This is a genomic window from Ihuprevotella massiliensis (assembly GCA_900095835.1).
In the GTDB taxonomy this organism is placed as follows: domain Bacteria; phylum Bacteroidota; class Bacteroidia; order Bacteroidales; family Bacteroidaceae; genus Alloprevotella; species Alloprevotella massiliensis.
This window is the reverse complement of sequence record LT608321.1, coordinates 678,159-793,501: the sequence shown is the minus strand read 5'-3', so window position 1 is coordinate 793,501 and position 115,343 is coordinate 678,159. Positions and strand designations below refer to the sequence as shown.

Annotated in this window: 85 protein-coding genes, 4 tRNA genes and 2 pseudogenes; 66 read left to right on the top strand and 25 right to left on the bottom strand. The window is 46.0% G+C overall.

The genetic code is table 11. The annotated features are described in order from the left end of the window. Nucleotides 1–364: 364 nt before the first annotated feature. Nucleotides 365–1,612, top strand: coding sequence for a DUF1015 domain-containing protein (locus tag BQ2633_RS03390; RefSeq protein ID WP_075565098.1), 1,248 nt, complete (start codon nt 365–367; stop codon nt 1,610–1,612). 934 nt (nt 1,613–2,546) lie between these two features. Here the strand turns inward: BQ2633_RS03390 and BQ2633_RS03385 are convergent. From BQ2633_RS03385 to BQ2633_RS03375, 3 genes are read right to left on the bottom strand one after another with little or no spacing between them, the layout of a single operon-like run. Beyond that, entirely contained in the window at nt 2,547–3,035 is a 489-nt protein-coding gene (locus BQ2633_RS03385) for a lipocalin-like domain-containing protein (RefSeq protein WP_075565097.1), read from the bottom strand. A 42-nt stretch (nt 3,036–3,077) separates the two neighbouring features. After that, a complete protein-coding gene (locus tag BQ2633_RS03380) occupies nt 3,078–4,586 on the bottom strand; it encodes a capsule assembly Wzi family protein (RefSeq protein ID WP_075565095.1) in 1,509 nt (502 codons plus the stop codon). Nucleotides 4,587–4,621: 35 nt separating this feature from the next. Then, the gene (locus BQ2633_RS03375) at nt 4,622–5,632 is read right to left on the bottom strand and encodes a YegS/Rv2252/BmrU family lipid kinase (protein WP_075565093.1); all 1,011 of its coding nucleotides are present in this window, start codon (nt 5,630–5,632) and stop codon (nt 4,622–4,624) included. Nucleotides 5,633–5,892: 260 nt separating this feature from the next. Between BQ2633_RS03375 and spt the strand changes: the two genes are divergently transcribed. The 7 genes and pseudogenes from spt to BQ2633_RS03340 all read left to right on the top strand — a co-directional run bounded on the left by spt (nt 5,893) and on the right by BQ2633_RS03340 (nt 14,066). Continuing rightward, nucleotides 5,893–7,080: a serine palmitoyltransferase gene (gene spt / locus BQ2633_RS03365; RefSeq protein WP_075565089.1), complete on the top strand. Its 1,188-nt coding sequence runs from the start codon at nt 5,893–5,895 to the stop codon at nt 7,078–7,080. A 515-nt stretch (nt 7,081–7,595) separates the two neighbouring features. Then, nucleotides 7,596–9,617, top strand: coding sequence for a transketolase family protein (locus tag BQ2633_RS03360; RefSeq protein WP_075565087.1), 2,022 nt, complete (start codon nt 7,596–7,598; stop codon nt 9,615–9,617). A 21-nt stretch (nt 9,618–9,638) separates the two neighbouring features. Further along, nucleotides 9,639–9,815, top strand: coding sequence for a hypothetical protein (locus tag BQ2633_RS11435; RefSeq protein WP_176720085.1), 177 nt, complete (start codon nt 9,639–9,641; stop codon nt 9,813–9,815). After that, nucleotides 9,812–10,249: a ribose 5-phosphate isomerase B gene (gene rpiB, locus BQ2633_RS03355; protein WP_075565085.1), complete on the top strand. Its 438-nt coding sequence runs from the start codon at nt 9,812–9,814 to the stop codon at nt 10,247–10,249. Before BQ2633_RS11435 ends, rpiB begins: the two co-directional genes overlap by 4 nt. 137 nt (nt 10,250–10,386) lie before the next feature. Continuing rightward, nucleotides 10,387–10,668: pseudogene (locus BQ2633_RS03350) on the top strand (HU family DNA-binding protein); the annotation flags it as partial. A 435-nt stretch (nt 10,669–11,103) separates the two neighbouring features. Beyond that, complete coding sequence (locus BQ2633_RS03345) at nt 11,104–12,684, top strand: Rne/Rng family ribonuclease (protein ID WP_075567159.1); 1,581 nt, start codon at nt 11,104–11,106, stop codon at nt 12,682–12,684. A 188-nt stretch (nt 12,685–12,872) separates the two neighbouring features. Then, nucleotides 12,873–14,066, top strand: a complete 1,194-nt coding sequence (locus BQ2633_RS03340; RefSeq protein WP_428829838.1) for a n-acyl-d-glucosamine 2-epimerase — start codon at nt 12,873–12,875, stop codon at nt 14,064–14,066. Between the two features lie 190 nt (nt 14,067–14,256). On the opposite strand, the gene recA is transcribed toward BQ2633_RS03340, so the two are convergent. The 7 genes from recA to BQ2633_RS03305 form a co-directional block, all read right to left on the bottom strand. Continuing rightward, a complete protein-coding gene (recA, locus tag BQ2633_RS03335; RefSeq protein WP_075565080.1) occupies nt 14,257–15,333 on the bottom strand; it encodes a recombinase RecA in 1,077 nt (358 codons plus the stop codon). Nucleotides 15,334–15,560: 227 nt separating this feature from the next. Further along, nucleotides 15,561–17,012 (bottom strand): nicotinate phosphoribosyltransferase, encoded by a 1,452-nt coding sequence (locus tag BQ2633_RS03330; protein WP_075565078.1) that lies wholly within the window; start codon nt 17,010–17,012, stop codon nt 15,561–15,563. A gap of 29 nt (nt 17,013–17,041) precedes the next feature. Beyond that, complete coding sequence (locus BQ2633_RS03325) at nt 17,042–17,611, bottom strand: isochorismatase family protein (RefSeq protein WP_075565076.1); 570 nt, start codon at nt 17,609–17,611, stop codon at nt 17,042–17,044. A gap of 250 nt (nt 17,612–17,861) precedes the next feature. Then, the gene (gene pheS / locus BQ2633_RS03320) at nt 17,862–18,881 is read right to left on the bottom strand and encodes a phenylalanine--tRNA ligase subunit alpha (protein WP_075565074.1); all 1,020 of its coding nucleotides are present in this window, start codon (nt 18,879–18,881) and stop codon (nt 17,862–17,864) included. Between the two features lie 162 nt (nt 18,882–19,043). Then, nucleotides 19,044–20,825: a translation elongation factor 4 gene (lepA, locus tag BQ2633_RS03315; protein WP_075565073.1), complete on the bottom strand. Its 1,782-nt coding sequence runs from the start codon at nt 20,823–20,825 to the stop codon at nt 19,044–19,046. 40 nt (nt 20,826–20,865) lie between these two features. Continuing rightward, nucleotides 20,866–21,441, bottom strand: coding sequence for a 7-carboxy-7-deazaguanine synthase QueE (locus BQ2633_RS03310; protein WP_075565071.1), 576 nt, complete (start codon nt 21,439–21,441; stop codon nt 20,866–20,868). A 183-nt stretch (nt 21,442–21,624) separates the two neighbouring features. After that, nucleotides 21,625–21,978: a 6-pyruvoyl trahydropterin synthase family protein gene (locus tag BQ2633_RS03305; RefSeq protein WP_075565069.1), complete on the bottom strand. Its 354-nt coding sequence runs from the start codon at nt 21,976–21,978 to the stop codon at nt 21,625–21,627. A 1,187-nt stretch (nt 21,979–23,165) separates the two neighbouring features. Here BQ2633_RS03305 and BQ2633_RS03300 point away from each other — a divergent pair. From BQ2633_RS03300 to miaA, 14 genes and pseudogenes are all read left to right on the top strand, one after another. After that, nucleotides 23,166–26,180, top strand: a complete 3,015-nt coding sequence (locus tag BQ2633_RS03300; RefSeq protein WP_141700123.1) for a hypothetical protein — start codon at nt 23,166–23,168, stop codon at nt 26,178–26,180. Nucleotides 26,181–26,191: 11 nt separating this feature from the next. Then, nucleotides 26,192–29,593: a SusC/RagA family TonB-linked outer membrane protein gene (locus BQ2633_RS03295; RefSeq protein ID WP_075565066.1), complete on the top strand. Its 3,402-nt coding sequence runs from the start codon at nt 26,192–26,194 to the stop codon at nt 29,591–29,593. Between the two features lie 133 nt (nt 29,594–29,726). Then, nucleotides 29,727–31,703, top strand: coding sequence for a RagB/SusD family nutrient uptake outer membrane protein (locus BQ2633_RS03290; protein WP_075565064.1), 1,977 nt, complete (start codon nt 29,727–29,729; stop codon nt 31,701–31,703). Between the two features lie 3 nt (nt 31,704–31,706). Continuing rightward, complete coding sequence (locus BQ2633_RS03285; protein WP_075565062.1) at nt 31,707–33,824, top strand: fasciclin domain-containing protein; 2,118 nt, start codon at nt 31,707–31,709, stop codon at nt 33,822–33,824. A gap of 95 nt (nt 33,825–33,919) precedes the next feature. Further along, entirely contained in the window at nt 33,920–35,887 is a 1,968-nt protein-coding gene (locus tag BQ2633_RS03280; protein WP_075565059.1) for a hypothetical protein, read from the top strand. 27 nt (nt 35,888–35,914) lie between these two features. Next, nucleotides 35,915–39,304, top strand: coding sequence for a SusC/RagA family TonB-linked outer membrane protein (locus tag BQ2633_RS03275; RefSeq protein WP_083233922.1), 3,390 nt, complete (start codon nt 35,915–35,917; stop codon nt 39,302–39,304). A 117-nt stretch (nt 39,305–39,421) separates the two neighbouring features. Beyond that, a complete protein-coding gene (locus BQ2633_RS03270) occupies nt 39,422–41,611 on the top strand; it encodes a RagB/SusD family nutrient uptake outer membrane protein (RefSeq protein WP_075565057.1) in 2,190 nt (729 codons plus the stop codon). 1,558 nt (nt 41,612–43,169) lie between these two features. Beyond that, nucleotides 43,170–43,757, top strand: coding sequence for a hypothetical protein (locus BQ2633_RS03260; RefSeq protein WP_075565055.1), 588 nt, complete (start codon nt 43,170–43,172; stop codon nt 43,755–43,757). A 235-nt stretch (nt 43,758–43,992) separates the two neighbouring features. After that, nucleotides 43,993–46,926, top strand: coding sequence for a porin family protein (locus tag BQ2633_RS03255; RefSeq protein ID WP_141700122.1), 2,934 nt, complete (start codon nt 43,993–43,995; stop codon nt 46,924–46,926). 475 nt (nt 46,927–47,401) lie between these two features. Then, nucleotides 47,402–48,442: a UDP-3-O-(3-hydroxymyristoyl)glucosamine N-acyltransferase gene (gene lpxD / locus BQ2633_RS03250; protein WP_075565051.1), complete on the top strand. Its 1,041-nt coding sequence runs from the start codon at nt 47,402–47,404 to the stop codon at nt 48,440–48,442. Nucleotides 48,443–48,633: 191 nt separating this feature from the next. Beyond that, nucleotides 48,634–49,542: pseudogene (locus BQ2633_RS03245) on the top strand (UDP-3-O-acyl-N-acetylglucosamine deacetylase); the annotation flags it as partial. Between the two features lie 29 nt (nt 49,543–49,571). Further along, the gene (gene lpxA / locus BQ2633_RS03240) at nt 49,572–50,342 is read left to right on the top strand and encodes an acyl-ACP--UDP-N-acetylglucosamine O-acyltransferase (RefSeq protein ID WP_075565048.1); all 771 of its coding nucleotides are present in this window, start codon (nt 49,572–49,574) and stop codon (nt 50,340–50,342) included. A 20-nt stretch (nt 50,343–50,362) separates the two neighbouring features. Beyond that, entirely contained in the window at nt 50,363–50,899 is a 537-nt protein-coding gene (locus BQ2633_RS03235) for an IS1096 element passenger TnpR family protein (protein ID WP_075565046.1), read from the top strand. After that, nucleotides 50,899–51,819 carry a tRNA (adenosine(37)-N6)-dimethylallyltransferase MiaA gene (miaA, locus tag BQ2633_RS03230; RefSeq protein ID WP_176720084.1) on the top strand — a complete coding sequence of 307 codons (921 nt, stop codon included), beginning with the start codon at nt 50,899–50,901 and terminating at the stop codon, nt 51,817–51,819. The genes BQ2633_RS03235 and miaA overlap by 1 nt, the downstream gene beginning before the upstream one ends. 146 nt (nt 51,820–51,965) lie before the next feature. On the opposite strand, the gene BQ2633_RS03225 is transcribed toward miaA, so the two are convergent. The 3 genes from BQ2633_RS03225 to BQ2633_RS03215 all read right to left on the bottom strand — a co-directional run bounded on the left by BQ2633_RS03225 (nt 51,966) and on the right by BQ2633_RS03215 (nt 55,820). Beyond that, on the bottom strand, nt 51,966–52,307 hold the full coding sequence (locus BQ2633_RS03225; RefSeq protein WP_075565044.1) for an L-rhamnose mutarotase: 342 nt from the start codon (nt 52,305–52,307) through the stop codon (nt 51,966–51,968). A gap of 78 nt (nt 52,308–52,385) precedes the next feature. Beyond that, nucleotides 52,386–53,654, bottom strand: a complete 1,269-nt coding sequence (locus BQ2633_RS03220) for a replication-associated recombination protein A (protein ID WP_075565042.1) — start codon at nt 53,652–53,654, stop codon at nt 52,386–52,388. Nucleotides 53,655–53,948: 294 nt separating this feature from the next. Continuing rightward, on the bottom strand, nt 53,949–55,820 hold the full coding sequence (locus BQ2633_RS03215) for an ABC-F family ATP-binding cassette domain-containing protein (RefSeq protein ID WP_075565040.1): 1,872 nt from the start codon (nt 55,818–55,820) through the stop codon (nt 53,949–53,951). A gap of 315 nt (nt 55,821–56,135) precedes the next feature. On the opposite strand from BQ2633_RS03215, the gene rho reads away from it, so the two are divergent. The 25 genes from rho to aroE all read left to right on the top strand — a co-directional run bounded on the left by rho (nt 56,136) and on the right by aroE (nt 84,976). Continuing rightward, a complete protein-coding gene (gene rho / locus BQ2633_RS03210) occupies nt 56,136–58,358 on the top strand; it encodes a transcription termination factor Rho (protein ID WP_075565039.1) in 2,223 nt (740 codons plus the stop codon). Nucleotides 58,359–58,494: 136 nt separating this feature from the next. Then, a complete protein-coding gene (locus tag BQ2633_RS03205; protein ID WP_075565037.1) occupies nt 58,495–58,974 on the top strand; it encodes a YceD family protein in 480 nt (159 codons plus the stop codon). Nucleotides 58,975–59,167: 193 nt separating this feature from the next. Continuing rightward, complete coding sequence (gene rpmF / locus BQ2633_RS03200; RefSeq protein ID WP_009437225.1) at nt 59,168–59,356, top strand: 50S ribosomal protein L32; 189 nt, start codon at nt 59,168–59,170, stop codon at nt 59,354–59,356. Between the two features lie 217 nt (nt 59,357–59,573). Next, nucleotides 59,574–60,572, top strand: a complete 999-nt coding sequence (locus BQ2633_RS03195; RefSeq protein WP_075565035.1) for a beta-ketoacyl-ACP synthase III — start codon at nt 59,574–59,576, stop codon at nt 60,570–60,572. A 244-nt stretch (nt 60,573–60,816) separates the two neighbouring features. Next, on the top strand, nt 60,817–61,698 hold the full coding sequence (gene era, locus BQ2633_RS03190; protein ID WP_075567154.1) for a GTPase Era: 882 nt from the start codon (nt 60,817–60,819) through the stop codon (nt 61,696–61,698). Between the two features lie 621 nt (nt 61,699–62,319). Beyond that, nucleotides 62,320–63,402 (top strand): aldose epimerase family protein, encoded by a 1,083-nt coding sequence (locus BQ2633_RS03185; RefSeq protein ID WP_075565034.1) that lies wholly within the window; start codon nt 62,320–62,322, stop codon nt 63,400–63,402. Nucleotides 63,403–63,489: 87 nt separating this feature from the next. Continuing rightward, nucleotides 63,490–64,779 (top strand): MFS transporter, encoded by a 1,290-nt coding sequence (locus tag BQ2633_RS03180; RefSeq protein WP_075565033.1) that lies wholly within the window; start codon nt 63,490–63,492, stop codon nt 64,777–64,779. A gap of 97 nt (nt 64,780–64,876) precedes the next feature. Next, nucleotides 64,877–66,037, top strand: coding sequence for a galactokinase (gene galK / locus BQ2633_RS03175; protein ID WP_075565032.1), 1,161 nt, complete (start codon nt 64,877–64,879; stop codon nt 66,035–66,037). A gap of 120 nt (nt 66,038–66,157) precedes the next feature. Further along, complete coding sequence (locus BQ2633_RS03170) at nt 66,158–66,859, top strand: LysE family translocator (protein ID WP_075565031.1); 702 nt, start codon at nt 66,158–66,160, stop codon at nt 66,857–66,859. 6 nt (nt 66,860–66,865) lie between these two features. Further along, nucleotides 66,866–67,435, top strand: coding sequence for a DUF4924 family protein (locus BQ2633_RS03165; RefSeq protein WP_075565029.1), 570 nt, complete (start codon nt 66,866–66,868; stop codon nt 67,433–67,435). A 52-nt stretch (nt 67,436–67,487) separates the two neighbouring features. After that, on the top strand, nt 67,488–68,330 hold the full coding sequence (locus BQ2633_RS03160; protein ID WP_075565027.1) for a DUF5715 family protein: 843 nt from the start codon (nt 67,488–67,490) through the stop codon (nt 68,328–68,330). A gap of 185 nt (nt 68,331–68,515) precedes the next feature. Next, entirely contained in the window at nt 68,516–69,466 is a 951-nt protein-coding gene (locus BQ2633_RS03155; protein ID WP_075565025.1) for a TPM domain-containing protein, read from the top strand. A 101-nt stretch (nt 69,467–69,567) separates the two neighbouring features. Then, nucleotides 69,568–70,158, top strand: coding sequence for a LemA family protein (locus BQ2633_RS03150; protein WP_075565023.1), 591 nt, complete (start codon nt 69,568–69,570; stop codon nt 70,156–70,158). A 149-nt stretch (nt 70,159–70,307) separates the two neighbouring features. Continuing rightward, a complete protein-coding gene (locus BQ2633_RS03145) occupies nt 70,308–71,477 on the top strand; it encodes an AIR synthase-related protein (RefSeq protein WP_141700121.1) in 1,170 nt (389 codons plus the stop codon). A gap of 65 nt (nt 71,478–71,542) precedes the next feature. Next, complete coding sequence (locus tag BQ2633_RS03140) at nt 71,543–71,971, top strand: hypothetical protein (protein WP_075565022.1); 429 nt, start codon at nt 71,543–71,545, stop codon at nt 71,969–71,971. A 256-nt stretch (nt 71,972–72,227) separates the two neighbouring features. After that, complete coding sequence (prfA, locus tag BQ2633_RS03135) at nt 72,228–73,340, top strand: peptide chain release factor 1 (RefSeq protein ID WP_075565020.1); 1,113 nt, start codon at nt 72,228–72,230, stop codon at nt 73,338–73,340. Nucleotides 73,341–73,385: 45 nt separating this feature from the next. Further along, nucleotides 73,386–75,263 carry an outer membrane beta-barrel protein gene (locus BQ2633_RS03130; protein ID WP_075565018.1) on the top strand — a complete coding sequence of 626 codons (1,878 nt, stop codon included), beginning with the start codon at nt 73,386–73,388 and terminating at the stop codon, nt 75,261–75,263. A 35-nt stretch (nt 75,264–75,298) separates the two neighbouring features. Continuing rightward, nucleotides 75,299–76,378, top strand: coding sequence for an OmpA family protein (locus tag BQ2633_RS03125; RefSeq protein ID WP_083233920.1), 1,080 nt, complete (start codon nt 75,299–75,301; stop codon nt 76,376–76,378). Nucleotides 76,379–76,463: 85 nt separating this feature from the next. Continuing rightward, the gene (locus tag BQ2633_RS03120; RefSeq protein ID WP_346048058.1) at nt 76,464–77,381 is read left to right on the top strand and encodes a mechanosensitive ion channel family protein; all 918 of its coding nucleotides are present in this window, start codon (nt 76,464–76,466) and stop codon (nt 77,379–77,381) included. 210 nt (nt 77,382–77,591) lie between these two features. Continuing rightward, a complete protein-coding gene (locus BQ2633_RS03115; protein ID WP_075565012.1) occupies nt 77,592–79,589 on the top strand; it encodes a phosphoethanolamine transferase in 1,998 nt (665 codons plus the stop codon). Nucleotides 79,590–79,645: 56 nt separating this feature from the next. Then, the gene (locus BQ2633_RS03110) at nt 79,646–80,800 is read left to right on the top strand and encodes an acyltransferase family protein (RefSeq protein ID WP_075565011.1); all 1,155 of its coding nucleotides are present in this window, start codon (nt 79,646–79,648) and stop codon (nt 80,798–80,800) included. Nucleotides 80,801–80,866: 66 nt separating this feature from the next. Continuing rightward, nucleotides 80,867–81,445, top strand: a complete 579-nt coding sequence (locus BQ2633_RS03105; protein ID WP_075565010.1) for an L-threonylcarbamoyladenylate synthase — start codon at nt 80,867–80,869, stop codon at nt 81,443–81,445. 156 nt (nt 81,446–81,601) lie between these two features. Beyond that, nucleotides 81,602–83,374 carry a chloride channel protein gene (locus tag BQ2633_RS03100; RefSeq protein ID WP_075567150.1) on the top strand — a complete coding sequence of 591 codons (1,773 nt, stop codon included), beginning with the start codon at nt 81,602–81,604 and terminating at the stop codon, nt 83,372–83,374. 22 nt (nt 83,375–83,396) lie between these two features. Continuing rightward, the gene (gene ubiE / locus BQ2633_RS03095) at nt 83,397–84,134 is read left to right on the top strand and encodes a bifunctional demethylmenaquinone methyltransferase/2-methoxy-6-polyprenyl-1,4-benzoquinol methylase UbiE (RefSeq protein WP_075565009.1); all 738 of its coding nucleotides are present in this window, start codon (nt 83,397–83,399) and stop codon (nt 84,132–84,134) included. A gap of 59 nt (nt 84,135–84,193) precedes the next feature. Continuing rightward, entirely contained in the window at nt 84,194–84,976 is a 783-nt protein-coding gene (gene aroE / locus BQ2633_RS03090) for a shikimate dehydrogenase (RefSeq protein WP_176720130.1), read from the top strand. Between the two features lie 115 nt (nt 84,977–85,091). On the opposite strand, the gene BQ2633_RS03085 is transcribed toward aroE, so the two are convergent. Next, nucleotides 85,092–85,511 (bottom strand): hypothetical protein, encoded by a 420-nt coding sequence (locus tag BQ2633_RS03085; RefSeq protein ID WP_075565006.1) that lies wholly within the window; start codon nt 85,509–85,511, stop codon nt 85,092–85,094. 1,159 nt (nt 85,512–86,670) lie between these two features. On the opposite strand from BQ2633_RS03085, the gene BQ2633_RS03075 reads away from it, so the two are divergent. The 18 genes from BQ2633_RS03075 to BQ2633_RS02955 all read left to right on the top strand — a co-directional run bounded on the left by BQ2633_RS03075 (nt 86,671) and on the right by BQ2633_RS02955 (nt 102,173). Then, nucleotides 86,671–87,252: a hypothetical protein gene (locus tag BQ2633_RS03075; protein ID WP_075565002.1), complete on the top strand. Its 582-nt coding sequence runs from the start codon at nt 86,671–86,673 to the stop codon at nt 87,250–87,252. A gap of 506 nt (nt 87,253–87,758) precedes the next feature. Continuing rightward, nucleotides 87,759–88,130, top strand: coding sequence for a hypothetical protein (locus tag BQ2633_RS03065; protein ID WP_075564996.1), 372 nt, complete (start codon nt 87,759–87,761; stop codon nt 88,128–88,130). A gap of 146 nt (nt 88,131–88,276) precedes the next feature. Beyond that, on the top strand, nt 88,277–88,948 hold the full coding sequence (locus BQ2633_RS03060; protein ID WP_075564994.1) for a hypothetical protein: 672 nt from the start codon (nt 88,277–88,279) through the stop codon (nt 88,946–88,948). 225 nt (nt 88,949–89,173) lie between these two features. Beyond that, nucleotides 89,174–89,755 (top strand): hypothetical protein, encoded by a 582-nt coding sequence (locus BQ2633_RS03050; protein ID WP_075565000.1) that lies wholly within the window; start codon nt 89,174–89,176, stop codon nt 89,753–89,755. Between the two features lie 506 nt (nt 89,756–90,261). Further along, the gene (locus tag BQ2633_RS03040) at nt 90,262–90,633 is read left to right on the top strand and encodes a hypothetical protein (RefSeq protein WP_075564996.1); all 372 of its coding nucleotides are present in this window, start codon (nt 90,262–90,264) and stop codon (nt 90,631–90,633) included. 146 nt (nt 90,634–90,779) lie between these two features. Beyond that, a complete protein-coding gene (locus BQ2633_RS03035) occupies nt 90,780–91,451 on the top strand; it encodes a hypothetical protein (RefSeq protein WP_075564994.1) in 672 nt (223 codons plus the stop codon). A 225-nt stretch (nt 91,452–91,676) separates the two neighbouring features. Then, nucleotides 91,677–92,258 (top strand): hypothetical protein, encoded by a 582-nt coding sequence (locus BQ2633_RS03025; protein WP_075565000.1) that lies wholly within the window; start codon nt 91,677–91,679, stop codon nt 92,256–92,258. A 506-nt stretch (nt 92,259–92,764) separates the two neighbouring features. Next, a complete protein-coding gene (locus BQ2633_RS03015; protein WP_075564996.1) occupies nt 92,765–93,136 on the top strand; it encodes a hypothetical protein in 372 nt (123 codons plus the stop codon). A 146-nt stretch (nt 93,137–93,282) separates the two neighbouring features. Beyond that, complete coding sequence (locus BQ2633_RS03010) at nt 93,283–93,954, top strand: hypothetical protein (RefSeq protein WP_075564994.1); 672 nt, start codon at nt 93,283–93,285, stop codon at nt 93,952–93,954. A 225-nt stretch (nt 93,955–94,179) separates the two neighbouring features. Then, a complete protein-coding gene (locus BQ2633_RS03000) occupies nt 94,180–94,761 on the top strand; it encodes a hypothetical protein (RefSeq protein WP_075564991.1) in 582 nt (193 codons plus the stop codon). 231 nt (nt 94,762–94,992) lie between these two features. Then, entirely contained in the window at nt 94,993–95,469 is a 477-nt protein-coding gene (locus tag BQ2633_RS02995) for a hypothetical protein (protein ID WP_075564989.1), read from the top strand. Between the two features lie 303 nt (nt 95,470–95,772). Further along, a complete protein-coding gene (locus BQ2633_RS02990) occupies nt 95,773–96,255 on the top strand; it encodes a hypothetical protein (protein WP_075564987.1) in 483 nt (160 codons plus the stop codon). Between the two features lie 487 nt (nt 96,256–96,742). Continuing rightward, nucleotides 96,743–97,312 (top strand): hypothetical protein, encoded by a 570-nt coding sequence (locus BQ2633_RS02980; RefSeq protein WP_075564983.1) that lies wholly within the window; start codon nt 96,743–96,745, stop codon nt 97,310–97,312. A gap of 225 nt (nt 97,313–97,537) precedes the next feature. After that, nucleotides 97,538–98,005, top strand: coding sequence for a hypothetical protein (locus BQ2633_RS02975; RefSeq protein ID WP_075564981.1), 468 nt, complete (start codon nt 97,538–97,540; stop codon nt 98,003–98,005). Between the two features lie 265 nt (nt 98,006–98,270). Further along, nucleotides 98,271–98,567 (top strand): hypothetical protein, encoded by a 297-nt coding sequence (locus BQ2633_RS02970; RefSeq protein WP_346048050.1) that lies wholly within the window; start codon nt 98,271–98,273, stop codon nt 98,565–98,567. 167 nt (nt 98,568–98,734) lie between these two features. Next, nucleotides 98,735–99,313 (top strand): hypothetical protein, encoded by a 579-nt coding sequence (locus tag BQ2633_RS02965; RefSeq protein ID WP_141700120.1) that lies wholly within the window; start codon nt 98,735–98,737, stop codon nt 99,311–99,313. Nucleotides 99,314–99,723: 410 nt separating this feature from the next. Beyond that, complete coding sequence (locus tag BQ2633_RS02960; protein ID WP_141700119.1) at nt 99,724–101,121, top strand: TlpA family protein disulfide reductase; 1,398 nt, start codon at nt 99,724–99,726, stop codon at nt 101,119–101,121. Between the two features lie 2 nt (nt 101,122–101,123). Beyond that, nucleotides 101,124–102,173: a peroxiredoxin family protein gene (locus tag BQ2633_RS02955; protein ID WP_075564973.1), complete on the top strand. Its 1,050-nt coding sequence runs from the start codon at nt 101,124–101,126 to the stop codon at nt 102,171–102,173. An 81-nt stretch (nt 102,174–102,254) separates the two neighbouring features. Here the strand turns inward: BQ2633_RS02955 and BQ2633_RS02950 are convergent, their stop codons facing one another. Further along, nucleotides 102,255–103,115, bottom strand: coding sequence for an OmpA/MotB family protein (locus BQ2633_RS02950; protein ID WP_075564971.1), 861 nt, complete (start codon nt 103,113–103,115; stop codon nt 102,255–102,257). A gap of 416 nt (nt 103,116–103,531) precedes the next feature. Here BQ2633_RS02950 and pulA point away from each other — a divergent pair, with 416 nt between their 5' ends. After that, on the top strand, nt 103,532–105,532 hold the full coding sequence (pulA, locus tag BQ2633_RS02945; protein ID WP_428829832.1) for a type I pullulanase: 2,001 nt from the start codon (nt 103,532–103,534) through the stop codon (nt 105,530–105,532). Nucleotides 105,533–105,664: 132 nt separating this feature from the next. Here the strand turns inward: pulA and BQ2633_RS02940 are convergent, their stop codons facing one another. The 10 genes from BQ2633_RS02940 to BQ2633_RS02895 form a co-directional block, all read right to left on the bottom strand. Further along, nucleotides 105,665–106,249: a hypothetical protein gene (locus BQ2633_RS02940; RefSeq protein ID WP_075564967.1), complete on the bottom strand. Its 585-nt coding sequence runs from the start codon at nt 106,247–106,249 to the stop codon at nt 105,665–105,667. Between the two features lie 107 nt (nt 106,250–106,356). Next, complete coding sequence (locus BQ2633_RS02935; protein ID WP_346048046.1) at nt 106,357–107,649, bottom strand: 4-alpha-glucanotransferase; 1,293 nt, start codon at nt 107,647–107,649, stop codon at nt 106,357–106,359. A gap of 421 nt (nt 107,650–108,070) precedes the next feature. After that, nucleotides 108,071–108,143 (bottom strand) — tRNA-Gly (locus BQ2633_RS02930). A 6-nt stretch (nt 108,144–108,149) separates the two neighbouring features. After that, a tRNA-Leu gene (locus tag BQ2633_RS02925) sits at nt 108,150–108,233 on the bottom strand. Between the two features lie 84 nt (nt 108,234–108,317). Further along, nucleotides 108,318–108,398: transfer RNA gene (locus BQ2633_RS02920), tRNA-Leu, on the bottom strand. A 29-nt stretch (nt 108,399–108,427) separates the two neighbouring features. Then, nucleotides 108,428–108,500: transfer RNA gene (locus tag BQ2633_RS02915), tRNA-Gly, on the bottom strand. Nucleotides 108,501–108,747: 247 nt separating this feature from the next. Next, a complete protein-coding gene (locus BQ2633_RS02910) occupies nt 108,748–109,491 on the bottom strand; it encodes a nucleotidyltransferase family protein (protein WP_075564965.1) in 744 nt (247 codons plus the stop codon). 351 nt (nt 109,492–109,842) lie between these two features. Beyond that, a complete protein-coding gene (locus BQ2633_RS02905; RefSeq protein ID WP_075564964.1) occupies nt 109,843–111,351 on the bottom strand; it encodes a DUF4270 domain-containing protein in 1,509 nt (502 codons plus the stop codon). A gap of 110 nt (nt 111,352–111,461) precedes the next feature. Continuing rightward, on the bottom strand, nt 111,462–112,280 hold the full coding sequence (locus BQ2633_RS02900) for a glycogen/starch synthase (RefSeq protein WP_075564962.1): 819 nt from the start codon (nt 112,278–112,280) through the stop codon (nt 111,462–111,464). A gap of 289 nt (nt 112,281–112,569) precedes the next feature. Then, a partial coding sequence (locus tag BQ2633_RS02895; protein WP_176720083.1) for an Ig-like domain-containing protein occupies nt 112,570–115,343 on the bottom strand: 2,774 nt, incomplete at its 5' end.

The window sequence follows — 115,343 nt, the reverse complement described above, 5'->3', positions numbered from 1 at the left end:
TCCCATGAAAGCGCATCGCACTCCCCACGCCTCCCCTCACCCCTAAGTGCGTAGCTTTTCAGCTCCCAACAAGACATCCTTATATACGCCAAGAAGATCAGCTCTTAGCCCGAAGGGGCATGCGCTCTCTTCTTCAGATACCAACCTCATTATCTAGCAAAGGAGAGAGGAGCATATTGCCTCCTTTCTTCCTCTGCTGGTGGTGTTTTATGCTCACTTCGTGAGTGCTCGCGCCCTCTCTATTCCGCAGACAGCCCAAGTGTGACGACTGCTAGGGAATCGCGCACGCAAACCCTGAAAACAACAAGTTGCTCGATAGAGCATTCGACAACATAACCTAACTTTTTCCTTAATTCTTACCATTATGCCCAGAGTTAAACCTTTCCGTGGGCTACGCCCCCCCTCACATCTTGCCGCTCAAGTGAGCAGCCGACCTTATGATGTGCTCAATTCTGCAGAAGCGCGTGAAGAATGTTGTGGCAATGAAAAATCACTCTACCACATCATTCGTCCTGAAATCAACTTTCCAGAGGGAACGGATGAGCACGACTCACGTGTTTATTCCGAAGCTCAGCGACAACTCGCCCATTTCATAGAACAAGGTTGGCTGGTGCAGGATCAAAAGTCTTGCTATTATCTCTATGCCCAAACGATGAACGGGCACACCCAATACGGCATCGTGCTCACCGCTCATGTTGACGACTACAACAATGGTCTCATCAAAAAGCACGAACTCACCCGTCGCGACAAGGAAGATGACCGCATGAAGCATCTCTTCGCCACCAATGCCCACATAGGTTCTGCTTTTCTTGCTTTCAAACACAACCCCATTTTGGTGCGACTCATCGACCGCATTGCTCAAGGTCAGCCCGAATTTGATTTCGTAGCCGATGTCGATGGCTTCCGCCACACCTTGTGGGTCATTGACGACACCGACGACATCGCCACCATCACTCGTGAGTTTGGCGCTATGGACGCCCTTTATATTGCTGACGGACACCATCGCTCTGCCGCTGCTGCGAGAGTTGGCGTAGAAAGAGCCGCTGCCAATCCCAACCATCAGGGAGACGAAGAATACAACTACTATCTTGCGGTTTGCTTCCCAGCCGATCAGCTCACCATCTTAGACTACAATCGCGTGGTTGCCGACCTGAATGGAATGAGCGATGAGGCATTTTTGGCAGCTTTGCAAGAAGATTTTGAAGTGACCGAACAGGGCACCGAGCCTTATGCTCCACAGCAACCTCATCAATTCTCGCTCTATCTCAACCACAAGTGGTATTCTCTCGATGCGCGTCCCGGCACTTTCGATCCCACAGATCCTATTGGTGTGCTTGATGTCGACATTTCTTCTCGACTGATTTTGGATAAACTGTTAGGGATTACCGACCTTCGCAGTTCTAAGCGTGTGGACTTCGTGGGTGGACTTCGCGGTCTCACGGAACTCCAACACCGAGTGGACAGCGGAGAAATGAAAGCCGCCCTTGCCCTCTATCCGGTGACTATGAATCAAGTGATGCGCATTGCAGACACGGGTAACATCATGCCCCCAAAAGCCACTTGGTTCGAACCCAAGCTTCGTAGTGGAGTCGTGATTCATCTTATGGAATAAGCATTCCTACTGAGCCCTTTTCGGCACAGTGCGTGGGCACTTCTATCCGCTTTATTCGCTAGTTCCTGCCATTTGTGCTTCGCAAGGTGGCTCATGGCTTGACCCTTCCCATATTGCTTTCGGTCTGAGTCCTGGTTTATTCCAAATGTGGCGTGCTCTCCTGTTGAGAACACGCCACATTCATTTTATTGTCTTGCCCAGCACAATGGACTTTCCGCTCAAGGAGGTGCCCCTCCTGCGCACGGCTTGTCCCACGCTTCGGCGCAGGAAAAAGCCTGTCGGCTCTGGTGCCTTGACAGCATCGAAAAAAAGTTGAGCCGAGCTAGCAGAATAACTGTCCTCTCGTCTGCGTTCTTCGCCCAAGTGCAGAAGCGCCCAAGGGATACACGCTTCGTTACAAAGTGGGGGACATCATGGCAAAAGAAAACTTTACACTTTGAACCCTAGAATTTAACACGGTTCTGCGTCACTTCTGAGTTTTGTTGGGGAATAGGCGCAAGGGCAAAGCGATGGTAAAAACAAATCCTCGCACGAAATTATGGTTTCGCGCGAGGATTTCTTATTTATCTCCGACGTTTATGGAAAAATCTCCCATGTTTTTTGGAAAACCTCCCACGTTTTAGAGAAAATCTCCCACGTTTTTTGAGACATCTCCGACGTTTTAGTTCCTTGGTTCGGACGAAATTGGGTGAACTTCCTGTGTTATCCCCGATAAAGTGAGAGAAAATCGCAGAAGCAATTAGGCAAAGCGAAAAAAACTGCCTTGATGAGCATCGTGTGTGCTTCAAAAACAGCGTCATTTCGCCTAGTTTTAAGAAAACTCCTTCAAAAAAGCAGTCCTTGCCTTAACATTTCAGCTGCTCGACAACGGAGATTTTAGCTAGGATTTTCAGCCCATCTATGAGGACTGACTGTGATTTGCCCATCGAAGTATCTAGAATTTCCGGAAGACCAGGCGATGATGATCAGTGGTGAGCGTCATTTCTTCGTCCGTGAGGAGCAGGACGCGATAGCGCATGGGAAATTCGGTGATACCATAGGCTGTGAGGTCAGCTTTATGAGTGGAGTCGATGAGGATGTCTTGCTGATAATCGCGATTCATCAAGTAACCTTTCGTGAGAATAAGGCTATCACCTTGGTGGGAAAAACGCGCTACTACGCCACCAGAATACTGCACCTCCGTGATGGGAGAATGGGTGAGAGATTTCAATTGCAGGAGGTCGAGTTGAAAACTCCAGTAGGTGCCTTCGTGACGCACAGACGTTCCGTTAAGCTCCATCAGTTGCCAATGACCGTCTAGTTTGCCGTTGCGAGGAAGTTTGTCGCAACTCACCAGGGAGCATGTAAGAAATAGCATCAGCATCAAACCTATGGAACGGGAAGAGCGTAGCAAGAAAGTGGTGAAATGTCTGAGAGAAATCATAGAAGTTGGGAAAGCGAGGTGAACGATGTCGTTTTTTCCTGTTTAATTACCAAACAGTCTAATGCCTAAAGAGAGCATAAAGCCTAAGCGATTGCCCAGTCTTTCGCCAAAGTCTGCGCCGATGGCAGCAGTGGCGTAGCAGCGACCACGGAGTTTGCCGTGCGTGAAGCTACCGCCTTCCCAGCGCACTTCGGCAAGCAGCGAATGTTGGTGTTGGAGGTCATCGAAAGGCAAAGCATAAGTGCCCCAACTCTTCAGATGCGTATAGAGCAAACGATAGCGCAGGTGGGAGAAGGGCTGTCCGGCAATACCGATGTGCTCAGCGCGGAAGCGATTGGCAGGGAAGGCTAAACTCTTATTTCCATCATATAGTGGAGAGGCAAAGAGCGCGTTTCCCATCGCCATGCCATAGTGTTGCCAACCAGCATACAGACCATGGTTGTAGTAATTGTCCACACCACTCACTTGATCCGGGATTTCTCGGGTATGATCGTGATAGACAGGTCCACTTTGGTAGTCCATTCTCGTGACTTCGCCCACCAATTTCTCCACCCATCGATTGCGTGGGAAATGGATTTCGAGTCCTAAGAGTCCATCTAACCACCCATATTCGTCGAAGGCTTGACTGTCGTCTTCAAAATAGTGGTCGTAGTAGAGGCGCGCTTGCCATTCTCCTTGTCCACGATAGCGCAGAGCAGCGCGCCAAGCGCCAATCGTGTTGCCCGAGGCGTTGGCATATCCTTCGCCATCGGTGGGGTCGCCTCCGCCTTTTCCCACAAAAGCGTAGAGATATTCGGCAGCACCTTCCGACATTTTCAGGGGAGCGGAGTTGTAATGGTAAATGGTTCCCCCAAAGGTATTTGCCATTTCTAGTCCTCCGATGAATTCCCATGGAGAAACGTCCGTGCCGATGCGCAGATAGCCGGCTTTTTCGTGATATTTCACACCAGTGGCAAAGCGTCCGCCCACGGGGACCATGCGACGCTCTTGCCAATCTCCGTCTTGCAACCAGCCATAAGCCAGATGTCCACGCAGGGCAAAGGCACTGTGCGCACCCCCGATGCGCCACCAGCGCGGCACTTGCCAAGAGAGAGTGAGGGGCTGCATGGCATTGCGGCCAAGCGCAAAGGCACCAGTAGACAATTCTGCGTTATTGAGTGGAGTGTCGTGAGCACGTGTGCCAAAGGCAAAGCGCGATGCACCCTTATCCACAGCGAGAAGCACGTCTTGAGCGCGCACATTGTTGTCTAAATCGCTGTTGGTGGTGAGGGTGGCTCCGTAGCGCAGGCTCCAGCCGCTACCCAATGGTCGAGGGCAATCGTAGACACCTATCAGGAGAGTGGGGTGGTGTCCTTCCACACTTAAAGTGCCCCATCGGTTAGCTGTGAACCAATAGGGCTGAAAGTCTCCTCCGCCGGCTGTGGCAATGCCTTCGATTTGCACCATCATGGATGAATCCGGGAGCTCTGGACGCTCAAAATTTTGGGCGGCTGCACTCGCGAAGGCTGTAGAAAACAACAGAGAGAGTGAAAAGAAGCGATTAAATGTCATAAAGCAAGGGACATCAGAGGGAAAAAACTGTGCTTCTAGAACGTGTCAAAGAGAGAGTTGATATGATTGCGCAAGTTGATCATCTGTTTTTGGAAAGGTTCAAGCGTGCGCAGCAACATATTGGATTGCACCGACGAGGTGGGAGGTGTGACCAAGGCTTTTTCGTTGATAATCGCGCGAAGTCCAGCTGGCACCAGTTCGACGGTGATGCGCGCAGTAGTGTCATACGGGTCGCCATCGCAGTGTGCTGGACCCGCTGAAGTGCGTTCGATGCAGAGACGTTTGGTGCGATAGGTCTTCACGTGGGAGTTATTGGGCAGTGTGCGCTGGAAAAGCTGCATCGCCACAATGGGTGCTTCCAAAATGCTGAAAGGTTGGAGCACGATGACGTCCAGCAATCCATCTTTCATCGACGCATCGGGTGCAATGTAAGCATTGTTTCCATATTGCGAGGCATTGGCGCAGGCAATTAAGAACGCGTCAATTTCTTGCATTTCTCCTTCTTCTTCTCCGCCAATGTAGATGCGATAGGTTTCGGGCTTGTAGCGCAGGCCATCGACGAGTGTTTTTTCGAGATAAGTTTTCAGACCTCGAGAACCAGCCTCCGCAAATTTCAGGCTGATGAAGGCGTCGAATCCCACACCGCAGGTGCAGAAGAAGGGCTTGTCATTGATTAGACCATAGTCCAACTCGGTCACCACGTTGGCGTTGATGATATCAAGTGCTTTTTCTATGTCCATGGGGATGAGCAGATGTCGCGCCAGTCCGTTGCCACTGCCTGAGGGTACAATGGCAAGCGCCGTGTTGGTGTGCACCAAAGAGCGTGCCACCTCGTTGACTGTGCCGTCTCCTCCCACAGCTACCACGATGTCCACCCCATCTTCAGCGGCTTGTCGGGCGATTTCCACGGCATGCCCTGCATATTCCGTATAACGAAACTCTACAGAAAACCGTTGAGCATCAATGCGTCTTTCGATAGCCTTGATGATTTTTCCTTTGCGGCTCGTGCCAGAAATGGGGTTGATGATAAAAAGTAAGCGCTGCATTATAGAAAACGGAGTTGATATGGTTGCAAAGATACTCTAAACTTTGTGTTTACCGCCAGAAACCGGCATGAAAAACCGCGAAAAGGCATTTTTTTGCCCAAAAACTGCACACTTCTTAGGATAAATGTGTAACTTTGCAAGCCAAAGAAACAAAAGAAATAGGACGGAAATGCCCGAAAGAGTGGTCAGCGTCGCGCCAGTTATAACGCGCATCGCCATCTTTTCGTCCACCTTTTTAGCATTCCACTATAAAAAAACCAATGGATATTCTTCACGAACGCTTATCTAAGTTCACTCTCCCCGATGAGGTGAGAAAGCAAGGTCTTTACCCCTACTTCCGAGAAATTGAAGGTAAACAAGGCACTGAAGTTGAAATGGACGGACATCACGTCATCATGCTCGGGTCGAACGCTTACACAGGTTTAACAGGTGATGAACGTGTCATCGAAGCTGGCGTAGAAGCTATGCGCCGCTATGGTGCCGGTTGTGCCGGTAGCCGCTTCCTTAATGGAACGCTCGACCTCCACGTTCAGTTGGAAAAGGAACTTGCTGAGTTTGTGGGTAAAGATGAAACGCTTTGCTTCTCCACAGGATTCACGGTCAATAGTGGTGTGATTCCCGCTCTTCTTGGACCCCACGACTATGTGATTTGCGATGATCGCGATCATGCTTCAATCGTTGACGGACGCCGCCTTTCTATGGCCAAACAGTTGCGCTATAAGCACAATGATATGGAAGATCTAGAGCGCAAGCTCCAGAAGTGTGAGCCCAACTCTGTGAAACTCATCATCGTGGATGGCGTTTTCTCTATGGAAGGTGACCTTTGCGATTTGCCCAAAATCATTGAACTCAAAAAGAAGTATGGCGCCACTGTAATGGTGGATGAGGCTCACGGTATCGGTGTCTTCGGTCGCCAAGGTCGTGGTGTCTGCGATCACTTCGGACTCACCGACGAGGTAGACCTCATCATGGGTACTTTCTCTAAGAGTCTTGCTTCTATTGGTGGCTTCATTGCTGCTGATAGCACCATCATCGACTATCTCCGCCACACCGCACGCACCTATATCTTCTCTGCTTCTAACACGCCAGCCGCAACGGCTTCTGCACTCGAAGCATTGCGCATCTTGAAGAGCGAACCCGAGCGTCTGGAAGCACTTTGGGAAGTGACGAACTATGCGCTGAAACGTTTCAAAGAAGAAGGTTTTGAAATTGGCGACACAGAGAGTCCTATCATTCCGCTCTATGTGCGTGACCTCGAAAAGACATTTGCTGCCACTGCTATGGCATTTGAGGCAGGAGTCTTCATCAACCCGGTTGTGCCACCTGCTTGTCACCCTACAGATACGCTTGTGCGCATCGCCCTTATGGCGAATCACACACACGAACAAGTGGACCGCGCTGTAGAAGCGCTTGTGGGTGTGTTCCGCAAGTTGGAAATCATCAAATAAATCTTCGATCTCGAAGCGGAGAAAACCGTCGCTATAGTCCCAAATGTTGTCTAAAGCCGGCAAAGGACTTAGATACAGCCTTCTCGCTTCCTTGAAGTTTCCCCGATATTTCATCGCTCTCGTCCTCTCTTTGGAGATAGGCGAGAGCGATGTTTTTGTTGGTCTTGGCAAGTTGTCCTTAAGCGTGTACGACAATGGTGCAAGCATGAATTACGCTTGAAGCAAGGATGAAACAAGCAGTTGTGTTACAACGATGCACGCAAGGTTAGTAGCGAATTTGCGCAGTCGGAACATGCAAAACACTCTCGTTTTGTAAGTCGCCTTTGCAATTACGGCTTTTTTATTTGTTGCAATGCCCAAAAAATCGTACATTTGCCCCTAGATAAGGGCAATCATCGGTTATATTCTGCGTGTGCTTTATGGATAATGCGTGCGTTGAGTCAAACCTTGGTGTCCCATAAACCAATATATCTCCAACATCTCATCGAGCTTCGCATAGCAGTTTTTCGATTCTCATGGAAAATCCCACCCATCTCCTCAATCTCGCAGCCGACAATATTCGCACCCTAGCCGTTAGCATGGTAGAACGTGCCAAATCTGGACACCCTGGTGGTGCCATGGGCGGTGCAGACTTTATCAATGTCCTCTTCAGCGAATTTCTGACTTTCGACCCTGAACGCCCAACTTGGGAGTGTCGCGACAGATTCTTCTTGGATCCAGGACACATGTCGCCCATGCTTTATGCACAACTTGCGCTCATCGGTCGCTATTCTATTGAAGAACTCATGTCGTTCCGTCAATGGGGCTCTGCCACTCCTGGACACCCTGAGGTGAACTTTGAACGTGGTATTGAGAATACTAGCGGTCCGCTCGGACAAGGTCACACCTTCGCTGTTGGTGCTGCTATCGCAGCTAAGGCACTCTATGCGCGTACGGGCAACAAGGGATTCCAGAAGGAACGTATCTATGCTTTCATCTCCGATGGAGGGGTGCAAGAGGAAATCTCACAAGGTGCAGGCCGTTTAGCTGGTCACCTCGGCTTGGATAACCTCATCATGTTCTTTGATGCCAACGAAATTCAGCTCTCTACTCCTACTGCAGATGTGATTTCTGAAGATACTGCGATGAAATATCGCGCTTGGAACTGGAATGTGCTCGAAATCGATGGTAATGATCCCGAACAAATCCGTCAAGCTCTCCGCGCTGCTAACGAAGAAGATGCACGTCCTACCCTGATCATCGGACACACCGTAATGGGTAAGGGATGCCGCCAAGCTGATGGTAGCAGCTATGAACGCGACTGTCGCACGCACGGTGCACCTCTCGGTGGTGATGCCTATGTGAACACGGTGCGCAACCTTGGCGCTGATCCTGAAAATCCCTTCGTGATTCGTCCTGAAGTGGCAGAACTTTATGCCAAGCGTAAGGAAGAACTCAAAGCTATCGTGGCAGAACGCTACGCAGAAGAAAAGGCTTGGGCTGCTGAAAATCCCGAAAAAGCGAAGCTCTTGGCGGATTGGTGGGCACAACGCTTGCCAGAGATGCCTTGGAAAGAATTGCAACAAAAGAGCAATGGTCCCACTCGTAATGCTTCGGCTGAGTGCTTGGCTATGCTTTCTGAGCACATGGGCAACATGATTGTGTCATCTGCCGACTTGTGCAACTCTGATAAGACCGATGGTTTCTTGCGTCACACCACAGAAATCAAGCGCGACGACTTCTCCGGTGGTTTCCTTCAAGCCGGTGTGAGCGAACTCACCATGGCTTGCGTCTGCATCGGTATTGCACTCCACGGAGGTATGCAAACGGCTATGGGTACATTCTTTGTCTTCTCTGACTACATGAAGCCCGCTATCCGTATGGCTGCTTTGATGGAACTTCCTGTGAAGTTTGTGTGGAGTCACGACGCCTTCCGCGTTGGCGAAGACGGTCCTACCCACGAACCTGTGGAACAAGAAGCCCAAATCCGCTTGATGGAGAAACTCCAAAACCATTCTGGTCGCGATTCTGTGCGTGTATTGCGTCCTGCCGACGTACATGAGACTACAGTTTGCTGGCAAATGGCGATGGAAAACTTGGATACGCCCACTGCACTCATCCTCAGCCGCCAAAATGTCAAGGACTTGCCCGAAGGCACCAACTACGAAGGTGCACGTCGCGGAGCTTACACCGTGATTCGCGAAGAGAACCCAGATGTCATCCTCATTGCTAGCGGTTCGGAAGTATCTACTTTGGTGGCTGCTCGCGAACTTCTCCTTGCAGAAGGCATTCGTGCCAACGTGGTGAGCTGTCCTTCTGAACAATTATTCCGTCACCAAGATGAGGCTTATCGCGAAAGCGTAATCCCTGTAGCTGCAAAGAAATTCTTCCTCACCGCAGGTCTTCCCGTGGTCTTCGAAACACTCTGTGCTGGCAACGGTCATATCTATGGTTTGAATCACTTCGGTCATAGTGCGCCTTTCACCGTGCTTGACGAGAAATTTGGTTTCACCCCCGAAAACATCTTCGGTGAAGTGAAGCAATATCTTGCACGATAACGTCACCAAGCACGAGCGGAAATGACCGGACTTCTCAATAGAGTGGCTGGCATTTCCGCTCGTTGCTTTGTGTTTGTGACCTCTTTCAGCGCAAAGTTGCAAACTTTGGCGCAATTTCTCCTCATGACGCTCTGCCATCGTGCAGAAGCGTTCAAAGAATTATTGACAACAACACGATATCATCCCTTACCTCAATGAATAAAATTGGTTTGGCCTCAGATCATGCAGGCTTTGAACTCAAGACTTTTGTGAAGCAATATCTCGATGAACACAACATCGAATACGTAGACTACGGCACTGACAGCGAGGCATCTTGCGATTATCCTGATTATGCGCACGCGTTGGCAGCAGGTTTGGCAAATGGCGAGTGCACTCGTGGCATCGCAGTGTGTGGCAGTGGCGAAGGTATCTCCATGAGTCTCAACAAGCACCAACATGTCCGCGCAGCTTTGGTATGGATGCCCGAGATTGCTCACATGACGCGTTTGCATAATGATGCAAATGTATTGGTGATGCCAGGTCGCTACATCGACACTCAGACGGCTTCTGCTATCATGGACGAATTCCTTAACACAGCTTTTGAAGGTGGTCGCCACGAAGCCCGTGTTGCCAAGATTGCGGTGCCTAAATAGTGGATATTTCGACGAATATGTAGTGAAAAGTATGGGTGTACGACAAAAAAGTTTGTCGGAACTTGGTATAATCCACTGAAAATTATTAACTTTGCACTCAATTTGAACTATAGCCCTCAACAACAACTCAAAACAAGGAACAGATGACCAAAGCAGACATCGTAAGGGAGATTGCCAAAAAGACTGGCATTGAGAACGCAACTGTGCTTGCTTCCGTAGAAGCATTCATGGAAACGGTGAAGGAGTCGCTCGCGAAAGAAGAAAACGTATATCTGCGTGGATTCGGCAGCTTCATCCTCAAGAAGCGTGCAGCAAAAACAGCTCGCAACATTTCAAAGAATACGACTCTCATCATTCCCGAACACAACATTCCTGCATTTAAGCCTGCCAAGACTTTTGCAGAGATGATTAAGAAATAATGCAACGCTGTGAGTGGACTGCGAGATGCCCTGTGTTTCTCGTATTCCATAGCGATTTAATGACTTTCTTTCGAGGAGGTCTTTATCTCTCTCACAACGCTCTCTCGTATATTCATTAACTAGTTAAAATCAACCATCATGCCTAACGGAAAGAAAAAGAAGAGACATAAGATGTCTACCCACAAGCGCAAGAAGCGTCTGCGCAAGAACCGTCATAAGAGCAAGTAAGCTCTCGTCATGACGGCTGGAAAGTTAAAAGTCAATGTGGCTTCGCCCTGCGAAGGTGCTGGCTTTTAACTTTTCTGTTTTACTGACAACTTTGTAACTGTGGCGTGGTCCCACTCATCTCACACAACATCTTGTTGAGATGCTACTACCGTTCCGTCGGAGCGAGTAGTGCGTGGCGTCTCTGCCACACAACCACAAACCATCATCATGACTAGCGAAGTTATCGTCGATGTCCAGAAAAACGACATTTCGATTGCCCTGCTCGAAGACAAGCGTCTAGTAGAGTTTCAAAAAGAAGGACGATCGGAGCAGTTCGCTGTGGGCAACATCTACTTAGCAAAGGTCCGGAAAATCATGCCTGGACTCAATGCTTGCTTCGTGAACGTCGGATATGAACGCGATGCTTTCCTCCATTATCTCGATCTCGGAGTGAGGTATCGCCAATTTGAACATTATCTAAGTCTGATCAAGGGAGGGAAACGTAAGCCCCTTCCCCTGAATAAAGTACCTCGCCAGCCCAACACCGAAAAAGATGGGCAGATCCAGAACACGGTATCCGTAGGGCAAGAAGTACTTGTTCAGATTGTCAAAGAACCCATCTCGACCAAAGGTCCACGTCTCACGTGTGAAATCTCCTTTGCAGGCCGCTATTTGGTGCTCATCCCCTTCACCGACAAGGTGAGTGTATCCACCAAAATCAAAAGCGACGCTGAGCGCGCGCGTCTCAAACAGCTCATCCATAGCATCAAACCGAAAGGTTTCGGCGTCATCATCCGCACGGTAGCGGAAGGACGTCGCGTTGCAGAGCTTGACCAAGAGTTGCGCATCCTCGAAAGTCGCTGGGAAAGCACCATTGCTAACATACAGCAGGCTGATGCTTTGGAAAAAGCAACACTGGTTTACGAGGAAACGAGCCGCACTGTTGGACTCCTTCGAGATTTGTTCAATCCTTCTTTCTCCAGCATCCACATCAACGACAAGAATGTCTATGAAGAGGTGCGTGACTATGTCACTCTCATTGCACCAGAAGCTAAAGACATTGTGAAGCTCTATAAAGGCAACGTGCCGATTTTTGACAATTTCTCTGTGACCAAACAGATTAAATCGTCACTCGGTCGCACGGTAACGTATAAGCACGGCGCCTATATGATTATCGAGCACACAGAAGCCTTGCACGTGGTGGACATCAACTCTGGCAATCGCAGCAAGAGTGCCGAAGGACAAGAGGTCAATGCCCTGGATGTTAACCTCGGAGCAGCCGACGAACTTGCACGACAACTCCGATTGCGCGACATGGGCGGCATCATTGTCGTTGACTTCATCGACATGGCACAGCCAGAGAATCGCCAGCAGCTCTATGAGCGTATGGTGGAAAATATGAAGAAAGACCGTGCGCGTCACAACATTCTCCCACTTTCTAAGTTTGGTTTGATGCAAATCACCAGACAGCGTGTGCGTCCTGCCATGGATGTCAAAGTGGAAGAGGAGTGTCCCTCATGCGGTGGCACGGGAAAAATCAAATCCTCTTACCTCTTCACTGATGCGTTAGAGAGTAAGATTCGCATCATCACAGAAGACTTAGGCATCAAGAAGTTCCGACTTCACGTTCACCCATTCGTTGCCGCCTACATCAACCAAGGTTTCATCTCTTTGCGCCGTCGTTGGCAATTTCATTATAGCCGCGCCCTCAAGATTATCCCAGATCAAAGCCTTGCCTTCCTAGACTACAAGTTTATCGACCATAATGGTCAAGAGATAGACATGCAGGAAGAAAGAGAAAATCAATAATTGCAACGAATCGAACATTTGACTGTAGACAACATCTCAGTCCCCTTATAGCAAGATACAAAAGAGTTGGTGCACCTCACAGGGCATCAACTCTTTTTTGTGCCTTATTCCTCCGTGCTTTGTTGGTTATTCGCAGCCTTTGTTGTAACTTTGCTCTCAACAACTCCCTCACCATTTACCCCATTATGATTGATTTCTCTAAACTTGCCGAGCAATATAAGCATGAGCTCCTCGAACAAGTCATCCCCTTTTGGATGAATCATTCCATCGACACCCAATTTGGTGGTTTTCTCCACTGTCTCGAACGTGATGGCAGTGTGTTTGACACCGATAAATTTGTGTGGATGCAAGGACGAGAAGTGTGGATGCTCTCCAAACTCTACAATACGGTCCATGAACCTACGGTGTCTGCCGAAACGCGTCAGCAATGGTTGGACGCAGCTATCCAAGGTGCTGAGTTTCTCAAGAGCAAAGCGCACGATGGCAACCTGAATTTCTACTTCTCACTCGACCGTGAGGGTCATCCCCTTGTGGAGCCTTACAATATCTTCTCCTATACCTTTGCTGTCATCGCCTTCGGACAGTTGGCGCTTGCAACGGGCAACGAAGAATATGCCGACATCGCTCGTCGCACCTTTGACATCGTGCTTTCCAAAGTGGACAACCCCAAAGGTCGCTGGAACAAGGCTGCTTCTGGTGCTCGCGCTATGAAGAGTTTCGCTCTCCCCATGATTCTCTGCAACGTAGCCCTTGAGATTGAGCATCTGCTCAGTCCCGACTTCTTGCAAGAGACCATGGAGACCTGCATTCACGAGGTGATGGACGTGTTCTATCGTCCCGAACTTGGACTCATCGTAGAACATCTGAGCATGGACAACGAACTTGTGGATTGCATGGATGGTCGCCTGATGAATCCTGGTCATGCTATTGAGGCTATGTGGTTTATTATGGACTTGGGTAAGCGACTCAATCGTCCGGAACTCATCGAGAAGGCTTGTCAAATCGCCTTGGCAGAAGCCGAATATGGATGGGACAAACAGCATGGTGGTATCTTCTACTTCATGGATCGTTTGGGACGTCCTCTCCAGCAATTGGAGTGGGATCAGAAGCTCTGGTGGGTGCACATCGAAACGCTCATTACGATGCTCAAGGGTTATCAACTCACCGGCAATGAAAAGTGTCTAGCTTGGTTTGAACGCGTGCACGAATATGTGTGGTCGCACTTCACCGATGCAGAGTATGGTGGAGAGTGGTTTGGCTACCTCAATCGTCAAGGGGAAGTTCTGCTCACCCTCAAGGGCGGAAAATGGAAGGGTTGCTTCCATGTGCCCCGTGGTCTTTTGCAGTGCTGGACCATGTTAGAAGAAATCGCACAACGATAGTCACATATTCTCTTCCTCATCATGGAAGACCTTCTCCCTTTCGGACAATAACCAAACATCTGTTCAGGTTCTAATAACCGATTGAGGTGAAAAGAACAACGGAGTGTTTATCTCGTGATAAACACTCCGTTGTTGCATATAAGAGCTACTTTTCTGCTATGGTCAGCGTCATAAAAGCGCAATAGTGAGACTATTCTTCGCCAGCGTCAGTGAGATCGCCATCTGTGTCGGGATTACCTGGAGTAAGTTCAATACCCTTCATGGCAGCCACGAGCTTTTCGGTGATTTCTTCACAGAGTTCGGGGTTGTCGGTGAGCACGCGCTTCAAACCTTCGCGCCCTTGACCGAGACGAGTTTCTCCGTAGCTATACCAAGAGCCACTCTTCTTGATAATGCCATATTCGACACCGAGGTCGGCAATTTCGCCCAAGCGAGAGATACCCTTACCGAAAGCCATTTCAAATTCGCAGCGTTGGAAAGGAGGAGCCACTTTGTTCTTCACCACCTTCACACGAGTGATGGCACCAATGGGCGTTTCGCCATCCTTGATCACGCTTGCACGGCGGATGTCGAGGCGCACACTAGCATAGAACTTTAGTGCGTTACCGCCGGTAGTGGTTTCGGGATTACCAAACATCACACCGATCTTTTCGCGTAGTTGGTTGATGAAGATACAAGTGGTGTTGGTCTTCGAAATTGTTGCCGTGATTTTGCGTAAAGCCTGGCTCATCAAGCGAGCTTGTAGTCCCACCTTGTTGTCGCCCATGTCGCCTTCGATTTCTGCCTTAGGCGTGAGGGCAGCCACAGAGTCGATGACAATGATGTCGATGGCAGAAGAGCGAATCAACTGGTCGGCAATTTCCAGAGCCTGTTCACCATTGTCGGGCTGAGAGATGTAGAGATTGTCGATGTCTACCCCAAGTTCTTTGGCGTAGAAGCGGTCGAAAGCGTGTTCTGCATCGATGAAGGCTGCAATACCTCCGCGCTTTTGCGCTTCGGCAATGGCATGGATGGCAAGCGTGGTCTTACCCGAAGACTCCGGACCGTAGATTTCGATGATGCGGCCGCGAGGATAGCCACCCACTCCCAACACATGGTCGAGACTGATGGAGCCTGTAGGGATCACCTCCACATGTTCCACTTCTTGGTCGCCCATCTTCATGATAGACCCTTTACCGAAGTCTTTTTCAATTTTGGACATTGCAGCCTGCAATGCTTTGAGTTTATCCGAACTATTGTCGGAGAGTAGTATTTCCTTTTTTGCCATTATATTGAGTGAATGGGGGAATGTTTATGGGATAAATGTGATGCGTCGCGTTGACTTACTGCAAAGATACGATTTACTCTGGCAATTTTTGTCATTCGACTCCGAAAAAACTCGAAACTTCGTGCGAGGTATTGCCCTCTATTTTTCTCTCACTTCTCGTTGGGCAGCGGAGGTTATGAGGTTTTCTTTGCGGTCTCCAGTTGTCATCGTCGGAGAGGATTAGGCAATTATTTGTGAGATTGCATCAAATCGAGCTTCATTTGATAGTATGCCACGCTCATGTCGAGGTAGTGTTGGTGAGGATTCTCGAAGCGTTGTTCCTCGGTCCAAATTTCATTTTGGAGCTGTTGCTGCACATATTGGCGAATCTCCACTAGTTTAGGCAGCTGTGCCACCAATTTTCCATCGCGGAATAGCGGTTGCAGGAGTGGGCGGAAGGTGCAGTTGGAGAAAGTGCGCACCTGCCAAGGCTTTTCGGGAGCGATGTAGGTGAAGTCTTCGCCATCCTTGGGCGTTTCCCCAGCGTTGGTGATGAGATCCGCGATGCACGCTCCCTTTTCGGAGTAGACGCGGTAGAGTTGTTTCACTCCAGGGTTCGTGATTTTTCCCACATTCTCTGAGAGTTTAATCTTGGGCACGAAGGTGTCGCCATGTTTGATGGCTGCGAGTTTATAGACAGCGCCAAACTTTGCATCGCTGTAGGCAGTGATGAGACGTTCGCCCACACCATAGCTGTCGACACAGCCACCTTGTGCGATGATAGAGGTGATGGTGCGTTCGTCGAGACTGTTAGACGCCATGATTAAGCAATCTTCCAAACCTGCTTCATCGAGCATCTTGCGCACCTTCTTCGACAGATAAGCCATATCGCCCGAGTCAATGCGCACGCCCTTCAAACGCTGTCCTTTGGGGTGCAGCACTTCACGCGCCACCTTGATGGCAGTGGGCACGCCCGACTTGAGCGTGTCGTAGGTGTCTACGAGGAAGACAGAGGCATCTCCGTAAATCTCTGCATATCGCTTGAAAGCATCGTATTCTCCATCGAAAAACATGACCCAACTGTGCGCCATCGTGCCCACCACAGGGATGTCAAACAACTGACCTGCAAGCACGGTGGCAGTGCTATGTACGCCGCCAATGTATGCCGCTCGCGCACCATAAACCGCTGCATCCACATTGTGTGCGCGACGTGCTCCCATGTCTGCCACACTACGCCCTTTAGCCGCCCGCACAATGCGGTTTGCCTTTGTAGCAATAAGGCTTTGGTGGTTGATTTGCGTGAGCAAGAAAGTCTCGATGAGTTGGGCTTCAATGATGGGCGCTGTCACGGTCATTAGTGGTTCGTTGGGATAAATGACCGTACCTTCTGCGATGGCATCAATGTTACCGGTGAAAGAGAAGTTAGCAAGATATTGGAGGAAAGGCTCAGAGAATAGCTGCAATGAGCGCAAATACTCCACATCTTCCGAAGAAAAATGAAGTTGCTCAATGTATTCTACGATTTGTTCCAATCCAGCAAAGATGGCGAAACCACCTTGATCGGGAATTTGACGGTAAAACACATCAAATACCACTTCTGTGTCTTTTCTGCCTTCCTCGAAATAACCATTTGCCATGGTGATTTCATAGAGGTCGGTGAGGAGGGCAATGCTGCGCTTATTGAAGGTTGTTGGTAACATAGCTTTTTCTTTGGAGGTTTATCGTGAAACTATTGGAAACGCTCAATTTGATGTTGCGTCATAAATTCGTTTAGGGCAGTGCCTCCGTCAATAGAAGCTATGCCTTCCATGAACACTTGTGCATCAGGACGCACTTTAAGTACGTTTCTCAGAGTTTCGAGCACACAATAGTCCCCTGCGATGCCACATACCACCACTTTGCCCGATTGGAGCAAGGCAAGTTCTTCTGTGGAGGGTTGAGCAAAGGCACCGTATTCTTCTTGGTCGCGGTTGGCTCCCTTGGTCACAAAAGTGGGATGCAGCGAGGGGAGGAGATTAGGGTCCATCAAACTTTCTGCCAAAGCTGCTCCGCGGCTATACTGCACGCAGTGCACGGGCCATTGGCCACCTTGTGGTTGGAAGGAGCAGTGATCGAGGGGATGCCAATCGAGGGTGAAGGTGACGCGCGCCACTTTTCCGCTTTTCAGTAGACTAGCGATTTTTTCCACGGCACATTCTCCTTGAGGCACGTAGAGCGCACCTTCAGGATGGCAAAAATCATGTTGGCAATCCACGACAACGAGGTGGATATCAGAAGAGTTGAGGGGTAAAGAAGGCATGAGGTTGTGTTTTTAAAGGTAAATCACTATGGCGTACAGCAAGAAGTTACATCAGCAGCCTATATTTTGTGCAATTTGCTTGTTTGCAGGAGGCTTTAGTTCTTAGCAAAGGTACTACTTTTTGGTGGGAAAACCTTAGGTTTGTGCTCGAAAAAAGCTAGAGCGTGTGCTTTCTTTTACGCACAATGTATAATCCCCACTATATTCTAAGGAGAAAATAGTGGGGAATTACTTTTCGAAAGAGCTCTAATTAGTGAGCTGCCATAAATTGGTCGAGGAAGCGCACGTCATTTTCAGAGAAGAGACGGAGGTCCTTCACTTGATATTTCAAGTTGGTGATGCGCTCTACACCCATACCGAAGGCATAGCCTTTGTAGACGGTGGAGTCAATGCCATTAGCTTCGAGTACAGCAGGGTCTACCATGCCGCAACCGAGGATTTCCACCCAGCCAGTGTGCTTGCAGAATCCGCAACCATCACCGCCGCAGATGTTGCACGAAATGTCCATTTCTGCAGAAGGTTCGGTGAAGGGGAAGTAGGAGGGACGCAAACGAATCTGAGTATCAGGACCGAACATCTCACGTGCGAAGGTGAGCAGCACTTGTTTCAAGTCGGTGAATGAAACACCTTTGTCGATGTACAGGCCTTCGACTTGGTGGAAGAAGCAGTGTGCACGTGCAGAAATCGCCTCATTGCGATACACGCGTCCGGGGCAGATGACACGGATGGGGGGCTTGGTGTGCTCCATCACGCGGCTTTGCACGCTAGAAGTGTGAGTGCGGAGGATCACATCGGGATGCGCTTCGATGAAGAAGGTGTCTTGCATGTCGCGTGCTGGGTGATCTTCGGCAAAGTTCATAGAACCAAACACGTGCCAGTCGTCTTCCACTTCAGGACCATCGGCGAGAGAGAAGCCCATGCGAGCAAAAATGTCGATGATTTCTTGTTTAACGATCGAAAGAGGGTGACGTGTGCCCAATGCAATGGGGTAGGGTGTGCGAGTGAGATCGAGATGTGAGTGATCTTCTTCGGTGGTGGCTAGCTCCGCTTTGAGGTCGTTGAAGCGAGTTTGGAGGGCATCTTTTAATTGGTTGATGTGCACACCTACTTCGCGCTTTTGTTCAGCAGCTACATTGCGGAAATCCGCCATGAGTTGGTTGATGAGACCTTTTTTGCTCAGGTATTTCAAGCGAAGTGCTTCGAGCTGTTCGTCAGTTTGTGCAGAAAGGCTCGGCACTTCAGCGAGCAACTGCTTGATTTTCTCTATCATGATGTCAATTTTTATCGAGAAAGAGGGAGCAAAGCTCCGAATATGTAGTGAAGACTAAGGCTAAAATCCTGAGAAAGAGTGGAGTGCCACAAATAAGAATGTGTACTCCTTAGTGGGACTTGGGTCTAGTCTTTATATAAAGATGCTGAGGATGGAGAGAGATTAGTCGAGTTTCAGCACGGCAAGGAATGCCTTTTGAGGCACCTGCACGTTACCGATTTCCTTCATCTTCTTCTTACCGCGCTTTTGCTTTTCGAGAAGTTTGCGCTTACGGCTGATGTCACCACCATAACATTTGGCAGTCACGTCCTTACGCAACTGTTTTACGGTTTCGCGCGCAATAATTTTCGCTCCAATGGCGGCTTGGATGGCGATGTCAAACTGCTGACGTGGGAGCAACTCTTTGAGCTTTTCACACATGCGACGGCCGAAGTAGACGGAGTTGTCCACGTGGGTGAGCGTAGAAAGGGCATCCACGGGTTCGCCATTGAGGAGAATGTCGAGTTTGACAAGCTTTGAAGGACGGAATCCGATGGGGTGATAGTCAAACGAAGCGTATCCCTTGGAGATGGATTTGAGTTTGTCGTAGAAGTCAATCACGATTTCAGCCAGTGGCATATCGTAGTGGAGTTCCACGCGGTCGCCAGAAACGTATTCCTGCTTGATGAGTTCACCACGCTTGCCCAAGCAGAGGGTCATGATGTTGCCAATGAAATCAGTGCGTGTGATGATAGAAGCACGAATATAAGGCTCCTCGATGTGGTCAATCTCCATCGCATCGGGCATACCAGCAGGGTTATGCACCTCCTTCATTTCCATGTGCTTATCGTAGATGTTGTAGCTTACGTTGGGCACGGTGGTGATGACGTTCATGTTGAACTCACGGTCAAGGCGTTCTTGCACGATTTCCATGTGGAGGAGTCCGAGGAATCCGCAACGGAAACCGAAACCGAGTGCAACAGATGATTCGGGTTGGAAGGACAAAGACGCATCGTTGAGCTGTAGTTTTTCCAAAGATGCACGGAGGAGTTCAAAGTCTTCTGTTTCGATAGGGTAGACACCAGCGAAGACCATGGGTTTTACTTCTTCAAAACCTTCGATAGCCTTGTCACAAGGATTTTCGACGGTGGTGATGGTATCACCCACTTTCACTTCCGTAGCAGTTTTGATACCACTGACGATGTAGCCTACGTCGCCGCAAGAAAGTTCTTTCTTGGGAGAAAGTTCCATCTTGAGCACACCCACTTCATCCGCCTTATATTGCTTGCCAGTATTGACAAAGATGACGTTTTCACCGCTTTTGATAGAACCATTTACGATTTTGAAGTAGGCGATGATACCACGATAGGAGTTGAAGACTGAGTCAAAAATCAGTGCTTGCAAGGGAGCATTAGGGTCACCCACGGGTGCGGGTATGCGTTCTACCACAGCGCGGAGAATATCGTCGATACCCTCGCCCGTTTTACCTGAAGCACGAATGATGTCTTCGCGCTTGCAGCCAATGAGTTCGATGATTTCGTCTTCCACCTCTTCAGGCATTGAGTTGGGCATATCGCACTTGTTGAGCACAGGAATGATTTCCAAGTCATGCTCAATGGCCATGTAGAGGTTAGAAATCGTTTGTGCCTGCACACCTTGTGTGGAGTCTACCACGAGCAAACAGCCTTCGCAGGCTGCAATGGAGCGGCTCACCTCGTAGGCAAAGTCGACGTGTCCTGGAGTGTCAATGAGATTGAGCACATAGTCTTGACCGTCCATCTTGTAGTTCATCTGGATGGCGTGACTTTTGATGGTGATACCGCGCTCTTTTTCGAGGTCCATGTCGTCGAGCATCTGACCTGCGGTCACTTTTATGGTTGACGTGCGTTCGAGCAAACGGTCAGCCAAAGTGCTTTTGCCGTGGTCAATGTGGGCGATAATGCAGAAATTACGGATATGCTTCATGAGCCTTATTGAGATGTGAGGGTGGAAAAGTATAGAGTTGTTACTGAATACCAGCTATTTTGTGGGTTTGTAGCGAAAGTCGCCACGTGGGATGCTCCAGACAAAATGCCACGGTAGCAGCCATGATACGCTGATTTTCTTGAGCATCTCCTACATCGCAGGGTTGCACAAAGTGATGGTCTGCCTCGATGTTGGGATAAGTGGGCGGTGGTGTCCCATCGCACACCACTTTAAGTTCGTTGCATCGGATGAGCACTGGAGTGGCATTGGATTCGAAGCTGTCTTTGGGAGAAAGCGTGACCCAGTCCACGTTGTCGGGAAGGGGATGCGTGCCATTTGTTTCGACTGCTACAAACTTTCCTGCTTGATGCAGCGCCTCCACGAGAGAGTGGGTGAGGAAGAGAGAGGGCTCTCCGCCAGTAATTACTACGTGATGGGCTGGATATTTCGCTACTTCTGACACGATGTCTTCTTCTTTGCGCTGTGTGCCACTCTCATGGGCTGTGTCGCAAAAGGAACATCGAAGGTTGCAACCACTGAGTCGCACGAACACTGCTGGGGTGCCTGTCCAGTAGCCTTCACCTTGGAGTGAGTAAAATATTTCGTTAATCTTCATTGGAGATGGCCGCTTGTCATTAGTACTCTGGTGTTAGGGGCAGAGGAGGAAGTGAAAGTGGCAAGGGGAACTTGCTTGTAGGGGCGTTCTCTTCCACAGTGTCAATGCTGATGGTGCAATTTCATCATGTAAATAATAGGCTAAACCTAAAGTCGGTGGGAGGACTAACGACAAATACTGCGTCTAGAGTGCAGCATTTTCAAAACCGGGTTTGACATATACTGCTATATTGCCTTCACTCTCTTGGAACGAAACTTTATAAGCATTGGGGATTTGATCACAAATCCAGCGCGCCATGTTTTCTGCTGTCGTATTGAAGTCCAATATTTCATTGACATTGCGGTGGTCTAGTTTGTCTTGCACGCGCTGTTTGACGTGAGTGAAATCGACTACCATGCCATATTCGTTCAACTCTTCTGCACAGCAATACACAGTGACAATGCCGTTGTGACCATGAGGTCGCGTGCATTTGCTCTCATAATCCAATTTGAGTTGGTGAGAGTAGGCGATTTCGATGCGTTTGGAGATGTAATACATGGGCAATAGGGGATGCGCATAGGGCAACCATCTGCAAAGATACTGATTTTGTGCGATATGAACAAACGCGAAAGGGACGCTTTGTGTGGATTCTCTTTTGTCTAGTGCCACATTTCCGACTATTGACAAATGTTGTCGGAAAGAAGTTCGTAAATGTCCTGGTATTTCGGATAATCTCCGATCTTTTTCGGGTTATCTTCGTGCCTTTTCAGTTTGTCTTTGCGCTTTTTTTAGATTGTCTCTGAGTTCTCGTTGGTTTCTCGGAGATCTTTTTCGATTTTCTCGTGTGATATTCTAGTTGAGGTGTGTCTGAATGTCTTTTAATTTCGTGGTGTTGTAGTGGGGCTGTTGGGCGAATTATATTTCTGAATATGTTGTATTGTGTTGATATATAGGCGGACGGGGTTTTATTGGTTTTGTTTGTCTATGTAGATATCTGAACTTGCGATAAAAAAGTTTGTTGAGATTTACTGATTCTTTTTTGTCTGTCTTGAAGATTGTGCGGGTTTGGCTCCAGGAATTTGCAGTTTGGTTTGGGGAACTTTTATGGATTTTGCAGCAAAAAAGAGGGGGGCAAAAGAATAGAGTGAGATTCTTGCGAATAGTTGTAGTGTAAGGCGGAAAAATCCGATCTGTCGTTGTATAAAACGGAGTTATCAAGTTGTGTATTTCGAGTTACATGTTTGCGTCTGCGTCAGTTTGAAATGCTGTTTTGAGTAACTTGTTTGTAGTTATGATATTTGCGGAAGCCGCGGGTAGATAATGGTCTTATTCTGTAAACTAGCTTGGCAGTTTTGCTTCTTGTAGTGTTACAAAGTGTTTATATATTTGTGCTTGTTTTGAGGGATTCGTGTGGTTTGCCTATAAAAGGGTGTGCAGTTTTATGAGCGAATTTTGTAAACTACACTCGCCTATCTGTGGGTATAATTAGGATGTATAGAATCAATATGCAAAAAGTATACGATTGTTGTTTGAAAAACGCGAGAGAAATAGCTTATTTTCCTACCACTCTGCTAGAGTATTAAAAAACTTAATGTGTTTGTCGAAAAATAGTCCGTGGAAATTTGGTCAATAGATGCTTTTCTACTAATTTTGCCAAGTCGTGTAGCGATAATCGCCCTTTATCTCTCGCGATATGAACTAGCAACTATAAAACGAATACATAATAAATGATAAAAAGCATGTGTATGAAAAACCGTTTTTGCAGAATGGGTAAGACCGTGATTGGGGCTTTCCTGTTGCTCTCAATTGGCGGCATCACGTACTCTTGTCAAGATGACTATACCCTCGATGAGACTCGTCCGAGTTTCTTGGGTGGTAGTATCTATGATGAACTCAAGAGTCGCAACAAATTTAACTACACGGTGCGACTTATTGAGGACCTTGGCTACAAGGAGGTAATGTCGAAGACGGGTAGTAAAACGTTGTTTGTCGCTCCAGATGCGGCCTATGAGGAATTCTTCAAGAACAATAAGTGGGGCGTGAGCTCCTATGAAAATCTCTCTGATGCCCAAAAGCGTATCCTCTTTAATGGTGCACAGCTCAACAATGCATACGTCATCGAGATGATGGGCAATGCAGACAATGGCGATAAGAACTTGGCTTTGCGTCAAAATTCTGCCGCAGCTGTTGTGGATAGTGTGCGTTGGTGGCGTCCAGAAGAACTTCCTACAAACTATAGCCAAGTGGAAGGCGAAAAACACTATTGGGATCGTTTTAAGGGTGAAAAGGGTAAGAGTATCCTTATGGCTACAGACGATTCTGAACCTATGATGACACACTTCATTGAAAACAATATGAAGGAGCAACGTATCCTGCGTAGTGATGTTGCGTTTATCGTAGGAGATAAGAATGGCTGGAGTGAAAGCGATCCTTCTCGTGCATATGTTTTTGCGAATCGTGTGACTGAGCAAGATGTTGTGTGCTTGAATGGTTATTTCCATGTGTTAGACAAGGTGCTCGTGCCACCCAGTAGTATGGCTGAGGAAATCCGTAGTAATGGCTCAACTAATATCTTTAGCCATATCTTGGATCGCTTCAGTGCACCTTATTATGATGCAACATTGACGGAGAACTACAAGGCTCTCCATAATAATAGCGTAGACTCTATCTTTGAAAAGCGTTATTTCGCCATCAACACCAAGACAGGTCGTTTGACCACTGGTCCTGACCGTGTTGTGAATAACGACTTTCCTCTCTTAACCTACGATCCAGGTTGGAATTCTTACAAGCCTGAAGGTGGTACTGAGAAGGAAAAGGATATGGGTGTGATGTTCGTGCCCAGTGACAAAGCTTTGGAAGACTACTTCTTGCGTGGTGCTGGTCATGTACTCCTCGAGCGTTATGGCTTGAAAGATGTAGAGGTCAATGAGGCTAATTTGACAAAGCACATTGACCAAATTCCTTTGGATATCGTGCAACCCTTGGTGAACAACTTGATGAAGCCATCTTTCAATGAAAGTGTGCCTTCTAAGTATCTCACCATCATGAACGACGCGCGTGACCCCATGTTCCCCCTTCGTGACTATCCAAGCGAAGCAGCTTATAAGTCGGTTATCGACAAGACGCTTTTGGCGAACAATGGTGTAGTTTATGTGATGAACCGTGTGGTTTCACCTGCTGACTATGCTTCTGTGCTCGCACCTGCTCTCTATAGCAGTAACACACAAGTGGTGCGCACTGTGGTACGTGCCGATGACTCCTTCGTACAAGGTAGCGATTATGCTAAAGCACCTTTGCAACAGTACTTCTCTACTTATTTGAAGGCTATGCAAAGCCGCTTCTCTTTCTTCGTGCCTACGGATGATGGATTGAAGAACTTTGGTTACATCGATCCCGCTTCTATGGTAAGAAACCGCCAAGTTTATTATCGTTGGGAGCCTACTAACACTCGTGGTGCTGGTAATGGTGTGAAGACTTTGGGTGTGCGCCAATTGGCTTATCGCCTTAACCTCAACACTGGTCCTCAACCTAAAGACCAAGAAGAACGTAACTTCCACCACGAAGGTCACGTAACCATCGACCAAGGTGTGGGTTACATCAAGAAGAAGCTCTTGATCGAAATGGTGAACCATCACATTGTGGTGCATGACAACAATGACGTTCTAGGTCTCAACGACAATCGTAAGTATTTCCTTTCACGTGAAGGTGCACCTATCATGGTGACTAGCAATGGCAAGCGCGGTAAGGGTACGACGCTCATGGGAGGTTTGGCAGAACAACTCCAAGGTACTGGAGCTGCTTATCAGTCAACGATCACCGCTGAGTACGACCAAACTCGCGAAACCAACGGTTATGGTAATGGTAAAACCTACTTCCTCGACCGTCCTTTGCAAGCAACTACGCATACAGCTTATCACATCTTGAGCCAAAACACCAACTACTCTGAGTTTCTCAAGCTTTGTGAAGGTCTCACCACCAATGTTTTGGATAAGGCTGGTTTGTATGACTCCTTGAAAGCTAAGAAACTTGACGATGCTGCAGGTAAGGAACGTGAGAAGGTAGCTTTGAAGTACTACATCTTTGTAGCAGGTAATAAGGCTGGACAAGTGTTTAATGCAGGTTCGAAAGACGACAAGCTCGTTCGTTTCTTCAACAACTATCGCTACACTATCTATGCTCCTACCAATGATGCTATCACAGCTGAAGTAGCGAAGGGTCTCCCCACTTGGGAATCAATCGAGAAATATCTCACTGATAACCTCCAAGCTGAAGTACAACTCGCTGAAGATAAGAGCAATCAAAGAGAATTTGACGCGGTAAACAAGCACAATACTGAAATTAAGATTAAGGCGCAAGCCATGATTACTACATTGGTTAACTTCTTGAAGTACCACTTCCAAGACGAATCAGTGTTTGTGGATAATGTGACAAACAGCCAAGAATACTCCACTTCGAGCGTGAACAACGAAACGAAGGTGTATATGAAGTTGGATGTTACTCAAACTCCCAACAGTTTGACATTGAAGGATGAAAGCGGACAAAATATTCCCGTTGTTGCGCCTTACAACCAATTGGTTCGTGATGCCAACTTCGATCGTGAAACCGCTCCTCAGTACATCCGCAGCAGTTCGTATGCCGTGGTACACACCGTCGGCAAGGCATTGCTCTTCGATAAGTCACTCTCTGCTGGCTACGCTCGCAAATGGAGCAGCGTGAAGCAGGCAAAGGCTTTCTTGTCTAAATTCAGTATCAAAGAATAATCTCAGCCATTATGAACCACATAAAGTATACTTCAACGATTGTACTTGCCTTGTGTTGCACAACGGCGGCCTTTGCGCAACAGAAGCGCATCTCTGGTCATGTATATAGCAAGACAGATGGTGCTATCGTTATGGCTAACGTCGTGGAGAAGGATAAGAGTAACCGTGTTGTTTCGGCTACTCAGACCGACATGAGCGGTAACTTCACCATGACTATCAAGAATCCCAACAACCGTCTTGAGATTTCTTATATTGGTTATCAAACTTCACGCATTGATAACATTGGTGCACGCACTAGCTTCCGCATCGAAATGCACGATCGCAACACCATCTCAACAGTGGATGTTGTGTCAAAGCGTCGTGTCCGTTCCAATGGTTTGGAGATTCCTCCTAAGGAAGTTTCTACAGCCACGCAAACCCTCAACATGGACAGCAAAGAGGGTCTTTCTTTTACTACTGCCGGTGAAGCACTCCAAGGTGAAATCGCAGGTCTCGACATCGTCGCCAACTCAGGTAACCTTGGTTCTGGTACTTCTATGCGCTTGCGTGGTGTGAGCTCCATCAATGGTTCACAAGAGCCTCTTATCGTGGTGAATGGATATCCTCTCGACGGACAAGATATCTCTTCCCTCGACCTCAATAACCTCGACAACCAGGAGCAGTTTGCTACACTCCTCCAAGTAAACCCCGAAGATATCGCGAGCATCAAGGTGCTCAAGGACGCAGCATCTACAGCTATTTGGGGTGCGCGCGGTTCTAATGGTGTTATCGAAATTACCACTCGTCGCGGTAAGCGCGGTAAGACGAAGGTGAATTTCAGCTATCGTTTCAATGGTGCATGGCAGCCCAAGGGCCTCAATATGTTGGATGGTCCTGGTTACTCCATGATGTTGAAGGAAGCTTACTTTAACCCCAACCAGAGTGACTATGCTTCTAGCATCGTTGAGTTGCTTTATCTCCGTAGCCATCCAGCTTATTATGAAAATTATAATAAGAACACGGATTGGGTGAAGGAAGTCACTCAGTTCGGAACGAAGCAAAACTATGGTGTCAACATCTCAGGTGGTGGTGAGAAGGTGACCTTCCGCGTGTCTGGAGGTTACGACCACGAAACAGGTACCATCATCAAGCAGTCTCTCGATCGTTTCTCTACTCGTTTGACTCTTGACTACTATGTGTCAGACCGCATCAAGTTCTCTTCTGACTTCTCCCTCACTTACACCAAGAACAACCGCAACAATGGTAATATCTTGGATAAGGCATACAAGGCAATGCCTAACATGGCGGTGAATCGTTGGGAATATGACCAAGCGACTGAACGCTACTTTGATACTGGAGAATATTACCTCATGCCACCTAAGGCTGGTGATGGCTATAAAAATCGTCTGTTGCCCAATAATTCTGGTTTGACCTCTTACTATTTGGGTGACATGGTGGACAATGGTAACCCTGTCGCCATCGCTAATTTGGCTTGGAACCGCTTGAGCACCTATACGATTACTCCACAATTCTCTTTGGAATATAAGTTCTTGGGTAAGGACGAAGAGACTACGCAGTTGAATTATACTGCGGAAGTACACATCAATGCGTACACCGAAACCAACTCTTCTTACTATCCTCATGAGTTGACTTCCAATAACTGGACCCAAGGTGTTGACTTGACCAACAACTCTGATTCGAAGAACTTCTCGTTCACTTCACGTCACTCCTTGATGTTCCGTCCTCACCTGCCCGAGAATCACTCTTTGCAAGTACTGGGACGTTACGAAATCAATACAAGTAATTCTACCAAACAAAACTTAGCGTTCTCTGGTATTTCTGGTGGTATTAGTGACCCCACCGTTCCAGGCTATCTCACAGGTACTGGCTCTTCCACTGGTACACATAGAAGTATGAACGGAACAGGTACTTTGCACTATGCTTATGGTTCCAAGTATGTGGTAGACTTCACCGTTCGTGCTGATGGTATGACCAAGTTCGGCTCGGGTAACAAATGGGGATTCTTCCCTGGTATCTCTGGTCGTTGGAACATCTCAGACGAAGCTTTCTTCAAACCTTTGAGAAAGTACGTGAGCATGTTGGCATTCCGTCCCAGCTGGGGTGTGACTGGTAATGCTTGGTTCGGCGAAGGTTTGATTTACAACAAGTATAGCTCTTACGGTACATATATTGGTAAGCAAGGCATTGCTCCTGACAACCTCCGTCTTACTGAAATCCGTTGGGAAAAGACCAAGTCTTGGAACCTTGGTTTCAACTTGAACTTGCTTGACGACTTGTTCCAGTTTGACTTGAGTGTCTATAAGAAGTACACTTCCGACCTCCTCATGTCAAACATCCGCATTCCTTCTTCAACAGGTTACTCTAATATTGCCAACGGTAACGTAGGTAAGATGGAGAACGAAGGTTGGGAACTCTTTGTTTCTACTAAGCCTATCTTGAACATCGGCAAGTTCAATGTGACCCTCCGTGCAAACGTGGCGCAAAACTTGAACGTTGTGACGGAAATGGACAAGAATGTCTTGGCTTCCATGAATGGTCAGTTTGATAAAAAGAACGAAACCTTCGTAAAGCGCGTGCAGATCGGTCACGCATTGGGTGGTATCTACGGTTTCCGCTACAAGGGTGTCTATGCTTACGACTACGACCACAATGGTTACTTCCAAAACGAAGAAAAGAATAAGTATGTAGATGCTGCTGGTAATATCAATACCGCTCGCGTTGCTGGTAAGACTGCGCCTATCGCGCGTGATGCTGCGGGCAATGTTATCTACGACAAGGCTGGTAATCCTCTCCCCATGTACTTCGACTATGGTGGTGTGAACTATCGCTTCGAAGGTGGTGACGTTATTTACGAAGACATCAACCACGATGGTCAAATCAACGAACTTGACATCGTTTACTTGGGTTCTTCCAATCCTAAATTCAACGGTGGTTTTGGTGTAGACTTCCGCTATGGTCGCTGGTCATTGAAGACCAACTTCAACTTCCGCGTCGGTAATAAGGTAATTAACCTCGCCCGTATGCAAGCCGAAGATATGCGTACCAACAAGAATCAGATGGCTTCTGTCAACTGGCGCTGGCGCAAGAATGGTGACGTGACTGAAATCCCACGTGCAAAGAATGCTTCAGCAGGAAACTCTTTCAATGCTTTGGCTTCTGATCGTTATGTTGAAGCGGCAGACTACTTACGTTTCCAATATCTCCAGTTGGGTTATTCTGTAGACGCTAAGCATTTGAAGAAGCTCGGTCTTTCAGCTTTGAACATCCACTTCTCTGCCAACAACCTTTTCCGTTGGACGAAGTACTCAGGTGTTGAACCCGAACACGGAGCTGCCGGCTATAACCCTGCCATCGACAGCCAGCAGACACCAAATGCTCGTTCGTTCACGTTCAGCTTGAACTTTGGTTTCTAACACAAATGGTCTCAGCTTTCTAGGTAGGAGTGAGCAAAGTCAATCGCACTTTGCCACTCTCCTACAGAAAGCATTTCAATAAGCATCTTATTTATCATAGAGTTGATTCACGTCACTCTTTATCTAAGACCTCATGAAAAGAAATTTCATCAACAAACTCCTTGCATCCAGCGCACTTGTGCTGGCGGGCGGATTGGTGTCTTGTAATGACTACTTGACACTCTATCCCACCGACTCTATCACAAAAGAGGAATTCTGGGGGAGTAAAAACGATGTTGAAAATGTGCGCAATGCAGCATATTATCAATTGACACAAAACACCACCAATATTCTTACTTGGGGCGAGTTCCGCTCTGATAATGTCGAGCTGAACAAGACCGATAAGACTGAATATCGCTATTTGCAAGATGGTGTACTTCAGCCCACACAAGGCATGTTCGACTGGTCATCCATGTACAAGGGTATCAACTTATGCAACGAAGTCCTCGACAATGGTGAACGCATGGTTCGCGATAAGGTTGATCCCTCTTTCACAGAAGGTGACTTTGCACCCATCAAGAGTGAAATTATCGCTTTGCGTGCTTTGTATTATTTCTATTTGATTCGTGCCTACCGTGATGTTCCTTTCGTTGAGCATTCAGTAGACACCGATCGTGATGCACGTACCTCAAAAATTCCTGCTACTCCTGCTGCAGATTTGATGGGTATCCTCATCAAACAAGTAGAAGAGAACCTTGGTCGTGCAAGCACCAACTATGGTGACATTCGAAATAACAAGTGCCGCATCCTTCAAAATGGTATGTATGCTTTGTTGGCAGACATGTACCTCTGGCGTGCTGGCTTGGTGAAGAATGCCAAGGTAAAAGGTTTCCCCCTCAAGGGTGAAAACGGAGCTGAGCTCACAGTTGCACAAGAAAATGCACTTTCGCAAGAACTTTTGCAGAAGTCTGTGCAATATGCTCAGTATGTTATCGACAAGGCTACAGAAGATTATCAACAATATCTTTTGACCAACAACATTAAGCCTACGGATTATCGTGCTAATGTGCGCTATCCTTTGTATCGCAACTCCGACTCTAAGTCTTCTATTTCAGATGATGCCTACAACATGGTGTTCGGCATACAATACTCTGCTGAGAGCGTGCTCGAACTCTACTTCGACGGTGTGAATCTGAAGAACACCACAATTCCCAGTGAGTTCTATGGTGACGGAGGTAGCAGTTCCAGTGCTGGTAACATGGTAGCAGCAAGCGGACTCTTCAACATCACGGATAAGGTAGACGTAGAGAAGGGTTATGGTAAGACCGACTTGCGCATGGTGTCCTACGGTTTGTTGGACGAAAACAGTAAGTCTACGACCACTCCTATTATCAAGGGCGCTGTTTCTTCGGTAAGCAGCATCAATCCCCTCAATACTCGCCAAGGACCAGTTAGTTATGCCAAACGAAGCAACAGTTCACAAAATGCGCACTGGCCCGTTTATCGTCTCACCGATGTCATGACTATCCAAGCAGAAGCTTTGGCACGTTTGACTTCTGATGATTTCAAACAAGATATTGTAATGGTGCAAAGTGCTAAAGGCCAAAAGAGTTTGAATAAGCGCACCGCCTTCATGCTTGCCGACGACATCTATCGTCGTAACAATCCTGGCGCTGATACCTTGATCGAAGGTAACGAAAACTTTAGCTTGCGTATCCGTTCACAGAAGTTTGAAGATGACGCTGTAAAGAACGTGGCAGAGGCAGAAAAGGCTAAGAAATTTAATGAGGCTTGGGACGCTCGTCACAGAGATTACGGTAACGATGCTGTGAGATACGTAGCTGCTGAGCGTCAAAGAGAATTTTTGGGCGAAGGTAAGCGTTGGTTCGACATTGTTCGTCAATGCGAATTTACCTACAGCTCTAAAAACAAGACAAAAGGCGGTTTGGACTGGGCAGGTCTGCCCACTGCCGTTCGTGCACGTCTTCAATCCATTTGGTCTCTCTACAATCCCATCTACGTAGAAGAGCTTAAAGTGAATGGTAAGAACTATGGTGGCAGTACTGGAGGTCAGTTGGTGCAAAACCCAGCTTGGGAAAAGTATATGCCTAAAACCAATAATGGTAAATAAGTTATGAACAAGTATAGTTTTAGCATCAAGAAACTCGCTACTTACGTCTGCGTAGCTTCGCTTGGACTCGGTGTACTTGCTTCTTTGGAAAGTTGCCGCGAAACGGTAGATACCGGCAACTTCACCATCAGCAAGGATGAAACCATCACCGACCATTTGCGCAATAACGCCAAGTTCTCTGACATCTACAAGGTGATGCAGCGAGTGACCTTGGGCAGCAAGGAAAACGCTTCTCCCCTCAGTTCTGTGTTGGCTGCGCGTGGTAACTACACCATCTTTGCACCTACCAATGAAGCTGTAGCAAAATATGTCACCAGTCTCTTGGGTGAAGGAAAGACCGTAGATGATCTTTCTTTGGAACAAGCTCAACGTATCGCTTATAGCTGCATCATCGACAATGGTACAGAAAACGCTTACGACAGCCCCAACTTTGGAAACTATGTGAATGGAGCTTTCCCCAAGGGCGATTTGAACAACCGTTCTATCACTTTGAAGCAGCTCACTGACAGCTCGAAGACTCCCATCGACACTTATTATCAACTCAATGGTAGCTCTCGTATTCTCAGCACCGACCAAAAGACTAGCAATGGTTTCTTGCACGAAGTAGATGCTGTGATCGCTCCCTCCAGCAAGGTTGTATCTGACCTCATCGCTGAAGCTGGCAACATGAATGTCATGACTGCTTTGCTTAGAGCTACAGGTTGGGACAAGAAGTTGGTCGAAACCCTCGACCATGAGTATGAAGCTCAAGAGCACGAATCGGAGCCTCGCCGCTTCAACGGAGTAGCAGGGCGTTTCAATGAAGCTCAACACCGCTACTTAGGCTTCACAGGTTTCGTTGAAACTGACGATGTCTTTGCAAAAGAGTGGGGTATTCCTACACCTGTTATGGGTGCTGCTGGAGCCATCTCTAACACAGACGAGATTGTAGCTGCCGTGCGTGCTAAGGTAGAAGCTGCCTATGGCACAGAAGCACAAGGCGACTTGACCAACGAGAAGAACGCCATCAACAAGTTTGTGGCATACCACTTCTTGAAGGGGCGTATGGGCTTCAATCAATTTGTAGCGCACTATAACGAATGGGGCTACAAGTATGGTGATGCTTTTAATCCTCAGCAGAACAAGTATTCTGTCGACGTCTATGATTACTTCACCACAGTGGGTGAAAATCCCGAGTTGATGAAAATCACGCAAACTGCTGCTGACCACAAGATTCATCTCAATCGTGTCGCCACTTACGACCCCAACGATTACACCAAGATGACTAAGGTGGTGGCAGAAGGTATTGAGGTGTCTGCAGAAAACCAAGTAAATGGCAAGACTGTCGACAACAATGCGTTGAACGGCTACTATTTCCCCATCAACAAGATTTTGATGCTCGATAAGTCGGCTCGCGATGTTTTGGGGGGCGAACGTATTCGTTTTGACATCACCACCATTCTTCCTGAATTGTTGTCCTATGGTTGCCGTAGCAATCGCCAATACACTTACTTCCCACGAGGTTATTTCAACAACATCCTCAATGCAAGTGAAGGCACTCGTCTGCTCTATCTCCACTCTTCTGCAGTAGGTGGTGGCGGATGGCGCGACTACCAAGGTGATGAATTGATGGTACTTGGTTTGTACGACTTCGTCTTGAAGTTGCCTCCCGTGCCTGCAGCTGGAACTTACGAGATTCGCATGGGACTTTCTAACAACAGCCTCCGTGGTATGTGCCAGGTTTACTTCGGTAACAGTCCTAACGACTTGCGTCCTGCTGGTTTGCCTGTCGACATGCGTCAAAAAGGTCAGGGCAACGACAACATTGGTTGGGTGGCTGATACCAAGGATGAGAGTCTCAATGCTGAAAACGACAAGAACATGCGCAACCACGGTTGGATGAAAGCTCCTCGCTTTTTCACAAAGACTGATGGTAAGGGGGATAGCGATATCCGCAACACCGAGGAGGGCGTGATTCTTCGTCGCATCATCACTGTGCAATACATGGAGCCCGGTAAGAGCTACTATCTCCGTTTCAAGTCTGCTTTGAACCAAACGGACAGCCAGTTCTTCTCTGACTACTTTGAATTAGTTCCCAACTCTGTCTTCAGCGGCACACTTGAGCCCGAAGATCAGTGGTAAAGCCTTCCTTCTCTCCGTTGCTGGCAAGGCTTTAGGCCTCTGCCAGTAACCTGAGAAAGGCTGTATAATTTCTCACCTTCAGCTTTCCTATCACAATGAAGAATAGAATAAGTCAATGGGTTTCTCGTGGTGCACTTGCCACTATGGCACTGCTTGCTGTGAGCGCGTGCACAGACGACCATTTTGATATCAAAAATACCATGGGTTCTGACAAAACCCTTTGGGAAACGATTGAAAGTAATCCCAATTTGTCAGACTTTGCAGGAATCTTAAAGCGCACCAAGGTGTTGAGCAATGAGAATGATCACAAGGCTACCATTACGGCAGCAGAGTTGTTGAATCAACCTCAGAGCTTCACCATGTGGGCACCTGTCAACGGAAGTTTCAATGCCAAGGCTTGGAACGACACTCTCGATGCTGCAGCTAAATATGCTGCCCTTGGCACTGCAGAAGGTCGCACGAAAGCGCTTGATATCTCCTACTACGTGTGGTCTCAGCTTGTAGGAAATCACATTGCCCGCTTTAACCACGAAGGTTATACCGGCAAACAGGAAATCAAGATGATGAACGAAAAGAATGCCATCTACTCAGGTGACAAATTCGGTAATGTTCCTGTGCAAGGTTCCACCGAAGTTGCTAGCAATGGTAGCCTTCATCTCTTGAATGGTGTTGCGCCTTTCGCCTACAACATCTTTGACTATCTCGGTTACTATCCACAGTTCTCTAGTGTCAACAACTTGATTGCATCTCGCACTGAAGTCGACACCCTTTGGAATTTCTCCACACCTGGTGCATTGAATGAAAAGGGACAGATGGTTTATGTGGACACTGTCGTTAGTCGTCGCAATGAAATCCTCGGTGTAGCTCGTGCAAGCATTCGTGAAGAAGACTCTACTTATGTAGCGCTTATCCCCACGAACGAAGCCTGGGAACAAGGTAAAGAAAAGATTGGACGCATCTTGAAGTATGGTGCACGCTATTCTTACGAATGGAATGGTGCAGACTTCAACCGTAAGGTCTTGAAGGATCAGTTCCGTCTTGACGCTGCTACCAAAGCTGACCCCAAGTTGACCCTTGCCGACTCTTTGCAACAACGCATCACAGAGCAGAACATGGCAGTCAATATGTTCTTTGCGCCTTATTATATGCGCAACATCGACGCCAAGGACTCAGCGCAGCTCAACAACTATGTCCAACATGCTGACTCTTTGATTTCCACAGCAGGTACAGTGTTCTACAATGCTGCTGCTGATGGTTCAGGCAAGAACAGCACACTCAATCCCATCTTCGCAGGACTCACTCCTTATCGTGCATCCAATGGTTATATCTACCGTTTGACCAAGTATGATTTGGATCCAGCTTATGCATGGGTGAAAAAGGTGGAATATCTCATGAGCCGCTCTGGCTTCTACACCATCCTCAACACCAATAACGTGCGTTCAGCTTCTGGTAAGGGTACATTTGTAGCCCTCAATGAGTCCAACTATAACGAGTATCGTGCCAAGACGGATGAAGAAGGTAAGGAAGTCACGGATGCCGAGGGCAATGTAGTCATGACGGGTGTCAAAGGAGACATCTCTACCAACAGTTACGTTCGTTTCCAAATCGACAACATCCAGTCTGAGATGGTGGTCAACCTCCGCTTGCCTCAAGTCTTCTCTACTCGTTATGAAGTAGAACTCGTGATGGTTCCTTCAAAGACTGACCTCAACTTCGGTGATGTAGATGATGAGCGCGTTATCTTCACTGCTAAGGTAGTGGACGATGAAGGTAAGGAACTCGAATTTATCGACGAAGATGGTAACGCCACAAAGAGCATCACCATCGACCAAGAAGAAAAAGATGCGAAGGGTAATCCCCAGTTCGATCAGAGCAAGGTCAACACCATCAAGCTCGGTAAGTACATCGACTTCCCCAAGTGTTATGCAGGATTGCCTAGTGGCATTGATTCTTTCCCACGTTTGGTGCTCACCATGCCAAAGAAGAAAAGAAGTGACAAGAAGATTCGTTGCAGTGCACTCAACATCGTATCTCTAGTTCTCAAGCCTTATCGTGGCAATTAAGCCATCTAAACTATAACATCGAAGAATATGAATATTGATCATCGCAATAATATGATGCAAACAGCCCTACGTTGTGGCGTCAGTCTCTTCGTACTTTCTGGAGCTTGCGTGCTCAATGCGCAAGCTGCGGAAGTAAGCGATAGCACACGGATGGCAGATAAGAAAGTAGTGCACCAGCCTGTTGCCCAAAAGAAGGAGGTAAAAGGCGTGGTCTACGATGCAGCCACCAAGCAACCCTTGAGCGGTGTGCGCGTGCAAGCCCTCAACAATCGCTATTATAGCGCACTCACCGACGAACAGGGACAATACACTTTGCGTGTGCCCGAGTTTGTCACTGCGCTCTACGTTTCCACCGATGGATACAATGGTGTGCAGGTTGCGCTCCGCGAACAGCCCTCACACAATGTCTATCTCTATAGCAACCAGCTCCCAGCGCTCTACACCAACGGCACCAACATTTTGCAAAGCCGTGCCACGCGCATCAACGAGTCTAGTGCTATCACCATTGAAAACGACATCGAGCGAAGCCTCAATGGTACGGTCCGTACCATCAATCGTGGTGGACTTCCCGCACAAGGCGCAGCCATGTTCGTCAATGGTATCAACTCACTCAATGCCAACGCACAGCCTTTGGTGGTTGTCGATGGAGTAGTGTGGGATATGCAATACAGCCGCAACACCCTGCACCAAGGTTTCTACAACAACGTCCTCAATCTATTGGACACTGAAGATATCGAAAGTGTAGAAGTATTGCAAAATGGTACTGCACTCTACGGTTCTGAAGGTGCTAATGGTGTGATTCGCATCACCACAAAGCGCGGTCACTCTATGGCCACTCGCATCAACATCCGTGCTTTCGGCGGATTTGAGCAAGCGCCCAAGACCCTCTCGGTGATGAATTCAGACCAATATCGCAGCTACCTTGCTGAGTTTTTGGGAACCACACCTGATGCTCGCTTCCGTGCTTCAGACTTGTCTGTTCCCTTCCTCAATGAAGACAAGAACAGCCTCTTCTACACTCTCTATCACAACGAGACCGACTGGCAGAAACCACTCTATCAAACTGCCTTTACGCAAAACTACCGCGTGAACGTGCAAGGTGGTGATGAGGTAGCAATGTACAACCTCTCTTTGGGTTACAGCCAGAGCGAAGCTACTGCAAAGAAGAATGATTTCAATCGTTTGAACATCCGCTTCAACACCGACATCAATCTCTTCGACGGCTTCACCACAGCTTTGGACATGACCTATGTGCGCAACGCCTATAACCTCCGCGACAACGGATGGGCATCTAGCTATGCGCGCAAGAACATCGCTTCTCCCAACGTATTGGGACTTATCCAGTCGCCTTTTGTTGATCCCTACGCTTACTTCCTCCGTTACCAAGGAAATAACACTTTGGGCTTCGTGCACAACCAACGTGTGTACACTGGACAAGACTACACAGCTGCCAATAACCCCTTCCTCTTCGCTTCCCGTTTTGGATTTGAAGGTTTGGCACACCCTTACTGGGTGCTGGACAATGGTGAAGGTGAAAACAAGAACTACCAAGAGCAAACTCAATTCTTGCTCAACGTAGCTCCTAAGTATCAAATCAACAAGAACCTCTCTATCACCAACCGCTTTGCTTATGCGCTCACTCGCAGCAATGAAAAGTATTTCATGCCTGCCAACGGAACGCCTAGAAAGTATGTAGAGGGTCTTGGTATGGTACAAAATGTCATCGCCACACAATTCGGTAAGGAAACCACCATCAACAATGATTTCCGCATCGAATGGACCAAGAACTACGGCAAGCATCAATGGGATGTCTTCGGAGGATTCCGCATGGCATCTTACGGATATTCCGATAGCTTCTCTGAAGGTTACAACAATGGTAATGACAAAACGCCCAACATCAGCTATCGTCTCGACTATCTCGGCAATGGTGGTGTTAATGACCGTTGGGTAAACCTTGCCTACTATGCCAATGTAGACTATAACTTCCTCAACCGTTACTTCGTTAAGCTCATTGCTTCTGCAGAAAGCTCTTCACGTTTCGGTAAGGAAGCCGAAAGCGGCATCAAGGTTGGTGGTGTGAAATGGGGCATCTTCCCCTCATTGCAAGCCGGATGGGTGATGAGCAACGAAAAGTGGTTCAATGTTTCCTTCATTGACTACGCTCGCCTCACTGCTGGTTACGAAATGAGTGGTAATGACGATCTCGATTACTATGCAACCCGCACCTACTTCCAAAATATCAAGTTCTTGGATCGTGCCACAGCTTTGGAACTCGCTAACATCGCCAACCCCAAGATTCAATGGGAAACTACCCATCGTCTCAATGCAGGTTTGCAACTCAATATGTTCCACAACCGTTTGGCACTGGGTGTAGACTTGTTCCGCTCCATCACTACAGATCTTCTCACTCGTCGCACAGTGAGTGACATTACTGGTGTTTCACGTCAGTGGACTAACGAAGGTGAACTTCGTAACACGGGTGCTAGCCTCAATGTCAACGCTGTCTTGGTCAACACCAAAGACTTCAAGTGGAACCTTGGGTTTAGCGTAGCTCACTACAAGAATGAAATCACGAAGCTCCCTCTCACAGAGAACAACGTGATTCGCACCTTCGCTCTCGACGAGAAAGCACAGAAGGTTGCTTCTAGCGAAAAGGTAATCAGTGGTTACACCAGCTCTGTCTATGGTCAGGACAATATCCTCACCAGAGTAGGCGAAGCAGCAGGCGTATTCTATGGTTACAAGACCGCTGGGGTCTTCTCCACCACTGCCGAAGCTAAGGCGGCTGCTTTGAAGTATCCTACAGGACTCTCTTCACAACCTTCTCGTGATTTCAAGGCGGGTGATATGCACTTCGTCGATCAAAATGGCGATGGATGGATTAATGAAGCCGACCGTGTGAAGATTGGTGACCCCAATCCCGATCTCTATGGTAACATCTTCACCACTTTCAACTACAAGCGTTTCACGCTCGATGTCAACTTCAAATATTCTTTGGGTAACGACATCTACAACTATCAGCGCATGCAGCTTGAAAGTGCCAACAACATCTGGAATCAAACTACTGCTGTAGTCAATCGTTGGCGTGCTGAAGGTCATCAGACCGAACAACCACGCAGCATGAGCCCTGAGTCGCTCAACTGGGTCAACAACGAGCGTTTCTCTGATCGTTGGATTGAGGATGGTTCTTACCTCAAGCTCAAGCGAGTTCGTCTCACTTACGAACTTCCCGTTAGCCTCTCTTGGTTGCAAGGATTCTCTGTATGGGGTGAAGCCAACAATGTGGTAACCCTTACGAAGTATCTCGGTAGCGATCCCGAAGTAACTGCAGGCAACGGAGTGCTTTATCAAGGTATTGATACGGGCATGTTGATGCAAAATCGTAGTTTCAACCTCGGTTTGACCATCAACCTCTAATCATGCTCGATGAAAGTAACAGGGAACGGCGAGTCTCCTCCCACAAGATGGGCTTGCCACCCTCAGCTTTCCATCCTCCCATCCCATACATCACATCAGATTCAACACTTCACCATCATGAAGAAATCATTTCTTTCGCTGATTCTCGCCCTCGTAGGCTTTGGTGCACTCACCACTTCGTGTGAAGATATGCTCACTCCCGATATTGACCGTTATGCAGAGAACTTCTCTGGTCGAGACACTGTCAATTTCTACTTCGGTATCCTGCGCAATCTTCAAGGCGTGGTAGAGCAAAACGTCTTGCTTGGCGAATTGCGAGGCGACCTTGTCACCGCTACGGAGTACACCAACGACTCCATCAACAACATCATCAATTTCCGCGACCTTTCCGACGGTAGCAGCGAATTGTTGAACCGTGCAGCCTACTACAAGGTAATCAACCAGTGCAACTTCTACCTCTCTAAGGTGGACTCTATGGCACTGAAGAACAATAGCTACTATATGCGCCGTGAGTTGGCTCAAGTGCAGCTCGTGCGTGCTTGGACTTATCTCCAATTGGTGCAACAATACGGTAGCGTACCCTTCATCACTGCGCCCGTAAGCTCTGCTTCTACTGGTTGGGAACAAAATCCTCCACTCGGATTTGCTACTCCTGACAACCTCCTCAAACTTTTGGAAGACCACGGTGGTTTGAAGCAAGCTTATGCCTACAGCAATGGGTTGGGCTACATCAACTATCCTAACTTCAAAACTGGTGCAGGCGATTTTGCACAACCACTCACCGTCTTCAATGGCGACCTCGTTTATGGCGACCTCTATTTGCTCCGCGGAGCGAGCAAGGACGACTACGAGCAAGCTGCTACCCACTTCCACCGTTTCCTTGACCGTGGCACTAAACTCGGGGTTACCAAGGTTGCTGTTGCTACTCGTCGCTCTGGCGATCGTTCTGACCTCTTTGATGCTGCTTCTGACTGGTTCTCTCTCTATGAGAACAGCAACGTTGTGAAGCAAGGTCAAGTGGTGACTGCTATGCCTTCAGCTGCCAACAGTTTCTTCGGTAAGGTGCTTTCGCGCATCCCACAAATCTATGGCTTTGACGCTAGTTCTACCACCAGTCGTGACACTAAAGAAAGCACAGGAACCGATGGTAAGAAGAAAGAAGAAACTAGTTCATCTGGTCAAGTAGTATTGGCTCCCAACTATCGCAATCGCCAGGTGCAACCTGCCAATGCTTATCTCAAGCTCAATGAGAGCCAAGTGTTCGTTTACAACGAATACGATAAGGATAGCAGAAATTTGGTGAAGGAGGTCAAGTATCCTGAATTGGGCGACATTCGTGCCAACCAGAGTGCACCAATCATCATCACTGAAGCTGGTCAATTACGCTTCATCCAGAAGTTCAACATGGCATCCAGTGCTCCTGATGGTGCTTATCTCAGATCTATGCCAAAATTCACTTATGGCATTCCCGTTTACACGCTCCGTCGTGTTTATCTCAAGTATGCTGAAGCAATCAACCGTGCTGGTTTTCCTCGCATGGCATTCGATGTACTCCGTTCTGGCTTGAGTCTTGAGAATTTGCCACGTGAGGTGCAACGTGAGTTCACCGACACCGTCTACACGGACGACACGAAGAAGGATATTGCTAAAGTGTCCACTTTGACTGTTCCTTGGTTAGTGGGTGGCATTAATGGCGACAAGAGTGTTGGTATGAGCACTGTTATCCGTGCTAGCGACAAGAAGTATCTCGACTTCAGCACCTTCACCAATAAGGATAATGAAGGTATCCATGCTGCTGGTTGTGGTAGATTCCTCGATGCAGACACCATTTGGGTTTACGAAAAAGTCGTTGCTCAGCGCATCGTCGACGAAGCAGCACGACAAGGTGTAGCCATCAGTAAACCTACGTTGTCTGAAAAGATCAAAGTGCGAATCGATAGCACCAAGATTCGTGTTGAAAAGGCGGCTACCGAAGCTGGCGATGAATATGACCAAGTCTCCTTGTCGGGCATTTTGACACTTAGTGAGCCCACACAAGCTGAAATCGCTGCAGTGGAAACCATCATTGCTGATGAAATGGCGCTAGACAATGCTTTTGAAGGTCACCGTTACTTCGACCTCATGCGCATCCAACGTCACCGTAACAATGCTGGTGATGAAAAAGTCCCCAACTCTTGGATGGCATGGTTGATCTCTCGTCGCGATCTCGAACTCAAGCCTTATGAGCAACCCACTAAGACCGGTAATTTCTACGATCGCTTCGTAAGTGGTAACTGGTATCTCCCTGCTCCTAAGCCTCGCAACTAATGCGCTCTCGGCATATCCGTCACTTCGCTTCGCTGAGGTGAGACATGCCTATACCATTCACGCGCCCAGTCCGTAAGGATTGGGCGCGTTTTTTGTTGTTCAGCGCATCACCTAAGCGCGCATCACCGCTAATACATGGCTGACTATCGGTGGAAACAGAGACGTTTACTCACCTTTTCGGAAGATACCCCCTCTTGCTGACCATCCCCTCAAAGCGACTTTAGGGAGCTAGCCTCCTTTTTCGGACTGCCCCCGACCATCGCAACACTATCCCTGTTGCCATCTTCTCTTACTGCATCCTAGATAGATTTTGTGCGTGAAGAAAACTTTACACTTTTGAGCCGTGATTTTAACGTGCCAAGGGAAATCCATTCCCGAACGTGAGCAGCGGGCGAAGTATCTGCCCATAGATTGCCATTTGTGTTGCGCACACACTGCGCAAGGTTACGAGATAAACCGAAAAAACTCCGACGTTCCGGAGAGAATCTCCCACGTTTTTTGAGAAATCTCCGACGAAATTTCGAAAATCTCCGACGAAATAATGTTGTCCAAAAGTCGAAAACCTAATCTTCTCCGCATAAGACGTAACAAAAGCGGGTGGAAAATCCTCACCGACCACGAGCGAGAGGGAAAAAACTAAGGGTCGTCTCCCTCTTTCGAGGTAGCGATAGCGTAGAGTGAATCCTCGAGGCAAGAAAACTCATGCGATTTTGAGCTTTGAAATTAAGACTTCAATAGCTGGAAATTCCCAATTTAACCCAAATCGGACATTAGCACCTGAACAGATTTTATTTGATTGTTGAGTAGTTTGTTTGCCGTTAGTCTTTGGTGTAGCGGGCTACGGCGAGAACAAACGAAAGACAAGATGCCAACAAGAAAATAAAAGATGATAGGAAGTTATCTATTCAATTACGAGTAGCACTATAATGGTCTAATGACCGATTGGGGTTTATGCAAATCCCCTTTCGCCCTTTTTTTCTGTGTCCAAAGTCTCGTTGTTTCACGCAAATTGTAGTTGAGAATAAAGTGAACTGTTTGATGCGCTGTTTTGTCTTCCTTTCAAACTCTTATTGAAGGCATCCATGCAACGATTCTTCATTTGGGAGCCTTTTCTGCATTTCTAACTCATCTTCTTTGTAGAAATCATTTGAAAAAAAAGACCTTTTCTTTTGTATTATCGTATTTTTGTGTAAATTAGCCGCAGGTTTTAGAGGTACACCATAATAGGAGGCTGCAACGAGCAATATTGATTAAAAGATACGCAGCAGGTATTGTTCGGCAAGTTGGAAAAGCCCTATCCCTCTATCTATATCGTCTTTATTCATTCTTGTAAAATCTTTGACCTCTAAGCGTACCTTATCTACACATCATTATCAACCATAGGGAGAAGCCGAAAACCTCGTGAAAAGAGTAGGCATCAAAATCTAAATTTATTGTCATGAAAATCAAAAGACCCACTCAACCTGAACTGAACCTGACGACGCAGTCACTCTGCGAGGTCGATGTCACACCTTCCTTCATTGGGACACCAGCTACGTTCATACAAAAAAGAAGTAATATGTTAGTTTCTCGTTTCTTATTCTTGGTTTGTTTTTTATCTTGTTCTCTTGTCGGTTTCTCTCAAAAACCTAATGGGCAAAAAGAACTCGAAGAGGCTTATACCGCCTTATGTGAACAGCCTAGCGACAGCATTCGTCAAGTTCGTTATTTTCAAGCCTATCCTGCAACATTCTTGGAATTGCAAAGTTGTTTCGTAGAAAATAGGTTTCAAAATCACGTCATGGATTACGTTCCCTATTTGACAGCTTTTGAACAACTCGCTTTCATCTCAAAAGAGGAAAAGATGTCTCGTCTTTTCAATATATTTGTAGGAGGTTACTGGCAGGCAGACGCCCCAGGACAACATCTAGCCCTTCTGCGCGAGCTTATGAGAAAAGACCCTCGCACAGCTTTTTCACTGCTTGCAAAAGAAGATAAGGTGCGCCAAATCCTCTTTTGGCAGTGTTATTGGCAAGCTCCTGGTAAAGATCTCTCTCAAGAGCAAGACTTTTCTACCTTCAACCGCTTAAAGGGTTATGATGTAGAGCGGAAAATTATGAAAGACGCTTATGGCACCTTTCGTGCAAAGTTGCCTATTCTCGATTAGTTTAGGCTTAGTAAATATAGGAGGGCTTAAGGGTCAAATATAGCTTTGATTCCTTTGACAGAGAAATATAGGTTATCAGTCCAAACGTCGGATAAACCGCTTCCCTAAACCTACTTGCGTCAAACAATGAATCTTCCGCCTACAAGAAGGTCGGAAGAATCGTTGTGACCATAACCTAAGTAAAAAGGAGATGACCTTAAACTTAAGTCTTTAATACAGTTCATGAATTAAGACTATGAAGAAATACTTATTGATTTTCGCTCTCTTAATAATATCTATCTACGCTCATGCACAGAGGGTGACCATTGTAGGCACTACTTATGACGGCTTGACACAAAGAGCTTTGGCTCACTGTGTGGTGAACCTCAAAGATGCGATTACTGACAGCCTACTTGTGCAAGCACAAACTGCCCTGCAAGAGGAACGAATTGAGGAGAATGGCAGTCAAATGGTCTATCAAAATGCCCAAATAGGTGCACGCTTTGTCCTCCAGTTGAATGCTCGGATTGCTCCACAAGGCTATGTATTAACAATCGAAAAGGATAAGTATGAGCGCATCCAAAAGAAAATCTCTGCTGAGAGTTTGCAAAAGGGAAGACTTGACTTGGGCGATTTCTATCTCCTTCCCAAACGTAAAGAGCAGATAATCAAGGAAGTCGTTGTGAAAGCGACTAAGATACAGATGTACTATAAGGGAGACACGCTTATCTACAATGCAGATGCCTTCAATGTATCGCAGATGGATAAGCTCCGAAGTTTAGTGGCACAACTCCCAGCCGCAGAATTTGTAGATGGCGTGCTCAAGGTGAAGGGGCGTGTGATCGAAAACCTTACCCTTAGCGGTAAAGATTTTTTCAATGGAAATATCCAAACGGCACTGGACAATCTCCCTGCTTTTGTTGTCAGCAAGATAAAGGTCTACGAAAAGGCTGGCGAGATGAGCGAATTGACGGGGCGAGATATGTTCGACAAGACCTACGTAATGGATATCAAACTGAAGCGAGAGTATATAGGTACTTGGTTAGCAAAGTTGCAAGTTGATGGTGGCACGAATCAACTTTGGGGAACTCAAGGAATGCTGATGCGAATGGACGAGCGGCAGATGTTTACTGCCAATTTTGACGCCAACAATTTGAATGAAAAGCGTGAAATGTCAGATATGGGCGATTCGGAAGACCTTTTTCCTACTGGTCGTATCAAGCGATGGAGTGGAAAAATCAATTACTTCTATGAGCCTAATCAGCACTGGCGTTTGAGAACGGAGGCACAATTTGAGCGACAAAACACTTTGCTCACGGAGCAAACCTATCGACAAACTTTTCTCGCGCAAAGAAACTTGATCTCTCGCTCAGTACAACGGAGCGAGGAGCGCCAATATGCAGTAGATGCCTTTGCTGCTCTACGCTATCGTTTGAAGAAGCAACAGCACGAGCTACAATATACCTTCCGCTTTGGTCATCGTCGCAAGCAGTCTGAGGGCATAGCCCTCTCGTGGTACGACAGCACCGCGACAAAGGGTTGGGCAAATCAACCGATCGATACGCTTTATAAACAGGAGAGCAACAACCCACATACCGCTTTGCTCTCAGCCCTCCTTAATCCAGCTTTGAGTGAGGAACCCAACCAGACACATACGCTCTCTCTAGCCTCTGCCTACACTTTAGGAGAGAATGTGTTGAAAACAAATCTCCGCTACCATACGACTGCAAAAACGCTCTCTCAGTATGAAAATTTTCGTCTGACCCGTTATACGCCACTCTTGGCAGACTGGCGAAGAAACTATCTCTGGGAACGGGGAAAAACACAACAGGCAGAATATCGAGCAGAGTATATCTGGAAATATGGTGGCGACGAAAGACACAACGGCGGTTTCACACATTATATTGAATACAAGTATAGTCACGGAGATACAAGGCATTCGCTTTATCGCTTAGATTGGGATAATCGTTTCACCATGAGCGATTGGTCTTTCGCCTCGCTTGGTATTTTGCCCGAAGGCGACTTCCAGAGTATTTGCACCGACCACACCAACTCTTATTACGCCATCCCGACAGAACATCGGGCGGTAGTTGGCACACAATTCAATCATCACTCTAAAACGAGCCAAGGGCACGTCGTTGACCTAACAGCTAAAGCCGAAACATTCTACGCACACCGTCTTTTGGCGTATGAACGTAACGCTCACACCTACAAGATCCAACGCCATCCGATACTCTTCGCTCCCAGCTTCACAGCTAAGTGGGAGGAAGCAAAAACGGATAGTCAGAACTGGCACGCGTTGACAGAAATAACCTATCAAGGTATACCGCGACTTGTCAATCTTCTGCACCTTCTGCCCGTTCGTGATGATAGCGACCCTAACAACATCTCGTTAGGTAATCCGCAGTTGAAAAATGCTTGGGAACACCATTTACAATGGCGTTACCAAAATCAACACCGCACATTGCAACACCTTTGGCAGTTGGAGATGCAGTGGCGACACATCGCCAGTGACTTTGCAATGCTTTCTGCTTACAACAGTAGCACTGGACAACGCACTTACACACCGCAGAACACTGACCGTACGCACTGGCTCGAAGGCTCAACAAGCTACGCCTTTCCCTTTAGCAAAACTTCAAAGGTTTGGCTCACGGCTAAGCTCTCGGGAGATTATTACCAAGGTGAGATTTTATCGCATATAGATGGTGCGCCTTTGGCTGCTACCAGCCTGCTGCAATCATACACGATTACGCCACAACTATATCTTACGGCATCGATTGGGAGTAAGTTTTGGGCATCGGCTTTGTGGTCTTCTGCTTTGCAACATGTGAGGCAACCCCAGACGACAGATAATTACAGCAAAACGCAGTTCAAGGTGGATTTCACTTGGCAATTACCTTATGGTGTGGAGCTTCAGTCGAACATCAATACCTTGCTCTATGCAGGCTATGCGGAGCGGTCGCTCAACCAAACTTCCATCCGATGGGACTCTTCGCTCCGTAAGTATTTTGAGCTTTCGCGTGGTACATTGGCTGTCAGTTTCAAGGTGAGTGACATTCTGAACCAAGCGAATTTTCTGCACACTTCTCTCGACCAATTTTCTCGTACAGAGGTCTATACCAACATCATGCCTCGTTACGCCTTGTTGTCTCTCGTCTATATGATAGATTGGACTAGTAAAAAAAGATAGAAGTGCAACCCTTCAGATTTCGGGTGGACCATGATTATCCCTAAATGATGGTACATTAGGAATAAGTTTAGCTCTCCTGCGCTCAAGAAGCGCAGGAGAGTTTATAGGTCTACACAAAGTGAAGAAATTGTTTGGGAAGGTCTCATAAAAAAGCCAAGAGAAATAAGCTGTTGGGTCGGGCTACGTCGAGAACAAACGAGAAACAAGATGCCAACAAGGAAATGAAAGATGGCAGGAAGTTATCTTATCCATAACGAGGGGCACTATAACGGTCTAATGACCGATTGGGGTTTAATCGCAGTAGGTTTGCCTTCCACTTCTTCAATAGAGGAATGATTTACCTCGTTTGAGATAGATATGGCAGAGAGTAAGCCAGAAAAGGCGTTTTTCCATTCGTTTTAAACAAAGAAAATGCAGATATATTTCTCTATTTTGGCAAGATATCTTATATTTGCAGATAAACAATTACGATACAATGGAATTTTCCGCACAACAAATAGCAACATATCTGTCAGGAACCATCGAGGGCAACCCCGAAGCTGTGGCGCGCACCTTCGCGAAAATCGAAGAAGGTGAGGCGGGTGCACTTTCGTTTTTGGCAAACCCCAAATATACTCACCACCTTTACGAAACCCAATCGAGCATCGTTTTGGTCAACAAAGACCTTCAACTTGAAAAACCAGTGTCGGCTACGCTCATTCGCGTGGACAATGCTTATGAATCCATCGCACGTTTGCTTTCACTCTATGAGAGCATGACGCAGAAGCGGAGCGGAGTGCACCCCTTGGCTTTTGTGAGCGAAACGGCAACCCTGGGCGAAGATGTTTATGTGGGTCCTTTTGCGGTGATTGGTGATCAAGTGACCGTGGGAGATGGTACGCAGATTTATAGCCATGTGGTCATCGAAGAGGGTGCCTCGGTGGGCGAGAATTGCATTCTCTATCCCCATGTGAGCATCTATCATGGCTGTAAGATTGGCAATGAAGTCATCTTGCACAGTGGCTGTGTCATTGGTGCCGATGGCTTTGGTTTTGCACCCTCAGAAGAGGGTTATGAGAAGATTCCACAAATCGGTATCGTCACCCTCGAAGATCGCGTAGAAATTGGCGCAAATGCTTGTGTAGACCGTTCCACCATGGGCACGACCATCGTGCGCCAAGGCGTGAAGCTCGACAACCTCGTGCAGATTGCGCACAATGTGGAGGTTGGTGCCCACACCGTGATGTCGGCACAAGTGGGCGTGGCGGGTAGTACGAAAGTGGGTGCTTGGAGCATGTTTGGCGGACAAGTGGGCGTGGCTGGCCACCTCCATCTGCCTGATGGCATGCAAGCTGGTGCACAAGCCGGCATCCACACCGCACGCACTGAAGGTGCTCCCGTGATGGGTACACCTGCCATCAATGCTAAAAAGTTTGCGCTTTCTAGTGCCGTGTTTAAGCAGTTGCCCGATATGCGCAGAGAAATGCTTGCCATGCGCAAAGAAATCGAAGCGCTTAAAGCTCAGTTAGGACAATAAACACAGTCCCTTTTCCGTTGTTCCTAATATAGCCTTCCAAGTGCTATCGTCTTTGGAATATCGTTTTTTCGATCCTATTGACGTAGCCCAACGCTCATTCCGATGCGCATCCCAGACACTGCGCTATATCTTGCATTTCGCAACATCTCTCCGCGCTATTTCCGTGGATGACAATCCACTAAAAGCACTCAATTCTTATGCAACATACCCTTAAAGCCCCCTTCACGCTCGAAGGAAAAGGTCTTCACACCGGGCTTCATCTTTCTATTAGTTTCCTCCCTGCTCCTGCAGATTATGGATATAAAATCCAAAGAATGGACCTTGAAGGACAGCCCTTCATCCTTCCTTTGGCAGAAAATGTGATTGACACTTCGCGTGGCACCGTAGTCGGCACTCCCGAATGCCGTGTTTCCACCATCGAACATGCCATGGCTGCGCTGGTAGCACTAGGTGTAGACAACTGTCTCATCCAAATCAATGGTCCAGAATTTCCGATTCTCGATGGTAGCTCCATCTTGTATGTAGAGCAAATCGTCAAGGTGGGATTGGAGGAACAAGGTGTTCCTCGCCGCTATATCGAAATCACTGAGCCTTTCGAATACTACGATGAAATTTCCGGTTCGTGCCTGCGCGTGCAGCCTGCCGACCGTTTTGCCATCGACTCTACTATCGAATTCCCCGATAGTCAGTTTGTGCAACGCCAAAGTGCCACTTTGGAGCACATGGCAGACTTCCCCGAAGAAATCGCTTCCGCTCGCACCTTTGTCTTTGTGCGCGAAATTGAAGCGCTCTTGCAGATGGGACTCATCAAGGGCGGTGATTTGACCAATGCTTTGGTCATCTATGAGCGTTTAGTACCACAAGAACGTCTTGACAAGTTGGCAGATACCCTCGGTGTAGAGCATCGTGATGCCAACCATCTGGGCTATTTGCAGGAACGTCCAGTGAAGTGGAACAACGAACCAGCACGTCACAAACTCCTTGACATCATTGGCGACATGGCACTCATCGGACGTCCGCTTAAGGGACGCATCGTTGCCATTCGTCCTGGTCACGATGCCAACAATAAATTTGCTCGTATGGTGCGTGCCAAATTCAAACATTTGTTCTCTTAACATACTTAGAACCTATGATTTCTCCTCTTGCTTTTATTCATCCCGATGCAAAAATCGGTGAGAACTGTGAAATAGGTCCTTTCTGCTACATCGATGCCAATGTGGTGCTAGGCGACAACAATAAGTTGATGAACTCTGTGACCCTCTTGAGTGGTACACGCATTGGCAATGGAAACACTTTTTTCCCCGGTGCAGTCATTGGTGCAGTGCCCCAAGACCTCAAATTTCGTGGAGAAGAGACCACTGCAGAAATCGGTGACAACAACACTATTCGTGAGAATGTAACCATCAACCGCGGTACGGCTGCCAAGGGCAAGACTGTGGTGGGTAGCAACAATTTGCTCATGGAAGGCATGCACGTGGGGCACGACTGCATTGTGGGCAACGGTTGCATCTTGGGTAATTCTACCAAAATTGCCGGTGAAGTGGTGATTGACGACTTTGCCATCCTTTCTGCCAATGTGTTGGTGCATCAGTTCTGTCACATCGGTTCGTATGTGATGGTGAGCGGTGGTACACGCACTGCGCAAGACGTGCCTCCCTTCTGCATCGCAGCCCGTGAGCCAGTGGCATATTGCGGTTTGAACATGGTGGGACTCAAGCGTCGCAACTTCTCCTTAGATGTAATCAACGCTTTGCACTCTGCTTTCTTGATTCTCTACCAAAATTCAAAACTCTTCAACGAACGCATCGAAGAAATCCGTACTACTGTGCCTAAGTGCAAAGAAGTGGATTATCTCCTAGACTTCTTGGTGAACTCGAAGCGTGGTTTCATTGGTAAATAATCTTACGAACCCCCTGTACAATGCAATATCTTATTAGAGTAGTCTGCGACGAAGTTGATGATTTCCGCCGCGACATTCTCATCGACGAAGACGCTTCTTTTCTTGAACTTAGCAAGGTCTTATTGGAATCTTGTGGTTATCCTGACGATCAAATGACTTCTTTCTACATCTGCAACGATGAGTGGGAGCGTGGCGAACAGGTGACCCGTGAGGATATGCACGAATCTTCTGCCGAAGATGTGGATCTCTATACCATGGCAGATACTTTGCTCACTGACTTCTTGGACAAAGGCATCCGCAACTTGGAATACGTGTTCGATCCTTTCAACGATCGCGTGTTTTCCCTCTGTGTGCGTGATGAGTTGCCAGGAAGCGATGAGCCAGAAGTCATCAAGTCTGTGGGAAAAGCTCCTCAGCAAATTGCGGAAATTGACTTCTCTTTCGGTAATGATTTGGGAGGTTCTAGTGAATCCTTTGATGACTTTGGCATCGACTCCTATAATTCTGACGAAATCGACTTGGAAGGATTTGAAATCTCTGACAGTCCCTCATTCTAATGGTCATGTCTCGTCCTAAACTTTTTGTACTCACAGGACCTACTGCCGTAGGAAAAACAGAACTCAGCCTGCAAATGGCTGAGTTCTTGCATTGTCCCATCATCAGTGCCGATTCGCGCCAGATGTTTGCCGACTTGCCCATCGGTACTGCCGCACCAACTGTCGCACAGTTGGCACGCGTGCCGCATCACTTCGTGGGCAATCTTGCACTGACCGACTATTATAGTGCCGCACGCTTTGAAGAAGAAGCCTTGCAAGTGTGTGAGCGACATTTTGCCGACCACGATGCGCTTGTGGTGAGCGGAGGGAGCATGATGTATGTTGATGCCCTTTGTCGTGGCATCGATCCTTTGCCCACCATCTCCGAAGCGGTGCGCACCGAGCTCTATGAGCGACTGGAACAAGAAGGACTTCCGGTGCTCCTCCGTGAACTGGAAGAGCGCGATCCTGCTTATTTTGCGCGTGTCGATGTGCAGAATGCCAAACGCGTGGTGCATGCGCTAGAGATTATCTATGAGAGTGGCAAGCGTGTGAGTGATTTGCTCACGGGGGCTGTCAAAGAACGTCCCTTCGACATAGTGAAAATCGGTTTGCAACGTCCTCGCGAAGAACTCTTCGCGCGCATCAATGAGCGTGTGACGCTGATGGTGGAAGAGGGTTTCTTGGCAGAAGCAGAACGCGTATTGCCATTTCGCGAACTCAATGCGCTCAATACAGTAGGATATAAGGAGATTTTTCGTTATTTCGATGGAGATTGGGCACTGGATATGGCGCTGGATCGCATGCGCAAAAACACACGAGTTTTTGCCAAAAAGCAAATGACGTGGCTCAACAAAGACACTTCTGTGCTTTGGTATGATGCCAACGACACGAAGGGTGTGATGAGACTGATAGAAGAAACGATGCTCGCTTCAAAATAAGGAGAGAGTGAAGTAGATAAAAGACTTTGGTGCTGACACTAATCCGTAAGTGGAAAGGTGTCAGCACCAAAGTTTGTAAAGTGGCTTAAGAAAAGATGTTTGTCTCTCAGAAAGGTGAACGAGGCGTTGGGGCGTAAAGAAAGGGCTTAATCGGAGTACAGATGAAAAATACGTTCCATACGTTTCCATTTCTCGTCACTTCGAGCATCGGCTGCTGCACGTTGGAATTGGGAAACAAAACTTTCCCATTCAGCTTGTCGAGGTGCTTTTGCCATGCGGTCCATGGCTTCTTGCCAAGAAAGGTCTTCTGGCAAGTCGACAATCATGCAGAGATAATGGTCCAATAAGTAGATTTCCATCTCGAGAATGCCGCTGTCTTTGATGCCTTGTAGGATTTCGGGCCAGATGCCTTCGCGAGAGTGGAAGTAACGATATTGACGGATGAGCTCTGGGTTTTGCTCTAATTGGAGCATTTGAACGATTCTCATAATGGAGTAGCGCACTGCGCCTTTATAACGATGATACTTTAGCGCGAAGAAACCATCTTCTCGCGGTTTTTAATGACATTATTTGGAGCGATTCCACAGCTGAGAGAGCCAAGCTGTGTGGCGTTCCTCGGCAGAGTTGTCGGCAGGCTGCCAAAATTGTGTCCCTTGGATGGTTTCTGGCATATACTGTTGTGCCACAAAATGCTGCGGAAAATCGTGGGGATATTGATAGTCTGTGCCATAATTGAGCGACTTCATGAGCGAAGTTGGTGCATTGCGCAGATGGAGCGGCACAGGAAGGTTGCCCGACTGCTCGACAAAGGCGAGAGCCGCATTGATTGCATTGTAAGCAGAATTGGACTTGGGGGATGTTGCTAAATAGATGGTGGCTTCAGCTAATGGGATGCGTCCTTCGGGCCATCCGATTTTATTGACCGCGTCAAAGGCGGCATTGGCAATGAGAAGTGCGTTGGGATTGGCTAGCCCTATGTCTTCGCTGGCACTAATCACCAGACGGCGCGCGATGAACTTTGGGTCTTCTCCCCCTGCAATCATGCGAGCAAGCCAATATATAGCTGCGTCAGGATCACTGCCTCGGATGCTCTTGATGAAGGCAGAGATGATGTCGTAGTGCATTTCGCCTTCTTTGTCGTAAGCCATGGGATTTTCCTGCAAGCGATTGGTGACCGTGGCATTGTCGATGACGATGGTGGCATCTTCTGCGGTGGCATTGACGAGCAATTCAAGGATGTTGAGGAGTTTTCTGGCGTCGCCTCCACTGAAGCGTACGAGGGCTTCCGTCTCTTTCAATTCAAACTTGCGTTCGCGCAGTAGGATGTCGTGGTGGATGGCATGATCCACGAGCTGAAGCAACTCGGTTTCGTTGAGCGGTTGAAGCACGTAGACCTGGCAACGCGAGAGGAGAGGGCGTATCACCTCAAACGATGGGTTCTCGGTGGTCGCACCGATGAGTGTGATTTCACCAGTTTCTACAGCTGCCAACAAAGAGTCTTGTTGCGACTTGGAGAAGCGATGAATTTCGTCGATAAATAAAATAGGGTTGGCAGTGCCAAAAAACTGCTGGTTTTTGGCTTGGCTGATGACTTCGCGCACTTCTTTCACTCCGCTTGTCACCGCACTGAGCGTGTAGAAGGGAGCATCGAGAGTGGCTGCTACGATTTTTGCTAGAGTCGTTTTGCCCACTCCAGGAGGTCCCCACAAGATGAAGGAGGAGATGCGGCGACTCTCAATCATGCGGCGCAACACCGCCCCTTCACCGACCAAGTGAGTTTGACCGATGTAGTTGGAGAGGGTAGTGGGACGTAGGCGTTCGGCTAGTGGTTTCAATGTTAGAGATTAGACGTTAGGGGTCATAGACCCTTTCTGCTCGCCACGATGTGGCTCGAGGGAATAGAGATTAGACGTTAGAGATTAGACGTTAGGGGTCATAGACCCTTTCTGCTCGCCACGATGTGGCTCGAGGGAATAGACGTTAGAGATTAGACGTTAGGGGTCATAGACCCTTTCTGCTCGCCACGATGTGGCTCGAGGGAATAGAAATTAGACGTTAGACGTTAGAGAGCTTGGGTATTTCAACAAACGTCTTCTTTCATATATATAATGGAAGAAGTTGATGTGTTGCTAAGCAAATTCGGAGAGTTCGAGCCAGCGCATGGATTTTTCTTCTAGTTCCTCTTCGAGTTGGGGCAAACGCTTAGACAGCTCTGTGATTTCATCGACAGAAGCAGAGCCATAAGAGAGTGTGTCGTGGATGGCTGCCTTTTCAGTTTCGAGTTGTTCAATCTCTACTTCGAGTTGTTCAAACTCACGACGTTCTTTGAAGGTGAGTTTGCGACGGCGATCACTCCCTTCGTGCACGGTTTTGCGAGTGTCGGTAGACTCTGTGCGCTGCTCTTTGCGTTCGCGCACCTCTTCCTTTTCTTTGATTTGGAGATAGTCGCGGTATTGAGAGTAGTTGCCAGGGAAGTCGTCCACCACGCCATCGCCCTTGAAAACGAGCAAATGGTCGACTACTTTATCCATGAAGTAGCGGTCGTGGCTCACCACAATGACACATCCGCGGAAGTCAGCTAGATATTCTTCGAGCAACTGCAGGGTGGCAATGTCGAGGTCGTTAGTGGGCTCGTCGAGAATGAGGAAGTTGGGGGCTTGCATCAGCACAAGGCAGAGTTGCAAGCGACGACGTTCACCCCCAGAAAGTTTGTAGACATAGTCTTGTTGACGCGCAGGAGGGAAGAGGAAGTGGGTGAGAAACTGCATGGCAGTGAGGTGACGTCCGCCACCGAGGTCCACCGTTTCTGCCACGTTGCGCACCACATCGATGACCTTCATTTGTGTGTCGAGGGGAAGACCATCTTGAGAGAAATAGCCAAATTTCACGGTTTCTCCCACTACAAAGCGTCCACTTGAGGGTGGAACTTGCCCGAGGAGCATCTTGATGAACGTACTTTTGCCTGTGCCGTTATTACCCACGATGCCCATCTTCTCGAAGCGCGAGAAATTGTAGTAGAAATCTTTGAGAATGACTACGCCATCTTCAAAGGTTTTTGATACATATTCAGCTTCAAAAATTTTAGAACCGATGTATCCAGCTTTGACGTTGAGACGTGCAGCACGCTCTTCTGTGCGACGTTTCGCCTGTTGTTCGAGTTCATAGAAAGCCTCTTTGCGCGAACGACTCTTGTGTCCACGTGCCTGAGGTTGACGACGCATCCAGTCGAGTTCTTTGCGATAAAGATTGCGCGCTCGGTCGATGTTGGCGTTAGTTGCCGCAATGCGCTCGTCGCGTTTCTCCAAATAGTAGGCATAATTTCCTTTGTAACTATATGCCGTTTGCTGATCAATCTCCACAATCGACTGACAGACGCGGTCTAGAAAATAACGATCGTGGGTGACCAGCAGGAGAGCTTTGGTGTTGCGTTGGAGATATTTCTCTAGCCACTCAATCATTTCGAGGTCGAGATGGTTGGTGGGTTCATCAAGAATGAGTAAGTCTGGATTAGCAATAAGCACTGAAGCCAGAGCTACTCTCTTTTGTTGTCCTCCAGAAAGTAAACCAATGGGCTTATCAAGCTGGGTGATTTTAAGTTGGGTGAGGATTTGTTGTGCACGAAGTTGCACTTCCGTCCATTCCTCGTCCGCATCGAAGGCATCGGTGTGCGCCTGAAGAGTTTGTCCTTCATCAGCGATGAGCAAGGAAGCATATTCGGCACGCAGGCGACTGGCTACAGCTTGTCGCACAGGCATCTCGGGGGAAAAATCGGGTGATTGTTCGAGCATACCGATGCGCAGCCCCTTTTGGAACACGATGTCGCCAGAGTCTGCTGTGTCTTTTCCTGCGATGAGGCTGAGGAGCGTGGATTTTCCAGCGCCATTTCTTGCGATGAGTCCCACGTGTTGTCCTTCCGCTACACTGAACGAAAGGTCTTCAAAAAGGACTAAGTCACCAATACTTTTGGTTAAATTCTGTATATCTAAGTAGGGAGTAGCCATTCATTGGAATTTTTATGAGGCGAATTTACAAAAAAGAGAGGAGTTAATTCGTATAATTAAGAGAATTGTTATACTTTTGCAGGTGAAAACCATGTGTTTTAATCAAAGTCACATTAGCAACACTTTAAGAAACTGCAGGATTATCAATACTGCTGTAGAGAAAAACGCTTTTTTGACGACTGAACTATATTTTGATTCTCGCTAAATTGCAGAGATTTTAATCCCACCTCATTATAATTCCCCCCAAAGATAATTCATTCGCAGTGATGTGGATGGGGAGGTACTTATTTAGAACGAAGACATTTATTTTCTTTTATGCCTAAATATACGAAAGAACAGCTTCTCGCGATGCCTATCGAAGAGTTACAATCGATGGCTGCTACGATGAAGACGCCCAACTGCACCAGTAGTATTCGTGAACAACTGGTGTATGATATCATTGATGCCCAAGCTGACGAAGTGAGCAATGTGGTAGAGGCGTCTCCTAGACGCAGACGTATCACTACCTATGGGCAAGATCATGTGTATTCTGCTACGCAAACGGGCAATAGTGAGCGTTTTGATAGCGCAAGAGATGAGCGTGCTGCCAAAAAAATGGTGGCCGCTAAGGCGCGTGAGACAGAAGCTGAGGCTGTGAAGGCTTTGCTGGATGTAGGACAGGTGGAAGAACCTCCTAAACGTAGGAGAGGACGTCCCACCAAAGCTGAAGTGGAACAAAGACGCGCTTATGAGGAAATGATGTTTCGTCAGAAAATGAAGATGCGTCAGGAACAATTGAGTAGCAACGCTTTGCTTTCTGAAGGTCATGATGCAGCGACTGACGCAGAAGACGCGCTTCCACCTTTCATGAGACAGGCTGCTGAGCATCCACAAGTGGTGACATCTCCCATTCCTGCCTTAGCAGAGGAAAAAGAAAACCCGTCGACTACAAAGGAGGCTAGCGTAGAAACTGAAAATGCAGCCCACACCGCACAGAGCACAGTGAGTGCATCAGTGGCGAATAATGCGGACAACGAGGATTTGCCTGATTTCATCTTGGCACAAATACAACAACAAGCTAATGCTGCCACCGCAGCAACATCTGCTGAACAAGAAGGAACCTCGGAAGTAAGACACCCCAACCTGCATAACCCGTTGGAGACACTTACGCAGCGTTTCCAACCCAAGAATCAATCTCGCTATGGCAACTTGCCCATGCTGGAGAAGGCACCAGAGGGAGACTTCGTGATTGTGGAGGATGTGCCTATTATTGACAATACGAATTTTAATTTTATTCCCGAGGTTGAAGAACCTTCTTTTTATGATGCGTCGGAAGCGTCTCAAGCACCTCGATTCCGCAAGTTTAAGGATGACGCTTTGGTCAATCCTCAATTGTTGAATCGCACGGAAACTGTGGCTGTGGTCCAACCTCCAGTGGTACAAGAGGTGATAATCGACGGTAGTGGAGTTTTGGAACTTACCCCACAAGGTACAGGTTTTCTCCGCTCTTCGGATTACAACTACATGCCTTCGCCCGATGACATCTTTGTCAATCAAAATCAGGTGCGTAACTATGCGCTGAAGATGGGCGATGTGATCGAAGGTAAGGTGAAGGTGCCCAGAGAAGGCGAAAAGTATTTCGCGCTCACTAGCATAGAGCGCATCAATGGTTTGCAACCCCATCAAGTGCGCGACCGCATAGCGTTTGAACATCTCACTCCGCTTTTCCCCGATGAGCAATTTAAGCTCTCCACTCAGCCCAATGCACCGCTTGCTTGTCGCACTGTCGATTTGTTCTCTCCCATCGGTAAGGGACAACGCGCCCTTATCGTGGCACAGCCCAAGACGGGTAAGACCATCTTGATGAAGCAAATTGCCAATGCCATTGCTGCCAATTATCCAGATACTTATCTCATGATGTTGCTCATCGACGAGCGTCCTGAAGAAGTGACCGATATGGCACGCACGGTAAATGCAGAGGTGATTGCTTCTACCTTCGATGAACCAGCGACACATCATGTGCGCATTGCACAAATGGTGCTTGAAAAGGCAAAACGCATGGTGGAATGCGGGCACGATGTTGTGATTTTCCTCGATTCTATCACACGTCTAGCACGTGCTTTCAACACTGTTGCGCCCACTTCTGGTAAAATCCTTACGGGTGGTGTCGATGCAAATGCTCTCCAAAAGCCCAAGCGCTTCTTTGGTGCTGCGCGTAACATCGAAAATGGAGGTTCGCTCACCATCATTGCAACGGCGTTGACCGACACCGGTTCTAAGATGGACGAGGTGATTTTCGAAGAGTTCAAGGGAACGGGCAACATGGAATTGCAGCTTGATCGTACACTTGCCAACAAGCGCATTTTCCCAGCTGTCAATCTCATCCAAAGTTCTACCCGCCGCGACGACTTGTTGCTCGACGAAGGTACGCTTAACCGCATGTATATCATCCGTAAGTTTATTGGTGATATGAGCAGCGTTGAGGCCATGGACTTCGTGAAGAAGCGTCTGGAAGACTCTCGTTCCAACGAAGAGTTCTTGATGAAAATGAACAAATAATTCGTGTCGTAAGGTGAGTTTTATCGCTAAAACGACAATAAACAACGTGATGACAACGCTTTTTTGGCGTTGTCATCTCATTTTTGCAAGGAAAAACTTAGTCGTTTCATAAAAAAGACGTAACTTTGCACTCGATATGTCTAGTAAAGACGCATACATAGTCCCACTGCGCAGCGTCCAGCGTGAAGCTGTCGCACGTACGTTTCACCTCGACAATGAGTATTTTGCAGATTTAGATCAGCAAGAAATCCTTGGCGGCGATGTGAAAGTTGAAATGCGCGTACGTTTTGGTGCTGGAGATACTTATCTCTTTACCTATAAAGGTGAAGGTACGGTGGTAGTGGCATGTGATCGTTGTCTTGATCCAACCACACTTCCCATCGTTTTTGAAGAAGAACTCCGTGTGGGCTATGATGATGACAACCCAGATGCAGATTTGATTGTCATTCCCTTCTCGCAGACTCACTACGACACAGCATGGGATATCTATGAATCCATTGCCCTAAACTTGCCGCTCCAACGAGTGCATCCCGAAGGAAAGTGCAATGCTGATATGATGAGTCGCTTCTCCGCTGAGGAGGATTCCGCTGACAATAGCACAGAAATCTCATTTTAATATCATAGCATAAGACAATCTCGGCAAACTCCGTAGCCTAATTCGGAGAAGTTGGCAAGCTCGTCGTTTTTGCCTTTGCAGCGTTGCATCATTTTTGTGGCTCCCCGTTTTCCGGTATCGGAAGTGTAGGTGCAATCATCTTATAAATGGTGCGCAATATTCCAAGAATAATAATACAAAATACAATACAACAATGGCACATCCTAAAAGAAGACAATCGAAGACTCGTACCCTCAAGCGTCGCACCCATGATGGAGCTGTAGCTCCTACGCTCGCTAAGTGCAGCAACTGCGGTGCTTTCCACCTTTACCACACTGTTTGCCCATCTTGTGGCTACTATCGTGGTAAGATTGCTATCGTAAAGGCTGAGGTAGCTGAGTAATCTACACGCACTTTGCGGTTTTCGGTAGCTAGAATAGTTTACCGAAAACCGCATTTTTGTTTTTTTCTCTGGGCAAAGTCCAACCCCCGCATCGTGCATCACAGGAAGATTGACCAATGTCGCACCGCCGCTTGCAACTTACGGCGACTATTTTCATTAGCTCTCCCTCAGCACAACGACAAAGTTTGGGCTAACAACTCTTATTTCTTTCCCTACAATGGAAAAACTTAATGCCGTTATCACAGGCGTAGGCGGATATGTCCCCGAATACGTCCTTAACAATGAGGAGCTCTCTCGTATGGTGGATACCAACGATGAGTGGATCATGACCAGAATTGGCATCAAAGAACGTCGTATTCTTAATGAAGAAGGTCTCGGTACTAGCTACATGGCGCGTAAAGCGGTGAAGCAATTGCTCGAAAAGACCAACACAGATCCTCAAGAAATCGATTGCGTTATCGTTGCCACCACTACGCCCGATTATCCATTCCCAACAACATCGAGCATAGTCGTGGGACGCGTCGGTATGAAAAATGCGTTCTGTGTAGACCTACAAGCCGCTTGCTGCGGATTCCTCTTTGCAATGGATATGGCTGCCTCTATGGTGCAGTGCGGACGCTACAAGAAGGTCGTTGTGGTAGGTGCTGACAAGATGTCGTCTATTGTAGACTATAGTGACCGCGCCACAAGTCCAATCTTTGGTGATGGAGCCGCAGCGGTGCTCGTAGAACCTACGACCGAGGACCTTGGATGGAAAGATAGCTATCTCCGTGCAGATGGTAAGGGACTTCCTTTCCTTTGCATGCGTGCAGGTGGTTCGGCTTGTCCTCCTTCTTATTTCACACTCGACCACAAGATGCACAAGCTTCACCAAGAAGGACGCACCGTTTATCGTTTCGCTGTGACGAACATGAGCGATGCTTGTGCCACTATTGCTGAGCGCAATGGCCTTGACGGTGATAGCATCACCTGGGTGCTTCCTCACCAAGCCAACGTGCGCATCATCGAGGCTGTGGCGAATCGTTTGGAACTTTCTATGGACAAGGTGATGCTCAACATCCAACGCTACGGTAATACCTCTGCAGCAACACTTCCCTTAGCGCTTTGGGATTATGAGAAAGATCTCAAGAAGGGCGATAACATTGTACTCACAGCCTTTGGTGCTGGCTTCACTTGGGGTGCTGCTTACATGAAATGGGGATATGATGGTCAATAATCTTTGTTGACTAATCATATTTTGGCTACATGTTGCACTTGGTAATCCCAGAGTTGTAACCCAATAATTAAGCGACTTTTGGTCTTGCTTTGGGCAGTGGCCGAAAGTCGCTTCAGTTTTTTAGCACATATAGAATGGCGCGCTTTGATGTTGCAGATAGCTTGAAGCTATGCTGCTACAAAATAGCGCCATTTCTCTTTATAATCTACAATCTTTTCTCCTCCTTCAACTACTCTTTCCCTCTATGCATAAAGCAGGTTTTGTAAACATTGTGGGTAACCCCAATGTGGGAAAATCCACTCTCATGAATCTCCTTATGGGCGAACGCATCTCTATTGCTACTTTCAAAGCTCAGACCACGCGCCATCGCATCATGGGAATTATCAATTCGGACGACGCACAAATAGTCTTTTCCGACACCCCCGGTGTGCTCAAACCCAATTATAAGTTGCAAGAGTCCATGCTGGCATTTTCCGAAGGAGCTTTGCAAGATGCAGATATTTTGCTCTATGTGACGGACGTGGTGGAGAAACCAGACAAGAATGCTGATTTTATTACTAAGGTGCAGCGCATGAAGATTCCTATTTTTGTGCTCATTAATAAGATTGATCTCTCTAACCAAGAAGGAGTGATGAAACTCATTGAGGCTTGGCATGAAGTGTTGCCCACGGCAGAGATTTTCCCCATCTCAGCACAAGCCAAATTCAATGTTGATGCTGTGTTGGCACGCATCAAGGAATTGTTGCCCGACTCACCTCCCTATTTCGATAAGGATCAATGGACGGATAAGCCTGCCCGCTTCTTTGTCAATGAAATCATTCGTGAAAAGATTTTACTCTACTACGACAAGGAAATTCCCTATTCAGTGGAAGTGACTGTGGAAGAATTCAAAGAGTCGGAGAAGAATATCCACATCCGTGCCATTATTTATGTGGAGCGAGATAGTCAAAAGGGAATTATCATTGGTCATAAAGGTGTGGCGCTTAAGAAAGTTTCGACAGAAGCTCGCAAAACTCTCGAGCGCTTTTTCCAAAAGAGCATTTATCTCGAAGTATATGTCAAGGTTGACAAGGACTGGCGTCAAAACGATCGTCGCCTCGAAGCCTTTGGTTATCGTCAAGACTAGGCAATATCGCACTCATTATGGCTGTTGATATGAAACATACAACGACTTGATATCCATGTAAAATGAGAATATTTCCGCATTTTCCATGGCTTGTGCTATAAACTAATCATAAAGATTGCCCCGAGAAAGTCTTTCAATACAAAAAAAGAACTCCCTGTACTCGCAAAAGTACAGGGAGTTGTTGGCTTTTTGGGCGCTAGGATTCGTAGCGTGACAAGAAGTGGTGTTGAAAATAGCATATCTGCTTTAGTGTCGGCAGTTGGTTCTTTATTATTCAGGTAGAACGCAGGAATAGCGTGGATAGAACTATGGAATAGAGTGGGAGAATGGGTGAATAGGTGTTGTTTGTTGCCTTCATCTCTCCCCTCGAGTTCGGCAAAAATAGAGCGATTCTCTGCTAGTAGTTCAGTATCAGTTCGTAATTATCAGACGTTTACAGAGGTCGCTCCGTGATGCTCATTTCTTGCTTCGTTTTTTTTCTGTTTTTTTTGTGGATTTGCTTTGTACGAAGGAAATAAATTCGTAGATTTGCAACACAAAGAAAGCAATTTGAGCCCAAAAGGGCTTTTGCTTTGAATGATATTTTAGCAATACAATCCCATTAGTTTAGTCTATACAACAATGGAAACTCAAGCACTTAGCGGTCTTAAACCCGCCGATTTTCAAAAGGAAATTGATGGAAAGAAGACAGATCTCTTCTTCTTGCGCAACATCCAAGGTAATGAAGTGGCTATCACCAACTATGGTGGTACCATTGTCGCTATTATGGTGCCAGATCGCAATGGTAAGCATACCAATGTGATTCAAGCACACGATAATATCGATGCTTGCATCAATTCGCCAGAACCCTTCCTTTCTACCCTTGTTGGTCGCTACGGCAATCGTATCGCTCGCGGACGTTTTCAACTAAATGGCAAAGAATACCATCTTGCTGTAAACAATGGTCCTAATCACCTTCATGGAGGTCCCACAGGATTCCATGCTCGTGTGTGGGATGCAGAGCAAATTGGTGCACACACATTGGTGTTACGCTATGTTTCTGCTTATTATGAAGAAGGATTCCCCGGTGAACTCTCTATGACAGTGCGTTACACTTGGACAGATGATAATGAACTCGTGATTGATTATCGCGGCACCACTAACAAGAAGACTGTGGTGAACATGACCAGCCATGGTTTCTTCTCACTTCAAGGTTTGGGTAATCCTACTCCTACGGCAATGGATACGGTGTGTGAAATCAACGCTGACTTCTATATTCCTATTGATGAAACGTGCATCCCTACTGGCGAAGTGCGTAAGGTTGAAGGTACTCCCTTCGATTTCCGTACTCCTCATGTAGTCGGAGAGCGCATTGACGATTCTACTGATGAACAAATCAAGAACGGTGCTGGTTATGACCATTGCTTTGTGCTGAACAAGAAGGAAGTTGGTGAACTCTCCTTCGCAGCAAAGATTAAAGAACCCGTGAGCGGTCGTACAATGGAAGTATATACCACCGAACCAGGTATGCAATTCTACTCTGACAACTGGGCAAATGGTTTCCCTGGTTATCATGGTGCTACCTTCGGTCGTCGCTCTGCACTCTGCTTTGAAGCGCAACACTTCCCCGACAGCCCGAATAAACCTCATTTCCCCAGCGTTGTGTTGAATCCAGGTGAGGTTTATACCCAAAAGACGGTCTACAAATTTGGTGTAGAATCCTAATGAAAACATCAGCTCGCGCTGAGTGGTGTCTCAGCGCGAGCCTTTTCTATGAAATATATTAAATAAAAATCTAATCAAATACATTCAATGGCTCAAAAAAACAAACAATGGGGCGCGATTATTGTGATGATTGCCCTCTTCGCTATGATTGCCTTTGTGACTAACTTGTGCACACCCATGGCAACAATCATTAAAAACCAAGGACCTATCTCCAATGTGTTGGCTCAGATTGGTAACTATGGTAACTTCGTGGCTTATCTTGTGATGGGTATCCCCGCAGGTTTGCTTATTTCTAAGTATGGTTACAAGAAAACAGCCCTTGGTGGTCTCGTTGTCGGTATGGTGGGTATCGCTATCCAATGGTTTAGCGGTCAGCTCAACGCTCAAGAAAACCTCGGTTTGGTGTTTGCTGTATATCTTGCTGGTGCTTTCATCGCAGGTCTCTGTATGGCTATCCTCAACAGTGTGGTGAACCCTATGCTCAATGTCCTTGGTGGTGGTGGTAACTCTGGTAACCAACTCATCCAACTTGGTGGTGTGTTTAACTCTTCTGCTGCTGTGGCTTGCTACATCCTCATGGGTGCCCTTATTGCAGACGTAAGTAAGGCTCGTATTTCCGATGCTTCTCCTGCTTTGCTCATTGCTTTCGCCATCTTCGCTATCGCATTCGTTGTGATTCTTTTCACCAAGATTGATGAGCCTGTAAAAGAAGAAAAAGAAAGTAGCGCACTTACCACTGGTCAACTGATTGCTGGTGCACTTGGTTTCCGCCACTTTGCTCTCGGTGCTTTGGCTATTTTCCTTTATATGGGTATTGAAGTTGGTGTGCCTAACTTCGTACAACAAGACTTGGTTGCACAAGGTATCCCCGTTGCTACTGTAGGTTTGCTCGTTGCAGTGTATTGGTTTATGATGCTTGTCGGCCGTTTTGTAGGTGCTAGTATCGGTAGCAAGGTAAGTAGCCGTGCGATGATTACTACAGTTTCTACCGCAACTCTCGTGCTCGTACTCTTCGGTATGTTTGCTCCAAGTGATGTTTTGGTGAACTTCCCCGGTGTAAACTGGAGCACTCTTGAACTCATCTGGCAACCTATCCCCCTCGGCACTTTCTCTCTCCTCCTTGTAGGTCTTTGCACCTCCGTGATGTGGGGAGCTATCTTCAACCTCGCTGTAGAAGGTCTTGGACGCTTCACTGCTATCGCTAGTGGTATCTTCATGACCATGGTATTCGGTTGTGCTGTGATGATGGCAGTTCAAGGCTATGTAGCCGACCTCTTTGGTTACAATGCTAGCTTCTGGGTAGTAGTCTTCTGCGCTGCTTACATCCTCTTCTACGCTCTCGTTGGAAGCCGCGTTAGCCGTCGCGACGAAGCTTAATTCTTTTGAACTCTCATAGCCTAGTGGCAATGCCTCCCACAGAGGGAGTGCATTGTCCATAAGGTTTTCCTTATAACCCCTCAAAATCTTTCCCTCAATGAAACTTACTATCGATGACGTTCGTAGCCGTTTTCAAAAACACTTCGACGGCACAACTGGTTCTGTATATGCTTCACCTGGTCGCATCAACTTGATTGGTGAACACACCGACTACAACAATGGTTTTGTTTTCCCTGGCGCAGTGCAACAAGGCATGATCGCTGAAATCAAGCCTAATGGCACTCGTACGGTTCGCGCTTACTCTATCGACTTGAAGGACTACACTGAGTTCTCTTTGGATGACGCTGCTGGTCCATCTGCTACCTGGGCACGCTACATCTTCGGTGTTTGCCGTGAAATGATGGAACTCGGTGTTCCCGTTGAAGGATTCAACACTGCGTTTGCTGGTGATGTTCCTCTCGGTGCTGGTATGAGTTCTTCTGCTGCACTCGAATCTGTTTATGCTTTTGCACTCAACGACATTTGGGGTGGCAACAAAGTAGAGAAGATGGAACTCGCTCGCGTGGGTCAACGCACAGAACACAAGTATGTGGGTTGCAACTGCGGTATCATGGACCAATTTGCTTCCGTACATGGTAAGGCTGGTTCTTTGATGCGTTTGGACTGCCGTAGCGGTGAATTCGAATACTTCCCCTTCAATCCTCAAGGTTATAAGCTCGTGTTGGTAAACTCTCAAGTGAAGCACGAACTTGTGGGTTCTCCTTACAACGATCGTCGTCGCAGTTGCGAACGCGTGGCTGAAGCGATCAACAAACTCCACCCTGAAGTGGAAAGTTTGCGCGATGCAAGCTACGAACAACTAGATGAGGTTCGTGGTCAAGTGAGCGAAGAAGATGCACTCCGCGCACACTATGTAATCGGTGAACGTGAGCGCGTGCTCACTGTATGTGACGCTCTTGAAAAGGGTGACTACGAAACTGTGGGTAAGATGATGTATGAAACTCACGAAGGTCTCTCTAAAGAGTATGATGTGTCTTGCGTAGAACTTGACTATCTCAACGACATTGCTCGTGAAGAAGGTGTGACGGGTTCACGCATCATGGGCGGTGGCTTCGGTGGCTGCACCATCAACCTCGTTGCTGACGAACTCTATGACAACTTCTGCAAGGTGGTGAAAGAAAAGTTTGCTGCTAAGTTTGGCAAAGAACCTATTATCATCGATGTTGTGATCGGTGATGGCGCACGCAAACTTTGCTAATCAAGCCCTCTATTTTTGCACCAAAGGCTTCGCAAAAGCCCTATTTAATAAAAAGCACCGAGCGATTTCCTCGCTCGGTGCTTTTTTTTCTCATGAAAAATAGCGATATTTGCAGATACTATGTCTATTCTTGAAGTTCCCCTTATAGATTGGGCGATATTTAGTAGCACCATTCAACTCATCGTCAAAGGATTGCTCATTGGTATCATCGTGTCTGCACCGATGGGACCAGTGGGAGTGCTTTGTATCCAGCGCACCATGCATCGTGGGCGTAAGGTGGGCTTGGTCACTGGTCTTGGAGCTTCACTCTCCGATCTCATTTATGCTGTCATCACTGGCGCAGGTATGACCTTGGTCATGTCGTTTGTTGAACAGGAACAGAATATCTATTGGATGAAAATTGGCGGTAGCGCCATCCTTTTTGCCTTTGGCTTACACACGCTGTTGAGCAATCCGCTCAAAGCCATACGCCGCTCGAAGCATAAACGTGGAAATTTGGTACATAATTTTGTCACCTCCTTCTTCCTCACGCTCTCCAATCCGCTCATTATTTTTCTCTTTATAGCGCTTTTCGCGCAGCTCACCTTTACTGTCCCACAGAACCCATTCGGAGCATTCTGGGGTTATATGTCTATTTTTGGTGGAGCGATGCTGTGGTGGGGTGGATTGACCTATCTCATCACCCGCATGAAGAGTTCTTTTGGTTATCGTGGCATGATTGTTCTCAACCGTACGATTGGAGTCATTGTCCTCACGGTGAGTGTAATCTATGCCTTCCTCACCCTTTTTCACATCCAAGTAAGAATCCCCATTACCACATAGTTTGTTATGCTGATAGCTCAACGTCTTCAATATACCAATCGTTCGGAATATCTTCTCTATATGTGGCAGGTGGAAGATATTCTGCGTGCCCATCATTGTAGCATTGATGAACTTCGCACCAACTATTTAGCTCGTTTCGATGTTTCAGACGAACAGCGTGTGGCTTTGGAAGAGTGGTATGAGCATCTCTGCACCATGATGCGAGAAGAAGGGGTGACCCAACAAGGGCACTTACAGATTAACAAAAACGTCATAGAAGGTTTGGCAGAAGTGCATGAGTTGCTTGTGGACAATGCCAAATACCCCTACTATCGTCAGATGTATTATAAGGTGTTGCCCTATATTGTAGAACTTCGAGCCAAGCAAACAGCAGACAATAAGTCGGAAACAATCGGAGTGGCACAAGAGCTGGAGCTTTGCTTTGAGTTGCTTTATGGAGTGATGTTACTGCGCTTGCAAAAGAAGGAAGTGAGCACAGAAACTCTGGCAGCTGCTAAAGATGTCTCCACCTTCCTAGGACAACTTTCTGACTATTGGAAAGCCAATCGCGAAGGAAAGATCGACACTGCCAATTAAGGCAATGAAAAGATAGGTTAGTGCGTCATGCACATCATACTTCTAGGGAATTATGACAAATTCAAGAAATAATCATCGTAACAAACAAGGCTTTACACGCTATCATTTTTTGTTTGTGTTTTGGGGCATTGTGATTGTACTCTTTGGGGTCAAAATGATTTTTCCTGAGTGGACGTCGAAACAAATAGAGCGATGGGTGCATCCTTCCCTGAATGCTTTAGCTCATAGTCGAGATTCTGTAACTCTGCAGAGCCGCAAAGTGGACAGTATGTTGTTGGCACCGCGCCACAATCCGATTTGGCTGACGCAAGAGGGTAAGCCCGTGAAAAATCGCGTCACCTCCGTCCCCACTTTCGATGATGCTTTCCCCGATTTGAATGATGTGCAACTGGCTACTGCTTCAAAGGTCGGGATTCAATCGTGTCAAAATCGAGAAGAAGCCACACGACATGGCAGTAAACTCGTGTATATCGGGGATAGTCCATACTATATCGTCAAACCATTGGCGCATAGCATACCCTATTTGGTGCCGAGAGCAGCGACATTGCTAGAAGAGATAAGTCGTTCCTTTTTGGATAGTCTAACTACTAAAGGTATCCCCTTTCATAAATTGGTTGTCACTTCTGTGCTTCGCACGGAAGAAGACGTGCAGCGTCTACGCCAGCACAATGGCAATGCATCAGAGAATAGTTGTCACCGTTTCGGTACGACGTTTGATATCTCCTACAATCACTATTTTCGTGTGCAGGATCCCACACTTCCTCCCCAGGTAGAAACTTGGGCAGTGACGCTCAAGAGCGTTTTGGCAGAAGTGTTGCATGATCAGCGCAAACGTGGCACTTGCTATGTCAAATATGAAGTGCACCAATCTTGTTTTCACATCACAGCACGCTAGGCTATAACGTGCTGTGATGTGTGCGTTTTTAACGTATTGCAAGCTGTTGAGTTTGAAATAAAGCGCGAATTTTGGCTTGTTTCTCGATAGTTAGTATCTTTGCAGTAGGAGTGTCTCCTCTAAATTTGCAAAACTGCGGATTACATCTCGCAAGAAATTTTCTATTTGAATCCTATTTCAAGTATATGCAACAACGAAAGTCTCTTTGCCCTTTTCGTCGATGGCTAGTTGTCATCGGAGTTTTGCTTGGCTTTTTCGTTGGAGCTACAGCAAAAGTTTGGACACCTGAGGAAGTGCCTGTGCTTCGTTATCAAGACCGCACGCAATATGTGAGCAATCCAGAACACATCCTCTCTCAAGTTACCGTAGACAGCCTTAATGTCATCCTTCAAAATATGGAGGAAACAAAAGGTGTGCAAACTCTGGTGGCAGTGCTCGACAAAATCGAGGGCGATGATCCGTATGAATTTGCCATGGCGCTTGCTCGCAAACACGGTGTAGGCAACAAAGCAAACACCGGCTTGGTGATTGTTTTGGCAGTAGGTGATAGAAGCTACCAGTTTCTCACAGGTGAAGGCTTAGAGGGCACCTTGCCCGATGGACAAATACAATTGATTGAAGACCGATATTTTGTGCCACTGCTCAAAAAGCAAGATTGGGATGGAGCAATGCTCGTAGCTATAAAGGCGATTAACCAAGTGGTACAAGGTGACACAGAACTCGCAGCACCAGAAGATGCCGGTAATATTGTTGGAGGAGTGTTCTTGGTCATTGTTTTATTTGGGGTCTTTTTGATCTATTGTTTATATCTCCTCAATGTCGCAAACCCACGATGTCCGCAGTGTCGTCAACGAAAAGTTTATAAACTCCGTCAACAGGAACAACGAATGCTTCGTGATGGTCGTTCCGTGCGTGTCATTGTCAGCACCTATCGATGCAAGCAATGTGGACAAGTCTTCACTCGAGAGCAGGTGCAAGACGATGATAACGATGACTCCTCTGGGTCAAGCCTTCTAGCAGGTATGATTATCGGTGGGCTCCTACGTGGTGGCCGTGGTGGTTCTAGAGGTTTTGGAGGTGGCGGCTCGTTTGGCGGCGGCTCCTTTGGTGGCGGTGGCTCGGGTGGACGTTTCTAGTTTGCTCTACTTCTCTTAAAACGCAATTATTGCAACATCTATCGCTACAATGTTTTAATTCCAATCTTAGCAGTTTCAATATCACTTCAAATACATAGCGTATGAAAAGTTCCAACAAAATCCTTTGGATTATCCTTGCAGTCGTTGTTGTCCTCGTTGGTTTCGGCGGTTGTCAGTACAATAGCCTCATGACGAAAGACGAGGCGGTGAATCAAGTGTGGGGCGACTTGCAAAGTAGTTATCAACGCCGTGCCGATCTCATTCCTAATCTTGTAAGCACAGTCAAAGGTTATGCTAAGCATGAAAGCAGCACGCTTGAAAATGTAATCGCAGCTCGTGCGAAGGCTTCGCAAATCACCCTCGATCCGTCCAATGCTACTCCCGAACAACTTGCGGCTTATCAGAATGCACAAGGACAACTCTCACAAGCGCTTGGTAAGCTCATGATGTTGCAAGAACAATATCCTGACTTGAAAGCCAATGAGCAGTTTTCTATGCTCCAGGCACAACTCGAAGGCACGGAAAATCGTATCAACGAAGCTCGCAAGAAGTATAACGAATCTGTGCGTGACTACAACGTGAGCGTGCGTCGTTTCCCCATCAACATCCTCGCAGGTATGTTTGGTTTTGAGAAACGTGCCACTTTCGAGGCGACTGCTGATGCTCAAAATGCACCTAGCGTCAATTTCTAATCTATTTTCTTCAAATAAACTTTTGCATAGCATCATGTTCTATAGTTTCTTACTAAAGTAGGTGCATTGCTTCAAGCATATCTTTTAGAGATTTTCAAATCTCCTAATCCATCTCTCACTTCCTCCAACTCTATTTCAGCTCCTTTACTATGGACAAAAACCAACGTTACATGATGCGTGGTGTCAGCGCAATGAAAGAAGATGTGCATGCTGCCATCAAGAACATCGACAAAGGTATTTTCCCCCAAGCCTTCTGCAAAATTATTCCCGATATTTTGGGAGGAGATCCCGAATATTGCAACATCATGCACGCTGATGGTGCTGGCACAAAGTCGAGCTTGGCTTACATGTATTGGAAAGAAACGGGCGATCTCTCTGTGTGGAAAGGCATTGCTCAAGATGCTCTCATCATGAATACTGATGATTTGCTCTGTGTCGGTGCTGTGGACAACATTCTGGTGTCATCTACCATCGGTAGAAACAAGATGTTGATTCCTGGTGAAGTAATCAGTGCAATCATCAACGGCACTGACGAACTCCTTGAAAACCTCCGCAACATGGGCGTTGGTATCTATGCTACTGGTGGCGAAACGGCAGATGTGGGCGATTTGGTGCGCACTATCATCGTGGATAGCACAGTGACTTGCCGCATGAAGCGAAGCGAAGTCATCGATAATGCCAACATTCGTCCAGGTGATGTGATTGTGGGGCTCTCATCTAGCGGTCAAGCTACCTATGAAACAGAATATAATGGTGGAATGGGAAGTAACGGATTGACGTCCGCTCGTCATGATGTCTTCGCCAAATATCTGGCTGAAAAGTATCCAGAGAGCTTTGACAAGGCTGTGCCTGAGGAGTTGGTGTATAGTGGTCACTATCAACTCACGGATGCTGTGGAAGGAAGTCCTGTGAACGCTGGTAAACTTGTATTGTCTCCCACTCGCACTTATGCGCCCGTGGTGAAAAAGATGCTCGACGAACTTCGTCACGAAATCCATGGCATGGTGCATTGCACTGGTGGTGCTCAGACCAAAGTGTTGCACTTCGTGTCTGACAATTGCCGTGTAATCAAAGACAACATGTTCCCCGTTCCTCCTTTGTTCCGTGCCATCGCAGAAGAGAGTGGTGCTGACTGGAGCGAAATGTACAAAGTTTTCAACATGGGTCACCGTTTGGAAGTGTATCTTTCTCCTGAACATGCAGAACGTGTCATTGAAATCTCAAAATCTTTCAACATCGACGCCCGAATCGTGGGACGTGTGGAAGAAGGCACCAAATCACTTACCATCCGCAGTGAGTTTGGCGAGTTCAACTATTAGGTAATCGTAGAGCACTCGTCTAGAAGTGCAATGCGAACCTTTAGTATCAACGAACCAAATCCCTTATGAAATATCTTTTTTATGGCGGTTTCTACTGCTGTATGGCTGTGATGATGCTCTGTAGTTGCAGTGGACGGAACAATGGTTCCGACAATGATACAGAAATCGCAGACTCTGCTTACGCCGTTTCCGATGAAATGCAAGAAAGCCGTCATTCTGCAGAGGATATGGATGCTTCTTCCTCTGGTCGCATGAGTTCTGAGTATGGCGGAGGTAGTGCTGGAATCATACAAGATAGACTTTCGCCGGAAGATGAGGCTTACGAAGCTGGTCATTCCCAAGGATATGATGATGGCTCTGCTGATGCGGGCACCAGAAGTGAGCACGGCACCAGTTTTGACGAAGATAATAAATATACCGGTAAAGCCGCAGAACAATACGAAGAAGGTTATACTACCGGATATGAAGAAGGCTTCAATGGCTTAACACGATAGTAGTTGAGCTCATTATAACTTCATCAAGAGAGTTGCTGAACGGGCTTGGAAAATCTCCGAGATTATTTTCAAAAACTCCGACATCTTTCGGAAAATCTCCGAGTATATTTAGATAATCTCTGAGATACAATTGAAAATCTCCGAGATATTTTCGAAGATCTCCGTGGTCTCTCGTCAAATTAGGGCATTTAGAAGAGCTGTTATGCTGGTGCCCAATCAAATTTACTCATAAACATAGAAAAATCTACCATTATATATGGCTGAAACAACAACACTTCTCGAAAAGCTCGATGGGCTTGTGGCACGTTTCGATGAAGTTTCCACGCTAATCACTGACCCAGCAGTCATAGCCGACCAACAGCGCTATGTTCGTCTCACCAAAGAGTATAAGGATCTCGAAGAACTCATGAGTGCACGCCAAGAGTATGCCAATCTTCTTGGCAATCTTGCAGAAAGCAAGAGCATTCTCATGACAGAAGACGATGCTGAAATGAAGGAAATGGCTCGTGAAGAAGTGGCTGCTTGTGAAGAGCGCATTCCCACTTTAGAAGAAGAAATCAAGCTCATGCTTGTCCCCAAAGATCCTGAAGATGCCAAGAATGCCATTCTTGAAATTCGTGGTGGCACAGGTGGTGATGAAGCTGCGCTTTTTGCTGGCGACCTCTTCCGCATGTATAGCAAGTATTGTGAGACAAAGGGCTGGAAACTCGAAGTTTCTAGCTTCTCCGAAGGAGCTGCAGGAGGTTACAAGGAAATTGTGTGCTCTGTTACTGGCGCCGATGTCTATGGCACGCTCAAATATGAAAGTGGTGTGCACCGAGTGCAACGTGTACCAGCTACAGAAACTCAAGGTCGTGTGCACACTTCTGCTGCCACGGTAGCTGTACTTCCCGAAGCAGAAGCCTTCGATGTTGTCATCAATGAAGGTGAAATTAAGTGGGATACCTTCCGCTCTTCCGGTGCTGGTGGACAGAATGTTAACAAGGTGGAGTCGGGTGTGCGCTTGCGTTACAATTGGAAGAACCCCAATACTGGTGTAGTCGAAGAAATTCTCATCGAATGTACTGAGACTCGTGACCAGCCTAAGAATAAGGAACGCGCACTCGCTCGTTTGCGTACTTTTATCTACGACAAAGAGCATCAGAAGTATGTAGACGATATCGCTTCTCGTCGTAAAACTTTGGTGTCTACGGGTGACCGTTCGGCAAAGATTCGCACTTACAACTACCCACAAGGCCGCATCACCGACCACCGTATCAACTATACCATTTATAATCTCTCTGCATTTATGGATGGTGACGTGCAAGATTGCATAGATCACCTCATCGTGGCAGAAAATGCAGAACGATTAAAAGAAAGTGAGCTTTAATTATTTAGCTTTTCAGCTTATCATTCAAAACTAATTTTTTTAGACATGAAAAAAACTATACTCAGTACTCTCGCAGTCCTCGCTTTGCTTGCTCCTCAGTGTATGCAAGCTCAAGTGAGTGATGTCAGTGTCATCGTTAGCCCCACTGCGGGTTACACCTTCTGGAATAAGCAACTCAATGTAGGTAATTCCGCATTCTATGGCGCGCGTGTTGGCTTTGGCTTCGGACCCATTTTGGAACTCCGTGGTAACTATGAGCGCAGTTTCGACCTCAAAGGTAAATTGCAAGGCACCGGCTGGAATGTAGCCAATGAGTTTGCCGGTAAACTCGAAAATTCAAAAATCACATACGAACGTTTTGGTGGCGATCTCAAGCTCAATCTCTGGAACAATGCTCGCTTCACTCCCTATGTGATTGGTGGTGCTGGTGTGCTCAAATTCCACTATGATGATGTCGTTAACGCTGGTCATCGTGTACACGAAGAACAGCTCTATGGAAATGTTGGTGCTGGTTTGAAAATCAACATCGTTCCTCGAGTTGCTCTCACGCTCGAAGCTCGCAATGTGTTCTTCAATGCAGCTCCTAGCAGCCAATATGTAGTGGCTGGTACTAACAACACGCTTCAAAACTGGAGTGGACTCGCTTCTCTCGATTTCTACCTTGGTGGCGCACCTGCTGCGAAGGACGAAGTGAGCCGAGCTTATCGCCAAACTTTTAGTGGTGGTTTCCGTGGTTTGCGCTTCGTAGTAGAGCCTTCTGCTGCCTACCTCAACTTCCGCGACAATTCTAACTTTGGAGATACTTGGATGCTCGGTCTCTCTGCTGGAGTTGACTTCTCTACACTCGTAGGGGTTCGCGGTTTCTACTATCGTGCTACAGATAAACCCGATGGTCTCAGCACCAAACTTGATGGAGGTCTTTCCATCTATGGAGCTAACCTTTTGACTCGTCTCAATGTACCTCGCGGTGTAACGCCTTATCTCTCTTTGGGTGCTGGTTATTTGAATGTTGATGACAAGTATTCTCAACATGATGCACGCTTTGCCAACGCTAAGAGTGGCTGGTTTGCACTTGGTGGTGGTGGATTAGAAGTGCCCTTGCACCGCATGGTGAGCGCCTTCGGTTCTGCTGAAGCTATGCTCATGGAGCAAGAAAATCCTAAACTTACGGAGGCTGCTAATCCTTCTTCCATCAAGGTCAACTGGATGTATCGCATGGGGCTTCGTTTCAACTTAGGACTCAAAGCGAAGAATGGCACTGCTACTTACCAAAAGTTGGTACAAGCTGAGCGCGATCGTATGTTGGTGAAGGAGAAAATGCAACAAGTGGCAGTAGATTCTGCTGAACGTGTTCGTGTAGATACTGCTGTTGTTCATGACGAAGTAAAAACTCGCACTGCTGTTGTAGCTGACACCGCTGGTGTTGTGATTGAGGCTACTCCTCTAGTACCTGCGAAAGTGAAGTCTACTTTGCCTTTGCAAACCACTGGCAATGTGATTTTGCTCAACGAGGAACAACTCGCGCGCATTGTACAACGCGTGCTGCAAGCTACACAACCTACTCAGGTGCAACCTGCTAGTTCTTACAGCTCAATGTCTGATTTCGACAAGATTTTGCTCATCATGGCATTGCGCAATAACGCTGTTCCTCAACAAGTATTGCCTCAATACTTCAGCATGCCTCAAATGAATGCTGCAGCAAAGAGTGGACAAGACAACAGCAACCAGCAGCAAATCCTTCTCTTGCAACAGCAAATTCAACAATTGCAACAACAGTTGCTCCAGAATAAGGCAGCACAAAAGACTAATAAGAAGACCACCACTCGTGCCACGTCTTCTGCAGATGCCACTTCTGCAACTGCAACTCAAGATCAAACACCAAAAGCAGATAGCACTTCCACCTCCGGTGCTGTTGCGCAATAAGGCGTCAAGGTGTTGTTTCATATAAACCTCTGTTTATGAAAAGATTTTCTCATCTTTGCCTTTGTAGCCTCCTGTTGTTGCTACCATCGATGGGGCATGCTGCCAATGTCTCTCCAGAGACATCGGTAAATACAGTGACGCTATCTACATCCGACAGCTTGTTGGCTGTTGATGAAGAACAATTAGTCACTGCCCTCATCAACATGGTGCACCAGCAACAACAATTGAAGGCGCAACACAATCGCCAAATGGCAGATTGGTTGCACACACAATTGTTGGTGGAAGCTCTGACACCTCCCACGAATGGAGATGTTCAGGCAAATTCTCTCTCTCGACTCTCGGCTCGCGTTGCTCAGTTGGAACAGCTGGTTCAACAAATGATTAGTCAACAGTTGCAAACACGGAAATTGTTGACTCAGCAAGCGGCTAATCAGTTCACGAATGTTCCCCAAAGCACTTCACCAGAATTGCAACAATTGCTCGATGACCAAGCCTATATGTTGCAACTCCTGGAGAAAAAGCGCCCAGAAGCAAAGACCAAACAGACCACTGTTGTGCCTATTCCACTGCCCGTCAATGCAACGCGTGATGATAGTTTGGCACATCAAATCAAAGTGTTGCAAGCACAGCTGAAGGAGCTGCAAACCAGCCCCAATGCAGTAGTGCAGGTGAATACTCCTGCGATGCAACGGATCGCACCAGTGCTTTCCATGCAGACTAATCCTAGTCTCTTGACAACGAGCGACTCTCTGAAAGGAAATTGGATAGGGGAAGCCCCTACCATTGCAGTTGTACCTTTCGACTTCGAACGTTCCGTTTTCTTCGATTTGAGTAGTACTCGTTTGGGCGCTGATGCAAAGCAAAAACTTGCGGAAACGTTGCAGTTCCTTATGGACTTTCCTCAAGAAAACATCGTTTTGCGTGGTTATGCTTCGCCCGATGGCAACCGAAAGTTTAATCTTCGACTTGCTCAACAACGCCAACAAGCGGTGCAAAACTATCTTTTGCAGCATGGTGTAGACCAAAGTCGTATCATTCTTTCCGATTGTGGTGTGAATCACTCTGACGTAGCTGCGCAAGTAGTTCGAAGAGTGGATATCTCTTTGCAAAAGTAATTATCCTATTCCAGCATATCGCCTATCTATGCCTTGTGCATAGATGGGTGATTTTGCGTATTGTTTTCTAGCTCCTTTCATGTTAATGCAACTCCAATCCCTTCTTTTCAAATTTCTTTTTACTTCTCTCTCACAAAACACCCCAACGAAAGAGGTGGTAGCGGAGATGACAAAGCCGATTCAACTCAATGAGCATAAATTCTTGACCATGCTTGAAGGATGGAAAGAAGGACTTATCAATTTCGGCATCCGCGTGCTCCTCGCCATCGTCTTCTTCTTCGTTGCTCGTTGGGTGATCAATGCTTTCGTCCGATTGTTGAAAGGCATCATGAATCGTCGTAATCTGACAGGGGTTGCCGTTTCGCTCATCAATTCCATCGTCATAGCCCTGCTTTATATCGCGGTCGGCATTGGCATTGTCAGCATCTTAGGCGTGAAGAGTGTAAGCCTTGCCGCCGTTCTTGCCTCCATGGGTTTGGCAGTAGGTATGGCTTTGAGCGGTCAGTTGCAGAACCTTGCAGGCGGTGTCATCATTGTCGTCACAAAACCCTTCGGCATTGGTGACTTCATTCAAGCACAAAATGTAGAAGGAACCGTGAAGAGTGTAAATCTTTTCCACACCGTCATCACCACTATTGAGAATAAGGTCATCTTCATTCCCAATGGAGCGTTAAGTAGTGGGGTTATTATCAACCCTACAGCCCAAGATACCCGTCGTTTGCAATGGACTTTTGGCATCGACTATGATAGTGACGTGGATAAAGCCCTTGTGATTCTTCGTCAGCTCTTGGAAGCCGATGACCGTGTGATGAAAACAGAGGACATTTATATCGGAGTGTCCGCACTCAATGCCAGCAGTGTAGACATTCTTGTCCGCGCTTGGGTGAATGTTTCCGATGTACTTGCTGTGACGCATGGCTTCAATCTCACCGTGTTCCATGCTTTCAATGAAGCGGGCATCTCCTTCCCCTTCCCACAAGTTACCGTAAGTCAGCGAAAATAAGCGCGCGACTTATCCCTAGGTGCTTACGATTGTGCTTTTCTTCCTCTTGTGTACTATATAAAAGCCCAAGAATACTTGCATAACCTCTCGAAAAAAGGTAAATTTGCGGTAATGTTTTATCATTAACCACAAAGTATCATCGTCAAGCACACACGTCAATAGTGAGAGTTTGGGAATTCTTCTCCCAAACTCTTCACTAAACTTTCAGTCATGACTCAGATATTCTCTTTCTTTCCCTCTTGCGTTCTGTGGCTCGTCCGTCCCGTGCTGCGGCAACGAGCCTTGGTGATTACGCTTTTGGGATTGGCGTTGAGCAATGCGTGGATTACTGAGCGTCCGAGTCACGACTATGTCTATTATGCCCTTGTGGCGTGGATGGATATTTATCTCGCGGCAGCTTTCGTGGAGCTGTCTGGGCAAATTACCGCGAACGGAAAGTGGAAATTTCTGCACCAATTCGTGAAAATCATGGTATATATCACCGCATATATGCTATGGAGTGTGGAAATCTTTTTGTTTGAACGCTTTCATCTTTGCATTTCGCCCACGGTTATCCATCTTTTGCTAGAAACTACTCCTGCAGAATCTGGAGAATTTTTGGAAGGCTTGCTCTCCAACGACATCTTTTGGCAAGTATTTATAGCAACGCTCTCGCTCTCCTTTACCAGTTTTCTATTAGAATGTTGGCACCTGCTTTCCTTTCGAGGCTTATGTCGCAAAGATGCTACGAGATATTGTCGAAGAGGGAGAAGAATCTTGCGAAAGTTACCTCTTTGTCGCAAGAAACAACAGAATTCCACGGAAAAAGTCCGCTTGACACAAGGTGAAGAGTCCTTAGTTCAAGATGAAGAATCCATAGTTCAAGGTGACGACAGCCTAGCGAAAGACGAGCTTAGCCCCCAAACAAGCAGGCATCCTTTCCTGCTTTGGGGAAAATCTCTGTTTGTAGCACTTGTTTTAGGAGTGTTTATTGGAGCATTGGGAGCTTGGTGCAACCACCAGTTCAAGATGCTGCAATTCTTCTCCAATAGCCAGAGCGACCATGCAGAGACCGTTGCAGAGTCGGAATTCTTTACCCCCTATTATCGCAGTGTGCAAGCCCTCCACCTCGTGCGCATGGCTGCTGATGAAACAGAGGCTCTGAAAGCACGCATGCAACACCTGCCTGTTTTGAAGGTGGCAGAAAATAGTTGTCCAAATATCGTGGTCATCATCGGTGAAAGCTACAACAAACATCATGCTGCGCTCTACGGATATGGCTTGCCCACGACACCACGACTCTGTGAACGTGCAAAGCGAGGGGAGTTGGTTGTCTTTGATGATGTCATTTCTCCATGGAACATCACAAGCAATGCTTTTCGAGCCTTTCTCTCCACTCAAAGTGCCGATGAAGGAGGCAGATGGACGGAAGGCGTCCTCTTTCCAACCTTGTTCAAGCGAGCAGGATTCAAGGTTGCCTTTCTCTCCAATCAGTTCTTCCACACCGTTTCGCAAGGAAGCATCGATTTCAACGGTTCTTTCTTCTTGAATGATCCACAGATGGAGAACCTCTGTTTTGATCATCGCAATGCCTTTCGCAGCAAGAACGATGGCACCATCCTTAGTTTGTTGAAAGGTTTCACCTCTGGCGAGCGCAATCTCTATCTGTTTCACCTTTGGGGACAACACATGGAATACGATCATCGCTATCCTTCCGATCAAACCACCTTCACCTACCACGATATTCAACGCCGCGATTTGACTCGATCTCAACGAGAAATTGTGGCACATTACGACAATGCCACGCGTTGGAATGATCAAGTGGTAGACCGAATCTTGCGGAATTTTGCGAATGAAGATGCCGTGGTAGTCTATTTTTCAGATCATGGAGAAGAAGTTTATGATGGAAGCGTTCCGCTTTATGGTCGCATCCACGACGAACAGCCCTCAGCCGAGGTGATTCGACATGAATACGAAGTTCCTTTCATGATTTGGGGAAGTCGAAAGTTTCGTCGTTTGCACCCCGAACTCTTCGAGCGCATTCAGACTGCCCAACATCATCCCTTCTCTCACGATGATTTGCCCCATCTCCTCTTAGGGCTTGCAGGTATCAAGACCTCTCATTATAAAGCCCATCGCGATCCACTCTCTCCCCAATTTCGTCCCCAACGCAGATTGTTGCGAGGAAAAATCAATTATGACGAAGTGATGCGTAGCTCTCGCCCCTAAGACATCAGCTTTTGCGGTCTATCTCTTTCTGTTGCGACGAATCTTCTTATTTCAATATGCTCACCAAATCCGATAATCATTTGCTAAAGGGCATCGCCATCTTGAGCATCATGTTGCACAATCTGTTGCATCTCTTGCCAGGTGCCGTAGCAGAAAACGAGTTCACGTTTTCCGCTCGCAACATCCAGCGTGTGCTCTTTGAGTTTCACCACAGTCAAGAGGTGTGGCGCATGATCGCTTCGGTCTTTTCCCATTTCGGACATTACGGGGTGCCCATCTTCCTCTTTCTCAGTGGTTATGGTCTGGTGATGAAGTATGAGAAAAGTCTAACGCAAGCCCCCTCGACACTTCCTTTTCTGTGGCAACACATGAAGAAATTGTGGGGGCTCATGGTGCCGGGTTTCGTGGTTGCCCTTTTCTTTTTGATAGATTGGCATACGTTTACCCTTAGTTTCGGAAAGAGCAATCCCTGGCTCACCCTCGCTTTCTTGGGCAACTTTTTCGAGTTCGACACGTTGCTCTATGGTCCTTGGTGGTTCTTCTCCTTAATGTTACAGTTCTATCTCATCTATCGTTGTATTTTCTATCGATGGAGAACGGCTCTCCCTTTATGGAGCATCGTAGGCTTGAGCATCCTTGCCATGTGGTTAGCCAACGAATCCAACATTCACCTAGAGATTAGCGATAGTTCATTGTTGCGTTATCTCCGCGTTTCTGCCCTCGGTCACCTCCTTCCCTTTGCTTTGGGTATCAGCGCAGCGCGATGGGGTGGGGCAGCCACAATGACGAAATGGAAAAATCAACTTTCGCCCATCTTGCAGCGCGGTCTAGCTCTGTTGACGAGCCTTCTCGGGTTGGTGTTGCTTTATTGCTCTGCCTTCCATTTCACCTTCTGGCTCTTTTCTCCCCTCTTTGCCATCATGGCGGTAGTGCCGTGGACTACGTTGTTACAGCGTCCTGCACTGCGACTTGGATGGGAGCATTGGGGCTTCTATTCGTCTGCCCTTTTTGTCTATCATCCCATCATCCGTGCAGAGATTTTACCTCGTGCCACGCAAGCCGCAGCGCGAAATGATGTTGCCACCCTCGGTTGGAGCATCGTTCTCTTCCTCACATTGGCTTATATCCTAGCGCGTGCCGATCGAAATGTACGCAGTTGGTGGAAACTGTGGCAACAATCTCGATCCAGCCCCCCTCATACCCCTTCCTAGGTAGGAGTCAAAAGCAATCCTAATAAGGATTTCAACGCAATCACCAACATTTTCAAACTCTGCATTATGCTCACTCACGAACAACGACAAGATATCAAGCAAGCCATCGACGTGATGCACCAAGGTGGCGTCATTCTTTATCCCACCGACACCATTTGGGGCTTGGGTTGTGATGCCACAAACCCCGAAGCTGTGGCAAAAGTCTATGCCATCAAGCACCGAGAAGATGCCAAAGCTCTCATCAGTTTAGTAGATAGCGAAGCCAAAGTAGACTTCTATGTGCCCGATGTCCCTGAAGTGGCTTGGCAACTGCTGGAGTGCGCCACTCGCCCTCTCACGATTATCTACGACAATGTGCGCCATCTTGCTCCCAATCTTCTCGCAGAAGACGGCAGTGCAGCTTTGCGCATCACGCAAGAAGAGTTTAGCAAAGAACTCTGCATGCGCATGAAGCGTGCAGTGGTCAGCACTTCTGCCAACATCAGTGGAGAAGCTGCCCCCCGTTGCTTTGCCGACATCTCTCCAGAAATCCTTGCTGCAGTCGACTATGTCTGCACCTCCCGTCGTGATGAACCCGACAATGGTGCGGCGTCGTCTATCATCAAACTCACGGCATCTTCAGAAGTCACCGTGATTCGTCCTTGATACTCTAGAAGCTCTAAAGAACTAGAATCACTAGCCCTCTAACTTCTAATCTCTAACGTCTAAAGTCTAACGTCTAAAATGCCTCTTTCTCCCAAAGAATTTTTTGAAAACACCAAAGAGAGCATCGCTGTGCTTCCCACGCCGGCGCATCTTCGCATGCCCCATTGGCTCAAGAAGCTCACCAACGGTAGCATCACCCACAAACAGTTCATCCTCATCCTTAGTTTTTTGGTTGGGGTAGCTTCTGGCATAGCGGCAAATCTTCTCAAGTGGTTTGTCCATTTTGTAGAGCATTTGCTCACCCACAACTTTAATGTCGATAGTTCCAATGCCCTCTACCTCATCTATCCTGTAGTCGGCATCATCATTTCCGCACTCTTCATCAAGTTTATAGTGCGTGACAACATCGGTCATGGTATCACCAAAATCCTTTACGCCATCTCGCGCAACCAAGGGCACATCCGTTCGCACAACATGTGGTCGTCCATTGTCGCTTCCGGCATCACCATCGGTTTTGGTGGATCGGTCGGAGCCGAATCCCCCGTTGTGCTCACGGGTTCAGCTATTGGCAGCCGCATCGGTTGCTGGTTTCACCAAGACCACCGCACCATCATGCTTCTCGTGGGGTGTGGAGCAGCGGGAGCCATCGCCGGCATTTACAAAGCCCCCATCACAGGACTCGTGTTCACCATCGAAGTGTTGATGATCGACCTCACCATGTGGTCGCTCGTCCCCTTGCTCATCTCCTGCACCACAGCCGCTTGCATCAGCTATTTTCTTTCGGGCAATGCCACCATGTTCCACTTCGATCTCAACGATCCCTTTGTCGTGGAACGCGTGCCCAGCACCATCTTGTTAGGACTGGTTTGCGGCTTCGTTGCTCTCTATTTCACACGCTCCATGAATGCTTTTGAGCAAGTCTTTGCCAAGTGCAAAAACATGATGGTGCGTTTTGCCCTCGGAGCATCGGTATTGGCAGCCCTCATCTTCCTCTTCCCACCGCTCTATGGGGAAGGCTATTCCACGATTTCTACCTTGCTCAATAGTCATGGCATGAGCGATGCCTCCTCTGTGATGAACAATTCGCTCTTCTATGGACACGACCAGTATTTGCTCGTCTTCCTCGCGCTCGTGGCTTTGGTGAAAGTCTTTGCTTCCACAGCCACCACGGGGGGAGGCGGTTGCGGTGGTACGTTTGCGCCCTCCATCTTCCTCGGGGGAGTCACAGGCTTCGTCTTTGCTGGAGTGTGGAATCTCGTACAGCCCTTTGGCATCGTTCTTCCCACCACCAACGCCACCCTTTATGGCATGGCTGCAGTGATGAGTGCTGTGTTCCATGCCCCTCTCACTGGCATCTTTCTCATTGCCGAACTCACTGGCGGTTATCAACTCCTCGTGCCGCTGATGATAGTCTCTTCAGTGAGCTATAGCCTCGTGCGCAGCATCGAACCCCACAGCATCTATGCCATGCGTTTGGCACGTCGTGGACAACTCCTTTCGCACCACAAAGACCAGGCGGTCATTGCCTTGATGAATCTCGATGATGTCATCGACAAGACCCGTCCGGTGCTGGATCCAGAAACCTCACTCGGTGATATGTTGCAAATCGTTTCTTCCAGCAAGCGTCTCCATTTCGCTGTGTGCAGTCCTGATGGAGCTTTATTGGGGCAAATCAATCTCAACAACATCCGTCATATCATCTTCCGTAGCGAACTCTACAACACCTTCACTGTGCGCGGTCTCATGTCGCAACCTTCAGCCACCCTGCGCACCGATGATGGTATGCTTGCCATTATGGACAAATTCCAAGTCGATGATGCTGGCACACTCCCTGTGGTCAACACCGAAAACCGCTTTGTGGGCTATGTGAGCCGCTCAGAACTTTACAGTGCTTATCGTGAAATCATGAAAGATTTCTCCGAAGAATAAGCCATAACGCACAAACTTTGCAATGAAATATCAGCAAGAAAGCATAAAGCCTTACTCCAACGAAGGAGCAAAAGGCGAACAGGTGGAACGTATGTTCGACCAAATCGCACATTCCTACGATTTTCTCAATCACACCCTCTCACTGGGCATCGACCACTCATGGCGCAAGGCAGCTATCGACTCTTTGAAGCCCTACGCTCCGCAGCGCATCCTAGATGTAGCCACTGGCACAGGCGATTTCGCCCTTATGGCTGTGGACCGTCTGCAGCCGCAATCACTCATCGGAGCTGACCTCTCAGAAGGGATGCTCAGTGTAGGTCGTGAGAAAGTGGAGCGCGCTGGAAAGTCCGACATCATCACGCTACAAAAGGAAGACTGCATGGCACTTTCTTTCGAGGATAACACTTTCGATGCCGTCACTGTGGCTTACGGTGTGCGTAACTTTGAAGATCTCGACCGAGGACTTCGCGAGATGCTCCGTGTGCTCAAACCAGGTGGACGACTCGTCATCATCGAACTCACCAGTCCAGTTCGCTTCCCTATGAAACAGCTCTTCTGGCTCTATGCCCATGTGTGGATGCCCTTGGTGGGAAAACTCGTTTCACGCGACAGCCGAGCCTATTCTTATCTGCCTGCTACGATGGAAGCCTTCCCACAAGGCGAAGTGATGCAAGGAATCATCGAAAAAGCGGGTTTTCAATCGGTGAAATTCCGCCGTTTCACTTTCGGACTCTCCACGCTCTACACGGCGGAGAAATAGCTTTGTAGCAAAGAGTTATGGCTCACTCGCTTTCTCCTTCTTCCCAAGGTACTGCCTTTATCGATGTATATGGGCTCATCGGCTTTCCGCTTGGGCATAGTTTTTCTGCAAAATACTTTGCGGAAAAGTTCTCACGTGAAAGCATTGCTGCCACTTACGAAAACTTTCAAATGGAGCAACTGCCCGATTTGCACCAGTGGGCAATGGCACATCCCGATTTACGTGGGTTCAATGTAACTATCCCTCACAAGCAAACCATCATTGCGCAACTCGATGCTTTGTCGCCTGCTGCTACTGGGATAGGAGCCGTCAATGTGGTGCGTATCGTGCGCAGTGATGACGGTGAAGTGCGACTATTGGGCGATAATTCCGATTGGGTAGGATTCACAGAGAGTCTGCGCCCCTTGCTTCGTCCCGACATCCAGCGTGCCCTTGTGTTGGGCACAGGTGGAGCATCACGAGCGGTCATTGTTGCGCTCCGAAAGTTAGGCATTCATCCCACCTATGTGAGTCGTTATCCCTTGCCCCAAGGTGTGGAAGTGGGTGGAGCAGTGGTACCGGTGCTCACTTACGATGCTCTCACGCCCGAAACGATGAAAACGCATCCTCTCGTGGTCAATACCACTCCGCTAGGCATGCACCCCAAAGTAGAGGAAGCGCCAGCCATCCCTTATGCTTGGCTCACGTCAGCGCATGTGCTGTACGACTTAGTCTACAATCCCCTCGAAACGCGCTTCATGCAGTTGGGCAAAGCGCAAGGGGCTGTCGTGAAAAATGGACTCGAAATGTTGCACCTTCAGGCAGAAGCCGCCTGGGAGGCATGGCACACGCTTGCGCTCTAGAGTTTTTTGTGAATGTCACCTTCCCCAAAAATAATCCAGCTCGGCTGTGGTAAGATCTGTTTTGCCACAGCCGATTTGGTATTATTCTAAATCGGTCATCAGAGCGTTATAGATCTTATTTTCGGAGGTATCCTCTCAACATTCCCCCCACTGCAATGCCGATGAGGGCAAAGAGTAGGGCAGAGGTGAGTGAGTCACGCGGAGTCGTCGACGTGGCAGTGCGTTGTTGTTCTTGCCGATCTCTAGCCCGAAACATGGTATCGAGATGTACCCGATGCAGGGTGTCATGCACGAAGTGCCAATGTTCGTGTGTTCGCTCTTTCACCATTTGGTTGCCTTGCCAGTAAACACTGTCGTGAAGAAAAATACTATCGTGCTGAATGTGCCATTGTCGCACAGTATCGTGTTGGCTGAGACGCACGGTGTCGTGCAGCGTGATTTGGTGGTGAATCTCGCGAGTGGTGGTGCAACTGCCCATGATGAGCAGAACGATGAGGGCAAAGACGAGGTGAATAGTGGAAGATAAGTCTTTCATATTGATTGATTTAAGTTTTCGCTCACTCTCCTGCGCCTAAAAGTGAGAGAAGGGTATTGTTTCTTTTGCAGGTTGCGCAGTCTGTAGATATCTGTATTAACGAACTTAAAAAACGCAGGTTTGCAGGTGTAAAAGATGCAAACTAATCTAGCTGCCTTGTAAAACCTGCGATATTTCGAGATTTTCTTATGGGGCGTTTCTCGCCCACGCGTGTGACACGCGCGCATCCCTAGGGTTTTTGACTTTTTGCTTTCACAACCTTCACCGATAGCCCCAATTTCATACGATTTTGTTTTCTTAGCTTGCCTCTCTTTCTTGTCCCTCTACGAGCTCTCTTTTTCCGCTTTTCGGGTCCGTCAAAGGCATTTCATCGCTCGATTGTTAATTTTTGTCCGAAAATATCGCCTTATTCATTGTACATCAACTTATTACAGAGTTTTCTGTGAAGGTTGTGAAAGCAAAAAGTGCAAAACTCCTGTAGTGTGCGTGCGCGCGTACGCGCGAGAGGCACCCCAATGCACATTTTTCACAAACGACAACATTTCGTCTTTCGTCTACTATTTTTCCTCTCAATGGCTACGACAAAGGGTCCGACAAAAAAGAAATTATCCCCAATCGGTCATTAGATTCTGCACAGATTTTATTGGATTGTTGAGCAGATTGTTTCTCGTTAGTTTGAAGGCGTAGCAGGCTACGTCGAGAACTGACGAGAAGCAAGATGCCAACAAGAAAATGAAAGATGCCAGGAAGTTGTCTTCTCTATAACAATCTGCACTATAACGGTCTAATGATCGATTAGGGATTGTCTCCGACGTTTCTCCAAAAACGTGGGAGATTTTTCCAAAAACGTGGGAGGTTTTTCAGAAAACGTTGGAGATTTTCGGAACGATGTCCGACGTACTATTTCATCTCTTGCGATATCCATGCAATCCTTAGTCTAGACATTGCTTCGGCGCAAGTGTTAAAACAACTTCCTAAGGAGGGAAATTCGAGAATAATTCGGATATTTGTGACTCTATAAGCTTTATTATTCTTGTTGGCTTTTGGTCATTTCCATAAAAATATTGGAGCTTACCCACAATTTAGAGTCCTGTAAACCCTTTGTGACAATGATGTCGGAAGAAATTACAATACAAGGTCAATTAAACTGATATATACAATGCGACACAAGAAGAGTCTTATTGGACTGGCATTTCTCTGTTTCATCGTGATGGGCGTAACCTTTCACTTTAGAAGAGACATTGTTGTTGAACCAATAAGGTGTGATATTTTAGAGGCTGATACAACTTTCTCGAATTCAAGAATAAAATCAGTATACCACATAGTGTTGGTGGATAATGCTCCGTATCTGGAACAAAATATAAGGCAATGCTTAGAGACGTATTTTGGGAAGAATATGTGTCTGGATTCTTTGGAGCGATATGAAGAGTATCAGATCCGTTTTTATAGAAAAACCAAGTATTTGACTTTGGATTTTAAAGAGGGGAATCAATATAATCCTGTATATAGTCATTGGGATAATACAATGGATTGGGGAAATCACTATGAAGATGAATTAGGCGAAGTAAGCTACTACAGACGTACAGATGGAAGTGTCTTCTATATTGTCATTATCTATGATTCAGGTTGGGGGGTTCGTATGTTTGTAGACGCTTCAAAATCTGAAATGTATAGTAAAGACTATAGGGATGTGGCAAGTCTTTATAGACTAAAAATGAGAGAGCTTGGAATAAGTCATTGATTATGAAATATAGAAGTCTTCTGCTTAGACAAACAATGCGGATGAGTATGTGTGGACTTCGTGCTTCCTCACCTACCGCAGTATACATACCCTCCTGCTATGGGGAAATTTATGGAAAGTAGAATTTTAGAGAGATGAAGTCAAATGCTAAAGAACTGTTCTTTTCCTTTTTGGGGAGTAAATACCAAATGATGAGAGAAGGAGTGATAGAACTATATTTGAGTTATAATGTATCAGAGGAAAAGGAAAAGACCTGGATAAAGGAATTATTTCAATCGCTATACATTCGTCTTCAACGTAATATCAATGATCTAAACGCTTTACACCAGATGACATACTTAATCGAATGTCATGGTATAGTAGAGCATGCAATAACAAACAACTATGGGAAGAAACCTGATACAAGAAATACCTATACAGGGAAGTCCAAGGATGGAATGTTACAATCATTTTCTTTAAGAGGAAGGTGAGATAAGTTCGTATTATCCGATATAAACAGAGTGATTATGCATTATTCTTTCAAGAAAACAGTCTATATGGATGGTGATGGTAGAAAAAATAGCTATCCATCAGTTGTTATAGAGAATCCAGAAAAGTATGGAAGCTTCTTTCAGGATGAAATCGTTCATCTATCTTTAGATTACGTTGAAGAGATTGTCGGAGAGATTGAAGCGGTTCTAAATGGCGAAGTCGACTTTTATGAAGGGTTTGGCTTTGAGGTGTATATGATAGAGTGTGATAGAGAAAAAGCGGTAGTTAAGAATGTCTACGAAGACGACCGGGTAGAAGCTGTTATCCCTATCGAAGAGGTTTATGAACTGATGCGAGATTGGCGAGATTTTCAACGAGAGTATTATCATAACCATACTTCGTTATAGAAATAGTAGGGTTTCGGTGAAAAACTCAAAGGACAGATGTTTCTTGAAGTGCCCGAGCAGCACAAAGCCGTACCTACGGAGGTGATAAATTATGCAAATCTCAAAGGAATAAAGATTCGAGATACTAACAACCATATATACAACAAATGAAGACTCTACTAAACCGTTGGAACACGATATGGCTTCGTCCATTGACGGATGAAGAAGCACTTAAGGTTTTAGATGGCTACAACAAGACTCGCTACTCTCGTCGAAAGAATAAGGAAGGTCTTTTAGAACTGGCCTCTCGCGAAGCGCATGAGCAACAAAAGGTTTACTTTGCAACGATTCTCAATGAGGATGACAGCCCCTACTGCGCCATTGAGTCCAATGTGGGATACTTCGGTTTGGATTTCTTGAGGGATAACTACGATGACTATTTGACTTTTCAGTATCGAGAGCAACGCAACCAGAATGGCAAGCTATTTCTAAAAGCAATTTTCTTATTTGAATGCTACCCAGGCACAGACAAAAGGATGCGCCGTATCGATTTCTCGTATACCCACGAAGGTGGATGCTCGTCTGTTATCTATCAGGGGGAAGCTTATGATGGGACATTTGAGATGATTACAACAGAACATCCCCCCATCTCAGCCGAAGAGCTAGAGCTACTCTGGGTGGACTATCCGAAGTTTGGGGAATACGACCAACTCATACGCTTGGATCGCATCCCGAAAGGTGCTCTCGATCGCATCCTCGAATATACTGACAAGGAGTTTCCTACGTTTAGGCAGTATCTCCAACGAGACATCGAACGTTATCAAGAACCTAAGAAGTAAATTCGAGTGGAGGTGCCAGTCTTCAACAAGGAGCGCGCCAAGGTCTATTCTTTCAATGAGGTTTATTTAGAAGCACCAAAGAAAGAGACAAAGGTGGCAGGAGATTCGCCGGCTAAACATTTGGATTCGTACGTCCCCAATAAAGAGATTGTATCCCGTAAGTATACCCAGCTTAGTGTGATGTCGAAAGAATTTATAATACAAGGCCAATTAAAGTGACATATAATGCGACATAAGAAGAATTTTATTGGGCTGGCATTTCTCTCTTTCATAGTGATGAGCGTAATCTTTCACTTTAGAAGAGATATTGTTGTTGCACCAATAAGGTGTGATGTTTTAGAGGCTGATACAACAGTCTCGGATTCAGGAACGAAATCAGTATACCACACAGTATTGGTGGATAATGCTCCGTATCTGGAACAAAATATAAGGCAATGCTTAGAGACGTATTTTGGGAAGAATATGTGTCTGGATTCTTTGGAGCGATATGAAGAGTATCAGATCCGTTTTTATAGAAAAACCAAGTATTTGACTTTGGATTTTAAAGAGGGGAATCAATATAATCCTGTATATAGTCATTGGGATAATACAATGGATTGGGGAAATCACTATGAAGATGAATTAGGCGAAGTAAGCTACTACAGACGTACAGATGGAAGTGTCTTCTATATTGTCATTATCTATGATTCAGGTTGGGGGGTTCGTATGTTTGTAGACGCTTCAAAATCTGAAATGTATAGTAAAGACTATAGGGATGTGGCAAGTCTTTATAGACTAAAAATGAGAGAGCTTGGAATAAGTCATTGATTATGAAATATAGAAGTCTTCTGCTTAGACAAACAATGCGGATGAGTATGTGTGGACTTCGTGCTTCCTCACCTACCGCAGTATACATACCCTCCTGCTATGGGGAAATTTATGGAAAGTAGAATTTTAGAGAGATGAAGTCAAATGCTAAAGAACTGTTCTTTTCCTTTTTGGGGAGTAAATACCAAATGATGAGAGAAGGAGTGATAGAACTATATTTGAGTTATAATGTATCAGAGGAAAAGGAAAAGACCTGGATAAAGGAATTATTTCAATCGCTATACATTCGTCTTCAACGTAATATCAATGATCTAAACGCTTTACACCAGATGACATACTTAATCGAATGTCATGGTATAGTAGAGCATGCAATAACAAACAACTATGGGAAGAAACCTGATACAAGAAATACCTATACAGGGAAGTCCAAGGATGGAATGTTACAATCATTTTCTTTAAGAGGAAGGTGAGATAAGTTCGTATTATCCGATATAAACAGAGTGATTATGCATTATTCTTTCAAGAAAACAGTCTATATGGATGGTGATGGTAGAAAAAATAGCTATCCATCAGTTGTTATAGAGAATCCAGAAAAGTATGGAAGCTTCTTTCAGGATGAAATCGTTCATCTATCTTTAGATTACGTTGAAGAGATTGTCGGAGAGATTGAAGCGGTTCTAAATGGCGAAGTCGACTTTTATGAAGGGTTTGGCTTTGAGGTGTATATGATAGAGTGTGATAGAGAAAAAGCGGTAGTTAAGAATGTCTACGAAGACGACCGGGTAGAAGCTGTTATCCCTATCGAAGAGGTTTATGAACTGATGCGAGATTGGCGAGATTTTCAACGAGAGTATTATCATAACCATACTTCGTTATAGAAATAGTAGGGTTTCGGTGAAAAACTCAAAGGACAGATGTTTCTTGAAGTGCCCGAGCAGCACAAAGCCGTACCTACGGAGGTGATAAATTATGCAAATCTCAAAGGAATAAAGATTCGAGATACTAACAACCATATATACAACAAATGAAGACTCTACTAAACCGTTGGAACACGATATGGCTTCGTCCATTGACGGATGAAGAAGCACTTAAGGTTTTAGATGGCTACAACAAGACTCGCTACTCTCGTCGAAAGAATAAGGAAGGTCTTTTAGAACTGGCCTCTCGCGAAGCGCATGAGCAACAAAAGGTTTACTTTGCAACGATTCTCAATGAGGATGACAGCCCCTACTGCGCCATTGAGTCCAATGTGGGATACTTCGGTTTGGATTTCTTGAGGGATAACTACGATGACTATTTGACTTTTCAGTATCGAGAGCAACGCAACCAGAATGGCAAGCTATTTCTAAAAGCAATTTTCTTATTTGAATGCTACCCAGGCACAGACAAAAGGATGCGCCGTATCGATTTCTCGTATACCCACGAAGGTGGATGCTCGTCTGTTATCTATCAGGGGGAAGCTTATGATGGGACATTTGAGATGATTACAACAGAACATCCCCCCATCTCAGCCGAAGAGCTAGAGCTACTCTGGGTGGACTATCCGAAGTTTGGGGAATACGACCAACTCATACGCTTGGATCGCATCCCGAAAGGTGCTCTCGATCGCATCCTCGAATATACTGACAAGGAGTTTCCTACGTTTAGGCAGTATCTCCAACGAGACATCGAACGTTATCAAGAACCTAAGAAGTAAATTCGAGTGGAGGTGCCAGTCTTCAACAAGGAGCGCGCCAAGGTCTATTCTTTCAATGAGGTTTATTTAGAAGCACCAAAGAAAGAGACAAAGGTGGCAGGAGATTCGCCGGCTAAACATTTGGATTCGTACGTCCCCAATAAAGAGATTGTATCCCGTAAGTATACCCAGCTTAGTGTGATGTCGAAAGAATTTATAATACAAGGCCAATTAAAGTGACATATAATGCGACATAAGAAGAATTTTATTGGGCTGGCATTTCTCTCTTTCATAGTGATGAGCGTAATCTTTCACTTTAGAAGAGATATTGTTGTTGCACCAATAAGGTGTGATGTTTTAGAGGCTGATACAACAGTCTCGGATTCAGGAACGAAATCAGTATACCACACAGTATTGGTGGATAATGCTCCGTATCTGGAACAAAATATAAGGCAATGCTTAGAGACGTATTTTGGGAAGAATATGTGTCTGGATTCTTTGGAGCGATATGAAGAGTATCAGATCCGTTTTTATAGAAAAACCAAGTATTTGACTTTGGATTTTAAAGAGGGGAATCAATATAATCCTGTATATAGTCATTGGGATAATACAATGGATTGGGGAAATCACTATGAAGATGAATTAGGCGAAGTAAGCTACTACAGACGTACAGATGGAAGTGTCTTCTATATTGTCATTATCTATGATTCAGGTTGGGGGGTTCGTATGTTTGTAGACGCTTCAAAATCTGAAATGTATAGTAAAGACTATAGGGATGTGGCAAGTCTTTATAGACTAAAAATGAGAGAGCTTGGAATAAGTCATTGATTATGAAATATAGAAGTCTTCTGCTTAGACAAACAATGCGGATGAGTATGTGTGGACTTCGTGCTTCCTCACCTACCGCAGTATACATACCCTCCTGCTATGGGGAAATTTATGGAAAGTAGAATTTTAGAGAGATGAAGTCAAATGCTAAAGAACTGTTCTTTTCCTTTTTGGGGAGTAAATACCAAATGATGAGAGAAGGAGTGATAGAACTATATTTGAGTTATAATGTATCAGAGGAAAAGGAAAAGACCTGGATAAAGGAATTATTTCAATCGCTATACATTCGTCTTCAACGTAATATCAATGATCTAAACGCTTTACACCAGATGACATACTTAATCGAATGTCATGGTATAGTAGAGCATGCAATAACAAACAACTATGGGAAGAAACCTGATACAAGAAATACCTATACAGGGAAGTCCAAGGATGGAATGTTACAATCATTTTCTTTAAGAGGAAGGTGAGATAAGTTCGTATTATCCGATATAAACAGAGTGATTATGCATTATTCTTTCAAGAAAACAGTCTATATGGATGGTGATGGTAGAAAAAATAGCTATCCATCAGTTGTTATAGAGAATCCAGAAAAGTATGGAAGCTTCTTTCAGGATGAAATCGTTCATCTATCTTTAGATTACGTTGAAGAGATTGTCGGAGAGATTGAAGCGGTTCTAAATGGCGAAGTCGACTTTTATGAAGGGTTTGGCTTTGAGGTGTATATGATAGAGTGTGATAGAGAAAAAGCGGTAGTTAAGAATGTCTACGAAGACGACCGGGTAGAAGCTGTTATCCCTATCGAAGAGGTTTATGAACTGATGCGAGATTGGCGAGATTTTCAACGAGAGTATTATCATAACCATACTTCGTTATAGAAATAGTAGGGTTTCGGTGAAAAACTCAAAGGACAGATGTTTCTTGAAGTGCCCGAGCAGCACAAAGCCGTACCTACGGAGGTGATAAATTATGCAAATCTCAAAGGAATAAAGATTCGAGATACTAACAACCATATATACAACAAATGAAGACTCTACTAAACCGTTGGAACACGATATGGCTTCGTCCATTGACGGATGAAGAAGCACTTAAGGTTTTAGATGGCTACAACAAGACTCGCTACTCTCGTCGAAAGAATAAGGAAGGTCTTTTAGAACTGGCCTCTCGCGAAGCGCATGAGCAACAAAAGGTTTACTTTGCAACGATTCTCAATGAGGATGACAGCCCCTACTGCGCCATTGAGTCCAATGTGGGATACTTCGGTTTGGATTTCTTGAGGGATAACTACGATGACTATTTGACTTTTCAGTATCGAGAGCAACGCAACCAGAATGGCAAGCTATTTCTAAAAGCAATTTTCTTATTTGAATGCTACCCAGGCACAGACAAAAGGATGCGCCGTATCGATTTCTCGTATACCCACGAAGGTGGATGCTCGTCTGTTATCTATCAGGGGGAAGCTTATGATGGGACATTTGAGATGATTACAACAGAACATCCCCCCATCTCAGCCGAAGAGCTAGAGCTACTCTGGGTGGACTATCCGAAGTTTGGGGAATACGACCAACTCATACGCTTGGATCGCATCCCGAAAGGTGCTCTCGATCGCATCCTCGAATATACTGACAAGGAGTTTCCTACGTTTAGGCAGTATCTCCAACGAGACATCGAACGTTATCAAGAACCTAAGAAGTAAATTCGAGTGGAGGTGCCAGTCTTCAACAAGGAGCGCGCCAAGGTCTATTCTTTCAATGAGGTTTATTTAGAAGCACCAAAGAAAGAGACAAAGGTGGCAGGAGATTCGCCGGCTAAACATTTGGATTCGTACGTCCCCAATAAAGAGATTGTATCCCGTAAGTATACCCAGCTTAGTGTGATGTCGAAAGAATTTATAATACAAGGCCAATTAAAGTGACATATAATGCGACATAAGAAGAATTTTATTGGGCTGGCATTTCTCTCTTTCATAGTGATGAGCGTAATCTTTCACTTTAGAAGAGATATTGTTGTTGCACCAATAAGGTGTGATGTTTTAGAGGCTGATACAACAGTCTCGGATTCAGGAACGAAATCAGTATACCACACAGTATTGGTGGATAATGCTCCGTATCTGGAACAAAATATAAGGCAATGCTTAGAGACGTATTTTTGGAAGAATATGTGTCTGGATTCTTTGGAGCGATATGAAGAGTATCAGATCCGTTTTTATAGAAAAACCAAGTATTTGACTTTGGATTTTAAAGAGGGGAATCAATATAATCCTGTATATAGTCATTGGGATAATACAATGGATTGGGGAAATCACTATGAAGATAAATTAGGCGAAGTAAGCTACTACAGACGTACAGATGGAAGCGTCTGCTATATTGTCTTTATCTATGATTCTGGTTGGGGCATTCGTATGTTTGTAGACGCTTCAAAATCTGAAATGTATAGTAAAGACTATAGGGATGTGGCAAGTCTTTATAGACTAAAAATGAGAGAGCTTGGAATAAGTCATTGATTATGAAATATAGAAGTATAACTGCCCCTTAAACTCCTATTATAACAGATTGAGACAGAAACTCAGCTTTGAAAAACTGAAATCGGAGTTGTATCAAATAAAAGTGTAACTCTGCACTTGCTGGTTGACTCTACGAGGGCAGAACATTGGGAAGTATTTAACGATGGAACAGAGAAACTAAGAGCAATTTTTGATGGAGATAAGTTCAATAGGGTAAAATGAGTTAATAAAATGACAATAAAGGAGATAGAATATTTGAAGAGTGGTAGTTATATCTATATATGTGATAGATGGCTGAAACTTAGCTATGATGATGAGTATAGGATAGCTTATACTAAAGATCCATTTTTTTTAAGCCTAGGCTTTGAAAAATCAGGTGATTATTATAAATTGTATCTCTCACGTGAATCTGTTTACGAATTCACAGCCATTCGCAAATATGTTTATTGCATATTTTGTGGAGGAAAGTATACTCCTAATCAAGTTGTGAAAAACGGCAAGATTATTTTATTCCCTGATATAGATACCCAAATACACATCTTAGGTTTTCGAGATAAAGGAGAGCATTATATCGAAATTCCTTATGATAAATTTATAAGTGAAGTAACGGATATTTGGGAAGAACGTACTCCAATAGAGGGCTTCAAATTTGACGTAGAGCCTATTGTCTATCTAAAAAAAGATGGCGTATGGTTGGTGGAGGAGTAAAACAAGTACATCTAGTTTCATCTTTCAAAAAATAGTTGTGGGGGCATAAGATTCAAATCAAAAGATATTCCTGAAGATAATGTTATCCACTAAGGGGGTACTTTTGATGATTGGGATTATCCTTTTATTTCACATAGTTTGTATCTGAAAATAAGAGGAAGACTTGGAGTGCCAGAATGACATTTCCAAAGTAGAATAGATTTTCAAGACGGTACTGAGATATTGGAAATATTTAATGATGGTACTGAAGAACTCAGAGCCATATACAGAAGTGGTAAATTCGTAATAATAAAATAACAGTATATGGAAAGGAAAAAGTGTGATTACTTTAAAAGTGGCGAATATATATGTATTGCTGATGAATGGATAAATATAAATGCCAGCTACATGTTTGACAATCTATGCTGGCATATCTACACTAAAAACACCAAGTTTTTAGATCTTGGCTTTCACAAAGAAGAGGATGATTATTTGGGTTTGTATTTACCTTACGGAGACAATTATGATTATTCCGCCTATAGAAAAAGTTGTTTTTGTAATTATAAAGGTTACAAATGCCAGTGTTTAGGACTTACAGAAGATAGGATTATAACATTAGATCCATCTATAGAATATCAAACTATGTCGGGAGACCATGCTTGGCATGGATATGACCCTCATTTGGATGTGGAAGAAAGTGAATTAGATGACATTTGGGAAGAGCGCAAACCAATAGAGGGCTTCAAATTTGACGTAGAGCCTATTGTCTATCTCAAAAAAGATGGCGTATGGCTGGTAGAGTATTAAAAATAACTTGATGGAATTGGTTGATGTAAGATGAACAGGAATAATATCCGCAGAGTCGGTATCTTTGATTTGAAAGCTCGCAGGCTTGTTTGAGAATGTGAAGTCGTTAGTGAATTATAGAACCATATCTTCGGAACACTACGAAGAACTTTCAAAAAACGAATAGAGTACTAGGAACGGGTGAGACCACTACATCCCCTACTTTGGATTTTTCTGAGAAATACGAGGGGTACTTGGTTCAGTTCAAGGTAAAAAGGGGGACAATCAAACAACTAGAAAAAATTGGTGTCGCGGTCCGAAATCATCGAGAGATACTAAGACTGTATCCAACATTGGGCAAAGATATTGCTCCTTGGAGCGAAGAGTTTGCAAGATTCAAATTAGAAAGAAATCAAATCAATATAGCCTTAGGAAAAGGTCGCGCTTTAGATTTGTTTAATGATAATATCATAGAGTTTAAGCTCGTAAGAAAAGGAAATAAATAATTATGGATATTCTGAGTATTATTGCTGGTATATTTGATTTGTATTATTCTAAGAGAATAGCAAAAGATGAAAGGAACCTATTGCTGAAAGAAAGGGTAACCTCTGAGATGTTTGACACGGCTGTTAGGTTGTTACTCAATAGGAAAGAAATTGAAATCACACAAGATGTTATCCTAACTGGTTTTTTGCTGAATTACTTTAGTATGTCAAATGAAAATCCAATGAGGTCTCTTTTGTTGGAAGATTTCCATAATTCACATGAAGATATAGTATCATTATTTCAAACATTATGGAATGAGAGTATAGAGAATATTCCAGTGCTGCTAAAGGCATTAGAGAAAGTACCCTCATATCTACAAGATAGGAATTTTAGGTATCCTTATATCCGTAACCTTGTGTACGCTATCGGAGCTCAGCCACAGCCTGAAAGTCTCTTGGCATTAGAGAAACTTGCGTCAGAAACAGAGGATGAAGTCATTAAAGATCTATCATTGAGACAGGTAGAGAAAAGGAAACTTTTAGGACGATGGGAATCTGATGGGCAGGGTAATTTGGACAGCAATAAAACTTAATTTTGAAACTCCCCCAAAAGAGTTCTACAAAAGAGTATTGTAATTTTACACTTGCTGGTTGCCTCTACGATCTCCAGAGGATAGAAATGTTGAGAATAATTCCGATATTTGTGACTTCGTAAGCTCCATTGTTATTGATTGTTTCTTAGTTCACTACAAAATAAGGACTTTGGAGCTTACACACAAATTTGGGACACTATCGAAAATTCAGAGCAGTCAAAATCAATGAGTAATAGAGCAATAAGAAACGGTATATATGGGTATCTCGGAGATTATCTATTGAAAATAGTAAGTGTCACGGGAGGCTATGAATTCTCAACCCATAATCGAGATCTTATAGAGGAATATCACTTCATAGAGAAGAGAAGCCTTTATACTCAACATGTATCTTATAGACTACCAATACAAGCAGAAGCTACAATCAGAGCCTATCACATTCGAACCCTAGCAAAGTATAGAGGGCTTTGCTTCTTTGCTGATGGTATAATTGACGGAGATCAGTATCTTTTATTTCCCACAGAAGAGGCTATGAGATGTCTAAACGATTACCCGAAACATGGTTATGACCCGATGTATAAAGCAAACGAAGAGGATATAACTGATATATGGGAAGAATGGAGTGCTATAAAAGGGTTTATCTTTGAAGAAGTTCCGATTATTCACCTAAAGAAAGATGGTAAATGGCTCATCTGATGCGATACAGTGATAACAAGTGAAACTGAAGAGAGCGTCACTTTTATCTCGAAAGCATCAAACGACATGCAAGCAGAATACAAATACAAAATGGTATGATGAATCTATGCACTAAAATCAATGCATACAGATTGTTCTTAGAACTGTTGATAAAACTCGAAATTATATTTCCAAAAGACATCGAAGAGTTAATCAGAGAGGGAAAATGAAAAGTATATACTTTAGAAGAGTATATGCGAATAACAATAATAATGCACGGAAGAATATGGATTCAAAAACATCGAATAAGCTTATTCAAGAGGCCTTATGTCTTCTATTAGAAGTACAAGAGACGCTATATACAAAACTAAGATTGCATCCATTAGAAGAACTAAGAAAGAGCATTCAAGTAGTCGAATATAAAAACAAAAGGCAGTTCCATTTAGTTGATCGCTGGCTATTTGAATTGGTAAGAATGTTCTATGATGCTGGATATTTGCGGGGTGTTCCAGAAGAAACCTGTGATATTCTCTTTTGTAAGATAGAGAGGATACAAAGCCTATTGAAAAAGGCTTCTGAGTAATAAATCTCTGTAGCAAGCGTACTTTCAAAATCTAACTGCAAAACGTCTATCTGTTTTACATAGGTTCTAACTATGAAGAAACGAATGAATCGTTGCACTCCGATTTTGAAAGTACGACCATTTATCACAACGATGAGAAAAGAAATAAAGATAGAAGGAGGTTTCCGATGATATTAAAAAATAAGCTACCAGCGGTTCTGGTGTTAGTTCTTTTATCTCTAAGCATAATCCATTTTAAGAATGATATTGTTCTCTCTAATGGCGATTCTTATGTTTTGAGTTCAGATACTGTCATCAATAATGGTGAGAGTGCAGAATATGAGATACGCCTTGTGCGAGATGCACCATACTTTCAAAGGAACATAAGCAAGCTAGTGGAATATACCTTTTGGGCAAGTCTTTCGCTTAAAGATGCAAGAAGATATACATACAGAGCTGTATCGTTTTATAGAGAGACAGAGTTCCTCAATCAAAAATTTGAGGAAGGAAGAGAGTACTCTCCTGTTTTTGATCCAATGAATAATGTAATGGACTGGCGTAATCATTTGGAAGATCGTCTTGGAGACGTAACATATTGGAAGCGTGAAGATGGTGTTGTTGATTATTATGTTACAACATATTCGTCAGCATTAGGTATAAGGTGCTTAGTTGATATTACATCTGATCAAGAGAAAGCTCAAACTTACAAATCGATCGATGAGCTATTTGAATGCAAATGTCGAGAATTCAACATATTAAAACAATAATATTGTCTGATAGAATAATAGAAGGAAGCGACGCATACAAAATGACTTATGTGAAGTCTTGGGTATATGAGCTTGATAGAATATTCATCTATTTCAGTGAGCTTCTTCTTAAGGAATTGCCAAAGTAAGCGTATTGTGTATGGATTCAAAGAGGTGTAATTGGCTTGTTTTCCAGAAAGTAGAAGAACTTTATAGATAGAAAAGAGCAGGATATGGTGTTGATAATGAAATATAGAAGTATAATAGCCCCTTAAACTCCTATATAACAGATCGAGACAGAAACTCAGCTTTGAAAAACTGAAATCAGAGTTCTTCAAAGGAATAGTTTAATTTTGTCCTTGCCGGTTGATTCTACCTTGAAATTTATTGTTATATTTGCATTGTCTTTAATTATTAACCAACGTAAGCCCATGAAACGCTTTCTTTTTCTCCCTTTGTGGCTGATTTTATGCTGCTACTGTTGCATTTGCAATGCGCAAACTTCCTTACCTACCAATGCGATTAAGATAGGAAAATGTGTGGTACGAGGTAAAGTGCCTGCAATGCTCGCTATGAAGTCAAGTTTAACCGTGGTGTGTAACAATTTCTTTGTCTCTAATGCTGACATTTATGATTTAAGTATTGACGCTGAAGGCAATGTAAGTGGAGAGATTCCTCTACATTCGCTTTATGCGCATGCTGGTGTGGTGCTAAATGTAGATGATACCCAGGAAAAAGAGGTGGTTTTGCTTTCGCAAAATGATACTTTGAGAGTTTGGGTAGATAATCAAAAGAACTTGAAGGCAGAAGGGGCAAGATGTTCTTCTGTTTTTAATTGTTACGATTGGCAAACCTTTGTGTTTGATTATGATCGATACCTTCCCAGAAAGGAGTCAAGAGTGATTGCCAAGTTCCCTGTTAAAAAGATAAGTGGTTATCCTTCTGGAACTACTGCTGAAGATAGGAAGATTCTCGTGAATAAGTTGAAGATTCACTATTATGCTTCTATGTTGGATGAAATGCAAGTTCGAAAGGTTATACCACCTATTAGTGCTTATGCTTTTCTTAGCGATATTGTTTTTGACGACAAAATCCTCTATGCCTCACCTGGCACTGTGGAGCTATTCTATTTTCTTTTACTTGATAAATCACTGAAAATTGCAAATATAGGAGATACTCCGATTCCGGAATGGAAAGAAAAATTGCGTCGTCGATTGGCTAAAATCCCCTACAAGCCAAACGAACTGTTTTGTGACTTGATGGCATTTAGCAATTACTATTTTCAATTGGTGAATGGTGAACCATTAACTGCACAACAACTACAGAATATCCATACCGGATTTTCGAGCGGAGAATGGGATAAACTCTTGTTGTTGTATCACGAACAAGAGGTAAAAACGCAAGCACGAAGTGGACACTTCGTGAACTGTGCAGAAAAAGGGCAACCTCAAACCCTGGAAGAGATATTGGCTCAGCACAAGGGAAAGCCTGTGATTGTTGATTTCTGGTATGGTGCTTGTGGACCTTGTGCCGTGATGAGCAAACTTCTCTATAAAGTGCTTGCAGAAGAGGGGTTTGAGAATGTGGAACTCCTAGACATGACAAGTCCGAGTCTGACGAGAGTGGAAGATTGGAAATATATGAAAGGAAAGCAAGGAGGTTGGCACTACATGCTGAAAGATGCGGAATTAGAGCGCATCATGAAGCAGCAACAAGCAGAGGGTTTCCCCACTTTGATGTTCTATGACAAATCTCATCAACTGGTGAAAATAAAAGTAGGACAAATGAGTGAAGAGGAACTCAGACAAAGTCTTAATATAATACGATAAGTATGAGTGGATTTAGCAAACGTATGTTAGCAACGATTCTCGTTTTGTCTTGCTTTACGTGCTCTTGGTCGCAATGCGTACTGGATTTGAGCAAGGTAGCTGCAGAAGGAGAATCTCTAACGGTGAGATACTTTGACGACAAATCACATTGGAAGAAGCAAAGCTTTAAGTTGGGCAGTATTTATCACTTACATTTAGATTTTCCTCAAGCCATAGATGTAGACACTTTAGGGCGGTTTTTTGCTTTTGATGGTGATAGTATTGTGGTGACAAAAGAGAAAGGGAGTGTTAAGGCACGCAGTACGTCAAAACATGAAATAGCACACCAGGCATTCTTACGCTATTGGAGTCTGAATTCACCTGTAGACGTGGGAAGAAGATTAAATAGCTATATCAGAGAGCATCCTAAAGGTTGGGAAGTTTTTGAGGATTTGGTGATGCAGAGTGCTAATGAGGAGATGCCAGTGGACACGGTGGAATTATTGTTGAATTCTTTGGACATTTCTTTGCAAAAATCTCGAGAAGGGTTGTCTTTACGTGATATGGTGCGCCGTATGCGTAATATTGAAGTGGGTGCAAAGGCTCGGGATTTTACAACGAAAAGATGGATATTTGATGCTTGTGGGAAGGTGGTTAAAGAAGAATTGTTTCAACTAACTAAGCTGCGAGGAAAGGTTGTGCTTATGGATTTTTGGGCACATTGGTGTCGTCCATGTCGGGAAGGTTTGCGCGAGCTGAAATTGATTTATCCTAGACTACACAAATCTGGTCTTGAAATATTGGCTGTGAATGCAGACCAGCCCTACTTTGACGTTAACGAATGGAAAGCTGCTATCCAGAAAGAAGGCATTCATGATTTTATTCACGTGCAGGCTGCAAAGAATCGATATTCACCAGTGGAGAATGAAATCGCCTATGATTATTATGTTCAAGCTATCCCTGCTTATGTGTTAATAGACAAACATGGTGTTGTTCGTGGACATTGGACTGGCTTTAGCCATGAACAAGACAAAGAGATAGTTGCTCTCATCGAGAAACTTCTTGCAGAATAACCAATGATGCTGAAAGAAAAACTAAAAATCCCCACTTGCTGCTATGGCAAGTGGGGATTTTTTTAGGAACAGGAAAGTGGATTACTTTTCTGTGGTAGGAGCCTTGTCGATCAAGTCGAGGAATTGATCGAGCTTAGGTGTGATGATGATCTGCGTGCGGCGGTTGCGTTGACGACCAAGTTCGGTGTCGTTGGTAGCCACGGGATTGTATTGACCACGACCGGCTGCAGAGAGACGGTTGGGCGCGATGCCGTAGTCGTTTTGCAACACTTGAACCACGCTAGAGGCACGAAGGGCAGAGAGATCCCAGTTGTTGCGAATGTTGGGACGAGTGATGGGCACATCGTCGGTGTTGCCTTCTACCAATACCTCAAAGTCCTTGTAGTCACCAAGGATTTTAGCAATCTTGGAGAGGGTAGTCTTTGCACGGTCGTTCACTTCGTAGGATCCCGAGCGATAGAGCATATTGTCGGCAAGCGATACATAAACTACACCCTTGAGCACTTTGACATCCACCTCTTGGAGTTCGTCGCGTGAGAGAGAGCGAGTGAGGTTGTTGGTGAGCACAAGGTTGAGCGAATCGCTCTTGGTCTTAGCCTCCACAAGTTGCTTGATGTATTTGTTGGAAGCGTTGATTTCGTCGACGAGCTTAGAGATGTTGATACTGCCTTGGTTGTTTTGCACCAAACTTTTGTCGAGAGAGCCTTGGAGGGCGGAGAGCTGACGTTTGAGTTCGGAGTTTTCGCGCTGTGCATCGGCGAGGCGGTCTTCGAGACTCTTGCCGTGTGTGCGTGCTGTGGCGAGGTCTACCTGTGATTGGTTATAGAGTCCTTGGAGGTTGGTGTAATCGCCTTTGAGTTGTTGGAATTCCTTTTTGCTAACGCAGCTACCCATGGAAATCACTGCACCGAGGAAAGCTGCATAGAGAAAAATCTTTTTCATATGCGTGAGAAGATTAGTTGATGTTTTGCGGTAAAACACCATGTTGTACGAAGGCAAAGGTAAAGGATATGGTCGATATAACCAAAATATTCTGCGAAATTTGGCATTATGATGAGGAAATCAAGCCTTTTTAGTGGAAATGTCAGGTAAATTTACTTCTATTGTAGCACTTTTCTGTGCTTTTTGAGTGCTTGTTCTGAAACGAAATCTACAATATAATGCAGTTTCTATGCATTTAGGTCAGGATAATTTGGTGGTAAGGGTGGAAATTGCTATCTTTGGATGTAATAATAAAGATATAAATATGGCATAACTGATGTTGTCAATGCGTTTGATGACGGGGAGTGCGCCTAAATAATACAGATATAATGGTAAGAAATTTGATAATGGCTAGTGCGCTAGCTTTTTCTTCACTTATGACTTTTGCACAACAACCCAATACTGCGTGGGAGAGTCTGCCCGTGCCTAGTGCGCCTTGGCTGGAGATGATGTATGCTCCTGCGGCTACGACATTTCAACTTTGGGCCCCTACTGCTGAACAAGTGCGCCTAAGACTGTATAAGACAGGGCACGAAGGAAAGGCGTGGAAGACGCTAAAACTAGATAAAGGTGCTGATGGCACGTGGTCGAAGCCTGTGAAGGGTGATCTCAAAGGAAAGTTTTACACCTTTGAAGTAAAAGTAGATGGTAAGTGGCGCGGAGAAACTCCAGGTATCAATGCTCGGGCGGTGGGCGTGAACGGACAGCGCGCGGCTGTGATTGACCTGAAAGACACGAATCCTGCAGGATGGGAGAAGGACAAACCACAGTATCGCCTTTTTGAAAGTGGGGCTATCTATGAGATGCACCACCGTGACTTCAGTATGAGTGAGCATGCGAACTTTCAGCATCGCGGTAAGTTTTTAGCACTGACCGAAAAAGGAGTGAAAACTCTGCAAGGAAGTCCTGCGGGGTTGGATCATTTGAAGCGTTTGGGCATTTCTTATGTGCATATCTTGCCTTCGTTTGACTATGCTTCTGTGGATGAAACGAAATTGGATGTTCCGCAATATAACTGGGGTTATGATCCTTTGAACTATAACGTGCCGGAAGGTTCTTATTCCACAGATCCTTATCAACCTGAAGTGCGCATCCGCGAGTTCAAACAAATGGTGCAAGCACTGCACGAAGCAGGACTAAAGGTCGTGCTCGATGTGGTGTACAACCATACCTTTAACACAGAAGGCTCCAACTTTGAGCGTACGGTTCCAGGCTATTTCTTCCGCCACAAGGCTGACGGAAGTTTGAGTGATGCTTCGGGGTGCGGTAACGAAACTGCTTCTGAACGTGCGATGATGCGCAAGTTTATGGTAGAGAGTGTGGAGTATTGGATGAAGGAATATCACATCGATGGATTCCGCTTCGACCTTATGGGAATTCACGACATTGAAACCATGCGCAGTATCCGCAAAGCGGCTGAGAAAATCAATCCTAGGGTGCTGATCTATGGTGAAGGTTGGGCGGCTGGTGCTCCTGCATTGCCCGAAGGGGATGCGGCGATGAAAGCAGAGGTGCATCGCATGCCTGGAATTGCAGCTTTTAGTGACGAATTGCGTGATGCGCTGCGTGGTCCTTTCAGTAATGACAAACAACCGGCTATGCTTGCTGGCTTGCTAGGCAATAAAGAGAGTGTGAAAATGGGCATCGTGGGCGGTATTCCTCACCCTCAAGTGGATTATAGCAAGGTGAACTACAGCAAGTCTCCTTGGGCTGAGCAACCTCACCAATTGATTACTTATGTGTCTTGCCATGATGATATGTGTTTGAACGACCGTATCAAGAATTCGATTCCCAACCTTTGTGAAGAAGAATTGGTGCGTTTGAATCTTTTGGCACAGACCTTAGTATTCACCTCTCAAGGTGTGCCTTTCATTCAAGCTGGTGAAGAACTCTTCCGCGACAAGAAGATGGTGCACAATTCTTATAAGTCGCCAGATTCTATCAACACCATTGATTGGAGTCGTCGTGATTCGCACAAAGAGGTCTATGCATACTATCGTGAATTGATGGAACTGCGCAGTGCAGACTTAGCTTTTAGTCTGGGGGATGCTCAAAAGGTGCGTGAGTATGTGAGTTTCTTGCCTTCTTCAGAAACGTCTGTTGTTTTCCGCATCAATGGCAAGAGTCTGTATGAACGTCACGAACTAGATTACGTTGTTGCCGTCAATTTGGGTGACCAACCAGAAATTGTGTTGCTCCCTAGCAGTGACTATCTACTAATGATGGGACTTGGCGTTGATGCTCGCTGCAATGCGGTGGATTCTAATGAAATTCAGCGTTCTGATAATGGCGAAGCTGTACCTCAACGCTTTGTGATTCCTGCGAAATCTGCTGCTGTGTTGTGCCCCTACTCGATTATACGTATGGCAAGTAACTAATGGCTTGTCTATAAATAAGGCTCCTCCTTGTTCGATGGAATAAGGAGGAGCCTTTTTGTTAGTCTTGTTCGATGCTAGGAATGTCGTTTCTTAACGGAGAAATATGTGTACTTTAGAGCGAATGCAACAGTATTAGTTGCTTTGTTCTTGACGAACGGGAACGCTATCTCCAACAAATTCATAGGTGAAGTTTGCACCTCTCGCAGAAGGGAATTGGCTACGTGGATCTACGTCTTGTCGATTCTTGAGGTGTTCTATCATGCGATCATAGCAATCTTTGGCAGAAATGGCACGAACGTAAGCAGCAAATGAAGTGTCACGGTATTGGAACTTTTGCGTTCCAGGAATGAGAATTACGCGCTTGAAATTGACTCTTCCAAAATACCAACCTTCGTTTTCTTCTTCCAAGGCGTTAAGTCGTGGGTCTTTGCGCAAGGGTGGTGCAGGATATCCTTCGTGAGACTGTGCGTTGGCATTCTTGTTGTTGGCTTTAAACTCTTCCAAACTATCGGCAGTAGTCTTGATGAGGATAAAGTAAACGCGAGGACGCACTTTGTATCGCTTGGGGTAGGTGATATCGCTGTTGATATATGCGGTAAGTTCCTCAACAAGTCGGTCGTCTACATTGATATCCTGCAGCGAAGCTAAGAAATTAAACAGTTCGTCAGGGCTGTGAACTACAATTTCGTTGTCAAAATAGCGAGCGTAAATGTTCATAATAGGCGTAGTAGTTGCTTAGGGTAGGTTATTCTTTCTCTATTACATTGATTAGTTTCTCAGCTGTGGTGCGATTTGGATAGTACAGAAAATGGAGAAAAAAGCCTCTATTGTGATGAAAAACGAAAAAGCGAACTGCTTTGGGCAATTCGCTGNGAACAGAGTTGTTCTATCGCAACTTTATCGTAGGTGGAATGTTCGGGCCACTTACTGAAGTCCGGAGTACCAAACTTGTCGCGCAAATAAGAGAAGGCGGCATAAGGACGGAGCCAATGGGAATTCTTGTCTAAGAATATCTTGAACTCTTGAGTTTCTAGCAATTGCTTACCACTTTCTCTAAATGCAAGCAACAAGTAGTCTCGCTTCGTCTTATTGACGCGATCGTAGTCCACTTGTGGAAGTGCATTGAGCTCGCGGAATTCTTTATCGAATTGAGCTTGCTTCTGTGCATTATTCAATTTGGGCACCTCTCTTAAGTCTACGTACATGGGATGGAAAGCGTAGATAGAGATGGAGTTGTAGGGATATGAGTCTACCCAGGTTCCTGTGATAGTGGTGTCGTTGATGGGAAGAATTTGCAGCGCTTTCTGTTTGGTTGCAACTGCCCAATCCACCATGTGTTTCAAATCTCCAAAGTCGCCCACGCCCTGACTGCCCTCACTGCGAAGGGAGAAAACAGGAACGGCAGTTCCTGCAATGCGTGGGTGGATGTTAGAGAAGTAAACTTCTATTTCTGGAGCAAAGAAATGTACTCCTTCGTCTAGTTGAGGAAGTAGGAGTTGTCGATTATTTCCACCTTCCCATTCTTCCACCTTCCCTGTGCTGTTGAGAGTAACAAATTTGTAGTCGCTTGACGGTTCCAGTTGTTTGGTGTCAAGTGTGAGTTGCCAGTGGTTGGCTGCAACCTCTTCAAGAACGATAGCTTCAGCAGGATTCCACGCACCGAGTGCCTTGCTTTCTCCGACAAGAGCGAGTTTAAGCCCACGCTGACGAAGGGTGGGGCAAAGAACTCGAAGAGTATAAGTAGATTTGGCTAGTGAAGCGCTAGCAGGATGTTCTGCTCCAAAGTCACCAGAAAAGGCAAGTGAGAAGAGAGCATTATGTTGTGGAAGGTCGCGCCAATTGTCAGTCGCAAAATAGGCGGCTTCGACTTGGCTTTCTGCGTGAATGATGTGGCGTTGTGCTCCACGTTCTTGACGCACGCGTTGTGTGCCGCGCCATACGCTATAGCGGTAGGTGACCAATTCTCCTGCGTGTCGATGAGGCAATTTGACAGTTGTTTCCCACTGTTTGCCATCCTCTGTAGATAAAACAACAGGGTTATTCGCATTGCCATCTATTTCAACTGCAATGTGTTCTCCCCATTGTGTGAGGTAATTAAGTTGGAAGTGGATAACCATATTTCGTTAGTCTTTTTATCGGTATTATTTAAGATGCCTATGTTCTGACATGATAACGTTTCGTCCTCAAAAGTACAAACTTCTTTCGAAATGACGTGTTTTTTTGCAGCAAAAATGCAATGTTGACCACTATAAAATCATCAATACGTGACTGACTTTAGAGGGAAAGATGTAAAGGTGTAGAGATTACTTTCAGGGTGCTAGGCACTAACCTCTCTCGATTTTCCTTTTTTCTAATAGAATGTTGGGAGTTTTAGTTTGAAAATCAGTGGTAGCAAAATATTCTCTCAATAATATACCTTTCTTCATCTTGAAAGTTTTCTTTGCTATGTGGGATAAAAGGCGAAAAGCGGAGTGCGTAGCATAGTTAATATTGGGCACAAAAAAAGACTATCCAAAAGAGGATAGTCTTAAACTATAGAGCGGAAAACGAGACTCGAACTCGCGACCCCAACCTTGGCAAGGTTGTGCTCTACCAACTGAGCTATTTCCGCAGAATGTGAAGAGGAGGAGACTCGAACTCCCACGTCGCAATTGACACTACCCCCTCAAAGTAGCGCGTCTACCAATTCCGCCACCTCTCCATTCTTTCTTTTCTTGTGTTTACATTGTTGAGTAAGGGGGAACTCAACCACAAGTTTGTCGTGTTGAACCTTATGCGATTCTTGTGCCCAGAACAGGACTCGAACCTGCACGTCGTGAAACACTCGCACCTGAAACGAGCGCGTCTACCATTCCGCCACCTGGGCTTGGAAGTGATTCAACTTGTCCAAATGTGAGCGGAAAACGAGACTCGAACTCGCGACCCCAACCTTGGCAAGGTTGTGCTCTACCAACTGAGCTATTTCCGCGTTTCACTGCCTTCTTAAGTACTTTCGCCTTACGTAGAAGGTATTGCAGTGGCGTTATCTCTCAAACGCAGTGCAAAGGTAAGAGCTTTTTCTGAAACGACCAAATGATGGAGCCTTTTTTTTTAGTTTTTCTACCAGAAAGGTTGCTTTTTGGTGCATTGTGATAATTTTACTTGGCAGAATTCGGCTTGTAAGAGGAGTTTTCTTATCGCAAAACGAGAGAAGTGTTTTCTCAAAGTTGCATGACCTATAGATTGTCTTCTGCTTGCAAGAATGCTTCGGCAGCGCTGAGGGTGTCGAGTTTTCCCACATCGAGGAGGTGTAGATCTTGTGCTACCTTCGCTTGAAAGTGGAAATGCTGGCACTCGTTGAGGTAAAAATCCATGATGGGGAATGCCTCCGGATAGGAAGAGAGGGCTGTTGCCAAACGTGGGGAGACAAAGTGGATGCCCGAGAACGCGAAGTGGTGATAGTTGCTTGGGATGAGCTCTGGGTTGGGTGAGCGCACTTCGTGGGTGGCGATGTTTTCCCATCCCATTAAGCGGTGGTTGTCGTCAAATAGAAGATAACGCTCTGTCTTACGCTCACTCACCAACAAGAGGGCGTCGGCTTGTGATTGCAGTACTTCGTGGTACAATGCTCTGAGATCTGCATTGCTCAAAATATCTACATTATGAATGAGAATCGGTTCGTCGGAAGGGGAAAATAGCGCGAGAGCTTGGCGCAGACCTCCACCGGTGTTGAGGAGAAGTTTGCGCTCATCGGAGATGCGAATAGGGACATCCCAATCATGTTGCGCCACATAGTCGATGATTTGTTCTGCAAAATGGTGCACATTCACCACGATTTCAGTGGCACCCGCTGCAACGAGTCGAGAGATGGTGTGGTGCAATAGAGGTTTTCCACAAACGGGAACCATGGCTTTGGGCATGGTGTCGGTGAGAGGACGAAGGCGAGTGCCAAGACCTGCAGCAAAAACGAGCGCGCGCATGACAAAATGATGAAAAGGGTGAGTGTTAAAAGGAGGAGATGGAGCAGAAACGATGGAACCTAGTATAGAGGTAACCGAAGTATCAAGGATGGATTTTGGTGGTTGTGGAGCGTCAAAAAGCTACATAGGGTTGCACTTCGTGTTGTATCATCATGATTCTCTAATTATGCGGAAGGGTGGTGGTTATGGAGAATCATAAAACTACATAGAAGTGGGGTGTGCCCTTTGTGCTTTGTTTTCTATATTTCCATCTTGATACGCAAGTGTGTGAGCTTCTTGTTGCTGTCTATTCTTTTCCTAGGTTTGAACAAAAGTAAAGGGACACAATTACTTGCGTCCCTTTGGAAGAGATTAGTTGTTGAAGCGACTGTATATCACAGAAAGGTCTACGCCGTTGGTCTGGCCACCTGCCAGACGTACTCCATAGAGTCCGAAAGCATAGTTCAAGCGAGCCAAGGTTTTGATGGGCTTGCCTGTCAAAGGATCTGTTGTCGTGACGTACACAGGGGTAGCGGGAACGATAGCTACGCGATTCCAGTTGGGATTCTTTTGTTCCCAAGCTGCCCATTTGGCTTTGCGAGTAGCTTCAGAGTCTGTAGCTAGCACTCCTGCGCCTGCATCACGCTCATTGCGCATAATCGTGAGGAGGGGCGCGATGTTGGTAAATGGATAACTTTTGGTAGCTTTTTGTTTGCTGCTACCTTTGCTGTCCAAAGCGGCATAAAAAGAGGTGCGTCCGTTGGGAAGCTGGTTCTTTTCGAAGAAGGTTTCAAAATCAGCAACACGCATCATCACGAGATAGGGTGGTGCTTCTTGCAACTTCTGCGTGGTGCTCTCTTCAGCTATAGTGCGCAGATAAAGTCGAGCACTGTTGATAGAGTCACTGTAGTGTCCGTTCGCTACGATGTCGTCAATGGGAAGCACTGCTTCCGTGTGCAATGCAGTAGGCGATTTGACGTAGGTGAAATCCTTTGTGTTGTCAAGCAAACTTGATGGAATCTCATTTTCGATGCGAGACGTTTGAATCACTTCCTCAGTAGAGGTGAGTACTTGCACATCAGAGATGATACTATCGGGATGATTTGCCACATCTGGGCGGAAACGATAGAACAAATTGAGGGCTAAATGCTCTGCTTGCACCATAGCTCCCAAACCACCTGCGTGTTTGAGATAGAAACCACCAAGCACGTGGTGAGCAAAGGCATAGCTATCTTTGAAGTACTCTGGATGCTCGTAGTAGGCATTCAAGATGCGCTGTGCAAACTCCTTAGAAAGGCGGATGTTGAAATAACGATAGTTCGCTTTGTTTTCCACCTGCGCTTTAGGTTGCGTTTGGTCAAAGATGGAGTAAGAAGCAGTTTGTTGTTCTCCTCCTTGTTTCAACCATTCCTCTGGGTTGAGGTTGGTGTAGTAGGTCGTGTTGCCGTTGGGTGTCTTTTCGGTGTCAATCTCTTGGGCGGTCACCTTCATGGTGGCAAGGGAATCGCCAAAGTAGTTGACATGCCAAAACGTCATGGAGCATGAGTCTGCCACGATATTTCCACTCTGGTCCGTCATCATCTTTTCGCGTGCTGGAAAAAGTGTCACTTCTGGAATGAAGAATTGCGACACAAATCCGTTGGTGGTGCGGATGTTGGTGACAGGATCAATCACGCTACCTAGATAACTATTATTGGTGCGTGCTGCGATAGCTCCCGTTTTCACGGTCTGCGTAGGAACTTTCACCGTCAGTTGTTCGGTGAACACCTTGTCCGCTTCGGGCATGATGTCGGCACCCAAACTAGTGGTGTCTTCATTACAAGCAGTGGTGAGGGCTGCTGCGCCAAAGAGTAAGGCACAAAGAGAGAGATAAGCCTTCATAAACTATTGAGTGGTGTGGGAGTTTCAGAATCAGGAGAACTAGAAATTGTGCATAACCATTGGATGCACAACCATTCGTTGCACCCTTCTATAACGGCAGGATGGGCGGGTTATTGTTCGCCTTCGCCAAACACTTGTTGGTAGAAGGCTTCATATTCCTCCAATGAGGGAGTTCCACCATTAGTAGCAAGCACGGGGATACCGCTTTTTTCGGCGTGTTCTGTGAGTGCATCTACTTTTCCTTCTTGGATGAAGCCGTCACTGAAATGAACTGCGAGTTGCTCAAGTGCATGAGGCTTGGTGAAATCGATGCCAGTTTGTGCTATCAATTCTGGAGTTGCTTCGCGCAAGTTCACACATTCTGCAAAGTTGTTGGTTGGTGCAAGTGTGGTGGTATCTTCGTAGGAAGAATACACCACTTTTGTGTTCGCGAACGAGGGAGAATCATTGAAAGCTTGCTTGATGTAGAGTGGCACGATAGACGAAATCCAGCCTTGGCAGTGGATTACATCGGGCACCCAGCGGAGCTTCTTCACAGTTTCGAGTACACCGCGTGCATAGAAAATGGCACGTTCAGCGTTGTCTTCATATTCATTACCCTCATTGTCAGTGCGCATTTCACGCTTGTGGAAGAAATCATCGTTGTCGATGAAATACACCTGCATGCGAGCAGCTTGAATAGAAGCCACCTTGATGATAAGAGGGTGATCTGTATCATCGATGATAATGTTCATGCCCGAGAGGCGAATCACTTCGTGCAACTGGTTGCGACGTTCGTTGATGTTTCCCCATCTAGGCATAAAGGTACGAATTTCGTAGCCCTTTTCTTGGATAGCCTGTGGCAATTCGCGTCCTGCTGTTGCCATTTGCGACTCAGGTACATAGGGGAAAATCTCTTGGGTGATGTACAATATCTTCTTTGCGCTCATTACGAATGGTTTTGTTTGGGGTTTTGTCTGCAACAGTGTAGACTAATCCCATTATAATCAACTGCAAAGTTACGAAAAAAAAGGGGAAGTATCGCAGTTTGTCTGTATTTTCTTCTGTAATCTCTACTTTTAGAGGAAGATTTGAAAAATCTAAATGAGCAGAATGCCCCTTTCTCACTGATGGTTTTATGCGCAAATGACCGCACCAAGACGCGATGCTTGGTGCGGTCATGATAAAAATAGTTTTGTTAGTACAAAGAAACTCTGTGGCTCTAGGGCAATCCCTTTATTAGCGTACTACCTTTCGGCGGAAGCCATCATTGGTTTCTAGGAGATACACTCCCTGCCACAGTCCAAAGTCAATGCGGACTTCTGAATCTGTTGTCACTAATTGGTGTAACTTCTTACCCTTCATCGAATAAACTCGAACAATAGAACCAGGTTTTGCGCCGCGCAAAACTAAGGTTGCGCCTTCCCAGTGCAGGCTATGGCGTACATCAGTTTTTTTGAGGTCTAATGTCGTTGGAGGTATCACAGTCACATGGCATGTTGCCTTCACTCCGCTACCATCTTGTGCAGTGGCTGTGATAGTCACTACACCAGTTTTCAGAGCTTTGAATTTACCTTCGCCCAAGTCTTGGAGAATGTCTGTTTTATCCATCGTCCAAACCACTTTTTGTACTGCCTGCTCGGGCATTACTTTAGCAATCAGCGTAAATTCTTCCTCAGCGTGCACTGTGCGTTGTAAAGAATCAAGCACAACTTCTGTTGCTTTGGGTATTTCTGGCACCACGGGTTTCTTTGCTTGTACCACCACGTGACACACTGCACGTACTCCACTGCCATCAGTAGCCACAGCGGTAATAGTGGTTCTACCTTCTCTCAAGGCAAGGAAGCGACCGTCACCTAAAGATTCGACTATCGTAGCATTACTCAGTTCCCAGTTTACCTTCTGTACTGCCTTTTCGGGTAATATGTTGGCGTTGAGTGTAAAGATTTCTTCCACATAAACAAACTTATTGGAAGCATTCAGCACCACTTGTGTAGCCTTCGGATTCTTAACCACCACGCGGCATGTAGCCTTCATTCCGCTACCATCTTGTGCAGTAGCAGTGATGGTGACTTCTCCAGTTTTCAAGGCTTTGAACTTTCCCTCGCCCAAATCTTGGAGGATGTTGGTTTTGTCCATCGTCCAAACCACGTTTTGTGCTGCCTTTTCGGGCATTACTTTAGCGGTAAGAGTGAATACATCATCTACAATCGCATTATGCTGAGTTTTGTTCAGTACCACTTGTGTAGCCATCGGATTCTTAACCACCACGCGGCATGTAGCCTTCATTCCGCTACCATCTTGTGCAGTAGCGGTGATGATCACTTCTCCAGCTTTCAAGGCTTTGAACTTACCTTCACCCAAGTCTTGGAGGATGTCAGTTCTATCCATCGTCCAAACCACGTATTGTGCTGCCTTTTCGGGCATTACATTAGCAGTAAGGGTGAATACATCATCTACAATCGCGTGGTGTTGCGTTTCATTCAGCACCACTTGTGTAGCCATCGGATTCTTAACCACCACGTGGCATGTAGCCTTCATTCCGCTACCATCTTGTGCAGTAGCAGTGATGGTCACTTCTCCAGCTTTCAAGGCTTTGAACTTGCCATTGCCTAAATCTTGGAGAGTGTTGGTTTTATCCATCGTCCAAACCACGTTTTGTGCTGCCTTTTCGGGCATTACTTTAGCGGTAAGGGTGAATACATCATCTACAATCGCATTATGCTGAGTTTTGTTCAGTACCACTTGTGTAGCCATCGGATTCTTAACCACCACGCGGCATGTAGCCTTCATTCCGCTACCATCTTGTGCAGTAGCGGTGATGATCACTTCTCCAGCTTTCAAGGCTTTGAACTTACCTTCACCCAAGTCTTGGAGGATGTCAGTTCTATCCATCGTCCAAACCACGTATTGTGCTGCCTTTTCGGGCATTACATTAGCAGTAAGGGTGAATACATCATCTACAATCGCGTGGTGTTGCGTTTCATTCAGCACCACTTGTGTAGCCATCGGATTCTTAACCACCACGTGGCATGTAGCCTTCATTCCGCTACCATCTTGTGCAGTAGCAGTGATGGTCACTTCTCCAGCTTTCAAGGCTTTGAACTTGCCATTGCCTAAATCTTGGAGAGTGTTGGTTTTATCCATCGTCCAAACCACGTTTTGTGCTGCCTTTTCGGGCATTACTTTAGCGGTAAGGGTGAATACATCATCTACAATCGCATTATGCTGAGTTTTGTTCAGTACCACTTGTGTAGCCATCGGATTCTTAACCACCACGCGGCATGTAGCCTTCATTCCGCTACCATCTTGTGCAGTAGCGGTGATGATCACTTCTCCAGCTTTCAAGGCTTTGAACTTACCTTCACCCAAGTCTTGGAGGATGTCAGTTCTATCCATCGTCCAAACCACGTATTGTGCTGCCTTTTCGGGCATTACATTAGCAGTAAGGGTGAATACATCATCTACAATCGCGTGGTGTTGCGTTTCATTCAGCACCACTTGTGTAGCCATCGGATTCTTAACCACCACGTGGCATGTAGCCTTCATTCCGCTACCATCTTGTGCAGTAGCAGTGATGGTCACTTCTCCAGCTTTCAAGGCTTTGAACTTGCCATTGCCTAAATCTTGGAGAGTGTTGGTTTTATCCATCGTCCAAACCACGTTTTGTGCTGCCTTTTCGGGCATTACTTTAGCGGTAAGGGTGAATACATCATCTACAATCGCATTATGCTGAGTTTTGTTCAGTACCACTTGTGTAGCCATCGGATTCTTAACCACCACGCGGCATGTAGCCTTCATTCCGCTACCATCTTGTGCAGTAGCGGTGATGATCACTTCTCCAGCTTTCAAGGCTTTGAACTTACCTTCACCCAAGTCTTGGAGGATGTCAGTTCTATCCATCGTCCAAACCACGTATTGTGCTGCCTTTTCGGGCATTACATTAGCAGTAAGGGTGAATACATCATCTACAATCGCGTGGTGTTGCGTTTCATTCAGCACCACTTGTGTAG

Coding starts and splice junctions, on each gene's coding strand:
- BQ2633_RS03390 (WP_075565098.1), top strand. CDS start 365: ATGCCCAGAGTTAAACCTTTCCGTGGGCTACGCCCCCCCTCACATCTT.
- BQ2633_RS03385 (WP_075565097.1), bottom strand. CDS start 3,035: ATGATTTCTCTCAGACATTTCACCACTTTCTTGCTACGCTCTTCCCGT.
- BQ2633_RS03380 (WP_075565095.1), bottom strand. CDS start 4,586: ATGACATTTAATCGCTTCTTTTCACTCTCTCTGTTGTTTTCTACAGCC.
- BQ2633_RS03375 (WP_075565093.1), bottom strand. CDS start 5,632: ATGCAGCGCTTACTTTTTATCATCAACCCCATTTCTGGCACGAGCCGC.
- spt (WP_075565089.1), top strand. CDS start 5,893: ATGGATATTCTTCACGAACGCTTATCTAAGTTCACTCTCCCCGATGAG.
- BQ2633_RS03360 (WP_075565087.1), top strand. CDS start 7,596: ATGGAAAATCCCACCCATCTCCTCAATCTCGCAGCCGACAATATTCGC.
- BQ2633_RS11435 (WP_176720085.1), top strand. CDS start 9,639: ATGACCGGACTTCTCAATAGAGTGGCTGGCATTTCCGCTCGTTGCTTT.
- rpiB (WP_075565085.1), top strand. CDS start 9,812: ATGAATAAAATTGGTTTGGCCTCAGATCATGCAGGCTTTGAACTCAAG.
- BQ2633_RS03345 (WP_075567159.1), top strand. CDS start 11,104: ATGACTAGCGAAGTTATCGTCGATGTCCAGAAAAACGACATTTCGATT.
- recA (WP_075565080.1), bottom strand. CDS start 15,333: ATGGCAAAAAAGGAAATACTACTCTCCGACAATAGTTCGGATAAACTC.
- BQ2633_RS03330 (WP_075565078.1), bottom strand. CDS start 17,012: ATGTTACCAACAACCTTCAATAAGCGCAGCATTGCCCTCCTCACCGAC.
- BQ2633_RS03325 (WP_075565076.1), bottom strand. CDS start 17,611: ATGCCTTCTTTACCCCTCAACTCTTCTGATATCCACCTCGTTGTCGTG.
- pheS (WP_075565074.1), bottom strand. CDS start 18,881: ATGATAGAGAAAATCAAGCAGTTGCTCGCTGAAGTGCCGAGCCTTTCT.
- lepA (WP_075565073.1), bottom strand. CDS start 20,825: ATGAAGCATATCCGTAATTTCTGCATTATCGCCCACATTGACCACGGC.
- BQ2633_RS03310 (WP_075565071.1), bottom strand. CDS start 21,441: ATGAAGATTAACGAAATATTTTACTCACTCCAAGGTGAAGGCTACTGG.
- BQ2633_RS03305 (WP_075565069.1), bottom strand. CDS start 21,978: ATGTATTACATCTCCAAACGCATCGAAATCGCCTACTCTCACCAACTC.
- BQ2633_RS03300 (WP_141700123.1), top strand. CDS start 23,166: ATGAAAAACCGTTTTTGCAGAATGGGTAAGACCGTGATTGGGGCTTTC.
- BQ2633_RS03295 (WP_075565066.1), top strand. CDS start 26,192: ATGAACCACATAAAGTATACTTCAACGATTGTACTTGCCTTGTGTTGC.
- BQ2633_RS03290 (WP_075565064.1), top strand. CDS start 29,727: ATGAAAAGAAATTTCATCAACAAACTCCTTGCATCCAGCGCACTTGTG.
- BQ2633_RS03285 (WP_075565062.1), top strand. CDS start 31,707: ATGAACAAGTATAGTTTTAGCATCAAGAAACTCGCTACTTACGTCTGC.
- BQ2633_RS03280 (WP_075565059.1), top strand. CDS start 33,920: ATGAAGAATAGAATAAGTCAATGGGTTTCTCGTGGTGCACTTGCCACT.
- BQ2633_RS03275 (WP_083233922.1), top strand. CDS start 35,915: ATGAATATTGATCATCGCAATAATATGATGCAAACAGCCCTACGTTGT.
- BQ2633_RS03270 (WP_075565057.1), top strand. CDS start 39,422: ATGAAGAAATCATTTCTTTCGCTGATTCTCGCCCTCGTAGGCTTTGGT.
- BQ2633_RS03260 (WP_075565055.1), top strand. CDS start 43,170: ATGTTAGTTTCTCGTTTCTTATTCTTGGTTTGTTTTTTATCTTGTTCT.
- BQ2633_RS03255 (WP_141700122.1), top strand. CDS start 43,993: ATGAAGAAATACTTATTGATTTTCGCTCTCTTAATAATATCTATCTAC.
- lpxD (WP_075565051.1), top strand. CDS start 47,402: ATGGAATTTTCCGCACAACAAATAGCAACATATCTGTCAGGAACCATC.
- lpxA (WP_075565048.1), top strand. CDS start 49,572: ATGATTTCTCCTCTTGCTTTTATTCATCCCGATGCAAAAATCGGTGAG.
- BQ2633_RS03235 (WP_075565046.1), top strand. CDS start 50,363: ATGCAATATCTTATTAGAGTAGTCTGCGACGAAGTTGATGATTTCCGC.
- miaA (WP_176720084.1), top strand. CDS start 50,899: ATGGTCATGTCTCGTCCTAAACTTTTTGTACTCACAGGACCTACTGCC.
- BQ2633_RS03225 (WP_075565044.1), bottom strand. CDS start 52,307: ATGAGAATCGTTCAAATGCTCCAATTAGAGCAAAACCCAGAGCTCATC.
- BQ2633_RS03215 (WP_075565040.1), bottom strand. CDS start 55,820: ATGGCTACTCCCTACTTAGATATACAGAATTTAACCAAAAGTATTGGT.
- rho (WP_075565039.1), top strand. CDS start 56,136: ATGCCTAAATATACGAAAGAACAGCTTCTCGCGATGCCTATCGAAGAG.
- BQ2633_RS03205 (WP_075565037.1), top strand. CDS start 58,495: ATGTCTAGTAAAGACGCATACATAGTCCCACTGCGCAGCGTCCAGCGT.
- rpmF (WP_009437225.1), top strand. CDS start 59,168: ATGGCACATCCTAAAAGAAGACAATCGAAGACTCGTACCCTCAAGCGT.
- BQ2633_RS03195 (WP_075565035.1), top strand. CDS start 59,574: ATGGAAAAACTTAATGCCGTTATCACAGGCGTAGGCGGATATGTCCCC.
- era (WP_075567154.1), top strand. CDS start 60,817: ATGCATAAAGCAGGTTTTGTAAACATTGTGGGTAACCCCAATGTGGGA.
- BQ2633_RS03185 (WP_075565034.1), top strand. CDS start 62,320: ATGGAAACTCAAGCACTTAGCGGTCTTAAACCCGCCGATTTTCAAAAG.
- BQ2633_RS03180 (WP_075565033.1), top strand. CDS start 63,490: ATGGCTCAAAAAAACAAACAATGGGGCGCGATTATTGTGATGATTGCC.
- galK (WP_075565032.1), top strand. CDS start 64,877: ATGAAACTTACTATCGATGACGTTCGTAGCCGTTTTCAAAAACACTTC.
- BQ2633_RS03170 (WP_075565031.1), top strand. CDS start 66,158: ATGTCTATTCTTGAAGTTCCCCTTATAGATTGGGCGATATTTAGTAGC.
- BQ2633_RS03165 (WP_075565029.1), top strand. CDS start 66,866: ATGCTGATAGCTCAACGTCTTCAATATACCAATCGTTCGGAATATCTT.
- BQ2633_RS03160 (WP_075565027.1), top strand. CDS start 67,488: ATGACAAATTCAAGAAATAATCATCGTAACAAACAAGGCTTTACACGC.
- BQ2633_RS03155 (WP_075565025.1), top strand. CDS start 68,516: ATGCAACAACGAAAGTCTCTTTGCCCTTTTCGTCGATGGCTAGTTGTC.
- BQ2633_RS03150 (WP_075565023.1), top strand. CDS start 69,568: ATGAAAAGTTCCAACAAAATCCTTTGGATTATCCTTGCAGTCGTTGTT.
- BQ2633_RS03145 (WP_141700121.1), top strand. CDS start 70,308: ATGGACAAAAACCAACGTTACATGATGCGTGGTGTCAGCGCAATGAAA.
- BQ2633_RS03140 (WP_075565022.1), top strand. CDS start 71,543: ATGAAATATCTTTTTTATGGCGGTTTCTACTGCTGTATGGCTGTGATG.
- prfA (WP_075565020.1), top strand. CDS start 72,228: ATGGCTGAAACAACAACACTTCTCGAAAAGCTCGATGGGCTTGTGGCA.
- BQ2633_RS03130 (WP_075565018.1), top strand. CDS start 73,386: ATGAAAAAAACTATACTCAGTACTCTCGCAGTCCTCGCTTTGCTTGCT.
- BQ2633_RS03125 (WP_083233920.1), top strand. CDS start 75,299: ATGAAAAGATTTTCTCATCTTTGCCTTTGTAGCCTCCTGTTGTTGCTA.
- BQ2633_RS03120 (WP_346048058.1), top strand. CDS start 76,464: ATGCAACTCCAATCCCTTCTTTTCAAATTTCTTTTTACTTCTCTCTCA.
- BQ2633_RS03115 (WP_075565012.1), top strand. CDS start 77,592: ATGACTCAGATATTCTCTTTCTTTCCCTCTTGCGTTCTGTGGCTCGTC.
- BQ2633_RS03110 (WP_075565011.1), top strand. CDS start 79,646: ATGCTCACCAAATCCGATAATCATTTGCTAAAGGGCATCGCCATCTTG.
- BQ2633_RS03105 (WP_075565010.1), top strand. CDS start 80,867: ATGCTCACTCACGAACAACGACAAGATATCAAGCAAGCCATCGACGTG.
- BQ2633_RS03100 (WP_075567150.1), top strand. CDS start 81,602: ATGCCCCATTGGCTCAAGAAGCTCACCAACGGTAGCATCACCCACAAA.
- ubiE (WP_075565009.1), top strand. CDS start 83,397: ATGAAATATCAGCAAGAAAGCATAAAGCCTTACTCCAACGAAGGAGCA.
- BQ2633_RS03085 (WP_075565006.1), bottom strand. CDS start 85,511: ATGAAAGACTTATCTTCCACTATTCACCTCGTCTTTGCCCTCATCGTT.
- BQ2633_RS03075 (WP_075565002.1), top strand. CDS start 86,671: ATGCGACACAAGAAGAGTCTTATTGGACTGGCATTTCTCTGTTTCATC.
- BQ2633_RS03065 (WP_075564996.1), top strand. CDS start 87,759: ATGCATTATTCTTTCAAGAAAACAGTCTATATGGATGGTGATGGTAGA.
- BQ2633_RS03060 (WP_075564994.1), top strand. CDS start 88,277: ATGAAGACTCTACTAAACCGTTGGAACACGATATGGCTTCGTCCATTG.
- BQ2633_RS03050 (WP_075565000.1), top strand. CDS start 89,174: ATGCGACATAAGAAGAATTTTATTGGGCTGGCATTTCTCTCTTTCATA.
- BQ2633_RS03040 (WP_075564996.1), top strand. CDS start 90,262: ATGCATTATTCTTTCAAGAAAACAGTCTATATGGATGGTGATGGTAGA.
- BQ2633_RS03035 (WP_075564994.1), top strand. CDS start 90,780: ATGAAGACTCTACTAAACCGTTGGAACACGATATGGCTTCGTCCATTG.
- BQ2633_RS03025 (WP_075565000.1), top strand. CDS start 91,677: ATGCGACATAAGAAGAATTTTATTGGGCTGGCATTTCTCTCTTTCATA.
- BQ2633_RS03015 (WP_075564996.1), top strand. CDS start 92,765: ATGCATTATTCTTTCAAGAAAACAGTCTATATGGATGGTGATGGTAGA.
- BQ2633_RS03010 (WP_075564994.1), top strand. CDS start 93,283: ATGAAGACTCTACTAAACCGTTGGAACACGATATGGCTTCGTCCATTG.
- BQ2633_RS03000 (WP_075564991.1), top strand. CDS start 94,180: ATGCGACATAAGAAGAATTTTATTGGGCTGGCATTTCTCTCTTTCATA.
- BQ2633_RS02995 (WP_075564989.1), top strand. CDS start 94,993: ATGACAATAAAGGAGATAGAATATTTGAAGAGTGGTAGTTATATCTAT.
- BQ2633_RS02990 (WP_075564987.1), top strand. CDS start 95,773: ATGGAAAGGAAAAAGTGTGATTACTTTAAAAGTGGCGAATATATATGT.
- BQ2633_RS02980 (WP_075564983.1), top strand. CDS start 96,743: ATGGATATTCTGAGTATTATTGCTGGTATATTTGATTTGTATTATTCT.
- BQ2633_RS02975 (WP_075564981.1), top strand. CDS start 97,538: ATGAGTAATAGAGCAATAAGAAACGGTATATATGGGTATCTCGGAGAT.
- BQ2633_RS02970 (WP_346048050.1), top strand. CDS start 98,271: ATGGATTCAAAAACATCGAATAAGCTTATTCAAGAGGCCTTATGTCTT.
- BQ2633_RS02965 (WP_141700120.1), top strand. CDS start 98,735: ATGATATTAAAAAATAAGCTACCAGCGGTTCTGGTGTTAGTTCTTTTA.
- BQ2633_RS02960 (WP_141700119.1), top strand. CDS start 99,724: ATGAAACGCTTTCTTTTTCTCCCTTTGTGGCTGATTTTATGCTGCTAC.
- BQ2633_RS02955 (WP_075564973.1), top strand. CDS start 101,124: ATGAGTGGATTTAGCAAACGTATGTTAGCAACGATTCTCGTTTTGTCT.
- BQ2633_RS02950 (WP_075564971.1), bottom strand. CDS start 103,115: ATGAAAAAGATTTTTCTCTATGCAGCTTTCCTCGGTGCAGTGATTTCC.
- pulA (WP_428829832.1), top strand. CDS start 103,532: ATGACTTTTGCACAACAACCCAATACTGCGTGGGAGAGTCTGCCCGTG.
- BQ2633_RS02940 (WP_075564967.1), bottom strand. CDS start 106,249: ATGAACATTTACGCTCGCTATTTTGACAACGAAATTGTAGTTCACAGC.
- BQ2633_RS02910 (WP_075564965.1), bottom strand. CDS start 109,491: ATGCGCGCGCTCGTTTTTGCTGCAGGTCTTGGCACTCGCCTTCGTCCT.
- BQ2633_RS02905 (WP_075564964.1), bottom strand. CDS start 111,351: ATGAAGGCTTATCTCTCTCTTTGTGCCTTACTCTTTGGCGCAGCAGCC.
- BQ2633_RS02900 (WP_075564962.1), bottom strand. CDS start 112,280: ATGAGCGCAAAGAAGATATTGTACATCACCCAAGAGATTTTCCCCTAT.